This window comes from Paraburkholderia sp. GAS82 (assembly GCF_050436285.1).
Lineage (GTDB): Bacteria > Pseudomonadota > Gammaproteobacteria > Burkholderiales > Burkholderiaceae > Paraburkholderia > Paraburkholderia phenazinium_B.
This window is the reverse complement of the sequence record NZ_JBNDLX010000001.1, coordinates 113718-229060: the sequence shown is the minus strand read 5'-3', so window position 1 is coordinate 229060 and position 115343 is coordinate 113718. Positions and strand designations below refer to the sequence as shown.

The 115343-nt window shown below is 61.7% G+C and carries 105 protein-coding genes and 2 tRNA genes (2 of these 107 cut by a window edge); 54 read left to right on the top strand and 53 right to left on the bottom strand.

The genetic code is table 11. From position 1 onward, the window contains the following. The 3 genes from P3T17_RS01105 to P3T17_RS01095 all read left to right on the top strand — a co-directional run. Positions 1–194, top strand: the final stretch of a protein-coding gene (locus P3T17_RS01105) for a DUF2069 domain-containing protein (RefSeq protein ID WP_429404172.1). The gene continues 202 nt to the left of window position 1, outside the view; 194 of the gene's 396 nt are visible here — the last part of the coding sequence; its start codon lies off the left edge, out of view; its stop codon occupies positions 192–194. A 145-nt stretch (positions 195–339) separates the two neighbouring features. After that, positions 340–1761, top strand: coding sequence for an FAD-binding oxidoreductase (locus tag P3T17_RS01100; RefSeq protein ID WP_429404170.1), 1422 nt, complete (start codon positions 340–342; stop codon positions 1759–1761). Positions 1762–1797: 36 nt separating this feature from the next. Continuing rightward, complete coding sequence (locus P3T17_RS01095) at positions 1798–2619, top strand: metallophosphoesterase (protein ID WP_429404168.1); 822 nt, start codon at positions 1798–1800, stop codon at positions 2617–2619. A gap of 48 nt (positions 2620–2667) precedes the next feature. Here the strand turns inward: P3T17_RS01095 and P3T17_RS01090 are convergent, their stop codons facing one another. Together P3T17_RS01090 and P3T17_RS01085 are read right to left on the bottom strand one after the other, a co-directional pair. Continuing rightward, positions 2668–2823, bottom strand: a complete 156-nt coding sequence (locus tag P3T17_RS01090) for a hypothetical protein (RefSeq protein ID WP_167379378.1) — start codon at positions 2821–2823, stop codon at positions 2668–2670. A 203-nt stretch (positions 2824–3026) separates the two neighbouring features. Beyond that, positions 3027–3965, bottom strand: a complete 939-nt coding sequence (locus tag P3T17_RS01085) for a LysR family transcriptional regulator (RefSeq protein WP_074263946.1) — start codon at positions 3963–3965, stop codon at positions 3027–3029. A 155-nt stretch (positions 3966–4120) separates the two neighbouring features. Between P3T17_RS01085 and P3T17_RS01080 the strand changes: the two genes are divergently transcribed. The 9 genes from P3T17_RS01080 (at position 4121) to P3T17_RS01040 (ending at position 16277) form a co-directional block, all read left to right on the top strand. Continuing rightward, complete coding sequence (locus P3T17_RS01080; RefSeq protein WP_429404166.1) at positions 4121–5689, top strand: efflux transporter outer membrane subunit; 1569 nt, start codon at positions 4121–4123, stop codon at positions 5687–5689. Positions 5690–5701: 12 nt separating this feature from the next. Next, positions 5702–7906 carry an FUSC family protein gene (locus tag P3T17_RS01075; protein WP_429404164.1) on the top strand — a complete coding sequence of 735 codons (2205 nt, stop codon included), beginning with the start codon at positions 5702–5704 and terminating at the stop codon, positions 7904–7906. After that, complete coding sequence (locus P3T17_RS01070) at positions 7896–8096, top strand: DUF1656 domain-containing protein (protein ID WP_074263943.1); 201 nt, start codon at positions 7896–7898, stop codon at positions 8094–8096. The genes P3T17_RS01075 and P3T17_RS01070 overlap by 11 nt, the downstream gene beginning before the upstream one ends. 13 nt (positions 8097–8109) lie before the next feature. Beyond that, positions 8110–8970, top strand: a complete 861-nt coding sequence (locus tag P3T17_RS01065) for an efflux RND transporter periplasmic adaptor subunit (RefSeq protein WP_074263942.1) — start codon at positions 8110–8112, stop codon at positions 8968–8970. Positions 8971–9774: 804 nt separating this feature from the next. After that, a complete protein-coding gene (locus P3T17_RS01060) occupies positions 9775–12228 on the top strand; it encodes a type VI secretion system Vgr family protein (protein ID WP_429404163.1) in 2454 nt (817 codons plus the stop codon). Positions 12229–12230: 2 nt separating this feature from the next. After that, positions 12231–13112, top strand: a complete 882-nt coding sequence (locus P3T17_RS01055) for a hypothetical protein (RefSeq protein ID WP_429404161.1) — start codon at positions 12231–12233, stop codon at positions 13110–13112. 115 nt (positions 13113–13227) lie between these two features. Next, positions 13228–14358 (top strand): WD40/YVTN/BNR-like repeat-containing protein, encoded by a 1131-nt coding sequence (locus P3T17_RS01050; RefSeq protein ID WP_429404160.1) that lies wholly within the window; start codon positions 13228–13230, stop codon positions 14356–14358. A gap of 313 nt (positions 14359–14671) precedes the next feature. Further along, positions 14672–15022, top strand: a complete 351-nt coding sequence (locus tag P3T17_RS01045) for a hypothetical protein (protein ID WP_429404158.1) — start codon at positions 14672–14674, stop codon at positions 15020–15022. 79 nt (positions 15023–15101) lie between these two features. Then, positions 15102–16277, top strand: coding sequence for a WD40/YVTN/BNR-like repeat-containing protein (locus P3T17_RS01040; RefSeq protein ID WP_429404156.1), 1176 nt, complete (start codon positions 15102–15104; stop codon positions 16275–16277). 136 nt (positions 16278–16413) lie between these two features. Here the strand turns inward: P3T17_RS01040 and P3T17_RS01035 are convergent, their stop codons facing one another. Continuing rightward, positions 16414–18084 (bottom strand): methyl-accepting chemotaxis protein, encoded by a 1671-nt coding sequence (locus P3T17_RS01035; protein WP_074263938.1) that lies wholly within the window; start codon positions 18082–18084, stop codon positions 16414–16416. 433 nt (positions 18085–18517) lie between these two features. On the opposite strand from P3T17_RS01035, the gene P3T17_RS01030 reads away from it, so the two are divergent. Next, a complete protein-coding gene (locus P3T17_RS01030) occupies positions 18518–19768 on the top strand; it encodes an MFS transporter (protein ID WP_074263937.1) in 1251 nt (416 codons plus the stop codon). A gap of 163 nt (positions 19769–19931) precedes the next feature. Continuing rightward, the gene (locus P3T17_RS01025; protein WP_429405461.1) at positions 19932–21899 is read left to right on the top strand and encodes a propionate--CoA ligase; all 1968 of its coding nucleotides are present in this window, start codon (positions 19932–19934) and stop codon (positions 21897–21899) included. On the opposite strand, the gene P3T17_RS01020 is transcribed toward P3T17_RS01025, so the two are convergent. Together P3T17_RS01020 and P3T17_RS01015 are read right to left on the bottom strand one after the other, a co-directional pair. Further along, positions 21896–22681 (bottom strand): 5'-methylthioadenosine/adenosylhomocysteine nucleosidase, encoded by a 786-nt coding sequence (locus P3T17_RS01020; RefSeq protein ID WP_429404154.1) that lies wholly within the window; start codon positions 22679–22681, stop codon positions 21896–21898. The two genes, P3T17_RS01025 and P3T17_RS01020, sit on opposite strands and share 4 nt — an antisense overlap. Next, on the bottom strand, positions 22678–25029 hold the full coding sequence (locus P3T17_RS01015; protein ID WP_429404152.1) for a UvrD-helicase domain-containing protein: 2352 nt from the start codon (positions 25027–25029) through the stop codon (positions 22678–22680). Before P3T17_RS01015 ends, P3T17_RS01020 begins: the two co-directional genes overlap by 4 nt. Before the next feature lie 196 nt (positions 25030–25225). Between P3T17_RS01015 and P3T17_RS01010 the strand changes: the two genes are divergently transcribed. After that, on the top strand, positions 25226–28105 hold the full coding sequence (locus P3T17_RS01010) for a valine--tRNA ligase (protein WP_429404150.1): 2880 nt from the start codon (positions 25226–25228) through the stop codon (positions 28103–28105). Positions 28106–28167: 62 nt separating this feature from the next. Then, on the top strand, positions 28168–29049 hold the full coding sequence (galU, locus tag P3T17_RS01005) for a UTP--glucose-1-phosphate uridylyltransferase GalU (protein ID WP_074263933.1): 882 nt from the start codon (positions 28168–28170) through the stop codon (positions 29047–29049). 150 nt (positions 29050–29199) lie between these two features. Here the strand turns inward: galU and P3T17_RS01000 are convergent, their stop codons facing one another. The 4 genes from P3T17_RS01000 to P3T17_RS00985 form a co-directional block, all read right to left on the bottom strand. Beyond that, on the bottom strand, positions 29200–29427 hold the full coding sequence (locus P3T17_RS01000; protein WP_074265982.1) for a sulfurtransferase TusA family protein: 228 nt from the start codon (positions 29425–29427) through the stop codon (positions 29200–29202). A gap of 178 nt (positions 29428–29605) precedes the next feature. Then, positions 29606–30640: a Gfo/Idh/MocA family oxidoreductase gene (locus P3T17_RS00995; protein ID WP_429405459.1), complete on the bottom strand. Its 1035-nt coding sequence runs from the start codon at positions 30638–30640 to the stop codon at positions 29606–29608. Continuing rightward, the gene (gene iolG, locus P3T17_RS00990) at positions 30640–31662 is read right to left on the bottom strand and encodes an inositol 2-dehydrogenase (protein ID WP_429288233.1); all 1023 of its coding nucleotides are present in this window, start codon (positions 31660–31662) and stop codon (positions 30640–30642) included. The genes P3T17_RS00995 and iolG overlap by 1 nt, the downstream gene beginning before the upstream one ends. Further along, positions 31655–32536, bottom strand: coding sequence for a MurR/RpiR family transcriptional regulator (locus P3T17_RS00985; protein ID WP_074263930.1), 882 nt, complete (start codon positions 32534–32536; stop codon positions 31655–31657). Before P3T17_RS00985 ends, iolG begins: the two co-directional genes overlap by 8 nt. Before the next feature lie 280 nt (positions 32537–32816). Between P3T17_RS00985 and P3T17_RS00980 the strand changes: the two genes are divergently transcribed. The 8 genes from P3T17_RS00980 to P3T17_RS00945 all read left to right on the top strand — a co-directional run bounded on the left by P3T17_RS00980 (position 32817) and on the right by P3T17_RS00945 (position 42409). Next, entirely contained in the window at positions 32817–33863 is a 1047-nt protein-coding gene (locus P3T17_RS00980; RefSeq protein WP_074263929.1) for a sugar ABC transporter substrate-binding protein, read from the top strand. Between the two features lie 192 nt (positions 33864–34055). Then, entirely contained in the window at positions 34056–35222 is a 1167-nt protein-coding gene (locus P3T17_RS00975) for an ABC transporter permease (protein ID WP_429404148.1), read from the top strand. A gap of 14 nt (positions 35223–35236) precedes the next feature. After that, positions 35237–36067 (top strand): ATP-binding cassette domain-containing protein, encoded by an 831-nt coding sequence (locus P3T17_RS00970; protein ID WP_074263927.1) that lies wholly within the window; start codon positions 35237–35239, stop codon positions 36065–36067. 90 nt (positions 36068–36157) lie between these two features. Continuing rightward, positions 36158–38191, top strand: coding sequence for a bifunctional 5-dehydro-2-deoxygluconokinase/5-dehydro-2-deoxyphosphogluconate aldolase (locus P3T17_RS00965; protein ID WP_429404147.1), 2034 nt, complete (start codon positions 36158–36160; stop codon positions 38189–38191). Beyond that, positions 38188–40137 carry a 3D-(3,5/4)-trihydroxycyclohexane-1,2-dione acylhydrolase (decyclizing) gene (gene iolD, locus P3T17_RS00960; RefSeq protein WP_429404145.1) on the top strand — a complete coding sequence of 650 codons (1950 nt, stop codon included), beginning with the start codon at positions 38188–38190 and terminating at the stop codon, positions 40135–40137. Before P3T17_RS00965 ends, iolD begins: the two co-directional genes overlap by 4 nt. A 10-nt stretch (positions 40138–40147) precedes the next feature. Continuing rightward, the gene (iolE, locus tag P3T17_RS00955) at positions 40148–41074 is read left to right on the top strand and encodes a myo-inosose-2 dehydratase (RefSeq protein ID WP_429404144.1); all 927 of its coding nucleotides are present in this window, start codon (positions 40148–40150) and stop codon (positions 41072–41074) included. Next, positions 41071–41868 (top strand): 5-deoxy-glucuronate isomerase, encoded by a 798-nt coding sequence (gene iolB, locus P3T17_RS00950; protein WP_429404142.1) that lies wholly within the window; start codon positions 41071–41073, stop codon positions 41866–41868. The genes iolE and iolB overlap by 4 nt, the downstream gene beginning before the upstream one ends. A gap of 289 nt (positions 41869–42157) precedes the next feature. Further along, complete coding sequence (locus tag P3T17_RS00945) at positions 42158–42409, top strand: hypothetical protein (RefSeq protein WP_429404140.1); 252 nt, start codon at positions 42158–42160, stop codon at positions 42407–42409. A 264-nt stretch (positions 42410–42673) separates the two neighbouring features. On the opposite strand, the gene P3T17_RS00940 is transcribed toward P3T17_RS00945, so the two are convergent. Both P3T17_RS00940 and P3T17_RS00935 read right to left on the bottom strand, forming a co-directional pair. Then, positions 42674–42904: a ParB N-terminal domain-containing protein gene (locus P3T17_RS00940; protein ID WP_429405457.1), complete on the bottom strand. Its 231-nt coding sequence runs from the start codon at positions 42902–42904 to the stop codon at positions 42674–42676. A gap of 99 nt (positions 42905–43003) precedes the next feature. Further along, positions 43004–43426: a hypothetical protein gene (locus P3T17_RS00935; RefSeq protein ID WP_429404138.1), complete on the bottom strand. Its 423-nt coding sequence runs from the start codon at positions 43424–43426 to the stop codon at positions 43004–43006. A gap of 334 nt (positions 43427–43760) precedes the next feature. Here P3T17_RS00935 and P3T17_RS00930 point away from each other — a divergent pair, with 334 nt between their 5' ends. From P3T17_RS00930 to P3T17_RS00910, 5 genes are all read left to right on the top strand, one after another. After that, positions 43761–44450 carry a PAAR domain-containing protein gene (locus tag P3T17_RS00930; protein WP_429404137.1) on the top strand — a complete coding sequence of 230 codons (690 nt, stop codon included), beginning with the start codon at positions 43761–43763 and terminating at the stop codon, positions 44448–44450. Positions 44451–44661: 211 nt separating this feature from the next. Further along, positions 44662–45027: a hypothetical protein gene (locus P3T17_RS00925; protein ID WP_429404135.1), complete on the top strand. Its 366-nt coding sequence runs from the start codon at positions 44662–44664 to the stop codon at positions 45025–45027. A gap of 6 nt (positions 45028–45033) precedes the next feature. Further along, positions 45034–45588: a PAAR domain-containing protein gene (locus P3T17_RS00920; protein ID WP_429404133.1), complete on the top strand. Its 555-nt coding sequence runs from the start codon at positions 45034–45036 to the stop codon at positions 45586–45588. Next, entirely contained in the window at positions 45585–46151 is a 567-nt protein-coding gene (locus tag P3T17_RS00915; RefSeq protein WP_429404131.1) for a transglycosylase SLT domain-containing protein, read from the top strand. The genes P3T17_RS00920 and P3T17_RS00915 overlap by 4 nt, the downstream gene beginning before the upstream one ends. Continuing rightward, the gene (locus P3T17_RS00910) at positions 46148–46708 is read left to right on the top strand and encodes a hypothetical protein (RefSeq protein ID WP_429404129.1); all 561 of its coding nucleotides are present in this window, start codon (positions 46148–46150) and stop codon (positions 46706–46708) included. The genes P3T17_RS00915 and P3T17_RS00910 overlap by 4 nt, the downstream gene beginning before the upstream one ends. A 65-nt stretch (positions 46709–46773) precedes the next feature. On the opposite strand, the gene P3T17_RS00905 is transcribed toward P3T17_RS00910, so the two are convergent. From P3T17_RS00905 to P3T17_RS00875, 7 genes are all read right to left on the bottom strand, one after another. Continuing rightward, a complete protein-coding gene (locus P3T17_RS00905; protein ID WP_429404127.1) occupies positions 46774–47097 on the bottom strand; it encodes a hypothetical protein in 324 nt (107 codons plus the stop codon). Positions 47098–47439: 342 nt separating this feature from the next. Continuing rightward, positions 47440–47928 (bottom strand): hypothetical protein, encoded by a 489-nt coding sequence (locus tag P3T17_RS00900; RefSeq protein ID WP_429404125.1) that lies wholly within the window; start codon positions 47926–47928, stop codon positions 47440–47442. Positions 47929–47987: 59 nt separating this feature from the next. Beyond that, positions 47988–50138: a hypothetical protein gene (locus tag P3T17_RS00895; RefSeq protein WP_429405455.1), complete on the bottom strand. Its 2151-nt coding sequence runs from the start codon at positions 50136–50138 to the stop codon at positions 47988–47990. Between the two features lie 578 nt (positions 50139–50716). After that, positions 50717–51160, bottom strand: a complete 444-nt coding sequence (locus tag P3T17_RS00890; protein WP_074263922.1) for an acyl-CoA thioesterase — start codon at positions 51158–51160, stop codon at positions 50717–50719. A gap of 64 nt (positions 51161–51224) precedes the next feature. Continuing rightward, positions 51225–51755, bottom strand: a complete 531-nt coding sequence (locus P3T17_RS00885; RefSeq protein WP_429404123.1) for an NUDIX domain-containing protein — start codon at positions 51753–51755, stop codon at positions 51225–51227. Positions 51756–51896: 141 nt separating this feature from the next. After that, entirely contained in the window at positions 51897–52928 is a 1032-nt protein-coding gene (locus P3T17_RS00880) for a threonine aldolase family protein (protein WP_429405453.1), read from the bottom strand. A 136-nt stretch (positions 52929–53064) separates the two neighbouring features. Next, positions 53065–54354: a YbfB/YjiJ family MFS transporter gene (locus tag P3T17_RS00875; protein ID WP_429404122.1), complete on the bottom strand. Its 1290-nt coding sequence runs from the start codon at positions 54352–54354 to the stop codon at positions 53065–53067. Positions 54355–54504: 150 nt separating this feature from the next. Here P3T17_RS00875 and P3T17_RS00870 point away from each other — a divergent pair, with 150 nt between their 5' ends. Next, the gene (locus P3T17_RS00870) at positions 54505–55428 is read left to right on the top strand and encodes a LysR family transcriptional regulator (protein WP_429404120.1); all 924 of its coding nucleotides are present in this window, start codon (positions 54505–54507) and stop codon (positions 55426–55428) included. 194 nt (positions 55429–55622) lie between these two features. Here P3T17_RS00870 and alaS read toward each other — a convergent pair whose 3' ends face one another. Next, positions 55623–58247 (bottom strand): alanine--tRNA ligase, encoded by a 2625-nt coding sequence (gene alaS, locus P3T17_RS00865; RefSeq protein WP_429404118.1) that lies wholly within the window; start codon positions 58245–58247, stop codon positions 55623–55625. A 403-nt stretch (positions 58248–58650) separates the two neighbouring features. On the opposite strand from alaS, the gene P3T17_RS00860 reads away from it, so the two are divergent. Further along, positions 58651–59871 (top strand): CaiB/BaiF CoA transferase family protein, encoded by a 1221-nt coding sequence (locus tag P3T17_RS00860; protein WP_429404116.1) that lies wholly within the window; start codon positions 58651–58653, stop codon positions 59869–59871. A 47-nt stretch (positions 59872–59918) separates the two neighbouring features. Here P3T17_RS00860 and ggt read toward each other — a convergent pair whose 3' ends face one another. Further along, positions 59919–61763 carry a gamma-glutamyltransferase gene (gene ggt / locus P3T17_RS00855; RefSeq protein ID WP_429404114.1) on the bottom strand — a complete coding sequence of 615 codons (1845 nt, stop codon included), beginning with the start codon at positions 61761–61763 and terminating at the stop codon, positions 59919–59921. 258 nt (positions 61764–62021) lie between these two features. Here ggt and P3T17_RS00850 point away from each other — a divergent pair, with 258 nt between their 5' ends. Next, complete coding sequence (locus tag P3T17_RS00850) at positions 62022–63731, top strand: glutamine--tRNA ligase/YqeY domain fusion protein (protein WP_429288227.1); 1710 nt, start codon at positions 62022–62024, stop codon at positions 63729–63731. A gap of 91 nt (positions 63732–63822) precedes the next feature. Then, a complete protein-coding gene (locus P3T17_RS00845) occupies positions 63823–64707 on the top strand; it encodes a transporter substrate-binding domain-containing protein (protein WP_429405451.1) in 885 nt (294 codons plus the stop codon). Between the two features lie 12 nt (positions 64708–64719). On the opposite strand, the gene P3T17_RS00840 is transcribed toward P3T17_RS00845, so the two are convergent. Together P3T17_RS00840 and P3T17_RS00835 are read right to left on the bottom strand one after the other, a co-directional pair. After that, on the bottom strand, positions 64720–65169 hold the full coding sequence (locus P3T17_RS00840; protein WP_429404112.1) for an NUDIX hydrolase: 450 nt from the start codon (positions 65167–65169) through the stop codon (positions 64720–64722). Positions 65170–65251: 82 nt separating this feature from the next. Beyond that, positions 65252–65641 (bottom strand): RT0821/Lpp0805 family surface protein, encoded by a 390-nt coding sequence (locus tag P3T17_RS00835; RefSeq protein ID WP_074263915.1) that lies wholly within the window; start codon positions 65639–65641, stop codon positions 65252–65254. Positions 65642–65838: 197 nt separating this feature from the next. Here P3T17_RS00835 and P3T17_RS00830 point away from each other — a divergent pair, with 197 nt between their 5' ends. Both P3T17_RS00830 and P3T17_RS00825 read left to right on the top strand, forming a co-directional pair. Further along, entirely contained in the window at positions 65839–66069 is a 231-nt protein-coding gene (locus P3T17_RS00830; RefSeq protein ID WP_074263914.1) for a hypothetical protein, read from the top strand. A gap of 146 nt (positions 66070–66215) precedes the next feature. Continuing rightward, positions 66216–66839 (top strand): glutathione S-transferase family protein, encoded by a 624-nt coding sequence (locus P3T17_RS00825; protein WP_429404110.1) that lies wholly within the window; start codon positions 66216–66218, stop codon positions 66837–66839. Positions 66840–66870: 31 nt separating this feature from the next. Here P3T17_RS00825 and P3T17_RS00820 read toward each other — a convergent pair whose 3' ends face one another. Together P3T17_RS00820 and P3T17_RS00815 are read right to left on the bottom strand one after the other, a co-directional pair. Further along, positions 66871–68406: an MFS transporter gene (locus P3T17_RS00820; protein WP_429404108.1), complete on the bottom strand. Its 1536-nt coding sequence runs from the start codon at positions 68404–68406 to the stop codon at positions 66871–66873. A 79-nt stretch (positions 68407–68485) separates the two neighbouring features. Continuing rightward, the gene (locus P3T17_RS00815) at positions 68486–68977 is read right to left on the bottom strand and encodes a MarR family winged helix-turn-helix transcriptional regulator (protein ID WP_429404106.1); all 492 of its coding nucleotides are present in this window, start codon (positions 68975–68977) and stop codon (positions 68486–68488) included. A gap of 206 nt (positions 68978–69183) precedes the next feature. Between P3T17_RS00815 and P3T17_RS00810 the strand changes: the two genes are divergently transcribed. Both P3T17_RS00810 and P3T17_RS00805 read left to right on the top strand, forming a co-directional pair. Next, a complete protein-coding gene (locus P3T17_RS00810) occupies positions 69184–71127 on the top strand; it encodes an AI-2E family transporter (RefSeq protein ID WP_429404104.1) in 1944 nt (647 codons plus the stop codon). 124 nt (positions 71128–71251) lie between these two features. Next, complete coding sequence (locus P3T17_RS00805) at positions 71252–71758, top strand: YgjP-like metallopeptidase domain-containing protein (RefSeq protein WP_429404102.1); 507 nt, start codon at positions 71252–71254, stop codon at positions 71756–71758. Positions 71759–71825: 67 nt separating this feature from the next. On the opposite strand, the gene P3T17_RS00800 is transcribed toward P3T17_RS00805, so the two are convergent. The 5 genes from P3T17_RS00800 to P3T17_RS00780 form a co-directional block, all read right to left on the bottom strand. Next, positions 71826–72677 carry a helix-turn-helix domain-containing protein gene (locus P3T17_RS00800; protein WP_429404100.1) on the bottom strand — a complete coding sequence of 284 codons (852 nt, stop codon included), beginning with the start codon at positions 72675–72677 and terminating at the stop codon, positions 71826–71828. 181 nt (positions 72678–72858) lie between these two features. Beyond that, a complete protein-coding gene (locus tag P3T17_RS00795) occupies positions 72859–73098 on the bottom strand; it encodes a hypothetical protein (RefSeq protein ID WP_074263909.1) in 240 nt (79 codons plus the stop codon). Positions 73099–73235: 137 nt separating this feature from the next. After that, positions 73236–73310, bottom strand: a tRNA-Arg gene (locus P3T17_RS00790). A gap of 142 nt (positions 73311–73452) precedes the next feature. Continuing rightward, positions 73453–74283 carry an undecaprenyl-diphosphate phosphatase gene (locus P3T17_RS00785; RefSeq protein ID WP_429404098.1) on the bottom strand — a complete coding sequence of 277 codons (831 nt, stop codon included), beginning with the start codon at positions 74281–74283 and terminating at the stop codon, positions 73453–73455. Between the two features lie 276 nt (positions 74284–74559). Further along, positions 74560–74712 carry a hypothetical protein gene (locus tag P3T17_RS00780; RefSeq protein ID WP_167379357.1) on the bottom strand — a complete coding sequence of 51 codons (153 nt, stop codon included), beginning with the start codon at positions 74710–74712 and terminating at the stop codon, positions 74560–74562. Positions 74713–74890: 178 nt separating this feature from the next. Here P3T17_RS00780 and P3T17_RS00775 point away from each other — a divergent pair, with 178 nt between their 5' ends. From P3T17_RS00775 to P3T17_RS00765, 3 genes are all read left to right on the top strand, one after another. After that, positions 74891–75811 (top strand): aldose epimerase, encoded by a 921-nt coding sequence (locus tag P3T17_RS00775; RefSeq protein WP_429404096.1) that lies wholly within the window; start codon positions 74891–74893, stop codon positions 75809–75811. Positions 75812–76006: 195 nt separating this feature from the next. Further along, complete coding sequence (locus P3T17_RS00770; protein ID WP_429404094.1) at positions 76007–76732, top strand: peptidoglycan DD-metalloendopeptidase family protein; 726 nt, start codon at positions 76007–76009, stop codon at positions 76730–76732. A gap of 115 nt (positions 76733–76847) precedes the next feature. Continuing rightward, on the top strand, positions 76848–77183 hold the full coding sequence (locus tag P3T17_RS00765; RefSeq protein WP_074263905.1) for a hypothetical protein: 336 nt from the start codon (positions 76848–76850) through the stop codon (positions 77181–77183). Positions 77184–77951: 768 nt separating this feature from the next. On the opposite strand, the gene P3T17_RS00760 is transcribed toward P3T17_RS00765, so the two are convergent. After that, positions 77952–78662, bottom strand: a complete 711-nt coding sequence (locus P3T17_RS00760) for a pentapeptide repeat-containing protein (RefSeq protein WP_429404093.1) — start codon at positions 78660–78662, stop codon at positions 77952–77954. 198 nt (positions 78663–78860) lie between these two features. Here P3T17_RS00760 and P3T17_RS00755 point away from each other — a divergent pair, with 198 nt between their 5' ends. Beyond that, on the top strand, positions 78861–79169 hold the full coding sequence (locus P3T17_RS00755; protein WP_429404092.1) for a DUF2288 domain-containing protein: 309 nt from the start codon (positions 78861–78863) through the stop codon (positions 79167–79169). A gap of 193 nt (positions 79170–79362) precedes the next feature. Here the strand turns inward: P3T17_RS00755 and P3T17_RS00750 are convergent, their stop codons facing one another. After that, on the bottom strand, positions 79363–79551 hold the full coding sequence (locus P3T17_RS00750) for a hypothetical protein (RefSeq protein ID WP_429404090.1): 189 nt from the start codon (positions 79549–79551) through the stop codon (positions 79363–79365). 180 nt (positions 79552–79731) lie between these two features. Here P3T17_RS00750 and P3T17_RS00745 point away from each other — a divergent pair, with 180 nt between their 5' ends. Next, positions 79732–79905, top strand: coding sequence for a hypothetical protein (locus P3T17_RS00745; RefSeq protein WP_167379377.1), 174 nt, complete (start codon positions 79732–79734; stop codon positions 79903–79905). 157 nt (positions 79906–80062) lie between these two features. Here the strand turns inward: P3T17_RS00745 and P3T17_RS00740 are convergent, their stop codons facing one another. Then, positions 80063–80668 carry a helix-turn-helix domain-containing protein gene (locus P3T17_RS00740; protein ID WP_074263901.1) on the bottom strand — a complete coding sequence of 202 codons (606 nt, stop codon included), beginning with the start codon at positions 80666–80668 and terminating at the stop codon, positions 80063–80065. A 123-nt stretch (positions 80669–80791) separates the two neighbouring features. Here P3T17_RS00740 and P3T17_RS00735 point away from each other — a divergent pair, with 123 nt between their 5' ends. From P3T17_RS00735 to P3T17_RS00715, 5 genes are all read left to right on the top strand, one after another. Continuing rightward, a complete protein-coding gene (locus P3T17_RS00735) occupies positions 80792–81526 on the top strand; it encodes an SDR family oxidoreductase (protein ID WP_429404088.1) in 735 nt (244 codons plus the stop codon). Then, positions 81523–82857, top strand: a complete 1335-nt coding sequence (locus P3T17_RS00730) for an S-adenosylmethionine:tRNA ribosyltransferase-isomerase (protein ID WP_429404086.1) — start codon at positions 81523–81525, stop codon at positions 82855–82857. Before P3T17_RS00735 ends, P3T17_RS00730 begins: the two co-directional genes overlap by 4 nt. Then, positions 82784–82942: a DUF3309 family protein gene (locus tag P3T17_RS00725; RefSeq protein ID WP_074263898.1), complete on the top strand. Its 159-nt coding sequence runs from the start codon at positions 82784–82786 to the stop codon at positions 82940–82942. The genes P3T17_RS00730 and P3T17_RS00725 overlap by 74 nt, the downstream gene beginning before the upstream one ends. A 105-nt stretch (positions 82943–83047) precedes the next feature. Next, positions 83048–83124: transfer RNA gene (locus tag P3T17_RS00720), tRNA-Pro, on the top strand. A 123-nt stretch (positions 83125–83247) separates the two neighbouring features. After that, positions 83248–83445, top strand: a complete 198-nt coding sequence (locus P3T17_RS00715; RefSeq protein WP_143787481.1) for a hypothetical protein — start codon at positions 83248–83250, stop codon at positions 83443–83445. Positions 83446–83640: 195 nt separating this feature from the next. On the opposite strand, the gene P3T17_RS00710 is transcribed toward P3T17_RS00715, so the two are convergent. Beyond that, positions 83641–83799 carry a hypothetical protein gene (locus tag P3T17_RS00710; RefSeq protein WP_166660752.1) on the bottom strand — a complete coding sequence of 53 codons (159 nt, stop codon included), beginning with the start codon at positions 83797–83799 and terminating at the stop codon, positions 83641–83643. Between the two features lie 193 nt (positions 83800–83992). Beyond that, positions 83993–84253 (bottom strand): DUF4148 domain-containing protein, encoded by a 261-nt coding sequence (locus tag P3T17_RS00705; RefSeq protein ID WP_429404084.1) that lies wholly within the window; start codon positions 84251–84253, stop codon positions 83993–83995. A 265-nt stretch (positions 84254–84518) separates the two neighbouring features. On the opposite strand from P3T17_RS00705, the gene P3T17_RS00700 reads away from it, so the two are divergent. From P3T17_RS00700 to P3T17_RS00690, 3 genes are all read left to right on the top strand, one after another. Continuing rightward, positions 84519–84854, top strand: coding sequence for a hypothetical protein (locus tag P3T17_RS00700; protein WP_429404082.1), 336 nt, complete (start codon positions 84519–84521; stop codon positions 84852–84854). Between the two features lie 604 nt (positions 84855–85458). Continuing rightward, entirely contained in the window at positions 85459–85920 is a 462-nt protein-coding gene (sixA, locus tag P3T17_RS00695; protein ID WP_429404080.1) for a phosphohistidine phosphatase SixA, read from the top strand. 144 nt (positions 85921–86064) lie between these two features. Next, positions 86065–86880, top strand: a complete 816-nt coding sequence (locus P3T17_RS00690) for a GNAT family N-acetyltransferase (RefSeq protein ID WP_429404078.1) — start codon at positions 86065–86067, stop codon at positions 86878–86880. Between the two features lie 131 nt (positions 86881–87011). Here P3T17_RS00690 and ppx read toward each other — a convergent pair whose 3' ends face one another. Next, positions 87012–88592: an exopolyphosphatase gene (gene ppx, locus P3T17_RS00685; protein ID WP_429404076.1), complete on the bottom strand. Its 1581-nt coding sequence runs from the start codon at positions 88590–88592 to the stop codon at positions 87012–87014. A 203-nt stretch (positions 88593–88795) separates the two neighbouring features. Between ppx and ppk1 the strand changes: the two genes are divergently transcribed. Further along, positions 88796–90859: a polyphosphate kinase 1 gene (gene ppk1 / locus P3T17_RS00680; protein ID WP_429288223.1), complete on the top strand. Its 2064-nt coding sequence runs from the start codon at positions 88796–88798 to the stop codon at positions 90857–90859. Positions 90860–90866: 7 nt separating this feature from the next. Here ppk1 and phoR read toward each other — a convergent pair whose 3' ends face one another. The 11 genes from phoR to P3T17_RS00625 all read right to left on the bottom strand — a co-directional run bounded on the left by phoR (position 90867) and on the right by P3T17_RS00625 (position 103080). Further along, positions 90867–92180, bottom strand: coding sequence for a phosphate regulon sensor histidine kinase PhoR (gene phoR, locus P3T17_RS00675; protein ID WP_074263890.1), 1314 nt, complete (start codon positions 92178–92180; stop codon positions 90867–90869). A 98-nt stretch (positions 92181–92278) separates the two neighbouring features. After that, a complete protein-coding gene (gene phoB / locus P3T17_RS00670) occupies positions 92279–92980 on the bottom strand; it encodes a phosphate regulon transcriptional regulator PhoB (RefSeq protein ID WP_006051991.1) in 702 nt (233 codons plus the stop codon). Positions 92981–93007: 27 nt separating this feature from the next. After that, positions 93008–93712: a phosphate signaling complex protein PhoU gene (gene phoU, locus P3T17_RS00665; RefSeq protein WP_074263889.1), complete on the bottom strand. Its 705-nt coding sequence runs from the start codon at positions 93710–93712 to the stop codon at positions 93008–93010. 29 nt (positions 93713–93741) lie between these two features. Continuing rightward, positions 93742–94590, bottom strand: a complete 849-nt coding sequence (gene pstB, locus P3T17_RS00660) for a phosphate ABC transporter ATP-binding protein PstB (RefSeq protein ID WP_074263888.1) — start codon at positions 94588–94590, stop codon at positions 93742–93744. Between the two features lie 15 nt (positions 94591–94605). Then, complete coding sequence (pstA, locus tag P3T17_RS00655; protein ID WP_429404074.1) at positions 94606–95502, bottom strand: phosphate ABC transporter permease PstA; 897 nt, start codon at positions 95500–95502, stop codon at positions 94606–94608. Beyond that, positions 95499–96485: a phosphate ABC transporter permease PstC gene (gene pstC / locus P3T17_RS00650; protein ID WP_429404072.1), complete on the bottom strand. Its 987-nt coding sequence runs from the start codon at positions 96483–96485 to the stop codon at positions 95499–95501. The genes pstA and pstC overlap by 4 nt, the downstream gene beginning before the upstream one ends. A gap of 112 nt (positions 96486–96597) precedes the next feature. Further along, complete coding sequence (pstS, locus tag P3T17_RS00645; RefSeq protein WP_074263885.1) at positions 96598–97629, bottom strand: phosphate ABC transporter substrate-binding protein PstS; 1032 nt, start codon at positions 97627–97629, stop codon at positions 96598–96600. A 309-nt stretch (positions 97630–97938) separates the two neighbouring features. Continuing rightward, positions 97939–99297 (bottom strand): phosphoglucosamine mutase, encoded by a 1359-nt coding sequence (glmM, locus tag P3T17_RS00640; RefSeq protein ID WP_074263884.1) that lies wholly within the window; start codon positions 99295–99297, stop codon positions 97939–97941. 28 nt (positions 99298–99325) lie between these two features. Then, a complete protein-coding gene (folP, locus tag P3T17_RS00635) occupies positions 99326–100138 on the bottom strand; it encodes a dihydropteroate synthase (RefSeq protein WP_429405449.1) in 813 nt (270 codons plus the stop codon). Positions 100139–100335: 197 nt separating this feature from the next. After that, positions 100336–102225, bottom strand: a complete 1890-nt coding sequence (gene ftsH, locus P3T17_RS00630) for an ATP-dependent zinc metalloprotease FtsH (protein WP_074263882.1) — start codon at positions 102223–102225, stop codon at positions 100336–100338. A 192-nt stretch (positions 102226–102417) separates the two neighbouring features. After that, positions 102418–103080: an RlmE family RNA methyltransferase gene (locus P3T17_RS00625; RefSeq protein WP_429288222.1), complete on the bottom strand. Its 663-nt coding sequence runs from the start codon at positions 103078–103080 to the stop codon at positions 102418–102420. Positions 103081–103279: 199 nt separating this feature from the next. On the opposite strand from P3T17_RS00625, the gene P3T17_RS00620 reads away from it, so the two are divergent. Next, entirely contained in the window at positions 103280–103840 is a 561-nt protein-coding gene (locus P3T17_RS00620; RefSeq protein ID WP_074263880.1) for a YhbY family RNA-binding protein, read from the top strand. A 97-nt stretch (positions 103841–103937) separates the two neighbouring features. Here P3T17_RS00620 and P3T17_RS00615 read toward each other — a convergent pair whose 3' ends face one another. The 7 genes from P3T17_RS00615 to gloB form a co-directional block, all read right to left on the bottom strand. Next, complete coding sequence (locus P3T17_RS00615) at positions 103938–104453, bottom strand: DUF4149 domain-containing protein (protein WP_429405447.1); 516 nt, start codon at positions 104451–104453, stop codon at positions 103938–103940. Between the two features lie 32 nt (positions 104454–104485). Next, on the bottom strand, positions 104486–104962 hold the full coding sequence (gene greA / locus P3T17_RS00610; protein ID WP_074263878.1) for a transcription elongation factor GreA: 477 nt from the start codon (positions 104960–104962) through the stop codon (positions 104486–104488). Positions 104963–105115: 153 nt separating this feature from the next. Beyond that, a complete protein-coding gene (carB, locus tag P3T17_RS00605; protein ID WP_429404069.1) occupies positions 105116–108370 on the bottom strand; it encodes a carbamoyl-phosphate synthase large subunit in 3255 nt (1084 codons plus the stop codon). A 216-nt stretch (positions 108371–108586) separates the two neighbouring features. Then, the gene (gene carA / locus P3T17_RS00600; RefSeq protein ID WP_429404067.1) at positions 108587–109750 is read right to left on the bottom strand and encodes a glutamine-hydrolyzing carbamoyl-phosphate synthase small subunit; all 1164 of its coding nucleotides are present in this window, start codon (positions 109748–109750) and stop codon (positions 108587–108589) included. 349 nt (positions 109751–110099) lie between these two features. Beyond that, on the bottom strand, positions 110100–111341 hold the full coding sequence (locus P3T17_RS00595; RefSeq protein WP_429404065.1) for an MFS transporter: 1242 nt from the start codon (positions 111339–111341) through the stop codon (positions 110100–110102). Positions 111342–111544: 203 nt separating this feature from the next. Further along, complete coding sequence (locus P3T17_RS00590; RefSeq protein WP_074265974.1) at positions 111545–113248, bottom strand: transglycosylase SLT domain-containing protein; 1704 nt, start codon at positions 113246–113248, stop codon at positions 111545–111547. Between the two features lie 155 nt (positions 113249–113403). Further along, positions 113404–114195, bottom strand: coding sequence for a hydroxyacylglutathione hydrolase (gene gloB / locus P3T17_RS00585; protein WP_429404064.1), 792 nt, complete (start codon positions 114193–114195; stop codon positions 113404–113406). A gap of 19 nt (positions 114196–114214) precedes the next feature. Here gloB and P3T17_RS00580 point away from each other — a divergent pair, with 19 nt between their 5' ends. Further along, positions 114215–115030, top strand: coding sequence for a class I SAM-dependent methyltransferase (locus P3T17_RS00580; RefSeq protein WP_074263873.1), 816 nt, complete (start codon positions 114215–114217; stop codon positions 115028–115030). Further along, positions 115027–115343, top strand: partial view of a ribonuclease HI gene (gene rnhA / locus P3T17_RS00575; RefSeq protein ID WP_074263872.1) — the 5' portion only. 130 nt of this gene lie beyond the right edge of the window; only the first 317 of its 447 coding nucleotides appear in the window; the start codon lies at positions 115027–115029; its stop codon lies off the right edge, out of view. The genes P3T17_RS00580 and rnhA overlap by 4 nt, the downstream gene beginning before the upstream one ends.

Genomic DNA, 115343 nt, shown 5'->3' with positions numbered 1-115343 from the left:
ACACGCTGCAATGGGCGTCGATGCTGATCCTGCTGTATTTCGCCGAAGGGATTGTGCGCGGCTGGAGCGAGCGCGGCCTGTCCGCCCAGCTCGGCTGGCTCGAAACGCTACTCGCTGTTGCTTTCTTCGTTTGCGCGCTGGCGTATGTCGGCCCGTTCAAACGGGCGGCAAAGCGTGCGAAACGGGCCGCATAAAGCCATGCACCTATGCCGCCTGTCCGATTGCGGCCCGCAACGCGCAGCTCCCAAAGATCAACCGTAGACGAGGCGACGTCGCGTGTTCGCCTCTCTCTTCTGACCGACCATCATGACCCATTCCGCTTCTCAAACGGCACCGAACATGGCCTCAGGCGCCGCCTTCATCGCGGCCTGCCGCGACGCTATCGGTGTAGCACACGTCCTGACAGAATCCCACGACACCGCCTCTTACCTCACCGACTGGCGTCGCCGCTACACCGGTGCGGCCTGCGCGGTACTGTGTCCGGCGACACCCGCCGAAGTTGCCGCTCTGGTGAAGCTGGCAGTGGAATATGGCGTCGCACTGGTGCCGCAAGGCGGCAACACAGGCCTGGTCGGCGGAGCCACGCCGGATGCCGGCGGCGCACAAGCGGTGCTCAGCCTGCGCCGTCTGAACCGCGTCCGCGATATCGACCCGCACAACAACACAATCACAGTCGAAGCTGGCGTGATCCTCGCCGACGTGCAGGCCCGCGCGGAAGAAGCCGGCCGCCTGTTCCCGCTGAGTCTGGCGGCCGAAGGCAGTTGCACGATAGGCGGCAATCTCGCCACCAACGCGGGCGGCACCGGCGTGCTGCGCTATGGCAACACGCGCGAACTCTGCCTCGGCCTCGAAGTGGTCACGCCACAAGGCGAGTTGTGGGACGGCCTGCGTGGCCTGCGCAAGGACAACACCGGCTACGATCTGCGCGACCTGTTCATCGGCGCGGAAGGCACGCTCGGCATCATCACCGCGGCCGTACTGAAGCTGCATCCGCAGCCGGCGGCGCGCGTCACAGCGCTTGCCGCGCTCGCCTCGCCGCACGCGGCGCTCGATTTTCTCGCGCTCACGCAACGCTTTGCCGGTCCGCTTCTGACCGGCTTCGAGTTGATGTCCGATTTCTGCCTGCGACTCGTTAACCGGCATTTCGTTCAGATGCGCTATCCGTTCGCCGAGCCGCACGCGCAAGTCGTGCTGCTCGAACTATCGGACAGCGAAAGCGAAGAACACGCGCGCGCCCTCTTCGAACGGCTGATGGAAACCGCGCTCGAGGAAGGCCTGGTGGAAGACGCAGTGGTAGCGGAAAACCTCGCGCAATCGCGGGCTTTCTGGAATCTGCGCGAACACATTCCGCTCGCGCAGGCCGAAGAAGGTCTCAACATCAAGCACGATATCGCCGTGCCGATCTCACGCATCGGGCACTTCATCACCGAAACCGACGCCGCGATTGCGCAAGCCGTGCCGGGCGTACGCATGGTCACGTTCGGTCACCTTGGCGACGGCAATCTGCACTACAACGTGCAAGCCCCCGAAGGCGTCGATGCGAAAGCGTTTCTCGCGGAGTACCAGAGCCCGATCAACCAGATCGTCTACGACAGCGTGCATCGCCATCGCGGCAGCATCAGCGCGGAACACGGGCTCGGCCAGTTGAAGATCGACGAGGCGATGCACTACAAGCAAGACGTGGAAGTGCAGTTGATGCGAGCCGTCAAACGCGCGCTCGATCCACTCAACCTGATGAATCCCGGCAAGGTGCTACGCTAGGAGTACAGGCTTTCCATCCACAAAGGAGTGCCGTTCGTGAAGATCCGTGTGCTGTCCGACCTGCATCTGGAGTGCGACGAGCCGGAAGTGATCCCGCATGCGCAGGCGGATCTGATCGTGCTTGCCGGCGATATTCACAATCACGCAGCGGGTGCGCGCTGGGCCGCCGAGACGTTCGACGGGGCTGCGCCCGTCGTCTACGTGCCAGGCAATCACGAGTACTACGACGGAGAATTCGGTGCGCTGGAAGCGGCCATGCACGATGCGGCAGCATCGGTCGAGAACGTGCACTTTTTGAATAACGCTGCGCTGGTGGATCCCGCTGGCGAATGGCGCGTGCTTGGGACCACCTTGTGGACCGACTTCACGCTCTACGGCGCTGACGAGGAGGCGCTGGCGATTTCGACGGCAGCAGCCCAGCGCGTCATGCTCGACTTCAAAGGTTTGATCCAGCTCACGTGGCCGCACGACGTCTCGGCCGCGGCGAACACCACTGCCACACGCGATTTCACCCCTGCCGACTCCCTCGCGCTACATGCACAGGCGCGCGCGTGGCTAGAGCGGGAATTGAGCAAGCCATTCGCGGGGAAAACCATCGTGGTCACGCATCACGCGCCGCACCGGTTGAGTCTCGCCGAGCGTTACGCGGATGACCGCGTGTCGGCCGGCTTCGTCAGCCATCTGCCGACGCTGGTGCGCTCACCGGTTGCGCTGTGGATTCACGGTCACACTCACACGGCGTTCGACTACACCGTTGAGGGCACGCGGGTCATGTGCAATCCGCGTGGCTACCTCGACCGTCGCACCGGGCAGCCGGAAAATCCGCAGTTTGCGTGGGACAGGGTGGTCGAAATATAAGATGCTTGAGCCGACACGGGCAGCGTCATCGACGCTACCCGCACACGCTCAGCGGCGGCGCTGATATCCCGCTGCGTCGCGACGTTCGGCGCGGATCGGCACCAGTTGCGGCTGCGCACGCAGGTTGCGCAACAGATCGCGCGAGGCGGCAATTCCAATCAGTCCCAGCATGACGGCCACGCCGATCAGCAGATGCGTATCCATGAGTCCCTCTTCGTTCCAGTAAATTCAGATTCCTGACTGCAACCCACTCGGTCCGGCCAGCGCGTTGACCCAACGTTATCAAATCAAATCGGCGGGAGAAGTAAGGAAATGTTGCGATGCCGAAGATCTGTAACAGCCTGTGATGCACGGCGAGAACGGTCGGTCAACGCGAACCGGCGGACGGCGTGCGCCAGGACCTGCCGTCACGTGCGGATGAATTTACGCAGTTCGGCCTGATCGGTGGCGAGCGTCGAGGGTAGTTCGTCACGCAGAAATTCGACCCAGGTGCGGATCTTCGCATCGAGATACTGGCGCGACGGGTACAGCGCGTACACGTTCATCTCCTGCGACGTGTACTCCGGCAACACCCACATCAACTGGCCGCTGCGCAGGCCGCTGATCGCCGAATAGATCGGGATGAGGCCAATGCCCATGCCCTCGCGCACCGCCACCGCCAGCGCCTCGGCGACATTCACCTGAAACGTCGCCGCGCCAAGCGCCAGGGTCTCCTGACCATTCGGGCCGTCGAAGGTCCATTCGTTTGTCGGAAATACGGGCGTGACCATCTGCAGACAGGTGTGGCGGCTGAGATCCGAAGGCGTCTGCGGCACGCCATTGCGTTCAAGGTAAGCAGGCGACGCACAGGCAACGCTAAATGCGCTGCCCAGGCGCTGCGAAACGAGGCCCGAGTCCGGCAGATCGTGCGCCAGCACGAGCGCAACGTCATAGCCCTCGTCGAGCAGGTCGGGCATGCGTTGCGCCAGCGTCAATTCAACCTGTACTTCCGGATAGCGTTGCTGATAACGCCCAACGGCCGGCACCACATAGTGCTGGCCGAAACTCGTCATGGCGTGGACTTTCAGCTTGCCGGACGGCTTTGCGTGAGCGTCGCCCGCTTCGGCTTCTGCCTGATCGACGTAGGCCAGAATCTGTTCGCAGCGCTGCAGATAACGCTCGCCGGCTTCGGTCAGCGCAATGCGGCGCGTGGTGCGATTGAGCAACCGGGTGCGCAGATGCGCCTCGAGATCGGAGACCGCGCGCGACGCATACGCCGTGGTCGTATTCAGGTGCTGCGCGGCACCGGTGAAGCTGCCCGCCTCGACGACGCGGGTGAAAACACGCATGTTTTGAAGCGTATCCATACCTATCCTCACTGAGACGAAGCGATTGTTACACGCTTCGCAAGAGCGATTATCTCAATTTCCGTAAAAATGCCTTACATCTTTGCGGGTTATTCGTAAATACAGCGAAAAATATAATGGCGCACAAGGTACTTTAGTCAATAAAGGAGTAAATCGTGCAGCCTCCGGTACAAAAAGGGATCACCGCGATTGCGGTTCTTACGATCTCCATGATAATCGCCGGCTGCGCCAGTACCGGAGGCATCGCGCCTCAGGCACGTGGAATGAATCCGTCCTCGCTCGATGCCGGCGCGGCGATTCGTGCAGCCGATGCCGAAGCGCAGTGGCCAGCTGCGGACTGGTGGCGCGTCTATAACGATCCGCAGCTCAATGCGTGGATCGACGCGGCTCAGGCCGGCAATCCGACGCTCGCCGTTGCGCAGGCACGGGTGCGCGAAGCGCAATCGCTGGCTGGCGTGGCGCACGCGGCGCTCTCGCCGCAGGTCAATGGCAGTCTGTCGCTCGAGCGTCAGCACTGGCCAGACAATATCTATTACGGACCGGGGTCGCTCTCGAACACCAACTCCTACGACAACACCGGCACGCTCGGCCTGTCCTATCACCTTGACCTGTGGGGCAAGGACAAGAACGCTGCCGAGCAGGCGCTCGACGCCGCTCACGCCAGCGCAGCCGACGAACGCGCCGCGCAACTCGAACTCGAAGCGAACGTGGTGCGTGCGTATATCGGTATGTCGATGAATTACGCGCTGCTCGACATCGCCCAGGCGACGCTGCAACAGCAACAGCAGATCGTCGATCTCGCCACCCGCCGTCTCAAAGGCGGTCTTGGCACGCAGCTCGAAGTGAGTCAGGCCGAAACGCCTGTGCCCGAATACGAACGCCAGATCGACGCACTCGAAGAGCAGATCGCGCTGGGCCGCAATCAGCTTGCGGCGCTGGCAGGCAAAGGTCCCGGCGCGGGCGATTCGATCACCCGCCCGACGCTTTCTCTCGACGCGCCCGCAGGCTTGCCTTCGACGCTGCCTGCCGAGCTGCTCGGCCATCGTCCCGATATCGTCGCGGCGCGTTGGACGGTGGCGGCACAGGCGCGCGGTATCGACGTCGCCAAGGCCAACTTCTATCCGGACATCAATCTGCTGGCATCGATGGGCGGCTATGCTGCGGCCGGTCCGCTGTTCCAGTTCCTGAAGGCGACCAACGGCGGCTGGACCGCGGGACCGGCGATGTCGTTGCCGATCTTCGACGGCGGCCGGCTGCGCTCGCAACTGGGCGCCGCGGATGCCGGTTATGACACGGCAGTCGAGCAGTACAACCAGACCATCGTCAGCGCGCTGAAGGACGTGGCTGACCAGGTGGTGCGGATCCGTTCTCTCGAGACGCAAGCCAACGATGCCGATCGCTCGGTCGCTGCCGCACACAAGAACTATGACCTCGCGAAGGAAGGCTACCGGCGTGGTCTGACGGACTATCTGAATGTGCTGGTGGCGCAGAACCAGTTGCTGCGTGCGCAGGAAGGCGTCGCACGCGTGCAGGCCGAGCGGCTGGGTGCGCATGCTTCGCTGATGACGGCGCTCGGCGGCGGCCTCGCCGATCCCGCTGACGGCCCGAAGACGGATGAAACGCTGCCGGCGCATGGGAAAGGCAAAACGGCGACGGCGGCGCCACCGACCGCCAACGCAATGACCGGCGGTCAGGCCTCCGCCTACGCGCCCACTGTGCAGTAAGGGCTGCGAATCATGTCCACCTCCCCCTCCTCAGTCCCACGCGAGCCGCTCACTTTGACGGCCTTCTACGCGGCCGCCGCCGATTGGGCCCGCACCGACGGCCTGACCTGGATCTATATCTTCAAGGCGCTGGCTGCCGCGTTTCTTTCGCTGTACGTAGCGATGAAACTCGACCTGCCGCAACCGCGTACCGCGATGACGACCGTCTTCATCGTGATGCAGCCGCAAAGCGGCATGGTGTTCGCGAAGAGCTTCTACCGGATCTGCGGCACGGTGGTCGGGCTCGTCGTCATGCTGGCGCTGATCGGCCTGTTTGCGCAGCAGCCGGAACTCTTCATCGCGTCGACGGCGATCTGGGTCGGCATTTGTACCGCGGGTGCCGCGCGCAACCGAAATTTCCGCACGTATGGCTTCGTGCTGGCCGGCTACACCGCGGCGTTGATCGGCTTTCCTGCGGCACAACATCCAGACGGCGCGTTCATTTCCGCAACGACGCGCGTCGCGGAAATCGTGGTCGGCATTGTCTGTTCCGGCGCAGTCAGCGGGCTGGTGTTCCCGCAATTCACCGGCGAACAGATGCGCACCACCATACGCGGCCGTTTTAGTGCGTTCGTCGAATACGTTTCGGCGTCGCTGTCGGGCCAGGTCGATCGCGCGCAGATCGAAGCCACCAACGCACGCTTTGTCGCCGACATCGTGGGCTTCGAAGCGATCCGCAGCGTCGCCGTGTTTGAAACCCCGGCCTCGCGGATGAGAGGCGGCCGCCTGTCGCGCCTGAACAGCGAGTTCATGACTGCATCGACGCGCTTTCACGCCTTGCATCAGTTGATGAACCGGCTGCATGAAGCCGGCGCGTACGCCGCTATCGAAGCCATCGAACCGTACTTCAAGGAGATCGCGCCGCTCCTCGACAAATCCGGCGAACCGGTTCTGACCGCCGCCGATGCCGTGCGCGTGACCGAACAACTGGAAACCTACAAGACCGAGTTGCCCAACCGGCTGCGGGCAACGCGCGAAGCGCTGGAAGCCCGCCCCGACGTGCCGCTGCTCGATTTCGACACCGCCGCCGAACTGCTCTACCGCTTCATCGACGATCTGCACGCGTATGCGGCCACGTATGCCTCGCTGGCGAGCGATACGCACGAGCGCGAGCGCTGGATCGACCGCTATGAGCCGCGGACCAACGCATTGTTTGCAGGGGTCGCCGGCATGCGCGCGACGATCGTGATCGCGCTGCTGGGCGTGTTCTGGATCGCGAGCGCGTGGCCGAGCGGTGTCACGCTGCTGCCGGTCGGCGCGGCGACCTGTGCTCTGGCGTCCACATCGCCGAACCCTACCCGCATGGCCTTCCAGATGGCGGGCGGCACGCTCCTGTCGTCGCTGATGGGGATGATTGTCGTATTCGGGCTGTATCCGCGCGTCGACGGTTTTCCGCTGCTTTGCGTTGCGCTCGCGCCGTTCCTGCTGCTCGGCGTATTCATGACGACGCGCCCGAAGCTCGCCGGCTACGGCGTGGGTTACTGCATTTTCTTTTGCTTCCTCGCAGGTCCGGACAACGTGATCCACTACGATCCGACCGGCGTGATCAACGATGGGCTGGCGCTGTTCCTGTCGATGCTCGTGTGTTCGATCGCATTCGCGCTGCTCCTGCCGCCGTCGCTGCCGTGGATGCGCAACCGTCTGTTGATCGACCTGCGCCGCCATGTCGTGACGGCCTGCAACTCACGTCTGACACGCCTGCGCTCCCGCTTCGAAAGCGGCGCACGCGACCTGATGTTCCAGATCAACGCGCTCGCCGAGACAGAACCCGAGGTCAAGCGCGACAGCCTGCGCTGGCTGTTCGCCGTGCTCGAAGTGGGCAACGCGATCATCGATATGCGGCGCGAGATCGGCGCGCTGCCGCCGGACGCGCGCTACGCGAAAACGATGCCATGGCGCATTGCCGAACGCAAGATGCGCGACGCACTCGCAGCGCTCTTCGACCGGCCAAGCGCACAACGGATGGACGCTGCGCTCGCAGCGACGATCGACGCTACTGCGGCCGTCCAGCAAGTGCTGTCGACGTTCACACCGCCGCGTGAGGAGCGTCATCGACTGCAACGCATCCTGAGTCATCTGCATTTCATTCGTACCGCGCTGCTCGATCCGCAATCGCCACTAGAGACGCTGGTGGGCTCGCGGACCGGGAAACAAGAAGGAGTTCGCCATGCCACGTGAAGTTGCTGTGCTTGACGCTTACGTGCCGGCCATTGTGTTGATGTTTATTGCCGGCGCTGTGCTTACCTGGGTGTTGGATCGCGCGATTGCCTATACGGGACTGTATCGCGTGGTGTGGCATCCGAACCTGTTCCGGGCCAGCTTGCTCGTATGTGTGTGCGGCGTGCTGGGTCTCGCCGTTTATCGTTGATCAGAGTCGAATCATGACCATCCGAAATATTCTGGGTTTTGTGGCAACAGCCGTCGTATTCATTGTTGCGCTGCTGATAGGCCGCGCCTTATGGGTCCACTACATGGACGAGCCGTGGACACGCGACGGGCGAGTGCGCGCGGACGTCGTGAACATTGCGCCGGACGTCTCGGGCGCGGTGGTGGCGCTGCCGGTACACGACAACGAGCTGGTAAAGAAAGGCGATTTGCTGATGCAGATCGACCCCTCGCATTACCAGATCGCGGTCGAGCAGGCACAGGCTGCCGTGGCGGCACGCAAGGCCGAGTTGCAGATGCGCCGCGACGACGCGCAACGCCGCGCGGACATGGACAGCCAGGTGGTGTCGAAGGAAAGTCAGGAAAACGCGACGCATACGGCGTCTGCTGCGGAAGCAGCTTATGAGCAGGCGCTGGCGGCACTGGATGCGGCGAAGTTGAATCTGGAGCGCACGCGCGTGGTGTCACCGGTGGATGGATATGTGACGAATCTGAGCGTGTTCCAGGGGGACTATGCCATCGCGGGCGCGGCGAAGCTCGCTATTGTGGATAGTCATTCATTCTGGGTGTATGGTTACTTTGAAGAAACGAAGCTGCCGCACGTGAATGTCGGCGATAAGGCTGAGATGCGGTTGATGAGTGGTGGTGTGTTGCAGGGGCACGTGGAGAGCATTTCGCGGGGGATTTACGACCGCGATAATCCGCAGAGCCGCGAGCTGCTGGCTGATGTGAATCCGACTTTTAACTGGGTGAGGTTGGCGCAGCGGGTGCCCGTCCGGATTCAGATTGATCATGTCCCTGATGGGGTTGTTTTGTCGGCTGGGACTACTTGTACTGTTGTTGTCAAGGCTGGGTGAGGTTTTTGCCTGCGGCGCCTTGGTTTGGTGGTTGTTCTTGCGGTGTTGGCCTTTCCTTGCATTCTTAGTGGTCTATTAGCGATGCCCCTGTGCGGGGCGGCACTTACTTTCTTTGCGGCGGCAAAGAAAGTAAGCAAAGAAAGCGGGCTTGCAACCGCTAGCCTGTAGGTGTCCACCACTGACATGAAGTCGTAGTGGTCCGCGCACGAGAGCTGCCTTCGCACCACACCCGTTAGTGACAAGGTAATCATCAGCTCCAGCGTCGCGCTACGCGCCCCGCCGTCGGGCATAACCCATCCTGCTGGCTATTTAGGTATGCTAGCGATATTGATGAGTCTTCGTTCATCAGGATGAGGCGTTTTATCCGTCCTGCTGCCCGGGGCGCTGCAATCAACCGATTACCTCCTTTGCAAGTGGTCCGGGGCCTCTTCCCGTGACCGTTTCCCATGCGGACGCGAACAAGCGCGAAGTGGCCGTAGCCAGGGCCGCAACGTTGTCCGCAATTCGCACCTCGGACCGGCGAAGCCCGCCAGATGGGTTCCAGGGTCGCGGCATCCGAACAGAAATACGGACATTACCGATATTTTTGCGGATACCGTCTGCGCGGGCGGCCAGGATTGCTCGCCCGCCGATTTGCGCCTCGACTTTCAACGATCAATTTGCAGATTTTTCCGCATGAATTGGGATGGCACGCAGGGTAAAAACCCTTAGGAGCCAAATAAGCTCCGCATCGCGGCCTCCCAATCTTTGTAGTCCTGCTGAATCAGGCCGCGCCTCTCAAACAATCGCAAGGAGGCCAGGTCAATGACAGATCTGCAGGGCGCACTTCAGGTCCTACCGGGGCGACAGGCGTACCACCTCGACGTACCCGGTACGGACAGCGCGGCGGCGCTCTCTGTGGTGTCGTTCGAGGCCACCGAGAAGATGGGTGCACCGACCGAGGTGCGTATCGTATTGACCCACCCGCAACAGCTTGCGCGCTCCGGATACCTGAGCCGTGACGCGTCGTTTGTCATCGTGCCGGACGATGGACCACCCCGGAAATTCTCCGGCTTTATCGCGCGCTTCTCAACGATCCAGAACACGAAGGATTACGTCAAGTACGAAGTCGTGTTGAAGTCGCATTTCGGGCGGCTGGCAGCAGTGACCCGAAACAGGATCTTCCAGCATGGTTCAACGCCCGACATTCTGGCGGAGATGTTGCGCGGTCACGGAATGCTTGAGCACCAGTTCAGTTTCCGGCTACGCCGCCAGTATCCGAAGCACGCATTTCGCATGCAGCACGGCATGAGCGACCAGAATTATGCGCATATGCTGCAGGAGAAATCGGGCATCTACAGCTATATCCAGGAGACGGAATACGGCGATCAGGTGGTGTTCGGGGACGACGTAGATCATTACATTTACGACGAACCGCAACGCGTCGTGCCATACCGCGAAGCAGGGGGACTTGAGGCGTGCGGCGTCGAGGCGGTGACGGCGATAAAGACCCACACCGTGACGGTGCCGCAGTCGTTCATGGTCGCGGATTACAACCCGGAGCAAGCCTGGGAGCGTTTGCGCGACACGTCCAACGTTGCGCCCAGCGATCCCACCACTTACGGCCAGTCCTATATTTATGGCACTCACCACCTGGACCAGGCGGGGGCGAAGTGGGAAGCGCAGCTTCGCCACGAAGCGGCCATCGCCTGGCAGGTAGTCTTTGAAGGCGACAGCAACGTGCTGAACCTGCAGCCGGGGCGCGTGCTGGAAACAGATCTTGTGCTGCCCGATGCACCCAAAGGCCAGTTGATCGTCGAGGTCACGCACAGCGGCGCGCGCGATACGCCCTACTCGAACAGCTACAAGGCAATACCCGCTGACCGGCGCTTCCGTCTCAGGCTTGAGACGCAAACCTGGGCCAAAGTGACCGGCACGCTCAGCGCACGCGTCACCAGCCCGGACTCCTACAAATACGCATACGTAACCGCAAACGGCCACTATACGGTGCGTTTTGATGCGGACTTCGAAACGTGGCCCAACGGCGGAGAAAGTGTTCCGCTGCGCCTCGCGAAGCCGTTCGCGGGCAAGCTGCAAACCGGCATGCACTTTCCGGCGCTGGACGATGCCGAAGCCGTGATTACCTGCCGCGACGGCGACCCGGACAAGCCCGAAATCGTTGCGTTCCACCATCACAGCCAGGCGCGCGACCTGGTGACGAATGACCGGCGCTGGCTCTCACGGAATGTGATCCGCACCCAGGCGAACAACAAGATCCGCTTTGAGGACTGGGCGGGCCAGGAAGGTGTCAAGCTCAGCACGGAGCATTCGGGCAAATCGCAACTGAATCTCGGCTACCTGGTTGACAACAAACTGGAAAAGCGCGGCGAAGGCTATGAGCTTCGCACATCCGGTTACGGAGTGAGCCGTGCAGGTAAGGGAATGATGGTCACGGCATATGACCGTCCAGGCGCGAGCGGGAATCAGCTCGACATGCAGGAAACCATCGCACAACTGGAAAGCGCGCTGGCGACTGCGAAGGCGCTGGCAGCATCGGCGCAAAGCGCCAAGGCCGAGCCTGCCGACACCGATGTACAGCAGCAGATGAAGGAAGATTTCGACGGGCTGAAGAAGCCGGGTCTGCTGATGAGCACCCCGGCATCGGCGGCTGTTGTCGCGGCCGGCGGCGTGCAGTTCGCGGCGCAGGACAGCATCAACGCTGTAGCCGGGAAGAGCGCCGACTGGAGCGTGCTGAAACGCTTCACGGTCGCAGCGGGCGAAAAGATTTCGCTGTTCGCGCAGAAGTTCGGTGCCAGGATTTTTGCGGCAAAGGGTCCGGTCGAAGTGCAGGCACAGAATGATGCCATGTCGCTGCTGGCCTCCCAGGATCTGACGATGGAGAGCGTCAACGGCACGGTACGCATCAGCGCGAAGAAGGAACTCACCCTCGAATCAGGCGGTGCCTTTATCCACATGAAGGACGGCAGCATTACGTTAGGCGGCCCGTTCGACCTCTTTCTGAAGGTCATTACGATTCAGAAGAAAGGCGCGCAGAGACTGTCAACCGCGGTTCCGCCATTGCCGGAATCGACGGGGGCGTTTGATGAGGCTTTCGTCGCGCATTGGGCCGGGTCCGAAGTTCCTGTCGCCAATACGCGTTATCAGATGTTCTCTGAGGGCAAGCTGATTGCCGAAGGTACAACCAATGAACATGGCGAAACGTCGCTGGCGCAGAGCCATGTCCCCCAAGGCGTTTCGATTCGCTTGAAGGGCAATTAAAAATGGCAGATGAAGACAAGGATGTGGGTTACGCGGAGTCGTACATGACGCTGAAGTCATACACGAAGCGTGCCCGCGTGGAGCGTACCGCCTGTGACGATCATGTCCCACCTGCTGCGGATTCGATAATCGGACATTGCGAGTACTACTACAGGCCGTTGCAGTGCGAATACACGGAAACAGTCGAGAAGGTCACGGCGGGCAGCGCATGGGCCACCGTGAAAGCCTTCGCCACATCCTGGGACCCGTGGACCGACAAGGAAGTCTCTGCCCGTCTGCTGCACCAGCGGCAGACGCTAATCCAGCCCGAATGTACCTCTTCCGACTGGTCCCGGCATAGCAACTTCATGATGCGGCACATCGGCTGCGGGCATAAGCCGCCCAGCTATTACGTCAGCTACGGTTACTTCTACTGTTCGAACTATGGTGCGAAATTGAAGCCAACGCTTTCCCAAACGGGCAAGGATTGGCTCGACAGCGCGAGGTGGTATCTGCAGGCAAACATGGAGGATGGACTGAAGCAAAATATGCGTGGAGACGTCATCCAGATGAGCAGCACCAAGCCGGGAAACGGCAGCTTCACAATGACGGTCTCTCAATACAAGCTTGAACTGGACAGCGAAACGTTCAAGAGCTTTGCGTTCAAGACACATCCGCTCGCCTATCTTGATGGCGGACTGGCCCGTTTGCAGCTTCCGGACATGATGAAAATCATGGGCGGCCCCGCACTGGAAGAATGGGGCGACTGGCGAACCTACGAGCAGGTATGGGACAGCGGCAAGGTGGTTGCAGGCGACACCATCGGGGACGCATGGAACACAACGAAGGCCGATATCGATGACCCGGTGAGCAAAGTGCTCGGGCGGCTAATGGATGCGAAGTGACATGCGGATGCCCACGCGCAGGACATTCATTTTAGGCAGCCTTCTGGCCGCCATCGCAATTTACGGATATCACAGCATGACGACCCCAGGCTGGCAGACCATTTCAACAACATTCATGAAAAATGACAAACCGTATGGGGGCGGCGACTCCCGGATCAATGGGAACGAGGTTATCAGTCTCAAGATTGCTAACCCGGCAATCACGTTCAAGCCCGTTAGTCAGCGGAAAGACCCGGACTACGCGGAGCCTAGCGAAGCATGGATGAATAATTCCAGCGAGCGGCTGAATCGGCGCACCGTTAGCTTTTTTCGCGGCACCATCGACGGAGGGTTGACACGCCACTTCCATCAGCCGGGACAGGACGCGGCCTGGTGGTATTCGAAGGACTGGACCACGCAGTATGTCAGCACGGACTGGATGGACTACAAGATTCCTGAGCCAAAGAATGGCTTGACACCGCATATCACGAAGCTCTGGCGCTCGCGCGATGGCGGCAAGAACTGGACGCAACTCGACTGGCCGGAAAACCGGAATATCGGCCAGCTACTTTTCCTTGATCCTGACCGGGGATACGCGGTTGGCTGGGGACCGCACGTCTGGCGCACGGCGGATGGCGGGCGTACATGGAAAGAAATCACAGTTCCGCTCTACGCAACCGAGGACGACGCGCCCCGAAAGACCTTTGACGCCGTGGACCTTGGTCCGGACGGCACGCTGCGTGTGGCCTACTACGTGCCGGAAGAAATGGCGGACATGCATCCTGAAAGCATCGTGGAGCGGCTGAAATGGGATAGCGACGCGTTCGAGCCTGACGTGAAGCTTCCTGATCAGGTAGTCGTTTCGCTACAGTCCGAGCAGGTACCGCCCGATTACGCCTATGCGGTATATGCGCTATCCCGGCTCGGCCCGCCGCGCAACTGGAAGGACTTGAGTGACAACGGGCACCGGACCGGTGCGCTATCGACATGGGGAAACCGCCGCAATCAGACGGTGGAGCAACCCCATACCTTCGATGCACGTCTGATGCTGGACGGACTCAGCGTGGGCAAGCGTGGCGTACTGCTTGTGTATGCAACGGATGCCTCCGGCGAAGGTGCGCCACGCGACATGACGTTTGCCAGCAAGGACTACGGCAAATCGTGGACCGAAACCGATGACGGTATCACGCAGGGTGTTTATTTCGACCCCGCCACCAATACACAGTACGGTCTGTATGGCTATACGCTGAAAAAGCGAACCTGGTAGGCGTTCGCCTGGCTCCCGTGCCTGGTGATTGCTGCCCCGCGCCGACGGGGCTCTCGCTAGTCCCCCAGAAGGAGCGACGATTGCGACCTAACATGCGCGGTCCATAGCTCAATCGTCGGATCGCGCTGTTCCATTAGATCGATTCGGTGATACCAATGTCTCATGCTGCTTCTGCTCTTTCAGCGTCTTGACGAGTGCGAGCGCGGAGCCGATAGCGGCACGCGGTGCGGCTCCTTCGCTTTCATCCGTTCACCGGGAATGGTCCAGATACCGCTTTCAGCCTGTTCTTGCGAGGCGATAACTTCAGTTAGATATGAAAGATGGGCTCAACCAAAATATGCAGGGAAACATAATCCAGATTAGCAGCGCCAAGCCGGGAAACGGCAGCTTCACAATGACAGTCCCTCGATACAAGCTTGAACTGGACAGCGAAACGTTCAAGAGCTTTGCGTTCAAGACACACCCGCTCGCCTATCTTGATGGCGGACTGGCCAGTTTGCAGCTTCCGGACATGATGAAAATCATGGGCGGCCCCGCGCTGGAAGAATGGGGCGACTGGCGAACCTACGAGCAGGTGGTTGCAGGCGACGCATGGAACATAGCGAAAGCCGATATCGATGACGCGGTGAGCAAAGTGCTCGGGCGGCTAATGGATGCGAAGTGACATGCGGATGCCCACGCGCAGGACACTCATTTTCGGCGGCCTCCTCCTGGTCGCCATCACAATTTACGGATATCACAGCATGAAGGCCCCCGCCTGGCAGACCATTTCAACGACGTTCATGAAGAATGACAGACCGTATGGGGGCGGAAATAGCCATTTTAGTGGCAAGGACGTCATATCACTAAAGGTCGCTAGCCCCGAACTACGATATCGCGTTGTAGATTTGGACAAAGGATACAACGCGGCGCAAGCCGTTCCCGAAGAGTCATGGATGGACAATTCCAACGAACGGCTCAATCGCTCAACAGTTAGCTTTCTACGCGGAACGATTGACGGAGGCTTGACAAGCTTCTTCCATCAGCCGGGACAGGACGCGGCCTGGTGGTATTCGAAGGACTGGACCACGCAGTATGTCAGCACGGACTGGATGGACTACAAGATTCCTGAGCCAAAGAATGGCTTGACACCGCATATCACGAAGCTCTGGCGCTCGCGCGATGGCGGCAAGAACTGGACGCAACTCGACTGGCCGGAAAACCGGAATATCGGCCAGCTACTTTTCCTTGATCCTGACCGGGGATACGCGGTTGGCTGGGGACCGCACGTCTGGCGCACAGCGGATGGCGGCCGCACGTGGAAAGAGATCACGGTTCCGCTCCACGCAACTGAGGACGACGAACCGCGAAAGACCTTCGACGGCGTAGACCTTGGTCCGGACGGCACGCTGCGTGTGGCCTACTACGTGCCGGAAGAAATGGCGGACATGCAACCTGAAAGCATCGTGGAGCGGCTGAAATGGGATAGCGACGCGTTCGAGCCTGACGTGAAGCTTCCTGATCAGGTAGTCGTTTCGCTCCAGTCCGAGCAGGTACCGCCCGATTACGCCTATGCGGTTTATGCGCTATCCCGGCTCGGCCCGCCGCGCAACTGGAAGGACTTGAGTGACAACGGGCGCCGGACCGGTGCGCTATCGACATGGGAAAACCGTGGCAATCAGACGGTCAAGCAACCCCATACCTTCGATGCACGTCTGATGCTGGACGGACTCAGCGTGGGCAAGCGTGGCGTACTACTCGTGTATGCAACGGATGCCTCCGGGGAAGGTGCGCCACGCGACATGACGTTTGCCAGCAAGGACTATGGCAAATCCTGGACCGAGACCGATGACGGTATCACGCAAGGTGTTTATTTCGACCCCGCCACCAATACACAGTACGGCCTGTACGGCTATACGCTGAAAAAGCGAACCTGGTAAACGTTCGTGTATAACGTCGGCGTTCGTCTATCCTGCCCCGTCTTTCAGGCCGACGTTTGCCTTTACGGCGGTGGCAAGGAAAGGCAAACGCAACCAAAAAAAACACCCAACCCAAGGCGCCGCAGGCACCCCAACCTCACCCATTCAACCTAAACCTCCCCACCATCCCCTTCAAAGCCTTAGCCTGATCATCCAGAGCCCGAGCAGCAGCAGTAGCCTGCTCAACCAGAGCGGCATTCTGCTGGGTCCCGGCATCCATCTGCGTAACCGCGAGATTAATCTCCTCGATACCAGAACTCTGCTCGGCAGAAGCAGCCGAGATCTCCCCCATGATATCGGTCACCCGCTTGACCGCCTTCACCACCTCATCCATCGTATTCCCAGCATCCTGCGCGAGCGCCGACCCATTCCCCACCCGCTCCACCGACGTGCTGATCAACCCCTTGATCTCTTTGGCCGCGCCAGCACTGCGCTGCGCCAGATTCCGCACCTCAGCCGCCACCACCGAAAATCCGCGCCCCTCTTCCCCCGCGCGCGCGGCCTCGACAGCCGCGTTCAAAGCGAGAATGTTCGTCTGGAATGCGATGCCCTCAATCACCCCAATGATGTCGCCAATGCTCTTCGCGCTGTCGTTGATCTCGATCATCGTCGACACCACGCGGCTCACTACCTCGCCGCCCTTCTCCGCAATCTCCGAAGCATTATTCGCCAGCGTGCTCGCCTGCCTGGCGTTGTCGGCGTTCTGCCGTACCGTCGAGGTCAACTGCTCCATGCTGCTCGCCGTGCGCTCCAGCGCCATCGCCTGCTGCTCGGTGCGCTGCGACAGGTCCAGATTACCCATCGAAATCTCGCCCGATGCCGTCGCAATCGCGTCAGCACTCGCCGCGATATCCGACACCGTCGTCGAGAGCCCGCTCTGCATGTCATGCAGCGCCGATAGCATGCTCGAATGATCGTTGCGTGCCAGCGCAATCTGGTTCGACAGATCCCCCGCCGCAATCCGGCTCGCAATCTCCTTCGCGTACACCGGCTCGCCACCCAGTTGACGCGCCAGCCGTCGCACCACCCATTCGCTGATCACAAACGCCAGCACGATCAGGCCGATTGTCATCGCCGCCATCGTCACGTACGACGAGTGGTAGATGAACGCCGAGGCGTCGATGGTCGCCTTCGCGGCCACGCCGCGCTGCTCGACCAGCGCGTCCACCATCTTCTCGAGCTTTTCGGTCTCCACCAGCAAGGACACATCCTGCATGCCCACCTGCCAGTTCATCTGCGACAGATCGAGCGGCTGTGCCTTCACCAGCTTCACGAAATCGCGCAGGTGGCCGCTCCACGTCCCGACCGCCGCGGCGAATTTCTTCTGCTGCGACACCTGATCCGCATCGGCGGGATCGACATACTGCTGCAGCGTGTTGATCTGCGTCGACAGGCCGGCGAGACCCTTGTCGATGTCCGAGCCGAGTTCATCGCGCTCCTTGGCCGTCGTCGCGGTCAGCAGCATCTTCTGCGCACGGCTCGCGCGCAGCACATAACCTCGCGCTTCTTCGGCCGCCCGGCTCGCTACGTGACCCTGGTCGTAGATCGATTGCGCCGATCCGTTGAGCCGGCTGATCTGCGCCAGCGAAAACACCCCGATCACCAGCGTACCGATCAGCACCGCGGCGAAAGCCAGTCGGAGCGTCGCCTTCACGGACAAACCCTTGAGCCGCCCAACCGGCGCGCGCGAACCGGACGGACCGCCCGCCGGTTCGTCACTCGCTACGAAACCGACACCCGGCTGGCTGCCCAGCGAAACTGCTTTCATATTTGGTCCTCACGTATGACCAGCCGGAAAGGTCGGTTCCGGCATTCCTTGTTATCTCTTCGGGTCTACGGCACCAGCGGCAGCAATCTTTAGAGCCGCCGTCGTGCAGTGTTCCGCCCCCAATGCGCGTCCACTATGTGAACAGCGCGCCAGCGACGGCTTTATACACAGCCAAAATTCCCCCTGACAAAACGCACCGAGACATGGCAAATGGTCGGTCCTTGTGACCGACGCGCGGCAGATCGCCCCACCGTGGTGCCAGCATTACGCCGTTTGATGTCTGATTCGCGACAAAACTTGTCCGAACATTTCATGCAAGCCACATTACACTTCATGAAACGTCAGATAGTTCCCCGTAGTGTGACGATATGGCGCAGACGGTATCGTCACCCAGCGGATCCGGCCCGCTCACTTTCTCCCCTCTCTCACGCGCATGGAAACGAGCCTCGATAAAAACGCCCTCGCCGGCGGTTCAAGCATCCCCACCGCTGCCCCTCTGGCCGTCAAGGCCCAACGCACCGTGTACTCGGTGCTCGGCGCAATCAGCTTCTCGCATTTGATCAACGACATGATCCAGTCGCTGATCCTCGCGATCTATCCGATGCTGAAGGACAACTTTTCGCTGTCGTTTGGGCAGATCGGCCTGATCACGCTGACCTACCAGATCACGGCGTCGCTGCTGCAGCCGCTGATCGGCATCTACACCGACAAACATCCGAAGCCGTATTCCCTGCCTGTCGGCATGGGCTTTACGCTGGCCGGCCTGCTGCTGATGTCGGTCGCGCCGAATTTCGGCATTCTGCTGGTGGCCGCGGCACTCGTCGGCTGCGGTTCGTCGGTGTTCCATCCGGAGTCGTCGCGAGTCGCGCGGATGGCCTCGGGCGGCCAGCACGGTCTTGCGCAGTCGCTGTTCCAGGTGGGCGGCAACGCCGGCTCGTCGCTCGGCCCGCTGCTCGCCGCGCTGATCATCATTCCGCACGGCCAGCGCAGCATTGCATGGGTCTCGGTGGCGGCACTGGTCGCGATCGTCGTGCTTACGCAGATCGGCCGCTGGTACAAGCGTCATCCGGCCACCAAAAAGGCCAAGGGCGCGCAGGCCGGCCATGCGACGCTGTCGCGCAACAAGGTGCTGTTCGCCATGAGCGTGCTGATGCTGCTGGTGTTCTCGAAGTACTTCTATCTCGCCAGCATCAATAGCTACTTCACGTTTTATCTGATCGACAAGTTCCATCTGCCGGTCCAGGCCGCGCAGATCCACCTGTTTGTGTTCCTCGCGGCGGTCGCGGCGGGCACGATCATCGGCGGTCCGGTGGGCGACCGGATTGGCCGCAAGTATGTGATCTGGGTGTCGATCCTCGGCGTCGCGCCGTTCACGCTGCTGATGCCGTATGCCAACCTGTTCTGGACCGGCGTCCTCACGGTCGTGATCGGCGTGGTGCTGGCGTCGGCGTTCTCGGCGATCCTCGTCTACGCGCAGGAACTGATTCCAGGCAAGGTCGGGATGGTCGCGGGGCTGTTCTTCGGCTTTGCGTTCGGCATGGGCGGGATCGGCGCGGCAGTGCTCGGCCAACTGGCCGACGCGACCAGCATCGCTTATGTGTACAAGGTCTGCTCGTTCCTGCCGCTGATCGGCGTGCTGACGGTGTTCCTGCCCGATGTCGAGGGAAAACGCGCGAAGGCGTGAGTTTCGTGTGACGTGGGGATGGACGGAGAAAGGCGCTGCGGCGCCTTTTTTCGTTTTGCGGGCCGAGCCGGCTAAAACACCATTGCGATCGAGGCATCGGGTTTGCTAACACCGTGCCTATGGTGAACCCGCGTTGTCCGCGCCTGCACGCCTGCTCTATGCTGTGCGGACACGCACCGTCACGCTCGCTCACAACATATCGCAGGAAGGATCGCCGCCGATGACCCGTTACCGCGAGTTCCACCGCCGTTCCATCGAAGCCCCTGAAGACTTCTGGCGCGATGAAGCGCGGCGCATCCATTGGGAGACGCCGTTCGAGATGGTGCTCGACCGCTCGAATCCGCCGTTTGCGCGCTGGTTCGTCGGCGGCCGGACCAACCTGTGCCATAACGCGGTGGACCGGCATCTCGCCGAACGCGCCCAGCAGAATGCGCTCGTCTATGTCTCGACGGAAACCGGCATCGAGCGGCGCTACACGTACGCGGAGCTATACGCCGAAATCAACCGCATGGCCGCGGTGATGCGCTCGCTCGGCGTCAAGCGTGGCGATCGCGTGCTGATCTATCTGCCGATGATCCCCGAAGCGGTGTTCGCGATGCTCGCCTGCGCCCGGCTCGGCGCGATTCACTCTGTCGTGTTTGGCGGTTTTGCGGCGCCGAGTCTCGCAGCGCGCATCGACGATGCAACCCCGGCGCTGATCGTGACCGCCGACGCCGGCGCGCGCGGCGGCAAGGTGATCGACTACACGCCGCTCGTCGACGAAGCGCTCGCCCGCGCGCAGCACAAGCCGCCGCATGTGCTGCGGATCGACCGGCAGCTTGCACCGGAGCGTCTGAACGCCAGCTACCTCGTCGACTACGAGCCACTGCGCGAGCAGTTTTTCGACGCGCATGTGCCATGCGAATGGCTGGAGTCGAACGAGCCCTCGTACGTGCTGTACACGTCGGGCACCACCGGCCGTCCGAAAGGCGTCGTGCGCGACGTGGGCGGGTATGCGGTGGCGCTGGCGGCATCCATGGAATACATCTACGAGGGGCGCGCGGGCGACACGATGTTCACCGCTTCGGACATTGGCTGGGTGGTCGGCCACAGCTACATCATTTATGCACCGTTGATCGCGGGCCTGACTACGGTCATGTACGAAGGCACGCCGATCCGCCCGGACGGTGGCATCTGGTGGCGGCTTGTCGAACAGCATCGGATCAACCTGATGTTCACCGCGCCGACCGGCTTGCGCGTGCTCAAGAAGCAGGACCCGGCACTGCTGAAGAAGTACGACCTGTCGAGCCTGCGCACGCTGTTTCTGGCCGGCGAGCCGCTCGACGAACCCACGGCCTCGTGGATCTCCGACGCGCTCGGCAAACCAGTGGTCGACAACTATTGGCAAACCGAGACCGGCTGGCCGATGCTCGCCATCCAGCGCGGCGTCGAGGCGTTACCGCCGAAGCTCGGCTCGCCGGGCGTGCCGGTGTACGGCTACAACCTGACGCTGCGCAACGAGCAGACCGGCGACGTCTGCGCAACAGGCGAGAAAGGCGTCATCACGCTCGGCTATCCGCTGCCGCCGGGTTGCATGTCGACGGTGTGGGGAGACGACCGGCGTTTCGTCAGTACGTACTGGTCGAGCGTGCCGGACCAGCAGCTCTATTCGACCTTCGACTGGGGCATTCAGGATGACGACGGCTACGTGACGATCCTCGGGCGCACCGACGACGTGATCAACGTCGCGGGTCACCGGCTCGGCACGCGGGAGATCGAGGAAGCGATCTCGAGCCATAAGGCCGTGGCTGAGGTTGCGGTGGTGGGTGTCGCGGATCCGCTGAAGGGCCAGGTGGCGCTGGCGTTCGTCGTGTTGCGCGATGCGGACCGTTATGCGGCGGACAAGGCGCGCCTGAAACTCGAGGCCGAGCTGGTTTCGACGGTCGACCGTCAACTCGGCGCTATTGCGCGGCCGGCGCGGGTGCATTTCGTGGCGATGCTGCCGAAGACGCGTTCAGGCAAGCTGCTGCGCCGCGCGATTTCGGCGCTGGCGGAAGGCCGCGATCCGGGCGACCTGCCGACTATCGAGGATGCGAGCGCATTGCAGCAGGTGCGCGACGCGCTGGCGGCGGGCGCGGGTGGGAAGGCCTAAACGCGCGCCTGCAAGAACCGCTTGAGAATACCGTTCGAGTAGGTCCCGGCGATCTCGGTCAAAAACGAAGCAAACGACGCGGGTGCATGGGCGTCCGCCGTATCGGACACCGTGCGCACGATCGCACACGGCACGCCGTACTCGTGACAGACCTGCGCGATCGCTGCGCCTTCCATCTCGACCGCGAGCGCATCCGGCAATGTCTCGCGCAGCGCCTCGACGGCCGCCGCACTGGCGACAAACTGATCGCCGCTGATGATGAGGCCCCGGTGCACCTGAGGCAGTTGCGTGCCGAAGCGTGTCGCTACCGCCTCGCCCTCTTCCGCGACAAAACGTCCAGTCGCCGCCGCGAGTTGATCCGCCAGCACCTGATCCGCAGCGAACCGCGCGATGCCGAGCAACGGCACCTCGAAACGAGGAAACAACGGTGACGCATCCAGATCGTGTTGCACCAGAGTATCGGCGACAACCACATCGCCAATCCGCACTTCACGCCCCACGCCGCCAGCGACACCGGTAAACACCACCGCTTCGACATCGAACGCATGAATCAGCGCGCTGACCGTTGCTGCGGCGGCCACCTTGCCGATCCGCGCCAGCGTCACGACACAGGGCGCGCCATGCACGGTGCCGAGGTGATAGTCACGGCGCCCATGTGTGACCGTACGGACACCAGACTCCGCCCGCATCGCCTCGACCAGATCACCGAGTTCCTGCGGCAACGCTGCCATCACCCCGAGCGGACGACGACCGCCCGCCGCTCCGGTTTGCGCCGTGCTCATTCGACCGCCTGCAGTTTGGCGACGGCGAGCGCCAGCCACTTTTCGCCGTGCCGCTTGAACTTGACCTGGGCTTTCGCATCGGCGCCACCGCCTTCGAGCGCGATGATCGTGCCTTCGCCAAACTTGGTGTGAAACACCTGCTGGCCGACCCGGAAACCGCTTTCGGCCGCGCGCGTTTCATTGGCGAAAGCCGGCAGCGGCGCCGAGGTCGAAGACGACGGGCCCGTGTAACCCGGCCGCGCAAACCAGTCGCGGCCATAGCCAGCGTTATCGGAGCGGCCACCCCAGCGCGAACCCGCCTCGACCTTGGGCGTGAGCCACTTGAGCGTTTCCTGCGGCAACTCATCGAAGAAACGCGAGCGGATGTTGTAGCGCGTCTGGCCATGCAGCATCCGGCTCTGCGCGAACGACAGGTACAACCGCTCCTTCGCACGCGTAATCGCAACGTACATCAGACGGCGCTCTTCTTCGAGGCCGTCGGTTTCCATCGCGCTGTTCTCGTGCGGGAACAGGCCTTCTTCGAGGCCCGTGATGAACACCGCGGTGAACTCGAGGCCCTTGGCCGCGTGGACCGTCATCAACTGCACGGCTTCCTGGCCCGCCTGCGCCTGGTTGTCGCCCGCCTCCAACGACGCGTGCGACAGGAAGCCGGCGAGCGGCGTCATCGTGTCGGGGTTTTGCGCGGGGTCGGTGACGTCCGGCGCATCGAGGACGACGATGTTGGGGTCATCCGTCTCCGCCACGAGCTCCGGCGCGGACGTCGCACCCGGACGCAGCGGAATGGAGCGCGCCGGCGTATCGAGGCCGTAGCCTTCTTCACTGACGAACGCTGCGGCCGCGTTGACCAGTTCCTGCAAGTTTTCGAGGCGGTCCTGACCTTCGCGCTCGGTCTGATAGAACTCCGACAGACCGCTCGCGCGCACGACATATTCGACCGTTTCCGGCAAGCTCATCTGCTGCGTTTCCGCGCGCATCTTGCCGACCAGATTGGCGAAGCTGGCGAGACTCGACCCCGCCTTGCCGGCGACGTACGGAACCGCCGCGGCCATCGAGCAGTTGTAGAGACGCGCGGCGTCCGCGAGCTGCTCGATCGAGCGCGCCCCGATGCCACGAGTCGGAAAGTTGACGACGCGGGAGAACGCGGTGTCGTCGTTGGGATTGTCGATCAGACGCAGATAGGCGAGCGCGTGCTTGATTTCCTGACGTTCGAAAAAGCGCAGGCCGCCATACACGCGGTAAGCGATACCCGCGTTCACCAATGTATGTTCAATGGTGCGCGACTGCGCATTGCTCCGATACAGCACGGCGACTTCGCTGCGCGAGGTGCCGGTGTTGATGAGCGCCTTGATTTCCTCGACGATCCAGCCGGCTTCCTGGGTATCGGTGGCGGCCTCATAGACGCGCACCGGCTCGCCGTGGCCCGCATCGGTACGCAGATTCTTGCCCAGACGCCGCGAGTTATTGGCGATCAACTGATTGGCCGCATCGAGGATGTGGCCGTGCGAGCGATAGTTCTGCTCGAGCTTGATCAGATGACGGACATTGAACTCCTGTTCGAAGTCGCGCATGTTGCCGACATTTGCACCGCGAAACGCGTAGATAGACTGATCGTCGTCACCGACGGCGAAGATCGAATTGGTCTGCCCGGCGAGCAGCTTGAGCCACGCATACTGGAGCTTGTTGGTGTCCTGAAACTCGTCGACGAGGACGTGCCGGAAGCGCGCCTGGTAGTGAGCGCGCAGCGGCGGATTGTGCGCTAGCAGTTCGAAGCAGCGCAGCAGCAGTTCGGGGAAATCGACGACGCCTTCGCGCTGGCACTGCTGGTCGTAGGCCTCGTAGAGCTCGACGAATTTGCGGTTGAAGTTATCGGTAGCGTCGACGTCTTTGGGGCGCAGGCCCTGCTCTTTGGCGTTGTTGATGAAGTACTGGAGATTCTTCGCCGGGTACTTTTCATCGTCGATGTTCAGGCCCTTCATCAGACGCTTGATCGCGGAGAGCTGGTCGGCGGTATCGAGAATCTGGAAGGTAGCGGGCAACGCGGCATCGCGATGGTGAGCGCGCAGCATGCGGTTGCAGAGGCCGTGGAAGGTACCGATCCACATGCCTCTGGTGTCGATGGGCAGGAGCGCTTGCAGGCGCGCCATCATTTCGCGGGCGGCCTTGTTGGTGAACGTCACCGCGAGGATGGTTGCGGGCGACGCCAGGCCTTGCTGGATGAGCCACGCGATTCGCGTGATGAGGACGCGGGTTTTGCCGCTGCCCGCGCCGGCCAGAATCAGTGCCGGTTCGTTTGGCAGCGTTACCGCTGCGTGTTGTTCGGGGTTCAGGTTACTGAGGAGTTCGGGCATTTTCCAGGGGTCGGCGGCGGTTTGACCGTCATTATAAGGTTCGGGGGTAGGTTTGGTTTTTGCCTTCGGCTGGTTGTTGTGCCTGCGGCGCCCCGGTTTGGGTTAACCGCCAAACCGGGGCGCCGCAGGCAACCCTCCCCGGCACCCTCACCCCTTATAATCAAAGATTCCACAGCATCCCAGCAGACCACGAACAATGAGCGACAACACGCTTGCCAAGAGTTTCGAACCCCACAACATCGAAGCCCAATGGGGCCCGGAGTGGGAAAAACGCGCCTACGCCGCGCCAGCGTTCGCGGAAAACACGAAAAACTTCTCGATCCAGCTGCCGCCGCCTAACGTCACAGGCACCCTCCACATGGGCCACGCCTTCAACCAGACGATCATGGACGGCCTCACCCGCTACCATCGCATGCTCGGCGAAAACACCCTCTGGGTCCCCGGCACCGATCACGCCGGTATCGCCACCCAGATCGTCGTCGAACGCCAACTCGACGCCCAGAAGGTCTCGCGCCATGACCTAGGCCGCGAAAAGTTCGTCGAACGTGTCTGGGAATGGAAGCAGCAATCCGGTTCGACCATCACCAGCCAGGTCCGGCGCCTCGGCGCCTCCATCGACTGGTCGCGCGAATACTTCACCATGGACGACAAGATGTCCGCCGCCGTGCGCGACGTGTTTGTCCGGCTATATGAACAGGGCCTGATCTATCGCGGCAAGCGCCTCGTCAACTGGGATCCGGTCCTCATGACCGCCGTCTCCGACCTCGAAGTCGCCAGCGAAGAAGAAAATGGCCACCTCTGGCACATCCAGTATCCGCTGACCGATGGCTCCGGTCATCTGACGGTTGCCACCACCCGCCCGGAAACCATGCTCGGCGACGTCGCCGTCATGGTCCATCCGGAAGACGAACGCTACGCCAGCCTGATCGGCAAGACCGTCATGCTGCCGCTCGCCGACCGCGAAATCCCCATCATCGCCGACGATTACGTCGACCGCGAATTCGGCACCGGTGTCGTCAAGGTCACCCCCGCGCACGATTTCAACGACTATCAGGTCGGCCAGCGCCACAAGCTGCCGCAGATCGAAATCCTCACGCTCGAAGCAAAGATCAACGACAACGCGCCCGAGAAGTACCGCGGTCTCGATCGTTTCGAGGCGCGCAAGCAGGTGGTCGCGGATCTGGAAGCCATCGGTCTGCTCGAGTCCGTCAAGCCGCACAAGCTGATGGTGCCGCGTGGCGACCGTACCGGCGTCGTGCTCGAACCGATGCTTACGGACCAATGGTTCGTCGCCATGAGCAAACCGGCGCCGGAAGGGACCTACAATCCCGGCAAGTCGATCGCCGAAACTGCGCTCGACGTGGTCCGCAACGGCCAGATCAGGTTCGTGCCGGAAAACTGGACCACCACCTACTATCAATGGCTCGAAAACATCCAGGACTGGTGTATCTCGCGCCAACTCTGGTGGGGCCATCAGATTCCGGCCTGGTATGGCGAAAACGGCCAAATCTTCGTCGCCAAGACTGAAGAAGACGCCCGCGCGCAAGCGGTTGCCAAGGGCTATACCGGCGCCCTGAAACGCGACGAAGACGTGCTCGACACGTGGTTTTCGTCGGCACTGGTGCCGTTCTCGTCGCTCGGCTGGCCGAACGAGACGAAGGAACTGGCAGCGTTCCTGCCGTCGTCCGTCCTCGTCACCGGCTTCGACATCATCTTCTTCTGGGTCGCGCGGATGGTCATGATGACCACCCATTTCACCGGCAAGGTGCCCTTCGACACCGTTTATGTGCACGGCCTCGTGCGCGATGCCGAAGGCCAGAAGATGTCGAAGAGCAAAGGCAACACGCTCGATCCGATCGATATCGTCGACGGCATCGATCTCGATTCGCTGGTCGCCAAACGCACCACCGGCCTGATGAATCCGAAGCAGGCAGCGTCGATCGAGAAAAAGACCCGCAAGGAATTCCCCGAAGGCATCCCCGCGTTCGGCACCGACGCGCTGCGCTTTACGATGGCGTCGATGGCCACGCTCGGCCGCAACGTCAACTTCGACCTCGCGCGCTGCGAGGGCTATCGCAACTTCTGCAACAAGCTGTGGAATGCCACCCGCTTCGTGCTGATGAACTGCGAAGGCCACGACTGCGGCTTCGGCAAACCCGCCGATGCGTGCGGCCCGAATGGCGAGGGCAATTGCGGCCCGGGCGCCTACCTCGACTTCTCGCAGGCAGACCGCTGGATCGTCTCGCACCTGCAGCGCGTCGAGGCTGAAGTCGCCAAGGGCTTTGCCGACTACCGCTTCGACAATGTGGCAAACGCCCTATACAAGTTTGTCTGGGACGAATACTGTGACTGGTATCTCGAGCTGGCCAAGGTGCAGATCCAGAACGGCGCGCCGGAACAGCAGCGCGCCACTCGCCGCACCTTGTTGCGTGTGCTCGAGACGGTCCTGCGCCTCGCGCATCCGGTGATTCCGTTCATCACCGAGGCGCTGTGGCAGAAGGTGGCGCCCCTTGCCGACCGTTACCCGCAGGGTATGGCCGAGGGCGAAGCCTCTATCATGGTGCAGCGTTATCCGGTGGCCGAGCCCAGCAAGCTGGACGAAGCGGCCGAACAGTGGGTGGCTGATCTGAAGGCTGTAATCGACGCCTGCCGCAACCTGCGTGGCGAGATGAACCTGTCGCCGGCCGTCAAGGTGCCGCTGCTCGCAACCGGTAACGCGGAACGCCTGCGCACGTTTGCACCGTACGCCCAGGCGCTGGCCCGATTGTCGGATGTGCAGATCATCGCCGACGAGGCTACGCTCGACGCTCAGACACATGGCGCGCCAATTGCTATCGTAGGGAATGACAAGCTGGTGCTGAAGGTGGAAATTGATGTCGCAGCCGAACGCGAACGCTTGTCAAAAGAGATTGCGAGATTGGGCGCCGAAGTGTCGAAATGCAATGCAAAGCTGCAAAATGAAAGCTTTGTTGCGAAAGCCCCGCCCGCAGTCGTTGAGCAGGAGCAGAAAAGGCTGGCAGAATACGAAACGACCATCGGCAAGCTGAACGCGCAACTTGCGCGCCTGCCAGCCTGATTGACGCTCCACGTCTGCGCCTGCGCACAGACGTAGCCACCACAGGATTCAGGGGTAATTACATGCTAAAAGTTACAAAAGCGGTATTTCCGGTAGCAGGTCTTGGCACCCGGTTCCTCCCCGCCACCAAGGCGAGCCCGAAGGAAATGCTGCCCATCGTCGACAAGCCACTGATCCAGTACGCAGTCGAAGAAGCGATGGCCGCCGGTATCACCGAAATGATCTTCGTCACGGGCCGCAGCAAGCGCGCGATCGAGGATCACTTCGACAAGTCGTACGAAATCGAAGCGGAGCTCGAAGCACGCGGCAAGGACAAGCTGCTGGAACTCGTGCGCAGCATCAAGCCGAGCCACGTCGACTGCTTCTACGTACGCCAGCCCGAGGCGCTCGGCCTCGGCCACGCGGTGATGTGCGCGGAAAAGCTGGTGGGCGACAACCCATTCGCCGTGATCCTCGCGGACGACTTGCTGTACGGCAAGCCGCCCGTGATGGCGCAGATGATCGAGGTGTTCGACCACTATCACAGCTCGGTGATCGGCGTCGAAGAAATCCCGCACTCGGAGACGAAGTCCTACGGGATCGTCGACGGCAAGGAGTGGGAAGATTCGATCATCAAGATGTCGGGCATCGTCGAAAAGCCGGCGCCGGAAGTGGCGCCGTCGAACCTCGGCGTGGTTGGCCGGTACGTGCTGAAGCCACGAATTTTCGAGCATCTGCGTGCCCTGAAGCCGGGCGCGGGCGGCGAGTTGCAACTGACGGATGCGATCCAGTCGCTGCTCGCCGATGAGCAGGTGCTGGCGTACAAGTATCACGGCACGCGCTTCGATTGCGGCAGCAAGCTGGGTTATCTGAAGGCGACGGTGGAATTCGCGCTGCGTCACCCGGAAGTGGCTGCGGATTTTGAAGAGTATTTGCGGACTCGCTCGCCGGTGCTGGAAGGGTAAGCTGGCGGACGGATAGAAGCGCGGAAAACCGCGCGGCAGATGTAAAAAGGCGCTGTTGCTCCGCGGATCGCGGGCACGGCGCCTTTTATTTTGAGTGCTGCGGTTCTGACGTAGGTCGATCCTCGCGTGTCTGCTCCGATCCGCTGCGCCTTACCGCCGCCGCATCAAAAACACAAACACCTTGTCCTGCGTCGACACCTCGACGATTTCATTACCCGTCTGCTTGGCGAACGCGGCGAAATCGCGTTGCGAGCCGGGATCGGTGGCGAGCACCTTGAGGATCTGGCCGCTTTCCATATCGGCAAGCGCCTTTTTGGCGCGCAAAATGGGGAGCGGACAGTTGAGCCCGCGCGCATCGACTTCCTTGTGAACCTGAATTTGCATCGACGATGACCTTCGGGATAAGGCGCCGCGAACGACGCCGGACAGAGGGTCAAATTCTACAGCAGCCGTCATATCCACGCCGGAAGCGCCGATATGACGACCATCACAGGAACACGCTGGGGCGCCTTTTGGGGCACCGCGTCGTCAAAGCCAAACCCAGGCCTTATTGGCCTTACAACGTCACCGCCTGCCCCGTCTGCAAAGACTGCCGCAGCGCGCTGCCAATCCGCGTCGCCTCCAACGCGTCAGCCAACGTCGCACCTGCCGACGCCCCACCCTGCAACGCCGCCACAAACGCCCGCGCTTCGTAGAGGAACGCGTCTTCGAAACGGTCGAAGAAGGTCGGCGTGCATTCGTTGCGAATCCCGCTCGCGTCCGAAATCTCGACGCGATTCAAACGCGGATTGTGGCCAATCGTCATCGCGCCTGCCGTGCCGATCACTTCGCTGCTGGTATCGTTGCCGTGCGCCATCGTGCGCGACGCGTAGAACATAGCGAGGCTCCCGCCGTCGAACTCGCAGATCGCCACCCCGTTGTCGACATCGCCGAATTCGCGCAGCCCTTCGTGCAACGCGATCGTCCCGCTCGCAAACACGCGTTTGGCGCGCGGTTTGCCGAGCAGCCAACGAGCCACGTCGATATCGTGCACCGTGCAATCGAGAAAAATCCCGCCCGAGGTCGGCGCGAAGCGCACAAAGAAGCCGTCGGGGTCGTTCTTGTCGGTGTTCTGCGAGCGCACCATGAACGGCCGGCCAATCACGCCTGCTTCGATCTTCTCGAACGCGTCGCGATAGCTCGGATCGAAGCGGCGCATGAAACCGATGGTCGCCTGCAAATGCGGATGCTGTTCCGCTTCCGCCAGCACACGCTCGCACTCCGCCAGATCCAGCGACAGCGGCTTCTCGCAGAACACATGTTTGCCGGCCCGCAGCGCGTCGATAATCTGTTGCGCGTGCAACGACGACGGCGTGACGAGCCAAACGGCATCGACCTCAGGATCCTCGAGCAACGCGGCATAGTCTTTGTACAAACGCGGCGACGACAAAGCCTCAGCGGCCCACGCCAACTCTTCTTCTACTGGACTGCAAGCCGCGACGAGAACGGCACCCGGCACGCGATAAGCGAGATTCTCCGCGTGACGCTTGCCGAGCCGTCCAAGCCCGACTACGCCGACTCGAACGGGTTTGCGATTAGCAGTGGTCGCCATCATGCACCCTCCCCGAGACGCACCGGCCGGCCTTCGCGCCATGAGCGCGTCGCTGCATCCGCGAGTTCAAGCGCCTTCAGGCCATCTGCGACAGTCGTGCGAACCGGTTTGCCCTGCGTGACCGCCTCGAAGAAGTGTGCAATTTCCGCCGCGTACGCCGCGCGGTAACGCTCAAGGAAAAACGCTTCGGGCACGTCACTCGAGACTTCCGTCTTCGAATAGGCAACCACCTCGGTAGGACGCACGTTGCCGGCCTGCAGCATGCCCTCGCTGCCAAGCACTTCGAAGCGTTGATCGTAGCCATACGCTGCACGCCGCGCCGTGTTGATCTGGCAGAGCCGCCCGCTCTTCGTGCGAATCGTCACGGCGGTCGAATCGATATCGCCCGCGTCGGCAATCGCCGGGTCGCTCAGGCAACTGCCCGTGGCGTGCAGCGTCTCAGCTTCATCGTCGAGAATCCAGCGGAAAATGTCGAAGTCGTGGATCAGCATGTCCTTGAAGATCCCACCCGAATGCTTGATGTAGTCAACCGGCGGTGCGCCCGGATCGCGGCTCGTGACAATCAGCATTTCCGGCGTGCCGATTTCACCGGCGTCGATGCGCGCCTTCAACGCGGCAAAGGTCGGATCGAAACGGCGCTGAAAGCCGATCATGCACACCACGCCCGCGCGTTCCACTGCCTGCGCACAGGCACGCGCGCGTTCGAGCGTCAGATCCACGGGCTTTTCGCAGAAGATGTGCTTCTTCTGCGCGGCCGATTGCTGGATCAGGTCTGCATGCGTATCCGTGCTCGAACAGATCACCGTCGCACCGACCGACGCGTCGCCCATCGCGCCGTCTATGTCCGCGACCTGCGCGCCGTGCAATGCGGCCAGCGCTGCCGCCGCATCCTTGTTCACGTCCACCACGTACTTGAGCCGCACGCCCGGTTGCCGCGCGAGATTGGCCGCATGAATCCGGCCAATGCGCCCTGCGCCGAACACTGCTACGTCGATTGTCTTGCCGCCTGCTAGGTCAGTCATCGTATCCTCCAGTGTCTTTCGATTCTTCTACGTTCAATTCGAGCTTGTACGCGAGCGCGATGAACAGCGCCTGGCACAGGCAGATCGTGCTGGTGAGCGAGCGGAACGCGAACGCGCTCCCCTCCTTCACATAAAGTTGCGTGGTGGCGTAGCGCGCGAGCGGCGACAACTGGCTGTCGCTGATCACCAGCGTTTTTGCCTGGTGATGATGCGCCACCCTTAAGCAGTACTGTGTTTCCTTGCCGTACGGTGCGAAGCTGATCGCGATCACTACGTCGCCCTTCCTGACGCTGCGGATCTGCTCGCGATACATGCCGCCGAAACCGGACACCAGGTGCACGCGCTTCGGCGTGTGCTGCAGCGCGTAGACGATATAGCTCGCCACCGGAAACGAACGCCGCACACCCACCACGTAGATGTTGTCGGCCTGTTGCAGCATCTTCACTGCGGCGTCGAACTGCGCGTCGTCGAGACCCGCTTCGAGCTCATCGAGACCGCCGCGGCACGCCGCAACGAATTCGCGCGCCACGGAACCGCCGGACAACGCACCCGGCTTCTCGTCGATCAGCTTGCGAATGCGCTGCTGATAACTCGGCGACGATGTGCCCTGCCCCGTATAAGCCTGGCGAAACACCGCCTGCAGATCGGAAAAGCCGGAGAAGCCGAAGCGCTGCGCAAACCGCACGACCGCCGACGGATGCACGCCGCAGCTCGCCGCGATGTCGCTGGTGCGATCCACCATCACGCTTGAGCGATGCTGCTCGATATACGTCGCAACGTTCTTCAACTGACGCGGCAACGAGTCGTAGTTTTCCGCGATGCGCTGCATCAAATCTTCGACGCTGGGCAATTCTTCCGTGCTCTCTTCCGCCATGGCTCTTCCTTTGATGCTTTATTGCGCTGCAAAACGGCCCCCATCAAGGCTCTGCGCACCACGCTAACGTTGCCGATTATAGGCAGGCGCATCGTCAAATGGAACATATTTTCCATTTTTCTTTTCCATGAAATTTTCATTGCAAGCGGGCAAAAGATGGCCTAATCTTGGTCCTGAGCGATGGTGTAGCGAGCATGCGTGCTCACGCGAAGAGGGCTCGCAGGTATGAAGAAACACCATACGTTCCCTTCAATAACGAAGACCGAGAAAGGTGGAGACAATGAGACTTTGCAATGGCAAGGCAACGCTGAGGATTCTGGTGGCAGCACTGGCGCTGACGGCGGGATTGGCCGCCACAACCGCGGCCCGCGCGGCCGATGCGCACTTCGTGTTGATCAGCCACGCACCCGATTCCGATTCCTGGTGGAACACCATCAAGAACGCAATCAAACAGGCCGACGAGGATTTCAACGTCGAGACCGACTATCGCAACCCGCCTAATGGCGACATCGCCGACATGGCCCGCCTGATCGAACAGGCTGCAGCACGCAACTACGACGGCGTGATCGTTACCATCGCCGACTACGACGTGCTGAAGGGCTCGATCGGCAAGGTCACCGAAAAGCACATTCCGTTAGTCACGATCAATTCGGGCACCGAGCAGCAGAGCGCCGATCTGGGCGCGATCATGCACATCGGCCAGCCTGAATACGCGGCAGGTAAAGCAGCAGGCGAAAAAGCGAAGGCCGCGGGCGTCAAGTCGTTCCTGTGCGTAAACCACTACGCGACCAACCCGGCGTCGTTCGAACGTTGCCGCGGCTTTGCCGATGCGCTTGGGGTCGACTTCAAGACCTCCACGCTCGATGCAGGCACGGACCCAACCGGCATCCAGTCGAAGGTGAGTGCGTATCTGCGCAATCACCCGGACACCGGCGGCGTGCTCGCACTCGGGCCGCTCTCGGCTGCGCCGACGATCAAGGCACTGCAGCAAATGGGGCTGGCCGGCAAGCTCTGGTTCGCAACGTTCGACTTTGACGACGACATCGCCAAGGCCATCAAGGACGGCACGATCAAGTTCGCCATCGACCAGCAACCGTACCTGCAGGGTTACATCGCCGTCGCCGTGCTGGCCATCGCCAAGCACGACCACACTACCGACCCCGTGAAGATCCGCCAGGCTCTCCAGGCTAACCCGAAGTTCCAGGCTCGTCTGTCGACCTATGGTCTCGCCCCCTCCTACGGTCCGCGCAACATTGGCTCTGGTCCGGGCTTCATTACGAAGGAAAACATCGACAAGGTAATCAAGTACGCAGGTCAGTACCGCTAAGCAAGGTTTGATTGAGTTCGGGCACGGGAAACCGTCCCAGCAGGCATGAAGAAAGCGCGTGCCGCCAGCCGCCACTGGCCCGGCCGCACGCGCTCCCCTTCGCAAGGTTTCACTTGCACTTCACTTGCATTCAGCGCCTTCAGGCGACGCGTCGCCACGACGCGATCCGCTGGCGCATCAAGGAGAGCTTCAATGGGCGTCGCCAACCCCTTCCACGCCAAACATCCCCGTCCCGAGCAGGACGCTGCCGCAGCAGCAGCCGGGACCGCTTCAGCCGATGAACGCGTGCGTCGCGAATCGTGGTTCAAACATCTGTTGAGCCGCCCTGAATTTGCAGCCCTCGCCGGCACCGTCATGGTGTTCCTGGTGTTCGGGCTTGCCGCCGGCAACTCCGGCATGTTCAACCTCGACGGTGTGATGAACTGGTCGCAGGTTGCCGCCTATCTTGGGATCATCGCAGTCGGCGCCTGTCTGCTGATGATTGCCGGCGAGTTCGATCTTTCGATCGGTTCGATGATCGGCTTCTCCGGCATGATGGTCGCGTTGCCTACGATGTATTTTCACTGGCCGATTGCGCTGTCGATCGTGTTCGCGTTCGCCGGTTCGATGCTGCTCGGCGCGCTGAATGGCTACCTCGTGATGCGCACGCGGCTGCCTTCCTTCATCGTGACGCTGGCCTTCCTGTTTATCCTGCGCGGCCTCACGCTCGCCCTCTCGGTGATGTTTGCCGACCGCACCATCATCTCCGGCGTGGGCGACGTCGCCTCGCATGACTGGATCGCGCACACGCTGTTCCAGGGCGTCGCCTTCAAGGGCGTGTTTACCTGGCTCGGACACATGGGTCTCGTGAAGATGCTCGACAACGGCCTGCCGCTCGTCCCTGGAATTCCGAAAGTCATTCTGTGGTGGTTCGCACTTGCCGCCGTTTGCGCGTTCGTCCTCGCCAAGACGCAATTCGGCAACTGGATTTTCGCTGTGGGCGGCGACGCCAATGCGGCCAAGAACGTCGGTGTGCCGGTACGCCGTGTGAAGATCTCGCTGTTCGTCCTGACTGCCTTCTGCTCTTGCCTCTATTCCGTGCTGCAAGTATGCGATATCGGTTCGGCGGCAGCCGACCGCGGCCTGCAGGCGGAATTCGAGGCCATCATTGCCGCGGTGATCGGCGGCAGCCTGCTGACCGGCGGCTACGGTTCGGTGGTGGGCGCATCGTTCGGTGCACTGATCTTCGGCGTCGTGCAGATCGGCATCACCTACACGAACATCGATTCGGACTGGTTCCGCGTGTTCCTCGGCGCAATGCTGCTGTTCGCGGTGCTGTTTAACCACTACGTGCGCAGCCGCGTCGCGGCATCCCGCTAAACGAGGAGTTCACGATGGATACCACCCAGAATACGACAGCAGCTGCCGTGCAGCCGGCGACGGGCGACTACATTCTCTCGCTCGAAAACGTCAGCCGTTATTTCGGCAACGTGATTGCATTGAAGGACATCACGATCCGGCTCAAACGAGGCGAAGTGCATTGCCTGCTCGGCGACAACGGCGCAGGCAAATCCACCCTGATCAAGACGCTGGCTGGCGTGCATCAGCCGAGCGAAGGCACCTACCTTGTCGACGGCAAGCCGGTGCGTTTCACTTCGCCCAAAGACGCGCTCGATCTCGGCATTGCGACCGTCTATCAGGATCTCGCGCTGGTGCCGTTGCTTTCCGTGGCGCGCAACTTCTTCATGGGACGCGAGCCGCAGAAAAAGCTGTTCGGCTTTATCAACGTGATGGATCTCGACCATTGTGCGACAGCCTCGCGTGACAAGCTCGCCGAAATGGGCATCAACGTGCGCGACCCACATCAACCGATCGGCACGATGTCGGGCGGCGAGAAGCAGTGTCTCGCTATCGCACGGGCCATTCACTTCGGCGCGCGGGTGCTGATTCTCGACGAACCGACGGCAGCACTCGGCGTGAAGCAGAGCTTCAATGTGCTGAAGCTGATCCACACCGCGCGAGCCAAAGGCATCTCGGTCATCTTCATCACGCACAACGTACACCACGCCTATCCGATCGGCGATTCGTTCACGCTGCTCAATCGCGGCAAGTCGCTTGGGACCTTCACCAAGGACACCATCAGCAAGGACGAAGTACTCGACATGATGGCCGGCGGCGCCGAAATGCAGAAGATGATCGGTGAACTCGAAGGCGCGACGATCTGATTGCGCCACGCCTTCGACGCAGCGCTCGTTTCGTGCCAGCGTCGTGTGGCCCGCGTCGTCAGTCAAGCACCAGGACATACAGGAAATTCCATGGCTCTTACCAGCACAACCACGCCGTCCGTTGCCAGCACCACCAGCCGCTTTGCGCAGGGCCGCAGCCGCGACATCATCTGCCTCGGCCGCCTCGGGATGGATCTTTACGCACAGCAGGTCGGCGCGCGGCTCGAAGACGTCACGAGCTTCGCGAAGTATCTCGGCGGCTCGTCGGCCAATATCGCTTTCGGCTGCGCCCGGCTTGGGCTTGCGTCATCGATGCTCGCGCGTGTCGGCAACGACCATCCGGGACGCTTCCTCACCGAAACGCTCACCAAGGAAGGTTGCGACGTCAGCCACGTGCGCGTCGATCATGAGCGCCTGACTGCGCTCGTGCTGCTCGGTCTCAAGGATCGCGATACCTTCCCGCTGATTTTCTACCGCGAAAACTGCGCCGATATGGCAGTGGACGAAGCGGACTTCGACGAGGCGTACATCGCCTCGTCCAAAGCACTGCTGATTACTGGCACCCACTTTTCCACCGAACAGGTGAACCGCACCAGCCGCAGGGCTCTCGATTACGCCCGCCGCAACGGCGTGCGCACGGTACTCGATATCGACTACCGCCCCGTGCTGTGGGGACTCACGGGCAAGGCCGACGGTGAAACCCGCTTTGTTGCCAGTGAGGACGTCACTGCGCACATCCAGCGCATCCTGCCATTGATGGATCTGGTGATCGGCACCGAAGAAGAGTTTCGCATTGCCGGCGGCAAGCATGAACTGATCGAAGCGCTCGCGATGGTTCGCGCGGTGACGCCGGCCACTCTGGTCGTCAAACGCGGTCCGCTGGGTTGCCAGATCATCGACGGCGATGTGCCGGCCTCACTCGACGACGCGCCGATTCACGGTGGTGTCGAAGTCGAAGTATTGAATGTGCTCGGCGCGGGCGATGCATTTGCCTCCGGCTTTCTTTCCGGGTGGCTACGCGATCAGCCGCTCGAGGCTTGCGCGCGTGCAGCGAACGCGAGCGGCGCGCTCGTCGTATCTCGCCATGGGTGCGCCCCGGCCATGCCGACGCCCGCGGAGCTCGAGTACTTCCTGAGCGAGGCCAAGGCCGATCCGCAACGTATGCGCCGCCCGGATCGCGATGCGAAACTCGCGCGGCTGCACCGCGTTTCCCCTGCCCGCAAGCAATGGGACGAAGTGCTCGGCTTCGCCTTCGATCACCGCAACCAGTTCTTCGATCTGGCCCAGCAGACCGGCGCGGACGAAGCACGCATCGCGAGGTTGAAGAGCCTCTTTGTCGAGGCGGTTGCGCAAACCGAAAGCGCACTCGGCCTGCAAGGACGCATCGGTGTACTGATCGACGACCGCTATGGCCAGGATGCGTTGAACGACGCCACGGGCCGCGGCTGGTGGATCGGCCGCCCGGTGGAACTGCCGGGTTCGGTACCGCTGGTGTTCGATCACGGGCGTTCCATCGGCACCACGCTGATTGCGTGGCCGCAGGAGCATGTGGTGAAGTGCCTCGTGCAATACCATCCCGACGAGCCGATCGAACAACGGCTCGAACAGGAAGCACAATTGCGCGCGCTCTACGATGCCACCCAGGCGAGCGGCCATGAACTGCTGCTCGAAGTGATTCCGCCTAAGCACGCGCATTTGCCGAGCGGATCCGACACCGTGTATCGCGCATTGAAACGCTTGTACAACATCGGCATCTATCCGGAGTGGTGGAAGCTCGAGCCCATGGAAGCTGCGCAATGGCAGGCCATCGACGCGCTGATCGCCGAACGCGATCCGTACTGCCGTGGCGTAGTGTTGCTGGGGCTTTCCGCGGCGGTTGAACAGCTGAACGAAGGCTTCCGTGCTGCCGCGCAATCGGCGACCTGCCGCGGCTTCACCGTTGGCCGGACCATCTTCCACGAGCCTAGCCACGCCTGGCTCGCAGGGACGATCGGCGACGACGAACTCATCGCACGTGTGCGACAGACGTTTGAAGCGCTGATCGCTTCGTGGCGCGCTACGCGCGGCAATCCGGCTACGCACGGCAGTAAGCCACATCACGTTCACCAGGAGCAGGCTGCATGAACCAGCGCATCTTGCATCACGATCCGCAGGCGTCCGGGACGGCAGCGCCTGCGCCGACCTCCGGCACGGTGCGTCTTACCACCGCGCAGGCACTGGTCCGCTATCTGGCCGCGCAGCGCGTGACGACCGAGGACGGTAGCGGTACCGAGCCGCTATTCGGCGGCGTATTCGCGATCTTCGGCCACGGCAATGTCGCGGGAATAGGCGAAGCGCTGTACCAGCATCGTCATGAATTGCCGACGCTGCGCGCGCACAACGAGCAGGCGATGGCCCACAGCGCGATCGCCTACGCGAAGGCCCATTTCCGGCGCCGGATGATGGCGGTCACGACTTCAATCGGACCCGGCGCGACGAATCTGCTGACCGCTGCGGCGCTCGCGCACGTGAACCGTTTGCCGGTCCTCCTGTTGCCTGGCGACGTGTTCATCTCGCGCGAGCCCGATCCGGTCTTGCAACAGGTCGAGGACTTCCAGGACGGCGGCATCTCGGCCAACGACGCGTTCAAACCCGTGTCGCGCTACTTCGACCGGATCGTGCATCCGGCGCAGTTGCTGACGGCTCTGCCCCGTGCGCTGCGCGTGTTGACCGATGCCGCGTTGTGCGGCCCTGTCACGCTCGCGCTGCCACAGGACGTGCAGGCCACCGCCTGGGATTTTCCGGCCAACTTCTTCGAACCACGCTTGGTCAACTTCCATACACCTGCGCCGATCGCAGAGGAAATCAGCGCTGCAATCGAGCGCCTGCGGCGCGCGGAGCGGCCGATGATCGTCGCCGGTGGCGGCGTGCTGTATGGCCATGCGGCTGATGCATTGCATGCGTTCGCCAGTGCACACGGCATCCCCGTTGCAGAAACGCAGGCAGGCAAAGGTTCGCTGGCATGGAACGATCCGCTCAACACAGGGGCGCTCGGCGTAACCGGTTCGCCCGCAGCGAATGCACTCGCACACGACGCCGACTGCGTGCTGGCGATTGGCACGCGTCTGCAGGATTTCACAACCGGCTCGAACACGCTGTTCACCCAGGCCGACGTGATCGGCATCAACGCAAACGCGTTCGATGGCCTTAAACATGGTGGATTCGTGGTGCAAGCCGATGCGCGCCGCGCGCTAGAAGTACTCTCCGCGGAACTCGGCAGCTGGCATGCCGACCGTGCATGGACCGCGCGGGCACAAAAACTCGCAGCGGGCTGGCGCGACACCGTCGGTATGCTGACGCATGCGCCGCAGCACGAAACCGTGTTGCCGTATGACGCGGATGTGATCGGCGCCGTGCAGCGCTCGAGCGCCAGGTCCGCCGTAGACGATATCGTCGTGTGTGCAGCAGGCACGTTGCCCGCCGAGTTGCACAAGCTCTGGCGCGCGGGCCGTCCCGGCGCGTATCACGTCGAATATGGCTATTCGTGCATGGGCTACGAGATTGCCGGCGGCCTCGGTGCGAAACTCGCCCGGCCCGAGCGTGACGTCATCGTGATGGTGGGTGACGGCAGCTACCTGATGATGAACAGCGAGATCGCGACCTCGGTCATGCTCGGCGCGAAGCTGATCATCGTCGTGCTCGACAATCGCGGCTACGGGTGTATCAATCGGCTGCAGCAGGCCTGCGGCGGCGCACCGTTCAACAACATGTTCGACGATTGCGAACAGGGTCCGCTGGGCGCACCGCCGGTCGATTTCGCCGCACATGCACGCGCGCTCGGTGCGCAAGCCGAACACGTCGCGAACATCGCCGAGCTTGAAGCGGCGCTGCAACGTGCGCGAGCTGCCGACCGCACGTACCTCATCAGCATCGACACCGACGCGGCGCGCACCACCGACGACGGCGGCTGGTGGTGGGAAGTGGCCGTGCCGGAAGTGTCCGAACGCGAAGGCGTACGCGCAGCGCGTGCGCAATATGAAGCCCAGATTGCCGAGCGCGCCAAGTCCGCCGGCGACACCAAAAACGATTGAGGACACTGGCATGACTCAGTTCGAAGTACGAATCGGCATCAACCCGCTGTCGTGGATGAACGACGACCTGCCGTCGCTGGGCGGCGAAACACCGCTCGAGGTTGCGCTAACCGAAGGACGCGCGATCGGCTATGACGGATTCGAGCTCGGTAACAAGTTCCCGCGCGAACCAGAGGCCTTGAAAGCGCTGCTCGCGCAATACGACCTGGCATTGGTATCCGGCTGGTACTCGGGACGACTCGCACGACGCAGCGTCGCAGAAGAGATCGCTTCTGTAGACGCGCATCTGGAACTGCTGGCACGCAACGGTTCTACGGTGATGGTGTATGGCGAGGTGGCCGATTCGATCCAGGGCGCACCCCAACCGCTCTATCAGCGACCGCGCTTCTTTAGCGACGCGCAGTGGGACGCCTACGCCGCGCGCCTGGACGAATTCGCGCGCTATACGCTAAGCCGCGGCGTGCGGCTCGCTTACCACCATCACATGGGTGCGTACGTAGAGACGCCTGCCGATGTCGACAACCTGATGTCGCGCACGAGCGACGCCGTCGGGCTGCTGTTTGACGCGGGACATATTACATTTGCCGGCGGCGATCCGGTCACGGTGCTGGACAAGCATATTGGGCGGGTGTGTCACGTCCATTGCAAGGACGTGCGGCCGGCGGTGATGAAACTGGCGCGCAATCGCAACTGGAGTTTTCTGGACGCCGTGATCGCAGGAGCGTTCACGGTCCCGGGAGACGGCACGGTCGATTTCCCCGCGATCATCGAGCGCCTGAAGCGGCATGGCTATCGCGGCTGGCTGGTGGTCGAAGCCGAACAGGATCCGGTGATTGCACCGTCGTATGCGTACGCGGAGAAGGGGTACCTGACATTGCGGTCGCTGGTGGATGCACCGCTCGAAGCCGGTACTTCTGCCACGAAGGAGGCAGCATGAGTTTGCTCGTAAAGGCACAGCGCGAGGGCCAGACAATCGCACGGGTGACACCGGAGACGGCGGCATGGCGTTACGTGGGTTTTGCGGCGTACCGGATGAACGCGAACGAGGTCGTGCACGTGTTCGAACCGGGCCGCGAGGTGTGTATTGTCGTGTTGGCAGGCTCGGTGGATGTGGAAACCGTAGATCAGAAGTGGAGCGATCTTGGCTCGCGTGACAGCGTGTTTGAGGACGCAGCGCCGTATGCGGTGTACTTGCCGCCGGGTGTGCGCGCCACGGTGAGAGCGGTACGCGATGCGGAGGTGGGCGTGGCTAGCGCGCCTGCCAAGGGAGAGTTGCCGGCACGGTTGATCGAGCCTTCGCAGATGAAGCGTTCAACGCGCGGCAAGGGACTCAATACGCGGTATGTATGCGATATCCTGCCGCAGACTGAGGCCGCGGAGTCTTTGCTGGTGGTGGAGGTCAGGACGCCTGGTGGACATGCTTCGAGTTATCCGCCGCACAAGCATGACACCGACAATGTGCCGCTCGAGAGCTCGCTCGAAGAGACTTATTATCATCGGCTGGAGCCTAAGCAGGGGTTTGCTTTTCAGCGCGTGTATACCGATTCAAGGGATATCGACGAGTCGATGGCTGTTGAGGATCATGATGTTGTTATGGTTCCACGTGGCTATCATCCTGTTGTCGTTCCCTATGGGTATGATTCGTACTACTTGAATGTTATGGCTGGGGAGAAGCGGACCTGGCATTTCAAGAATGATCCGGCGCATGAGTGGATTATCAATAAGGACTAGGGTTTGGCTTGCTTGCGTGGCGCTTGTCGTTGTTCTTGCTGTGTTAGCGTTTCCTCGCGCTCTTAGTGGTTTATTAGCGATACCCCTGTGCGGGGAATCGGTATCGTTCGCCTTGGTGTGCTGGAGTTCGTTTCGTCAAAAAAATCAGAGGCTTGAGTTCGTTTGAGGTCGTGGTGGTTCGCAGCAGTCCGCGACGGTACTTATCCGAAATCTGTCCGAAAAACGACGAAACCGAACGAGGTACCCCACGGCGAAAGAACGCATCAACCGCGACCTTATCACGCGATTATTGAAGGAAGGCGCGACCGGCAAACAGCGCGATATCTACGACGACCAGATTAACGGATTCGGCGTGCTTATCATGCCTCGGGGCAAGAAACCGGCCTGTGAACTGGTGCTTGAACAGATCAGGTGTACGTATCTTTCGACCGACAGCCCTGCCGTCCGCGTGCTAAAGCACGAACGGCGCGTGGCCGACCAGAAGACCCTGGACATGCCTACCGTGGGTCAATACCTCGATGTTGACTATCGCACCTACTGACTTGGCACGACCCGCAGCGAGACGCCCGGAACGAACCTGGGAAACTCCGCCGCGACCTTGCCTACCTGATGGACAAACGGCCGCGCGATGCGCTCGCGCTGATTGCCGATACGGCCGAAGGCACCCATAGCGCACTGACGCTACGGCCGCCGCCCATGCAAGGGTGAAGACCTTCATATTGCGTTTGACGAAGTATTTCGCAAGCGGTGACGTCATGCCTGCAACGCTCGCCCCGTACGTCATCCACGGCCCCGCTCAATCTGCTTAGCGGCGGGCGTACCAGCGGCGCTCGAATACGCGCGCAAGAAGGCAGCCATCCGTTACCAGTACGGGTGCGTAGGTGAAACCGAGCTGATGCGCAGCAAACAGGCGACCGTGACCCACGATCAAACCGCCTTTCTCGTCCACCACGACAGGCATCTTCAAGCCGGATTCCTGCATTGATGCCGCAATCTGCGCCTCCGAGTGCGTGCGTGGCTTGCGCGCATCAGGAATGATGCGAACCAGCGGCTAGCGCTCTACCTCGTCGGCAGGTCACGAAAGCGCGCGTTTCATGCGGTCTTCAAGACAGTATGCGTTGGAATTCGGACGTGGCTATGCGGCTTGCGGCTGCGTCTCTTCGCGCACGATTCCCGCCTCGCGTAACAGCGTATCGACGCGCGTAAACGCCACGTCGAGTTCGCCCGCCTGCTGGCGCGTTCCTGTCAACGCCGCTTCGAGAATCGCCGTGTCCTCTGCAACCGTGTTGCGGTGGACGCCGCAGCGCTGCGCGAGGCTCACGGCAGTTTCGCGTGTGCGTGTCAGCAGGTTCGTGACGAGAGCCACACGCAGCCGCACATTAGGCGCGTGGCCGGTCAGCAGCGGCACAGTGTGTGCCACCACCACGTTAAGCGCGTCGCGCCACTCCGGGTTCGGATAGCGGCCGGCACAGCATGGCGAACGGCAGTTACAGGCGATGTCGCGCGGCGCGTAGGCCACCACCAGCAGCGCGCGGGGGACCGGCGCGAGGCAGCGCATCGCGCACGGCCGCAGCGGTGCCCGCGTAACAGTCTCGCACGGTGAGGGAACTCCGGAGAGGTAGAAACAGAAAAGCCGCGCGTTGCGCGGGCCTTGAGACTTAGGGGCAGCGTGGGTGCGTCGTGATTAACGGACACATTAGGCGATTTTTGCTGGATGTCAAAATTTGCAAGGATTTTCTGCTGCGGACGATGCGTCACCGTTTTTCAGACTTTTCCGCATTGAGTTGGAACGGCTTGCGGGTTAAAAACCTTCAAGAGATAAATAAACTCCACATCGCCGTTCGTTGTAGCCGTTTAATCCGCGCCTCTGGCGCTTTTCAAGGAGCATTGCAATGTCGGAAAAGCAGCAACGTAAAGGCACGATGTACGCATTCGCAACCATTGGCGCGAGAACCGAGCGCGGCGGCTATGTGACGAGTGCAACATCTGGACTTACCATCTGCAACCTTCGGGCCGCGCTCGTTGGCGATATCGTCACCTATCGCGACGGTAGCCAAGCGGTGATTACTAACGGTTCCGGCAGCCTCAGTATCTACCGTGCGAAATGCTTTGCGCTTGTCGGCAGCAGCCTGAGCAATGGCGACAAGATCACTTCTACCCCTTGGGAAGATGGTAAATCCGGGCTATTCGTTCCCGAAGGCGAAAGCCCTAAAGGGCTCTTCGATCCTTCGTATGTGCCGCCTCCTTATGAGCCGGGCATGCGCTTCGCGCTTCGAGGTTCAACGACCCGGCGCGGTGGTGTATTGCGCGAACCGGGCGGCGAATGGAGCGTCGACGGTGAGGGCGTCAAGGTGGGCATTATTGGCGATACGGTCCACTACGCGGACGGAACCGCGGCGCGAATCGTCAGCGGGCTCGCGCCCAAGTCGAATCGCTCACTTGCTCAGTTTGCCCATGTGGGAAGCGTGCTCGATAACGGTGACACGATTACTGATAGCCCTGAGCGCTCAGGCACCGCTGGTTCCGAAGCTTGGGAGGTTGTTACCGAAGAGCAGATGAAAAATGAGAGCGAGTTTGCATGATTCGTACTTTTCTCGGGGTTGGAGACAAGGCCGCTAACGGTGCATTCATTACGCAGGGACTGGATTTGGTTAGCTGTTCTGACCCACTGCCGCGCGTGCAGATTTCAACCATTGGCATGAACACGTATTGCCCCGTCTGTAAGCAGGAACGCCATATTGGCCCGCGAGGGCCGCGCTGGCCTGGCACCGGCCTAACGGAAAGCACTGGGCGTTGAGCGGCGATATCAATCTTTGCGGATGCAATCCGCCGCCCACGTTTCACGCCGAGCGCAATATGGCGATGAGTTTTACGTCCGATGAAGCGAAAGCGCTTATGGAAGGTCTAGGTGCGACTACTGCCAAGACGGCTGGAAGCAATATTTACGATCAACATTTCCGCTTGACTGACCAAAACATCGGAGAGCCATTGCGGAATGCTCCATATCGAATCGTCACTGAAGACGGCAAGGAATACGAAGGCCGCACAGACTCTCAAGGCCATAAGCTGCGAGTGTCGAGCGTTTCCGATATAGGCGCAACCTTGCACGTCATTGCAGACGAAATGCCGATTAATCCTGATTGGGACCGTTATTTATGAGGGGCTATGTATAAAGGGCTTGTAGCGAAAGGCGCTCACACGTCCACGGGTGGACGTGTCCTAAGCGGATCATCGACACAATACGACGATGAAGGCCGCTCGCTTGCGGTAGATCTGGACTACGCAACGTGCGGTACGTGCGGCGTTGGCCCGTTCCGCATCTACGGTAGCGTTAGCGACTGGACGGACGAAGGCCGGAACATGGTGAAAGACCTGGACCCGGTAAATTGCCCGTGCGGAAAGAATCGGGTGTTTGCTTTGCCGAGTACAGAATATTTGATAGATACGGGCAGTTCCAAATCTGCAAGCGCTACCGCAGCAAGCCCGACCGCTGATCTATCGGCCTTCGATCAATCTTTCGTCCTGCGTGATGAGCGAAGCGGAAAGCCGCTTGCGGGCTTCCTATACCGGATAGTTGGCGAAGACGGCACGAGTACGGAACAGAGAACCGACGCGCAAGGCCAAACGGTCAAGGTATCCGGCGCACAATCCAAATCCGTTACGCTCCACGTTCTTGAAGAATTTACCCCGATTGATCCAGAGTGGGACAAATATCTATGACTACGACACATAAGGTGATCAAGAAGCATAAGGCAAAACTTACCCCGAAATCGGATACCACTCCAGTAACGGTTCCGGTAGATGACTCGGCACGTCTGCGTGAGATTCGTCAGCTAGTACAAACCAACAATAAATCGACTCTTGACGATAACCTTGTAGTCTGTCAAATATTTATGGAATCGCGTTTTGACTCTAACGCAGCGCCGGGCGGTAGTTCCGCAAAGGGCTTGATGCAAATGACGAAAGGCGCGGTGCAACAGGTGTACAAATACCGCGCTCAAAAGGAATTGGGCCACATGCCGAGCGATACGCAAACACACCAATTGTTCGCGGAGGCTGCGACGGTACATGCTTCCTCACAATTGAATGATGATGCAACTAATATCGGATTGGGAACAGAGTACATGCAATACTGGATAGACAAGGCGCACTCCATCGATGGAGCATACAAACTCTATCGCGGTCTTTCGAATGGCATCTACTACCAGAAGATCAAGGGGTGCGCCGACAAGCTGCGCGCCGATCCTGATGCCATGCAACCACTTCGTGACATGGTGAAATGAGAATAGCCGCGTTTATACCGATCTTGTGTATTGGCTTCACCATGGTTTCGCACGCCGCCATCGGTATGGAGGCGGTAACAAGCTGTACGCTTGGAAGCAAGGGTAATCACACGCTTTCGCTGTTACGCGATCATCCCATCGACGGCACGGCCGTTTACTACGTGAGCAAGGATGGTGCTGCGCCCGTTCGCCTCTATGCGGGTGAGCCGGATCAATCGCGCGGGCAGGATATACAAGTAGCGTGCGTAGGCACAAGGGAGCGCGCATTCGTCCTTTCCGGCGAATTCACTTCGAACTATTTGCAAGGCGCAGCGATTCGATACAACACAAAGGCCGGACAGTGGGAGCGCGTCGATTTCGCCGAGCGCGAACGCCCGACATCGGTATATCTGGATGCCAAAGGGGTCACGGTTCTGATACCTAACAACGGGCGAAACGAATCGAGCAAGCGCTATATTCTTTACCGATACGAAGCGGGAAAAGGCGAGGTCGAGCAAATCTATTCAGATCGCCGTCCGCAATCGGAAGCGGTAAAAATTCCGCCGCAAAAAAACTAAGTGGATGAATAGTAACGAGCATTTACTATGCGAGAGTTAAAGTCGATCCACTCGATAGCGGTGGTCTAGTTATCGGCGGCACTGTTCCGTCGTAGCGTCCGTATGCTCGAATAGCGCGGCTTGGCGGTGCGCTTCGCTGATGCAAGTGCCTTCGCACAGTCATCGCTCGGGCGTACCCGTTGCAAGGTGAAGTAGGCTTGCCTGAGTACCCCTTCCACCTGCGTAATCGCATACCTGATGACCTTGAGGTCGCCCTCGGTCGCCGGGTCGGGCTCACGCGGTCCGCCAATACCGTTCCGTTCTATGACCTTTTCCCGCGGGTTCTGGTGGTTATCCAAACATAACACGGCCTGAATCTGCCGCTCGGCGCTCAGGTAGTCTGAAGGCACAGGGCGCTCTGTGCATGAAGTCCCGTTCCGCCCTTACAAATCGGAAATTGCCTATTCGGGGTCGCCAAAGCCGCTGGTAGCTTACCGGCTTTTCCAACATAGAAAGCAACCACCAGAATGAGCGATCTTATCTGCCCCCACTGTAAAACTACCGTACCGCACGGTGCCTCCGTCTGCACCGGCTGCCACGCTGAGTTGGAGTACGGTACACCCCCCTTCCTGCTAGGCGCGATCCTTCTGGGCGCGATTATCCTGGGTCTTTATGTTGGCAATGGCATGAACGGCGGCGGCCTGGTTGGCACGGTTGCCGGCGTCGTTGCATTTGCCGCGCTCTTTGCGTGGTTAAACAAGGCTTTCAGGGATCGCGTTGTCTTCAAGCGTATCTATCGCACCGGGGCGCGTTAGGCATTGACGCGTGGATGCCTTCTGGCGTGCGTATTCGAGTGCCGCCTGATGCGCCTCTAGCCAGGAGCGTGATGGATGGTCGCCGCGTTCTACGCCTTGCCGGTACGCGCGTCCGATCCGCGAACGAATATTGTTCGGCAGCGTGTACCAGTGCGCGCGGGCCCCCCGCTGGGAGGCGTCTACACGCTCGATGCAACCGGGCCATGCCCAGCGATGGTCTTGCAGGGTCGCCGTGTGATGCAGCGTATCCATGAAGCGGAAATTTTCGATCTTCGCGGCCTTCTTGGTTTTCTGCCAGTCGCGCACCGCGCGCAGCCGTTCGCCCACCTCGTTGGTGAACACGAATTCGAATTTCGTCTGACGCCGCCACGCTTTCAGAATGGCGAGCGCTTCGCGGTTCAGCGGCAGCACCCAATAAGAAAGCAAGGAACGGCCAACACCGCAAGAACACGGACAAGCGCCACGCAGGCAAAAAAACCGAAAAATCAATTCCTCCGAGCCAAATCAACCACCAGCCCACCATCCTTCCCCATCCGGACAACCCCTTGGGCAACACCCCGCCGATACCCATAAAGATCAAACCGCATAGCGCCAGGCACCGAACTATCCCGAATCAAGGTCCGGCCATTCGTGACCAACGAATCAAACATCTTGATGTCGCCAGACTGAATCCACACAAAACTCCCGCCAGCCCCAGCAGGCGGCCTCGCCACCACCGCCCCGCTCTCGCGCTGAAACTTCAACACTAAACCCTCATCCGTCACAGTCGCGCTCGCCAGATGTCCCTGCAACACCGGCGGCGGAAACACCGTGTACTGATCGAATACCAGTTCGTTGCCCTGTAACGCCACTCCCTTGCGCACAAACGGTGTCAACGAGGCTAACGGAATATCCAGCGCCCGCAACAACCCCGCCTGCGGCACTCCTAGCACCTTGACGGACGTCGGTGCATACACCAGATGCCGTTCATCCCGCGCGACAATCGTCCCGCTCATCGTCGTAGGCAACCATGCGCCCGGGAAGTGATTCCATAATTTGATGCCGCCTGTAACCTGCAGCGCCCCGTTCTCCGGTGTCAACTTCAGATCGTTCAGCGAACGTGGTTCGTAATCCAGCAGGTAATCGTTGAACAGCGCCGCCATGGCAGGCCACGGCTCCACCACCTCCCCACCTATGATGTGAATGTCATACTGCTGCGGGTCGTCCAGATCAACTGGCTGTCCTGGCTTCTTCGGCACCATCTGCGCGTCGAGAGAACGCACGTGAAAACCGATTCGTCCCGAGGCGAAGAAATCTACGTTCTCCATATGAATCAGGGGTGCCGGTCCCGATGAGTGCCGCTCGTCCGTAATCGCCGAGCCCGGCGTGAGCGCGTTCGCGCCGGAAAACGCGGCACGGGTTCCGACCGGGATCGCTCGCGCCTGCGCAGCAGTGCGCAAATCGGGTGGCACGCTCTGCCATTGCAGTCGCGCAACCGCAAGCGATGCCTGTTGGGCGCGGATAAAGCTGTCGTTAAAGCGTGCGCTTGCGCTACCGGTCTCTTGTGGGACGTCGTGCGAGGCGCCCGCCAGTGTGTCGAATGAGGGCAGATGCACGTCCAGCGCGCCGGCCTCGTCGAAAGTGAAGTAGCCCGCCGCCATCTGCTCGCGGTAGTGGTACAAGTCGAGTACAAACGGCGCTTTGGCATCGACCGGTGTCAGCGCCATGTCGATGTTCATTGGCATCGAACGCATGAACTTGACGTCGCCCCCCTCCACCAGCATGCCGCGTGGCGGCATCGTCGCGGGCCACGCAATACCGTGCAACGTGTGATCGTCAAGCGTGAAGTGCACGCCCGCCGACGACGTGTCGATCTGCGTGATCGTCATGTGCAGTGCTGGAGGCGGCGTGAGTTTTTCGACCTGCATGACCACGTCGTCCCCTTGCAGACGCGCAATCGGTGTATCCACTTTCAGCAGGTCGGCCATCTTCACATGTGCTGCCTGCATCAGCTTGTCCGCGCCCACGCCGGCGACTTCGACGTGGTCTGCACGGAACACGAGCTCGTCGGCGTTGCGCATAGAGAGTGTGCCGCTGAGAACGATCGGCACCCAGCTGTCGCGATGCATTTCGCCCGTGATGCGCAATGAGCCGCCGTCCTGCGGCACGACGTGCATATTGCGCAGAGGCGAGCCCTGGTACTGGAACAGATAGCGGTTGAAAATCGCCGTGAGCTTGCTGCTGTCGAGTGTGACGTCGCCTCGGTGGACGTCGATCGTCACGCTGGTCGGATCGTCGAACACAATCGGCGCACCGGCATGCGTCGGCGTAAGCGTGGCCGCCATGCTGTGGATCATGAAACCGATATCGCCGGTCACACGAAAATCCACATCGCGAGCGAACATCATCGAACCGTCGATGCCGGAGTCACGTAGCGTCAATGGACGAACACGCTGTTCGGTCATGCCACTAGCCGTTGGCAGGCGGTCGGCAATACGCTGCTCGTCGGCAAGCTGGCGTTGCTTGGCGATTTCCAGCGCGGGACGCGTGGAGGATGCGCCGCCGGGCGCCTGCGCAGACGCAGTGTTCTCTGAAGCGTGCGTCGCCGAGGTATCTGTAGAACTGGCATCTGCGCACGCTGAGACAGCCAACGCCATCGTGACCAATACGGCGCCCGGAGCCACGCGCGCGCACCAGGCTGGCTGAGCGCGTTGCAGGTACGTGGGTCGGGCCTTGATATACCGGGTCCTCTGTCGGCGAGCGTGAGTCGGAGCCGCCAAGATCCGCACGCCTCGTGCGGCCACCGCAATCGCCATAGCGAGCCACCTAAGCGTGCGCGCGGCGACGCGCGTCGACATGAGTCCGTTCGGTTGCACGCCGGTCTTTGCCTCTGCATTTCTCACGATGTCCCCTCCCTCCTGCGACTGCTGCACGTGATAGTGGGCGCAGTACAGGTTTGTCTATGGCAGCGGCCGGGGCGGCCTAAAAACACCAATCGCCCCGCTTGCCCGTATTACCTGATTGTCTGTATTTGTCCTCGTATTGCCGACAAGATTTCTGGAGGACGCTCACCAAACGATCAAGCGTTTGAATCGCCAACCCATCTCCGCGCCAAGCCTTATGAGCGCTGGCGCAGAGAGATTTTTGAAATCCGGATTCAAACAGGGAGGATTACCCGTCGATAGACAAAACGGGCGTAAAGACACGTTGCGTTGCGCAACAGAAGCAGAAAAGGCTAGGCAGTCACGACCACAAGCGGCTCGAGCGCCGCACGCAGCGCTGCAGGCAGCTCGACCGGCCGCCGCGTCGCACGATCTACATAGACGTGCACAAAGTGACCTTGCGCAGCAGCCTGTGCATCACCTTCCTTGAACAGACCCACCTCGTAACGCACGCTCGTCGAGCCGAGACGGATCACCCGCAGGCCGGCTTCGACACGCTCCGGAAACACCAGCGGCGCGAAGTAGTTGCACTGCGTTTCGACCACCAGGCCAATGGTCTCGCCGTGCTCGACATCGAGCACACCAGCGCGAATCAGATACTCATTCACCACCGTGTCGAAATAGCTGTAATAGACGACATTGTTCACATGGCCGTAGACATCGTTGTCCATCCAGCGAGTCGTGATCGGCAAGAAGTGACGGAAAGCGGCACGGGCGGCGGGAACAGGTTTGTTCATCGTAAGCAGTACGCAGATGATTGTTGGAGAAGGAAGTCTCGCGAACGCGAGCGAGCGTTTGCTGCTATTGTCCGGGCCGCTCGACGAACTCGAACGGCAGACCGCGACGACGCATCCACTCGCCGAGCGCCTGGCCGGTGCCCGCGCGCCACGGCCGCAACCTGGCCGGTTCGACGAGCCGGTATTCGAGCAATTCGGGCGACAACGCGATCGTGCCGTATGCTCGCACGTGATAGGCGATGATCAGTTCGTTCTTGCGCATGAATTCGTAGACGCCGACCAGTTCGACCGTCTCGGCCTGCAGCGACGTCTCTTCGCGGACTTCGCGCGCAATGCCCTCCTCCGGTGTTTCGCCGTTTTCCAGAAAACCGGTGATCAGCGCGAACATCCCTTCAGGCCACGCGGCATTACGCGCGAGCAGGATCTTGCCTTCGTACTCCACGATAGCGGCCACCACGGGCAGCGGATTGTTCCAGTGCACGTAGCCGCATGTTTCGTCGGGGCAAACCTGGCGCGCACGGCCGCCCTCGTGCTCGGCGTCGGTGCGCTCGACGAGAGGCGTAGCGCAGCGGGGACAGAATCGGTAGTCGCTCATGGTGGGAAATCGTCTCTGGATATGTCGGAATGGTATTGGGTTGTGCTGATTCAGCGCACACATCGCCGATGGTCAAGCCGCTCATCTCGCGGCGCAACCACACAGCTGTTATTTTGATTTCTCGCGGCATTCTTCGGGCGCTCACGCAGCGCAGAGTTCGCGCACCTGGGCCGCAAAGCGCTCGACGGTGTCGGGTTGGGTATCCCAAGCGCACATCAGCCGGCAGCCACCCGCGCCGATGAATTCGTAGAACTTCCAGCCGTGCGAGCGCATCGCCTTCGCGACCTGCGCGGGCAACTGCGCGAACACCGCGTTCGATTCAGTCGGGAACATGATGCTCACGCCAGGAATCTCGGCGAGGCGGGTTTCCAGCAATTTCGCCATCGCGTTCGCGTGGCGCGCATTACGCAACCACACGTCGCCGTCGAGCAGGCCCAGCCAGGGCGCGGAGATGAAGCGCATCTTCGAGGCGAGTTGTCCGGCTTGTTTGAGGCGATACGCGAAATCGTCAGCGAGCGCGCGGTCGAAGAACACCACCACCTCGCCGACCGGCAAGCCGTTCTTCGTGCCGCCGAAGCACAGCACGTCGACGCCCGCGCGCCACGTGATCTCGGAGGGATGCACGTCGAGCGCGGCCACTGCGTTGGCGAAGCGCGCGCCGTCCATATGAACCTTCAGGTGACGACGCTTGGCAATCGCGGCGATCGCGCGCACTTCTTCGACGCTATAGACGGTGCCCACTTCGGTGGATTGCGTGAGCGTCACGACCTTCGGCTTCGGATAGTGGATATCCGCACGACGTGTCACGACGGCTTCGATTGCATCGGGCGTCAGCTTGCCGCCAACTCCCGGCGCGGTCAGCAGTTTCGAGCCGTTCGAGAAGAATTCCGGGCCGCCGCACTCGTCGGTTTCGATATGCGCCAGTTCATGGCAGATCACCGAGTGATACGACTGACACAGCGAAGCGAGCGCGAGCGAATTGGCCGCGGTGCCGTTGAAGACGAAAAACGCTTCGCAGTCGGTCTGGAACAGATCGCGCAAGCGGTCACAGACCTGCTGGGTCCAGGAGTCGTCACCGTACGCGGGTTCGTGGCCGCTATTGTTGGCGGCGATCAGCGCATTGAGCGCTTCGGGACAGATACCCGCGTAGTTATCGGAGGCGAAATGTTGCATGGCTGGCGACGCGCCCGGCGACGGACGCTGGAGAGATGACCGGAAAGCGGTCATTTTAGTGCGCCAGCCAGTAAATTGTTTTTCGCCAGTCAGATTACGGGATGCTTTAGCGAGGCGGTGGCGGTGGCTGTTTCGGCTACGCCCGCTGCGGCCCGTTCGGTCGGTTTGAGCTGTTCGGCCGGTAAGCCACCCACATCAGCCCGAGCGCGCCGAGCAGCAGAGCGCCGGCCGCCAGCCATAACGCAAGGGAGAATGACCCGGTATGGACGGCGATCGGTGCCGCCACCAGCGGCCCGATGATCTGTCCGACGCCGTAGGCCGCAGTCGCGTAGCCCATCAGGCCGGCCGCGTGATCGCCACGCAGGCGGCGCGCCTCGCGCATCGCAAACAGGGTGATGGCGGTGAACGGCAGCCCGATCAACATGCTACCGAGCCCGAAGCCGCCGGCCGTCGGCCAGACAATGCCGAGGGCCACGCCCGCCGCCTGCAGGACGTAACAGGCGGCCAGTAGGGTCCGGTTGTCCCAGTGGTGCGGCAGACGCGCGGCGCCCAGTGCGCCCGCGATCAGCGCGAGGCCGAACATCGGCCAGAACAGATCAGGCCAGGCGGAGCCGGGCAGCGCATGACGGGCGATCACCGGCAGAAAAGTCGCCGTGATGATGTAACCGAAGCCCGGCACGCCGTACAGCACGACTAGCCAGAAGGCGTCGGCACGATGTGGGGGATTCGTCGAGGAGGTCTTTGCAGAGGCTGTGGGCGAAGTCGAATGGGTTGGGCGACTAGCGTCGTTTCCGCCATTGCCGGCTGCAGATACCGCGGCGCCAGGCCCGGTGGGGATGGCGACAAACACCCGCCAGACCAGCGCGGACAGCACCGCTGCCGCGATCCCAAATCCCAGCCAACCCACCGTGGCCCCGAGGCGTCCGGCGGCGCTCACGAACAACCCGGTCGCAATGATTCCAAACCCGGGCCCCGTGTAGATCACTCCGCCCCACCCATGTGCGCCCAGTTCGGCGAGCCGCCGCAATCCCCATTGCGACGCGAACACAAAGGTCCACGCGCTGACCGCGCCGGCGGCGAAGCGCACGATTGCCCAGACCCAGAAGTGGCTAGTCAGGCCCATCGCCAAGGTCAGCAGCACGGTCAAGGCGAGCCCCACGCGCACCATCCGCGCGGGTTCGACGCGCAGCGCCGCGCAGGCGAGCGCACCGGCAAAGTAGCCGGCGTAATTGCACGACGCAAGCCAGCCACCGTGACGGATATCGAGTCCGCCGCCATGCAGCATCAGCGGCAAGAGCGGCGTAAAGGCAAAGCGGCCAATACCGAGCGCCACCGCCAACACGACCATGCAGGCGATTGCGGCCTCGCGGGCCGGGTGAGGTCCGGTCGACGCGGCGAGTGGGCGAGTTGAGGCGAGATTGTCCATGTGGCTGACTTCGAAAGGGGTCAAACGCGGCCAGATTGCGGGGCCGGGCGCAGCAAATGCGATGCACCAGCGCCTTGAACCCATCATAGCTTGACGCTTCAATCACAAAAAATGAATAATATAGATACCAATGATCTCTTGGAGAGAACCATGGATCTGGCCGCACTGACCATTTTTCGCGCCGTAGTGCGCGAGAACGGCGTCACGCGCGCTGCCGCGAAGCTCAACCGGGTGCAGTCGAACGTGACCACCCGCATCAAGCAACTCGAAGAGCAGCTCGGCACCGAACTGTTCATCCGCGACGGCCGCAGGCTGGTGCTGACGCCCGCCGGTGAAACCCTGCTGCCCTATGCCGAACGACTGCTGGCACTCGCCGACGAGGCACGCCAGGCGTTGCGCGAAGACCACCCGAGCGGCCGGCTGCGGCTGGGCACCATGGAAAGCGCGGCGGCAAGCCGCCTGCCGGAGCTGCTCGCGCAATATCACCAGCGCTGGCCGGAGGTCGGCCTTGAACTGGAAACTGGGACGAGCGGTCGATTGATCGAGCGGGTGCGGGCTTTCGAAGTGGACGCCGCGTTGATCGCCACCCCGCTCGCCCCCGGCTGGGATGGCGAGTTATTCGAATCCGTGCCGGTGTTTCGCGAAGAACTGGTGATGCTGACGCCGCGCGGCCATCGGCCGATTCGCGAGGGACGCGACATCGCGCTGTCGACGCTGATTGCATTCGAGCGCGGCTGTGCGTATCGCAGCTACGTCGAGAAGTGGTACATGGAGCATGGCATCCGCCCGGCGCGGGTGCTGGAGCTCGGTTCCTATCATGCGATCGTCGCGTGTGTAGCGGCGGGCGCGGGCGTGGCTGTCGCGCCGCGCTCGGTGCTCGACCTGCAGCACGATATGAACAACATCGCGGTTCATTCGCTCGACGACCTGGGCATCGTTGATACGCTGCTCGTCTGGCGGCGCGGGCATTTCTCGTCTGCGCTCAAAGCGCTGCGCGAGACCCTGCTGGCCAGCAGCAATCTGGCGGAGCCTGTGGGTGAGCAAGTCGCGGTAGGGTTGCCGACGGCGGCCTGACCGCTGGAGCGATGGTCGGGTTGCAACGCCTGGTGTCGTGGCTACGACTACGTCCACCGCACCGCGCCCACTCCGTCACCGCACCGAAAACAAAAGAGCCGCGAGTTTTTACGCTCGCGGCTCTTTTGTTTCGGAGCTCCAGCCACACAAACGGGCGCTCCCGCCGGCTTGCTCCGGATGGCTTATAACAGCGCTTACAACTGGGCTTCCACCCAGCCCTTCACGCCGGCCAACGCTGCCGGCAGATTCGCCGGCTCGGTACCGCCCGCCTGCGCCATATCGGGACGGCCACCGCCTTTGCCGCCCACCTGCTGCGCCACGAAGTTGACGAGCTCACCGGCCTTGACCTTCTTGCTCGCGTCCGCTGTCACGCCAGCGATCAGGCTGACCTTGCCGCCTTCCACCGAAGCCAGCACGATAGCCGCGCTCTTCAGCTTGTCCTTCAGCTTGTCGACCGTTTCGCGCAGCGTCTTGACGTCCGCACCGTCGAGCGTCGCGGCCAGCACGTGCACGCCCGCGACTTCAATTGCCTGGCTAACCAGTTCGTCGCCCTGGCTCGAAGCCATCTTCGACTTGAGCGCGCCGAGCTCCTTCTCCAGCGCCTTCACCTGGTCCTGCACCTGAACGATCCGTTGCGTGAGCTCCGCAGGCTGCGCCTTCAGCGCAGCTGCGGCCGAATTGACGCGAGCGTCGAGTTCCTGCACGTAGCGCACCGCATTGTCGCCGGTGATCGCTTCCACGCGACGGATACCAGCCGCAACGCCACCTTCCATCACGATCTTGAAGAAGCCGATATCCCCAGTGCGTTGCACGTGCGTCCCGCCGCACAGCTCGCGCGAGAAGCCAAGGTCGAGCACACGCACTTCGTCGCCGTACTTCTCGCCGAACAGCGCCATGGCGCCGCCCTTCACGGCTTCGTCGAACGGCATCACGCGCACGATACCCGGCGCATTCGCCAGCACTTCGGCATTGACGATGGCTTCGACCTGACGGATCTGTTCGTCCGTCATCGGCGCGTTGTGCGCGAAGTCGAAGCGGGTCTTGTCGGCGTCGACGAGTGAACCCTTCTGTTGCACGTGCGTACCCAGTACTTCGCGCAGCGCCTTGTGCATCAGGTGGGTGGCCGAGTGGTTGCGCTCGGTGCGTGCGCGCCGCACTGCGTCGATTTCCGCCTTCACGACGTCGCCAACCTTCAGCGTGCCCTGCTCGAGCGTGCCGTGATGGCCGACCACATCGGCTTGCACCTTCAGCGTGTCCACCACCGCGAATCGCACGCTCGCGTTGGCCAGCACGCCTGCGTCGCCGACCTGGCCGCCCGATTCCGCGTAGAACGGCGTGTGGTCCAGCACGACCACCGCCTGCTGGCCCTGAGTCGCTTCCTTGACCGATGCGCCATCCACGTAAAGCGCGATCACCTTCGCGTCGTCGAAGACGATTTCTTCGTAGCCGTGGAACGTGGTTTTCGCGCCCGAATACTCGAGGCCCTGGGCCATCTTGAACTTGCCGGCCGCGCGAGCCTGGTCGCGCTGGCGCGCCATGGCTTCGTCGAACGCGGCTTCATCTACCGTCACCTCACGTTCGCGGCATACGTCTGCCGTCAGGTCGAGCGGGAAGCCGTAGGTGTCGTGCAGCTTGAATGCGAGTTCGCCGTCGAGTGTCTTGCCACCCTTTGCGTCCAGATCGGCCAGTGCGCTTTCGAGAATCGACATGCCGTGCTCGATGGTCTCGAAGAAGCGCTCTTCCTCCTGACGCAGCACGTCGGTCACGCGTTGTTCTGCGTCCTTCAGTTCCGGGTAAGCCTCGCCCATCTGCGCGACCAGATCCGGCACCAGACGATTGAAGAACGAACCCTTCTTGCCCAGCTTGTAGCCGTGACGGATCGCGCGGCGCACGATACGGCGCAGCACGTAGCCGCGGCCTTCGTTGCCCGGAATCACGCCGTCGACGATCAGGAACGAACACGCGCGGATGTGATCGGCGATCACCTTCAGCGAGTTGTTCGTGAGATCGGCCACACCGGTTTCGCGGCCCGCTGCCTTGATGAGCGCCTGGAACAGGTCGATCTCGTAGTTGCTGTGCACGTGCTGCAGGACGGCTGCGATCCGCTCGAGACCCATGCCGGTGTCGACGCACTGCTTGGGCAGCGGCGTCAGCGTGCCTTGCGCGTCACGGCTGAACTGCATGAACACGAGATTCCAGATCTCGATGTAGCGGTCGCCGTCTTCCTCGGGCGATCCCGGAGGGCCGCCCCACACTTCCGGGCCGTGGTCATAGAAGATTTCCGAGCACGGGCCGCAGGGACCGACATCGGCCATCTGCCAGAAATTGTCCGACGCGTAGCGCGCGCCCTTATTGTCGCCAATGCGGATGATCCGCTCGGTCGGCACGCCCACTTCCTTCGCCCAGATGTCATAGGCCTCGTCGTCTTCCTGATAGACGGTGACCCAGAGCTTGTCTTTGGGCAGCTGGTACACGCCTGTCAGCAGTTCCCACGCGTAGTGGATTGCGTCGCGCTTGAAGTAGTCGCCAAACGAGAAGTTGCCGAGCATCTCGAAGAACGTGTGGTGGCGGGCCGTGTAGCCGACGTTTTCGAGGTCGTTGTGCTTGCCGCCCGCGCGCACGCTGCGCTGCGCCGTTGTAGCGCGCGAGTACGGACGCGATTCCGCGCCGAGGAACACGTCTTTGAACTGCACCATCCCCGAATTGGTGAAGAGCAGCGTGGGGTCGTTGCCGGGCACAAGGCTCGACGAGCGAACGATCGTATGGCCCTTCGATTCGAAGAACTTGAGGAATTTCTCGCGGATTTCGGCGGCTTTCATAGCGTACTGGGGACGGTCCTGACTGGATCTGGCGACATCCGGGACAGACACCTGGAATGCGCCAACCGATTGTTGCTTAAACGACTGATTATACGGGATCGGCGCCCTTGCGAGGCGGCGCAGCGCCGCCAGAGCGCAGGATTAGCCGTTCGGCCAGGTTTTGGCAGCGGGCGCCAGGTTTCGGCGCGTGTCGTTCGACCTATGCCATTCGGCCGAATGGGCGTGAGCGCGGGAATCGCTTAAGATTCCGGACATCGACGCTGCAATGCCATTGCATCGACACCAAGGCGCGCCACTGCGGGCGCATCGGCCTCGCAGCCTGGCCAACCGCAACAATTTTGCATGGGACCGGAGCAAGCGCTGAAGCGCCAACCCCGGCCGACACTGGAGACATCGACACAATATGGGCGCTCTCAGTCATATCCGCGTGCTGGACCTCACTCGCGTGCTCGCCGGCCCGTGGTGCGCGCAAACGCTCGCCGACTTCGGCGCGGACGTCATCAAGATCGAACGCCCGGAGGTCGGCGACGACACCCGCCACTGGGGGCCCCCATACCTCAAAACGCCGGACGGCGCCGATACTCACGAGGCCGCCTACTACCTCGCGGCGAATCGCAACAAGCGCTCGGTGACCGTGGATATCGCCACCCCCGAAGGGCAGCGCATCATTCGCGAACTGGCCGCGCAGAGCGACGTGGTGATGGAAAACTACAAGGTCGGCCAGTTGCAGAAATACGGCCTCGACTACGCGTCGCTGAAGGAAATCAAGCCGGACCTCATCTACTGCTCCGTGACCGGCTTCGGTCAAACCGGTCCGTACGCGCAACGGGCAGGCTATGACTTCATCGTGCAGGGTATCGGCGGTTTCATGAGCATCACCGGCGAGCGCGACGGCTTGCCGGGCGGCGGTCCGCAAAAGGCCGGCGTGGCGATCGCCGATCTGATGACCGGCATGTATTCGACCGTTGCCGTGCTGACCGCACTCACGCATCGCGACCGCACGGGCGAAGGCCAGTACATCGACATGGCGCTGCTCGACGTACAGGTTGCGATGCTGGCGAACATGAACTCGAATTTCCTCGCGAGCGGTCAGCCGCCGGCACGCTGGGGCAACGCGCATCCGAACATTGTGCCCTACCAGACCTTCCAGACGAGCGACGGCTGGATCATCGTCGCGGTCGGCAACGACGGGCAGTTTCGCAAATTCGTCGAAGCCGGTGGCCGCGCGGAGTTGGCCGACGACGAGCGCTTCGCCACCAACCCTGCGCGCGTGCGCAATCGCGATACGCTGGTGCCGATCCTCGCGGAGATGGTCCGCACACTCGGCAAGCAGCAATGGATTGCGGCGCTCGAGGCGGCCGGCGTTCCATGCGGTCCGATCAACGATCTGGCCGAGGTGTTCGAGAACGAGCAGGTGGTGGCGCGCGGCATGCGGGTCGATCTGCCGCATCCGTCCGGCGGCAACGTGAAGCTGGTGCGCAATCCGATCAACATGAGCAGCACGCCACCGCAGGCGCTGACACACCCGCCCACGCTCGGTGAGCATACCGAGACTGTCCTGCGCGACGTGCTGGGCTATGACGAGGACCGGATTGCAGCGTTGCGCGCGCAAGCGGTGATCTGAGAGCCGGGCGGCGCACGGGGCGCACGGGCCGGCCCCAGCCGCGAGCCCTACTGGAATACCCCGCCTACGCCTGCACCGCGCGGGTCGGCCGCCGGTTGTGGGGTCGTGCCTTCGACGCGAATCAACTGCACATCGCCGTTGAACGACTGCCCGCTGAGCGTATAGCCCTTGGCCTTTAGCTGGTCAGCCAGTTCGCCAGTAATGGGATGATACGGCTCCCAGTAGATGGTCTTTTGCGGCAGCAATTGATGATGGAAGCGCATCGCGGCCTGCGCATCGGCCGGCGACATGCCGAAGTCGTAAATATCCGTCATCACCTGGAAAATCGTCGTGAAGATCCGCGAGCCGCCCGGTGTGCCGATCACGAGCGCCACCTTGCCATCCTTCAAAAGGATGGTGGGCGTCATCGACGACAGGGGCCGACGGCCAGCCGCGATCGTGTTCGGACCGTCGGCAACCGTAGCAGGCCGCTCCGTGACCGCCGTCTCGGTCCCGCTCCCGGCCGTCGGATCGCTAGCGGATGCCGGTATGCTCGCGCTCGCCGCCGACGGCGCACTAGCGGTAGCTGGCGACGCGGCGCTCGCCGACACGCCAGCGGGCCTGGTGATGAAGTCGTCCATCTGATCGTTGAGCAGGAAACCGCCGCCATCCACCACCACGCCAGAACCGAACGAGCCGTTCAGCGTATAGGTGTTCGAGACCGCGTTGCCCCATTTGTCCACCACCGAGAAGTGCGTCGTCTGCGGCTTTTCTAACGTCCCGCCAGCAAGACCCGGTTTCACGGGCGCCGCGCCCGGCACCTCATCGGCGCTCACTTCGCCAGCACGGTGCGCAAGATAAGCATCGTCAAGCAGCTTGTCGACCGGTACTGGCGTCGCATCGGGATCGTCCATGTATTGCTCGCGGTCGGCAAACACCCGGTCCTCGATCTGTGCGATCAGGTGGATATACGGCGCCGAATTCAGCGCAAGGCCGTCGAAGTTCTGCTTCAGATCGGCCTTCATCTTGAGCATCTGGATCAGCCCGACACCGCCCGAGCTGGGCGGCGGCGCGGTGACAATCTGATACCCGTTCCAGTCGGCACGGAGCGGTTCGCGCCAGACCGCCTTGTACTGCTGCAGATCCTGTTTGCCGAGAAGGCCATGGCCAAGCATCTGCTTCACCACCAGATCGGCCGTCTGACCTTCATAGAATTCGCGCCCGCCGTCACTGGCAATCCGCGAAAGCGTCTGGGCCAGTTCGGGCTGCTGAAAATTGACGCCCGCCTTCAGGTTGGCGAAATAGGCGTCGAAATCGGTCTTGCCAGCAAACGCCGGCGCGGCGTCGGCGCGACTTTTCGCTAGCCGCGAGTCGACCTTGAAGCCGTCCGTTGCATAGCGGATCGCCGGTGCCAGCACCTGTTTCCACTTCAGCTTGCCGAAGCGCCGCTGCGCCTCCCACAAGCCATCAACCGTGCCCGGCACGGCCACCGCGCGAAAGCCCACCGTGCTCATGCCTGCAACCGGATGGCCCTTGTCGTCGAGGTACATATCGCGCGTCGCCCGCTGCGGCGCCCGTTCAAGATAATCGAGGAAATACGGTTTGCCGCCGACGTACAGCGTCATGAATCCACCGCCGCCAAGACCGCCAGCGTCGGGATCGGTCACGGCCAAAGTGAACGCAATCGCAACCGCAGCGTCCACGGCATTTCCACCCTGCGCAAAAATCTGCTGCGCAGTGCTGGCGCTGTACTGATCGGGAACCGCTGCAGCCGAACCGTCCAGAACCGGCTTCGGTTCCGCACTTTTCGCCAGCGTCGGCGTGGCCGTCACCAGCGCCGCCACGCAGCCTGCGCCCAGCACCGCTGCGCCCGCGAGCCGTTTCAGCCCGACGTAAAAGGCCTTGTTCATCATGAATTCCTTTCAGACAAGTTTCATATCCTGCAAGGCGGCCAGTCCGGCGCCGCGACGGTCGCATCCTAAGGTCGCCGTTCACGCGGAAACAAAGCGATTTACCTCCTGTTACACCGTGCAACCGCGCGCAAAAAGCCCTGAAACGTTGGCTGGAAGCCGCACTCAGCCGCATGCGGTCTGTCGGAAGGGAAGCTGTCAGGTAGAATTGACAGATAAGTGAGCGCATTGCGCGCCCTCGACCGACTTTCTCCTCTTCGCATGAATACTGAACGCAACGACGCGCCGGCGGCATCCAATTTCATTCGCAACACCATTGACGAAGACAACCGCTCCGGCAAGTGGGGCCAGCGCGTGGAAACGCGTTTCCCGCCGGAACCGAATGGCTATCTGCACATCGGCCACGCCAAAAGCATCTGCCTGAACTTCGGCGTAGCGCGCAGCTACGGCGGCATTTGCCATCTGCGTTTTGACGACACCAATCCGGAAAAGGAAAGTGTCGAGTACGTCGAATCGATCATCGACGCCGTGAAATGGCTCGGTTTCGAGTGGAAGAAAGACGGCAACGAACACCTCTACTACGCAAGCGACTACTACGACAAACTCTACGAGTTTGCCGAGCTGCTGATCCAGCGCGGCAAGGCCTATGTGGATAGTCAGTCGGCCGAAGAAATGCGCCTGAGCCGCGGCTCGGCCACCGAAGTGGGCACGCCCTCGCCGTTCCGCGAACGTTCGGTGGAGGAGAACCTCGATCTGTTCCGCCGCATGAAGGCCGGCGAGTTCAAGGAAGGCGAACACGTGCTGCGCGCGAAGATCGACATGGCGTCGCCGAACTTCAACATGCGCGACCCGGTCATCTACCGGATCCGCTTTGCCCACCACTACCGCACCGGCGACAAGTGGTGCGTGTATCCGATGTACGACTACACGCATTGCATCTCGGACGCGCTGGAAAACATCACGCATTCGCTGTGCACGCTGGAGTTCGAAGACCACCGGCCGCTGTACGACTGGATTCTGAACGAGCTCGCCGAAGCCGGCATCTTCAACCGCCCGCTGCCGCAACAGATCGAATTCTCGCGCCTGAACCTGACGTATGCGATCACCAGCAAGCGCAAGCTGCTGCAACTCGTCACCGAAGGTCACGTGGACGGCTGGGACGATCCGCGCATGCCCACCATAGTCGGCGTACGCCGCCGCGGCTTCACGCCGGAGGCGATCCAGTTGTTCTGCGAACGCATCGGCGTGACGAAGGTCGATTCGTGGATCGACATGAGCGTGTTCGAAGGCGCACTACGCGACGACCTCGACGACAAGGCACCGCGCACGGCCGCCGTGCTCGACCCGGTCAAACTGATCATCGACAACTACCCCGAAGATCTCACCGAAGAGTGCAATGCGCCGGTACACCCGCATCATCCTGAACACGGCACGCGCGTGTTCCCGATCTCGCGCGAACTGTGGATCGAGCGTGACGATTACAACGAAACGCCGCCAAAGGGTTACTTCCGTCTGTTCCCCGGTAACAAGGTGCGTCTGCGTTACGGCTATGTGATCGAATGCACGGGCGCGGACAAGGATGAGAACGGCAACGTGACCGCGGTCCACTGCAACTACTTCCCCGACAGCAAGTCCGGCACCGAAGGCGCGAACACCTACAAGGTCAAAGGCAACATTCACTGGGTCAGCGCCGTGGGTGCCTGCCCGGCCGAAGTGCGCATCTACGATCGTCTGTTCAAGGAACCGCAGCCGGACGCAGGCGGCCGCGATTACCTCGAAGCGCTTAATCCGGATTCGAAGCGGGTGGTCAACGCCTACCTGGAGCCGGGTGCGCGTGACGCGCTGCCCGAACAGCGGTATCAGTTCGAACGGCATGGCTACTTCGTCGCCGACCGCCTCGATTCGAAACCGGGCAAGCCAGTATTCAATCGCATCGTGAGTCTGCGAGACAGTTGGGGCAAGCCAGCGTAAGCTAGACCAATTGAGCCGGGTCAACTGGGGTGACGGTGCCCACACCGCTCCGGGAGGAACGATGATGTTTGCAGCCTGCCATCCGTCCCACATGCGCGCCGCGCTGGTCGCGCTTGCTACGGCATGGCTCGCGTGCTCCGCGCAGGCGCAGGAACTCACCGGTACGCTCAGGAAAGTTCACGACGACGGGGTCGTCCTGCTCGGCGTGCGCGAAGCCTCGATCCCCTTCTCCTATTTCGACGGCCAGACCACGGTGGGCTACTCGCAGAGCATCGCGATGGCGATCGTCGAGCAGATCAAGAAAACACTCGGCCTGCCCGATCTCAAGATACGCGAAGTTGCGGTGACCTCGTCGAATCGCATCCCGATGCTGCAAAACAGCCAGATCGACCTCGAATGCGGTTCGACCACGCACACGCATGAACGCGAGAGCGAAGCGGCCTTCTCCGACAGTTTTTTCCAGTACGCGGTGCGCATGCTCGTGAAGCGCAGCAGCGGCATCACCGATTTCCCGGATCTGGCCGGCAAACCGGTGGTAACGACCGCGGGGACGTCCGACGAACGGCTCGTGCGCGAGTTGAACGCCGAGAAGCATCTCAACATGCGCATCACCAGCGCGCGAGATCATTCGGACGCGTTTGTCGCGCTCAAACAGGATCGGGCCGTGGCCTTTGTGATGGACGAACCGATCGTGTACGGCTTCAAGGCGACTGACGCGCATCCTGACGACTTCCTGGTGACAGGTACGCCGCTCGGCTATGAGGTCTATGCGTGCATGTTCCGCAAAGGCGATGCGCCGATGCGGGAACTGGTCAACGGTGTGGTCGAACGGATGCAGACATCGGGCGAGGCGGAGCATCTCTACAACGTGTGGTTCACACAGCCGATTCCGCCTCACGGGATCAATCTCAATTTTCCGATGTCGGCGGCGATGCGTGCCTTGTTCGCGCATCCGAACGATCGCGCGCTCGACTGAGCGCTCCTCGCATCACAGCGTGTGATGCAGTTCGGCCAGCGAAAGCGTGGTCTGAAACAGCCGCGTCAGACTGCGGCTCGCATACCGTTCCACTTCGTCCGGCGCGGCCCAGCGGTATGCATCCATTTCGGGAATCAGTTTGCCGTCCGAGCGGCGCGGAAACATCGACGTGCAAACGCAGCGCGTGAGGTCAAGCTCATCGTCATGAGCACGCGCGGCGAACAGATGCAGATCCTTGTCACGCCGGTAGACGAAGAGGCCGAGATCCTTCAACCGCCCCGCGTCGACCACAAGGGCGGTCTCCTCGACCATCTCGCGCAGCGCCGTGACGTGCGGCGCCTCGCCCTCCTCGCCATGCCCTTTCGGGATATCCCAATGGGATGTTTCGGTGGCGTGTGCGAGCAGCACACGTCCATGCGGATTGAGCAGCACGATGCCGCACGAAACAATGCGCGCACTCATCCTGTGACGCCGCGGCGCAGTTGCGGCGCTCCGCCAACATCGAGCGGCAACGCCGTCATGGCCGCGTTCCAGCCGTCACACATCAAGGCTTCTTCTGGAGTTGCCATGCGCCGCTGCCGGCGCGGCAGAATTGCGGGCGCAGCGTCATCGACTGCCCTTTCGCGTTCAGCACGACGGCTACGTCGCGGCAGGTGCGGTCGCCGTCCTTGGCGGTGCTCTGCGGCGTGATGGTCGCGTCGATGTGTACGGAGTTGCCCGTGCCATCGTTGACCCACGTAGCGGCTTCGCCATCCTGCTTGCCATCGAGCGCGCTAAACACGGCCGCCTTCACCGAGTCGATGTCGCGCTGCTTCATGTAGCTGATCGGCGTATTGCCAAGGAAGCCTAGATTCGCTGCGTATGCGCCGACGGATGCCGCCAGCAGCAATCCGCCCAACGTGACGTGAAACAGGGCACGGGTTCGCATCGACATTGAGTGTTCTCCTCGAAAGATCCTTCTGGCGGTCACGAAGCGGTTCGTGATCTGGACCTGAAAAGGATAGCATGACGCTCATGTCCGAGTGGGGTCAGCGCGTGTTTTCAGACTCGTCCCATGGTTGCGTTCACGGCGAATTCCTAAGATTCAAGGCTTAGCGCAAATCTTTGCGCGCATCCTACTCTGCCGCTCCCATGGAACTCTCGTTCGCTCTCAAAGCTTTCTCCGTGATCCTGGTGCTCTTCTGCATCGCACTTATGCCGTTCTTCGTTCGGCGTGACCCCGCGCCGGTGCATAGCGTTGTCAGCGCCGAGGCACTGCCCCGGGCGCAATGGCCGGGCGTCATCACTCGCATGGGTGCGGTCACGTTGTTGGCATCGTTCGTGTTGCTGATCGGCGGCTGTTATCTGCTGCTCAATGGCTGATCACCGATTGATCAACCGTTGATCCTCCGCCCTCTCTTCAGCTTCACGGCGCCCCAGATGTGCCGCCTGCATCCTCCCAAACTGTATCTGTCCTCTCCCACTGCGCTCCCCTAGAATGTCGCAGCCCGCCACCATCTGGAGTGCGCATGCTGCAAATACTCGGGAAAGTCACGTCGATCAACGTCCGCAAGGTGCTTTGGACCTGTGCGGAGTTGCAATTGCCTTTCGAACAGGAAGACTGGGGAGCCGGCTTCAGGTCCACCGAAACGGCCGAGTTTCAGGCGCTCAACCCCAATTCAATGGTGCCGGTCATCAAGGACGACAGCTTTGTGCTGTGGGAATCGAATACGATCATTCGCTACCTGGCCTCGCGCTATGGCGGCGCGCAACTCTATCCCGCTGAACCGCAAGCGCGGGCGCGCGTCGACCAATGGATCGACTGGCAAAGTGCTGAGCTAAACCGGGCATGGAGTTATGCTTTCCTGGCGCTGGTCAGAAAGTCGCCCGCGCATCAAGACGCAGAAGCGATCGAAGCGTCGTCGCATAATTGGACGAGACATATCGGCATCGTGAGCCGGCAGTTGGAAGCGACGGGAGCGTTCATCGCCGGACGCGATTTTTCGCTCGCGGATATCCCGATTGGTCTCTCACTAAACCGCTGGTTCAGCACCCCGCTCGATCATCCGGATTTTCCTGCCGTGACCGACTATTTCGAGCGGCTGAGCGAGCGACCCGGTTTCCTGACCTACTGCAAAAACGGTACGCCGTAGGCTCGGCGAGCGAATTAATCCAATCCATCGATCAGTCCACCGACAACTCCAGCACCTGCTCCGTCGCAGCTTCGTGCGGCGCAGTTTCCTGCGCGCTCACAAGCCACCAGCACAACACCGCTGCGCCCAGCGCAACGAGACTGGCAGCCAGCAGCACGCCTTCGTAGCCGAAGCCCAAACTATGCTGTGCAACGGATGCCGCCCCGCCCTGCGCATGAATGAGCGCCGTGGCCGACGCGAGATTGCCGTCTGCAATCGCATGCGTGATCGCCAGCCGGTCGGATGCAGCGACGTCAGGCAACGCTTCGCCGACGCTTGCGCCGATCCGCGCAAACAGAATGGCGCCCAGCGCCGCGAAGCCAACCACGATGCCGCTAAAGCGCATCGTCCCGGAAACGCCTGAGGCCATCCCCGCGCGCTCAACAGGAATGACGGTCATGCCCACTTTGGCGATCTGTCCGTTCAGAATACCCGCCCCCATTGACGCGATCAGCATGCTTTCGAAGATCGCCGGATAGTGAAAGAGCGTGATTCTGAGTGCCGTGAGCAGGAGACCAACACCCACACAAGCGAGGCCGATCACGAGCAGCGTACGTCCGGACAGGCGATGGTCCAGATACAGCGCAACCAGGCGCGGGACGACAAACAACGGCACAGCAAGCGGCAGCATCAATAGCCCGGCGATCAGCGGCGCGTAGCCGAGCGCGCTCTGAAAGAAAAACGGCAGATACGTGAGCATCGTCAGAAAAGCGACGGCATAGGAGACGCCCGCAATGTTCGCTCCAAGATACGTGCGGCGCGCGAGATACTTCAGATCGACCATGGGCCTGGTTTGCACCGACTCCACCATCAGAAAGGCAATCAGCATCGCGACGGCAACACCCAGTTCGACGAGGACCGGCCTGCTTAGCCATCCTGCACGATTGCCCGAGATCAGCGCCAGCGTAAGCAGCCCCAGAAATCCGCTAAACGTCAGAACACCAGCCGTGTCGACGCGCATGGCATGCGGGTCTTTCGACTCCGTCACCGCATACAGCGTCAACGCGATCATCGCGATGCCAACCGGCAGGTTCACGTAGAAGGCCCACTGCCAGCCAAAGTATTGCGTGATCAGGCCGCCCGCCACCGGGCCGAGCATGATGGCCACGCCAATCACCGAACCCCAGAATGCAAACGCGCTGGCGCGCTCCTTGCCCTGAAAACTATGCGACAGGATCGCCAGTGCGGCGCTCAACTGGAGCGCCGCACCAACACCCTGCAAGGCGCGGGCGTAGTTGAGCAGCGTCGTCGAATTCGCGGCGCCGCAAATGCCCGAAGCAACCGTAAAGACGGTAAGCCCGATCACCAGCATCCGCTTACGACCGAAGCGATCGGCGAGCGCCCCAGCCGGCATGACCAGCGTGGCAAAAGCAAGGGTGTAGGCGCTGATCACCCACTCGATAGCCGTGAAATCCGCATGCAATGACCGTGCTATCGAAGACAGCGAGACCGCAACGATGTTGGAGTCCAAGTTGATCATGAACGACGGCACAGATACGCACAGCAAGACCAGCAACCTGTTTTGCATTTCGACCACCTATGGGATGCATCGCGGTTTCTGCGGCTCGCCGTCTGAAGTTCAGCATCGGCGCAAAGCGCGCAACTGTTTACGAAATTGAATGGAACACCGTCGTCATACGCTCCGAAAAATCCGGCGACGCGATCAGATCGAGGGTTGACCGGAGTTGCGCTGCACCGTCCTTGCCGAAGGCATCATCGAAGCTGAGCTGAACTTTCTTCCAGATTGCCCGCGCCTCTTCCAGTTTGATGCGGCCGTCTTTAGTCAGATGAACGCGGCGGCTGCGGCGGTCTAGTTCGTCTACCACCAGTTCCACCAGACCATCCCGGATCAACGGTTTTAGCGTGTGGCCCAGCGCCGACAGGTCCATCACGAGATGCTCGGCCAGCACACGCATGGTGGGCGTGCCGACGCGATCGATCTGCACCAGCAGCGAGTACTGCGTTGCGCGAAGGCCGCATGCCTCGAAGGCATCGTCGTAGATTTGCCCCATGCGCCGTGCCGCCCGGCGGATCGCCGCGTTGATGCAGACGCTCGGGCTCTTGTGACGTTGTTCAGACGTACGCGGATGAGGTTTCATGGCACGCTCAAATTACAGGTATATGCCACCATTGTAACGCAAAAACCCGAACTGACCACCTCAAAGCACACTTGACGCGACAACACACAAGGTGGCCCCATCACCTGAAGCTGCCCCTCGGGCGTGTGGATTGCTATGCTCCGCAGTTGTATCCTCAAATCCCTGAGGAAGCCGTTACGCTTCCCGTCAACCCGAATGTCGCCAAAATGAAGATTTCGTTGCCGCCCCCCGGACGGCCAAACCGCGTGTACCCGCCGGGCTCGCCCAGCCTGCACGGCCTCGCGTCGGTGATTACCGGTGTTGTGGTGGTATGCGGGCTGTATTTCGGCCGCGCAGTTCTGATTCCGATCACGCTCTCAGTGCTGCTCAGCTTTCTGCTGGCCCCGCTGGTGGCGTCGCTGCGGCGTCTGCACATGGGTCAGTTGCCGTCGATCTTCATCGCGGTGTTCTTCGCGCTGGCCATCGTGCTCGGTGCGGGTGCGCTGATCACATCGCAGATCGTCCAGTTGGCCGCCGACCTGCCGCAGTACCAGGTGGCCATCGAGCAAAAGATCGAGACGGTGCAGGAGAAGACCGTCGGCCGCGCCGATGTCCTGCTCGGCAGGGCTGCGCTAACGCTGCAACGGGTCGCGCCGTCGCGCCCCGCGGCGCCGCGCGGCTATGGCAAAGCGAGCCGCAACGCGCCTCAGGCACCCATGCCCGTCGAGGTGCACGAGCCCGCGCTCACGCCGATGCAACTGGCCCAACGGGCGTTTTCGCCAGCTATCGCGCCACTCGAGACCACCTTCATCGTGCTGGTGGTCACCATCTTTATCCTGCTGCAGCGCGAGGATCTGCGCGACCGTCTGATCAGCCTGTTCGGCTCGCGCGACCTGCACCGCACCACCACCGCGATCAACGACGCGGCGAGCCGCCTGAGCCGCTACTTCGTTGCGCAACTGGGCCTGAATCTCAGCGTGGGGGGCGTGCTCGCTGTCGGTCTCGCGGGCATCGGTGTGCCGGGTGCGCTGCTGTTCGGAGTCGTCGCCGCGCTGCTGCGCTTCGTGCCGTATATCGGCATCTGGATTGCCGCGTTGCTGGCGGTGTGTCTTGCTGCCGCCATTCAGCCGCAATGGACCATGGCCGTGTGGACCCTGGTGCTGTTCGTGGTGGTCGATCTGGTGGCCGGTCAGGTGGCGGAGCCGTATCTGTATGGACGACGCTCCGGCCTCTCGCCGCTCGCAGTCGTAGTGGCCGCGATCTTCTGGAGCTGGCTGTGGGGGCCCGTGGGTCTCGTGCTATCGACGCCGCTCACGTTGTGCCTCGTCACGCTGGGGCGCTATGCGGACCGGCTCAACTTCCTGACGATCCTGCTCGGCGACCAGCCGGCCCTGACGCCGGCGCAGACTTTCTATCAACGGCTGCTGGCGGACGATCCGCACGAGGCCATCGTGCAGGCAGACCGGTTGCTCGGTGAGATGTCGGTAGTCGATTACTACGATCAGGTCGCGCTCGAAGGGCTGAGACTTGCACGCAACGATGCGCTACGCGGCGTGCTGACGGCGGAGCAACTGGTGCGCTTTAACGAAGCGGTGGTCGACATCATCGAGAACCTCGAAACGGTCGAAGGTCTGCCAGACGGGATCCCGACGCCTGACGTCGCCGATGACGCCGCGCATGCTCACGGCCGCACCGAACCGCACTATGGCAGCGGCGGTCCGGAAGGCGCGGACGCGCTGGGTACTGTGGACGGCGCCGTGGTGCTGTGTATCTCGGGACGCGGCGCGTTCGACGAAGTGGCCGCGGCAATTGCCGTGCAACTGCTGGGACGGCAAAACATCACCACGATCGCCACGACCTATGAGCAATTCCGCGGGGCGCGCGGCGAAGTGCGAAGCCCGCAGGAAGGTGACGCTGCGACCATCATCTGCATCGTTTCGCTCGACGCGGCCGAGTCGCCGCCGTATTTGCGCAACCTGCTGCGCCGTATACGCAATCAACCCGTGCCGGCTACGGTGATTGTCGGTCTCGGCGGGTTATCGGAGAACGATCCGGATACCACTGCAGCCGCCAACGCGCGCAATGCGAACACGTTCCGCGATCTGATCGAGGAATGCCGGGCGGCGGCGCTGGCGACGGATCGTCAGGAACACGCTCAGGGGGCCGCCTAAGGTGTGTGCTTGCGGCCATGAACAATGAACGACGACCGGCTGGCGGAAACGGAGGCCAAACCGCGCGCGAGCGGGCCATCGGTACAATACGGCCCATGCCTCCATCCGACCTGCTCGCCTCGTCATGCAGCATCTGAAATACCTGAGCGCCTACCCGGCCGCACTACAGGACAAGGTTCGCCGGTTGATCGCGGAAGAGAAACTGGCCGCCTACCTCGCCGACAAATATCCAAGCAGGCATCCGGTGCAAACCGACCGCGCGCTCTACGAGTACGTCGCGGAACTCAAGCGTGAATTCGTGCGCAACGGGCCGCCCATCGACAAGGTCCTCTACGACAGCAAGCTCGATGTTCTGCGGCACGCTTTGGGACTGCACACGACCATCTCACGGGTTCAAGGCGGCAAGCTCAAAGCAAAGAAAGAGATCCGCATTGCGTCGCTCTTCAAGGATAGCGCGCCCGAGTTCCTGCAGATGATCGTCGTGCACGAACTTGCGCATCTGAAGGAAAGCGACCACAACAAGGCGTTTTACCGGCTTTGCGAGTTCATGCAGCCGGGCTATCACCAGACCGAGTTTGACCTGCGCCTTTATCTGACACATCGCGATATCGTCCGCGAGCGATCCACCTGAGCTTCGTTCTACGAACCTTTTCGCGCAACCACGCCCGGTTCCAATGAGTCCTCGTCGACCGTGCCTTTCAGTACGCCGACGCGTGGCCAACCAGTTGAGCGTGCGACTGCTCGGTCGCCTCATCGGCGGGAAACATGCTTTCGATACGCAACTCCTGCATGGCGACGCTCTGCGGCGTCCCGACCGTGGTGATCATCGAGAAGTAATTGAGCGGCTTACCGTCCTTCAGAAAACTGAGCGGTATCACCGGCATCGCAGGATTGACGGGAACCGCGCTGAGCGCCACAGGCGATTTCCAGTCGGACTTCGTCCCTGGATAGGCCATTAGCGTAGCGAGAAGCGCCTGGGTTTGTTCATCGATCACGCGTCCTACGGACTCACGGTAAACGCGCTGGATCAGACTCTTTGCCACGTCCTCCCATTTGTCGATAAACGGCCGCATGCCGTCCGGATCGAACATCAGGTGCAGAAGGTTGCGCGGCTCTTTGCGTGCGGACATATCGATGAAGCTGTTGAAAAAGCGCGGCGCGGAATCATTGGTCATCACGACATTCCAGTAGCGGTCCATCACGACCGCCGGATACGGTTCGTGCTGGCGCAACATGCGTTGAATCGCATTCTTCACGCTCTGCGTTTCGAGTGCGTTCAGCGGATCGTCCGGATATACCGGCGCGTAGCCTGCGGCCAGCAGCAACGTGTTGCGCTCGCGCAGCGGAACGTCCAGCGCCTGTGCGATATTCATCAGCATCTGCCGGCTGGGGACGCTGCGCCCGACTTCGATGAAGCTGATGTGACGTTGCGACACGCCGGAGTCGAGCGACAGATCCAGTTGGCTTTTGTCGCGCACGGCGCGCCATCGGCGCAAGAGCGCACCCAGTTCGGTTCCGGGCGGTCCTGGATGGACTTCTGTGGAGTTCATGTGGCACACCGTCGCGTAGATGTCGAACGGTCTACTATGACAGCCGGCATCGCCAACAACAAGGCGTCGAGCGTCACGACTCCGTACGCAGTGGCAACATCAAAGCCCTTCTCTGTGCCGTCCGTCCACGCGCTGCGCCAGCGGGTGAAATGACCCCGCCGGCGCACGCCTCGCAAACCAACTAATGCAGGTTGCAGAATGCGCCGGTCTGGACGTCGATCCATAGCATCTGTCCATCCGTCTTGTGGCTGTACACCAGTGCGCGAGATTCGCGCTGGCTGCGCAAAAACCCCAGCACCGCATGAAGCGTGTGCTTGCCGCGGTAACGCAAAGAGCGCGTGGTGTCCCCGCTGCCGATGACAATCACGATCGGGTTGATACGCACCTTTTGTGCGATCAGATCAGGCGTTGCTGCAGACATATGAGCCTCCGTGTGTGGGGTGACACACGGGATAACGTCGACAGCGCTGCGAGCTTGAGCCTGGGGAAGGGGCGGTAAGGAAAAGGGCTTTGAGAGGCGTGTGAAGCGCGCCGCTTTGGCGACGCTTGTTGCCTGGGTGGCCCCCCCACGAGGAATCGAACCTCGATTTCAGGTTTAGAAGACCCGTGTTCTATCCGTTGAACTATGGGGAGGCGAAACTGGAATTTTAACCGCGCGGCAAGCACCACCGGCACGCAGGGGGCGGATTATAACCGATGCTGCCGCGCAGCCCACCGCAGCTGCTGCGGCAAGCATCTGTTCAGTCCCAGCATAGCCGTCAGATCGACTGCGCGCTCAAACCGGCTGCGTATGCAGCATGAACCAGCCCAGACAGACGATGCCCGCAATCACGCAGTACACGCCGAAGCTCGCCAAACGACCGCGTCCTTCGAAATAACGCATCAGGAAGCGCACGCTCAGATACGCGGCAATCGCGGTCAGCACGCCACCGAGCAGCGCATCGCCAAGCTGGCCTGGCGCACGAAACAGCTTCGGCAGTTCGAGCACGCCAGCGGCAAAAATGATCGGCGTGCCAAGCAGGAAAGAAAATTCCGCCGCCTTCTCCGCCGTCAGACCGGCGGCGTTGCCGGCAATCATCGTCAGACCGCTGCGCGAAAAACCCGGGATCAGCGCGCCGATCTGCGCCAGCCCAACAAAGAACGCCTGGCGGAATGTCAGCTTCTCCGGCGCCTGATGCGCGCGAGCACGTTGCAGACGGTCGCCGAACCACAACAGCACGCCGTTGACGATCAGCGCGATCGCCACGATGCGCAAGTCGTGGAACAGCAGCTCGAGGCGCTTTTCCAGCACCAGCCCGACGATGCCCGCCGGAATCGTGCCGATGATCAGCGCCCACATCATGTGGCCGTCATCGTTGCGGCGGCCGCCGAGCGACGCGAAAAAGCCGCTGACCAGCGCGACCCAGCGCTTGCGGAAGTACCACAGCAACGCGAGCGCAGTGCCAAGGTGCAGCGCAACGAGGAACGGCAGCAACTGCGGCGCATGCTCGTCAATGTGCATGCCGAACAGCGCGGGCACGAGCAGGGTATGACCGAGGCTGCTGACGGGGAAGAGTTCTGTGACGCCCTGCAGCACGCTCAGAAAAATCAGAAACGACAAGCTCACGCGGCGGTCCTTTTAGTGAGTGAAGAATCAAGGAGCAGCACGCCGGCCTGGTGGAACCGACGCCTGGAAGCGCACCGATTATGCCTGGCCGCTATGTCAGCGCCAAGCGTTTGAGCGACGTTAGGGGAAATTTTGATGCATTGCGTCACAACTCGAAACGGTTGTTACGCCTCTGCAAGCCATCTGGCGCGCATGTGCTGCGAACCTGGGCAAGATGACCAACGGGATTGATCCGCGTCGCAGCGGGCGGCGCGGCAGCAAGCGGGACGCGAACGTTCAGCGATCGAGCTTGTAGAAGAAGTAGACTGTGCTGGCGGCAAACATGCCGAACAGGGCCACGCCCATTGCCATTGCGAGATCCATGAGGCCTCCGGAAGTCGTGCGGCCCGAAAGGTTAAATGACCGGGCAGTGGGACGGATTATCGTCAAGCTTACCGGTCGTGCGAACCCGTAATTGCCCGGGAAGGGTTTCCCCGTAGGCCAAACGGGCGCAAAATCGGCTCCGGACCGCGTGCCGCAGTTCGAGCCAGTCGATCGGCGCAGGTGATCATCGCAGCCAACCGTTGCAGTCAATCGTATTAACCGCACCTAACCAGAACCGTTCACCATGGCCCAATTCCAGCATCAGGACATCCTAGAGATCGCCGATGGCGCCTCGCTGCTTCGTATCGCGCCGCAAGCCGGCGGACGGCTGCTGTCGTGGCACATTGACGGCCAGCAGGTGATCCATTGGCCCGACGTGGCCGACTGGAGCCAGCCTGCGAAAATCCGCGGCGGCAATCCTTTGCTGTTTCCGTTTCTCGGACGCCATCGCGTCGACGGCCAGATTGGCCGCTGGCGCGACGCCGAAGGGACCGTGCGCGATCTGCCGATGCACGGCTTCGCGCGCGATCTGCCGTTTACCGCAAGCGTCGAACCGGCCTCGGCGACGCACAGCACGACGGTGCGCATGACGCTGGCTGACAACGACGCCACCCGCGCCGGCTATCCGTTCGGCTTCCGCTTCGAGGCCGCCTACCGGCTCGCGGACGACCACACGCTCGACGTCGAACTCACCACCGTCAATACCGGCGCTACACCGCTGCCCTACTACGCCGGCCATCACTTCTACTTCTCGCTGCCGCACACGCAACGCAGCGAGACGGTGCTCGAGCTGCCGCATACCCGGCGTTGCTATCAGCAGCCAGACGGCTCGATCAGCGCGCCTGAACCGGGCGAACCGAGCTACACGCTCGACGAGACGCGTATCCTCGACCGCTTCCATTGCCTCGATGGCCTGCCTCAGCGACCCGTGAGAGTTGTCGCGCCAGGCCTGAACCGCACGATCACGATCGACCTGCAACGACCCGGCTCCGTGCCCTGGTATGCCGTCACGACCTGGACGGAAGCCGCGGAGTCGGACTTCTATTGCATCGAGCCGTGGCTCGGCCTGCCCGACGCGATCCACAACGGCCTGGGCCTGCGCTGGCTCGAACCGGGCCAGACGGAAACGGCCGCGTTGCGCATCACGGTCGGCGCCCTGCGCTGAATCGACATACACCTGCCGGCGGCTAGCGAGCAATGCAGGCCGCCAGGCGGTGCCTGGACGCCGCGCCACGCCGTGCCGCTCATGCAGCGCCATCCCAATTCGCGTGCTGCGGTGCAAAACCGTTAGAATCGGTCGTTTTTTTGCCCATCTGTCGCGCAATAGGGATCGGCGCGCGGCAGCGCTTTGCGAGGTCCAATGTTGGGAACAAGAAAAATTAAACGGCTCGCTTGCGTGTCGTTACTTGCAGTGCTCGTCGCGTGCGGGTCTGCGCCAGTCGGTCCGGGGTTCTATCGTGTCGAACGCGGCGATACCTTGCTGAAGATCGCCCGCAGTAACCGGGTATCGGTCCAGAGCATCGTGCGCTGGAACAATCTGTCGAATCCGGACAGCATCGAGGTCGGTCAGGTGCTGCGCGTGGTGCCGCCCGGCAATTCGGCGCCGATCACCTCCGCGACGGCAAGCAGCGGCTCGTACAGCGGTCGTGGCAGTGCAGCGGCACCAGCAGCACCGCGCAGCGCGCCCAGCGACGTGTCGCCCGCCCCCGCGCCGGCCTCATCGATCTCGCTCGTGTGGCCGACCAACGGCACGGTGGTACGTCGCTTCGACGGCTCGAACTCGAAGGGCATCGATATCGCCGGCAGCGCAGGCACGCCAGTCGTCGCGGCGGCCGCCGGGACCGTGGTGTACGCCGGCAATGGCCTGCGCGGCTACGGCAACCTGCTGATACTCAAGCACAATGCAGATTATCTGACCGCCTACGCGCACAACCGCGTGCTGCTCGTGAAGGAAGGTCAGAGTGTGACCCAGGGCGAGAAAATCGCAGAAATGGGCGACAGCGACACGGATCGCGCCATGCTTCATTTCGAGTTGCGCTATCAGGGCCGCTCGATCGACCCCTCGCGTGCGCTTCCGGCACGTTAATTGCGTCTATAGGCGGTCCGCACGGCACTCCGGTACCGTGCGATGTCCCCTCCGACACCCGACGATGCGGCGGCAAGCCACCGCATCGGTCACCACACTCCATGAGGAGCCTCCGATGAAATCTGGATGGACCCCATCCGCAACGGCCCTCGCGGCCGTGGCTGCAAGCGTTGCTGCGCTGACGCTCGCGAGCCTTGGCGGCTGCGCCAGCTCCACCAAAATGACCTACCTCCCGAGCGGAGACACAGGCTTTGCCATCAACTGCAGCGGCAGCGACGCGAGCGAGAGCTGGGCCGAATGTTACAAACGCGCAGGCGAAGTATGCGGTTCATATGGCTACGACGTGATCTCGAAGGATGTCGACAACGGTGCCACCTCGGGTGGCTCGATCGGCGGCATCCTCGGTGCAAACGTCAAGAACCGCTCCATGGTGGTTCGCTGCAAGCAGTAAGCGCGAATGAGACCCGCAAGCGGCGCTGCACGACACGGCGCCGCCCCCGCTCCGCGACAATTCGTGCTCCGGTCATGACTTTAAGACCGGCTTAAAGCGGTGTGAGCACGCTCATATCCGATAACCGAGAGTTCTCATTTGGCGTGAATTGAACCGCTATAAATATCATCGAATGCAATTCATCTAATCCCCTGACGAAAAAAAGCCCGGCTCGAGGCCGGGCTAACGGGGGTTCGGCGCATATCGGTAAAGGACCGGTTCACCATGCGCCAAAACCGAATCTATCAACGGCGGCAGGGGCATGCAATCGATTAATTTCGCAAAAAATGTGCTTCGCCGCACGGAATACGCATTCCGTGAACGAAAATTAATGAGATAGTTCGAATAACGCGATTCAAATGAAACGGAATGACGGGCTTATGAGGATCGCTACCAAACCTGCCCGTACAACATGAAGTCCTTACTGGCATTGCGTTCTGGAGCAACGCCGCACTGCACGATTGAGCCACGCTCCGATTTAACTGTCAAATCCTGAAAGCATTTTTCCTGTGATTACTACCGCCGATTTCCCTTGCCTGCCTTCGGTCGTCTTTGGTGCGAAGGCGCACGTTCCAGTTGTATTTAATCGTGGGTCGCGGCCATTCGCATAATGCGACTTTTCAGTTATTCTGGATTAATTCGCATCTCGCGGAGCATTTTAGCCATTTTTTATCGGTTAAATCCGACGAGATAAAGCACTCGCTAGCCGTCATCCGCTAACCCGGCGCATCACAAGACGCGCAGCCCCAGTTCAGTCACCAGCACAGCGGCCTGCTGGTGGGAAATCGTCGCGCCGCGAAACAGTCCCGCGTCCACGAGACGTACGCCGCTCAGATCGGCGAGGCGCAGGTCTGCACCATCGAAACGGGCACCTTTGAGGTTGGCGTCCTTGAGGCTGCCGCCTTCGAACCGCGCCTCCCGGAAGTCGGCGCCAGCGAGGTCGGCATCGGAGAAATCGAGTTCTTGTAGCGTGGCTTTGCGAAATGACAGGCCACGCAGATGCGCGCCGACCAGCAGCGTCTCGACGAACGTCAGGCCTAGCGCGGTGCAGGCCTCGAAGTTCGCGCCTGTGAGTTTGCATCCGGTGTAGTTGACTGATGCGAGCTTGGCGCGGCGCCAGCTCGTATTGTTGAGATCGCTCGACTGAAACACGGCGTCGACGAGGTCCGCCGAGCCGAAATCCGCCTGCCGCCCACGGCAACGCAACCAGCGGCTTTGCGTCAGTGCGGCGCCGAAAAACGAAGCCTCGACGATGGTGCAGCGATGAAATTCGGCGCTACGCAAATCGAGCCGCGACAGATCCGCGCCCTCGAAGTCGCAGTCTTCGAACCGAATCGGACCATGAGTTGCGGCGAGTAATCGCTGCACGTCTTCACGTGCGAGCGTGGCATCGGCGACGATGTGAACGCCCGCGGCAGGCGTCGTAGAATTGAGCGACATGAAAAAATTGTTCCGTTCGACCGGCGCGTGCTGGCCCCAAAAACCTTGTGAGCCGCTTAAGTTAGAGCGAAAAGGCAGAACGCCGATTCGCCGAAAACGGCAAGCGTACCCGAACGCGCCTTCGCTGTGGAGGGCGCTCGCTGATGGTTTATAGTAGCGGCCGCCTGTCAATCACCGCTTTTAACACCGCCTGATCCGATGACATCGAACGACGCCGCCCACAGTCCGCTTTACCTCTCGCTGCTCGCGGAAACCGCGAAAATCGGCTGGCCTGAGCTCGAGCGCTTCTTTGCGCGCGGCATCCTGCTGCACGTCGCGCGGGACCTCGATCTGGTCAGCGTCGCCGAAGCGATTGCCAGCGACGATACGGCCCGGGTGACGCAGTGGTTGTCAGCGGGCCTCGTCGAGCGCATGCCGAGCGAAACCGCTGCCGATTTCGCCGCGCGCGATCCAGACCTTTGGGCCGTGGTGGTCTCGCCGTGGGTTTGCGTGCAGGAACGCGGTTGAATCAAGTCTGGGGATGTCTACTGAGTGGTTAGCGGATTCTCTGCCAGCCGCTCGCGCATTCCAGTTACCGCTTGAAACAAGCGCATACATATCAGGCGCACGCGGCGCCCTAGAATGGTCGCAGCCCGCGCTCTCCGCGCGAACAGTCTGCGCGGGTCAGAAGCGCCGGCGTGCCCGCGCCGGTGCTTCGCCTTTATTGCGACGGCTGCACGGGTCGCGCCGTATCCGGCGTGTCCAGCATGGAAGGCGGCCGGTCGTCGGTCGGCACGCCGTGATAATCAGCCGGGTCTTTCGGGGGTGAGCCATGGTGGCCGGACGCGGGATCATTCGAGCAGCCCGCCAGGACTACTGCAGCAAATACAATCAAAAGGGCGCGATTCATAGACTCTCTAAAGGAAACATAACAGCGCAAACGCGCCGAGAGTCTACCTGCAAAGTCTTTTTGCGGCAGTGGCCGCCATTAGCCATCACGACGCCACGTGCCCATGCGTATGGCATATGCCGTTTTTTTGCCGTCTGACCTACTATGTACACATGGCTGCAATCGACAAAGGAGGCTGCCATGGACGCTGAATCGATCGCGGGTTTTGTCGGGCTCGCGGTGGGCCTGCTGGTCCTGATAGGTTTGTCGGTTTTCGAATCGCGGACCTACCGGCGTGAGCACAACGGTGAAGGCATGATGCATCACTGGCTGTCCGAGCATCACGTGCTCAACTGGACGCGCCGCAGGCACTGACCCGGCGCCGACACCGCGCTGACCTCTACCGCCCTCGCGGCCATTCAATTTTACAGCCGCGAGACGCGCTACGCTCGGTCGGCATGATCCGATTTGCCGCGCGGTAACGAAGCCCCGCGGCACGGAAGGTTATTGCGCTGTCCGCGACGCCGCCGCGCTATACCCCAGCCTTGGCCAGCACCACGATCGATACCCCTAACGCGTCGCGCTGCGGATCCTCATTGCGATACGAATGCGGCACATGGCCAGGAAACGCGAGCACGTCGCCCGTTTCGAGTCCGTGCCGTTCACCCGCCACAAAAATCGCGACCCGCCCTTCCATGCAGGTGAAGTACTCGCGCGTGCCGGGCAGATGCGGCGTGCCACGCATATAGGCGCCCGGCGCGAACGCCATCGTCTCCAGAATGCCATCCGGCACAGGCTCCGGGACCAGTGGACGGATCGTCAAACCGTTGCCGCGATTTTGCGCGGAGATATCGTCGACCGACCATTTGCGGACCTTGGCACGTGGCGAGGCGAGCAATTCATCGAGCGGCGCGCCAAGCGCACTGGCCACCTTCATCAGCACCGCCAGCGACGGATTGCCTTCGCCCGATTCCAGATTGGCCACCGTCGAACGCGGCACCCCCGACGACTTCGCCAACCCTTCCTGGGTCAACGCACGCGCGTGACGCAACGCTACGAGGTTGCGCGCCAGATGCTGGGCCGCGTTCGACCTGTCGGGCCCGCTCTCGGGAGCGGGTTCAAAAGCAGTCTCGTCCATCGTATCGACTTTCTGACAAGGAATTGGACATCGCACTCGGCCGTGCGCCGTGGGGTTCCTATTATCGGGCCATCGAGACGGCGCGGGTGAAGCGATCGTCTCGCCCTGAACCGGAGAACTCACATGATCCACACGCCCCACAATCTGCAAGACATTCGTGTCGCTCTGACCGGCGGAACCTCGGGGCTCGGCCTCGCCTTGATGGACGAACTGCTGACGCGCGGCGCGCGCGTCGCTTTCGTGGCTCGCGATCAACGGCGCGTGGCCGAGGTGGCTGCGGCGCGTCCGAAGGTGGCGGGTATCGTCGGCGATATCTCGAACAAGGATGACATCTATCCGCTCGCGATGCAGATCAGCGGCCTGCTCGGCGGCGTCGACGTGCTGGTGAACAATGCATCCGCGCTCGGTCCAGTGCCGCTCGCGCTGCTCGCCGATACGGAGTGCGAAGATTTCGAAACGGCGCTGGCGACCAATCTGCTCGGGCCGTTCCGCCTCACGCGCGCGCTGCTCGGCTCGCTCACTGCCGCCGCACGCGAACGGGGCGGCGCCGTCGTGCTGAACGTCTCGAGCGATGCGGCAATCGAGCCGTATCCGGGCTGGGGCGCGTACGGTGCGAGCAAGGCCGGCCTGCGTCATCTGAGCCGCATCTGGGACCAGGAACTGGCCACGCAGAAAGTGCGTGTGCTGTCGCTCGATCCTGGGGACATGGACACACCGCTGCATGCCCTCGCTGCGCCCGGCGACGACCCCACGACCTTGAAGCGTCCCGCCGACGCAGCTCGCGAATTCGCCGACGCAATCGAAGCGGCATTGCATGCGCTGCGCGATCCGGCCCACCTTGAAGGAGTACGAGCATGACGATGCGCGCCGCCACGCTGCCTGTTCAACGTCCTCACGATGCACGCCTGCTGGTGGTCGACCGTCACGGGCATATCGAGCATCGACCACGCCACGCATTCGTGGAACTGCTGCGCCCGGGCGATTGCGTAATCGCGAACGATGCTGCAACGCTACCCGCCAGTCTGCACGGCATCCATCGACGCAGCGGTACCGTGATCGAAATTCGCCTCGCGGGACGCGCGTCGCTCGATCCACAAGACGTCAAATGCTTTACTGCCGTGGTGTTCGGGGGCGGCGATTTTCACACGCCGACCGAAGCACGTGCTGCCCCGCCACTGCTTGCGCCTGGTGACCGGCTGAGCTTCGGCAAGCTCGAGGCGACCATCGTGCGGATGCTCGATCATCCGCGTCTCGCGGAGTTGCAGTTTCATGCGGATGCGGCGCACATCTGGGAGACGCTGGCACAACAAGGCAAGCCGGTGCAGTACGCCCATCTGCAAGAGGCGCTGGCGTTATGGGATGTGTGGACGCCGATCGCCGCACAACCAGTGGCGTTCGAACCGCCCTCCGCCGGCTTCGTGCTCGACTGGCGCAGCATCGATGCGCTGCAGGTGCGCGGCATTCCGTTTGCGACGCTGACGCACGCAGCGGGCCTGTCATCCACCGGCGACGCGGCGCTCGATCAGCGCTTGCCGTTCGACGAACCCTATCGCATTCCGGCGGCCACTGCTGCGCTGATCGCTGCGACGCGCGCACAGAAGGGACGCGTCGTCGCTATCGGCACGACGGTTGTGCGGGCGCTCGAACACGCGGCCAGCGGCAACGGCGTAGTGCACGCGGGCGACGGCGTCGCCACGCAACGAATCGGACCACAGACGCAGTTGCATGCGGTGGATGTGATTGTCTCCGGTACGCATGAGCCGGACACCAGTCACTACGCGTTGTTGCGCGCCTTCACCGATACCCTGACGCTGCAGGGCGTGACCGATGAGCTGGAGGCGCATCGCTATCGCACGCATGAGTTTGGCGATTCCGTGTGGATCGAGCGGCGTGCCTGCGTCGTGCGAGACGCGCGGATGCGCCCGGTGGATCCGCGCGAACGGGAACGTTGCCCAGCGCCGGGCATAGGCCTTGCTGACTCGCACCGCAAGGACAGCGCGATGCCGGCGGTCCCGTCAAGCCGGCCCAACCGTGCCGGACCCACCCTACGCAACGTACGCACCGTATCAGACGAACTGGCGCCAGTCGCGCACTCGCCTGACAAGGAGACATCGCATGACACTCGGAACCATCCTGCTGATCATCCTGATCCTGCTGCTGATTGGCGCCCTGCCAAGCTGGCCGTATAGCAGCGGCTGGGGCTACCGGCCGACCGGCCTGCTCGGTATCGTACTGATCGTGGTGATCATCCTGCTGCTGATGGGACGAATCTAGTAGGTCAGGTGAAGCGCTGATCGCGCTCCTTCAGCTTCTCGTTTGCGCTTTTTCTATTTCAGGATTGACGGTCATAGGTCAGACCAGATAGAATCTCTGATTCGTCGGAGCGTAGCGCAGCCTGGTAGCGCATCTGATTTGGGATCAGAGGGTCGTAGGTTCGAATCCTATCGCTCCGACCATGGAATCAAAGGGTTACACGCTTCGGCGTGTAACCCTTTTTCTTTTCGATCGGGCATGGACGGTTCAGAATGTTTTCTGTCCGCCGCTGACGAATGCCCTGACTCTGCTTAAAGGATCGATCCGTGCGCAAATTCGTATTGCTCATCCTGCTCGCGACGTTCGTCGCAGCGTTCGCACCTGTCACTGCCGAGGCGCGTCCACGCGTCGTCTGCAAGCACGTCTGGTATCGCGGTCATCTGGTGCGTCGTTGTCGTCAGGTGCCGCCGCCGCGACATCATCGGCATCGCCGGCCGCCGCATCGCCAACCGGGCTACGTTTGACGTAGGGCATTGCGTCGGCAGCAACGATGCAGGCAGTCGGCGTCCAATGCGGCCGTCGCTGCCTTGATTATTGCACGGAGCCTGGCAGCGACGTCCTAGGATACACGTCGGATGCACTAACATCGAAGCAAACCTTGTGATGCAGGACGCCTCACAAGTACAAATGCGTTTAGCGCGGATGATCCGCACCAAACGTCAATGCCTCGGTCGACTGAACTCGTAAAGCCGCCGACGCTGCATCTCGCCGATCACGCGCTTGCGCGCACGCTCGCGCCGGTAGTGACCAATGGCGAAAACCACCGCAATCAACAAGACCAAAAATCCAATAGCGGTGGCCAAAACAGTCGCGTCCATAGCGGCCTCATGTCAGATGCTGCGTTCAACTGCAGCGGCGTTCAATCACTGCACAGCTAACACCCACAACAATCTGTGCGCCGCACAGGCGCCCTTTCGGGTCACCCTACGTACGACTCAACGACCGCACAGCCATACAACACATGCTCAAACCGCTCGCCAAGGCGGCATTTCGCTACCGCGCCTGACGACCTTAATGACCTGCTTGCGACGAGCCGTTGCTGCCGACGCCATAGCCGCTCGCGTCAGCCTTTTCGGCGGCAACACGAGCTTCGGCGGCTTGAATGTTCTCGGGGTAGTTCATCCAGTCGCGCGGGTTATAGCCGGCCTTCTCCAGATCCACGAGTTGGGCGCGCACTTCCGCGCGCGTCAACGGTTGGCTCGATTGCGCAAATGCTGCAAGCGGTGCAGCGATCAGGGCGGCGATAACAGCAGCTTCAATCAGCGACTTCATGACGACTACCTCCAGAAATTGTCTTATCTGTCGCAACACCGACCACGGTGTTCGACGTATGACAACATTTTATGGTTAACCATGACTAGGGTAAATACCTATGCGATGAAAACACTGTTGTCAAAAACATTCCAATACTGGGATAGCGCCTGACCATTGTTGACAGTGTCTTTCGTCGCGCCGTCATAGCATTGAAACTCTGGTCCGGCGCCAGTCACCGAAAGTCGCCGCAACCGTCCATTAGCCCGTCGCGGATGGATATCGGATGCTAAAAAACACGCAACAGGCCAGGCTTCAACCCAAGGGCGCGCACAAACTGATGTTCCTGGATCAGGAGATCGCACATATTGCGTCGGTGATGCCGGCCAGCCTGGCCGAGGGCCGAGGCGGACCGATCCTGTCGTCGCGTTACTGGCGCACCCGGCTCAACAAGCTTCTGGACACCGCCCATCTGACGCGCTCCCAGTTGTACGCATTGGATCGTCTGCTTCTCCAGCTCGATGCATTCGAGGCGAAACACCGGCGGGCCGAAGCGGCCAACGACCCGTCCGCGTTGCTCAATATCTCCACAACATGCGTGCCGCATCCGCGGACGTCCTGATCTGACCACTGGCTTGTCCACGGCGCAACGACGCCTCGCGAAACGCGACTTGTCTTTTGGCGAACTGTTGGCTTGATAACGGTGCTCGCTGAATCGTCTATCTAAGATGACTGCTGACCAAATTCCACGGGATCAAGCCATGCGCTATCCGTTCGATATCGCCGTTACGTATGCCCTGCTAGTGCTCGTGATGTGCTGCGTGGTGAAGCTGACCGTAGCCTGAATCGAGCCCAATCAGCCGCAGCTTTACAGCTCGAGCCGATAGCGACCCTTCACACACACGACCGCGCTCGGGCGCGCGCATGCTGTGGCTGCTGCCGTCCATCCGCGGCGACGCCTCCCAGATCCAGATCCGCCACAACAGGCGCAGAAAGCCGCTCCATGTCACACAGCGTGTGGCAACACCACCTGAACTGGCTGAACATCCCCTCCGCTGCACGCCCTTTAGCAAACCACCTTGCTGTCACGCACGCAGCCATGCGACAGTGGTACAACACTGCGTCGCTCGAAAGTCCGCACCCATCTTGCATGGGACCGGAGCAAGAGCTCCGCATGGGACCCGAAGCGCGCCAAAGCGCCGCTCCGGTCGATAAAGGAGACAGCCATGAACCTGATCCTCTGGCGCCATGCCGAGGCCGAAGAGATCGCGCCGACCGACCTCGCCCGCCAGTTGACCGTGCGCGGCCGCAAGCAGGCGCAAGCCGTGGCGAAGTGGCTGCGCGCGCGGCTCGACGAGGACGCCGTGATTCTCTCGAGTCCGGCGGCGCGCACCATCCAGACGGTCGAGAACCTCACCGACCAATACCGCGTGGTGCGCGAACTCGCGCCCGGCGCCAGCGCCGCTGACGTGCTGACCGCCGCCGGCTGGCCGGCAGGCATCGCATCGACGGTAGTGATCGTCGGCCATCAGCCCACGCTCGGTCACGTCGCCGCACAGTTGCTTGCGAACAACAGCGAATCGAGCTGGCCGCTCAAGAAAGCTGGCGTATGGTGGCTTGCAAACCGGGAGCGCGACGGCGACGAGCAGGTCGTGCTGCGCGCCGCCATCAGCCCGGATCTGCTGTAACCGACCGTAAAAGCTTGCGGTACAAAAACGCCGTTTAGCTTACGGACCGACATCTAACGGTCACAACATTGCCATGCGAGCGTCATCGGGCGTTACTACATTGGCGAAAAAGCGAATTTCTCCTTTTTCGACCAGGAACGCCACATGCAAGATCTGCCGACGTCCTCCCTGCCATTCGCTTCGAATCTCGAGACGCGTCGCCGTCTGCCGCGTGCCGAGGAAACGGTTACCGCGCAACACCGGCTGCAAGTAGCCTGGGCGCGGACCGAAGAAGAACTGCGCGAAGCCCAGCATCTGCGTTACCGGGTCTTCGCCGACGAAATGGGCGCCCGTCTGACGGGCCCTGCAGGCCTTGATGTCGACGCATTCGATCACTACTGCGATCACCTGCTGGTGCGCGATCTCGATACGCTGAAAGTGGTCGGCACCTATCGCGCGTTGCCACCGCATCAGGCCGCGCGCATCGGCCGCCTGTATGCCGAAAGCGAGTTCGATGTTTCGCGTCTCACTCACCTGCGGCCGAAGATGGTCGAAGTGGGCCGTTCATGCGTGCACCCGGACTACCGCAGCGGCGCGGTAATCATGTCGCTGTGGGGCGGTCTCGCGGCGTACATGATGCACAACGGCTACGAAACGATGCTTGGCTGTGCAAGCGTGTCGATGGCCGACGGCGGCCACTACGCGGCGAACCTGTACTGCGCGCTGCGCGACAACGCGATGACGTCGCAGGAATACCGGGCCTTTCCGCACACGCCGCTGCCCGTCGAAGAGTTGCAAACCGGCTCGAACGTTGCGCCACCGCCGCTCGTCAAAGGTTATCTGCGAGTTGGCGCAAAAATTTGCGGCGCGCCGGCCTGGGATCCTGACTTCAACACGGCCGATTTTCTGACGCTGCTGCGCCTGTCTGAAATCAATGAACGCTACGCGCGCCACTTCCTGGGCGATGCATTGCCGGGGTGAGCGAAGCGACGCCACACTTCTTCGCAGGTGCGAATGCAAAACAGCCCGGCAGATTGGCTCTGCCGGGCTGTTTTGTTTTAAACATTGCTGCTGCGTATAGGTGTAGCCAGCGGGGCGCGATCTACGTATCGTCAGTCGTCCGTATAAACGACGCGATACGGGATGCCCACCTTCTCCCATTCCGCGGCTTCCTGAATCATGCTGTAGTCAGTGAGCGGGTTGTTCGCCACCCATTCCTTCGGCAAACGCACTTCGTAGCCATTGTTCACGCGACTTACGGCGATACCCGGCAAACCGACATCCGCACGGCGCCGGCACAACAGCGCAGCGAGACGCAGACAGAACAGCAGCGGCCACTCCACCTCACGCGTTTGCGACAGTTTGCCGAGCTTGCCCGCATGGCCCAGCACGAGCGCCGCGAGACGCGCCTGATCGGTGCGCGAAAAGCCCGGCATGTCCGCGTTGCTGGCGATATAGGCCGAGTGTTTGTGATACGCGCTGTGCGAGATGGACAGCCCGATCTCGTGCAGCGACGCCGCCCAACTCAGAAACATGCGGTTCTCGGCGCGACGTTCGCCATCCGGCTCGTCGAACTGATCGTAGAAGCTCACCGCCAGATCGCCGATGCGCCCCGCTTGCGCGCGATCCACGCCGTAGCGGCGCATGAAGCCTTCCACGGTGACCGTGCGCATATCTTCGTGCTGCGAACGCCCCAGCAGGTCGTACAGCACGCCGAGACGCAAGGCGCCGTCGGTGGTGTCGACGTAATCGACGCCCAGTTCGTCGAACACGGCCAGCATGATCGACAGGCCGCCCGCCAGCACCGGAATCCGGTCCGCTTTCAGCGCCACCAGTTTCAGCCGGTTGACGTTCTCAGCCTTGATCAACGCACGCTTCAGGCGTTCGAGGCCGCCACGCGAAATGCCATGCGTGATGCCTGCGTCGTTAAAGCCGTTCGCTTCCACCAGTTCCGCGAGCGCCCGTGCCGTGCCCGACGAACCAATGGCTTGTTCCCAGCCGGTTTTCTTGTACTCGTGAGAAATGATCTGGATTTCGCGGCCGGCGGCAAGCTCCGCCTGACGCATCGTGTACTCGTCGACGTTGCCGGCCGGAAAGAAGGTCCGGCTATGGCTCACGCAGCCGATATACAGGCTTTCCATCTTGATCGGCGTGTAGTGCGAGCCGATGATGAATTCCGTGGAACCGCCGCCGATATCGACCACCAACCGCTTACCGGGACTGGCGGGCACCGAGTGCGCAGCGCCGGCGTAAATCAGACGAGCCTCTTCACGCCCGGCAATCACTTCAATCGGGAAACCCAATGCCGCGCGGGCTTCACCAAGAAACTCGCCCGCGTTCTTCGCGATGCGCAGCGTATTCGTGGCGACGGCCCGAACATGATCGGGATGGAAATCGCGCAGCCGCTCACCAAAGCGTTTGAGCGCGTCCCAGCCTCGCACCTGCGAGGCGCGGTCGAGCATCTTGTCGCTCGACAGGCCGGCGGCGAGCCGCACGGGCTCGCGTAGCGCGTCGACCTGATAGATCTGGCTGCCGGCATCGGTTTCTTCGACCCGGCCCACGATCAGACGAAAGCTGTTCGAGCCAAGATCGACGGCAGCGAGAAGTTGTGGCGTGTTGACCATCGATTGAGCGGACTCCATACGCGCAAGCGCGGCTATCTTGTTGCTAGCCCCGCCGTTCAAAGACGACATTTTAAGCGTACCGGACCTCACGATGTAACCTTGGCGGTGATTGGCGTGCGGTATGGTCCCATATTCCCTGCGTCATATTTACGACACAACGACAGAAGAGCGTAAAATTTATGACAATTCGACTGTCATAAGAGCTTCATCATACTGTGAGAATTTCCGAGCGTCTTTCACCGTCTCTTCCCGAGCTTCCATTCTCGCCGCCGATGTCCACCCGCTACCCCCTACTGAATCGCGAACTGGGCATCCTGGGTTTCAATGAGCGTGTACTGGCGCAAGCCGCTGATCCCGCCGTGCCCTTGCTCGAACGCCTGCGTTTCATCTGCATTACCAGCAGCAACCTCGACGAATTCTTCGAAGTCCGTATGGCCGGACTGCAGGAGCAGATGCGCGACAACCCGGGCGCACTGTCGCCGGACGGCATGTCGCTGCAGCACGTCTATGACCTCGTGGTGGAGCGCGCGCAGAAGCTCGTGCATCGCCAGTACCGCATGCTGCACGACACCGTGCTCTCCGCGCTCGAACAGGAAGGCATCTATTTTCACGGCACCGAAGCGTGGAATGAAGCGCAGACCGAATGGGCGCGCAATTACTTCTTCGACGAACTACTGCCCGTATTGACGCCAATCGGACTCGATCCCGCGCATCCGTTCCCGCGCGTGCTCAATAAAAGTCTGAATTTTGTGGTCGAACTCGAAGGCAAGGACGCCTTTGGACGCCAGGCGCTGATGGGCATCGTGCAGGCACCACGGGCGCTGCCGCGGCTTGTGCGCATGCCGCAGGAACTCTCGGGCTACCCGCACGGCTTCGTGCTGCTCAGCTCGTTGTTGCAGCGCTTCGTGGGCGAACTGTTCCCGAATCTGGTGGTACGCAGTTGCAACCAGTTTCGCATCACACGTAACAGCGAACTGTTCGTGGATGAAGACGAAATCACCAATCTGCGCGTCGCGCTGCAAGGCGAATTGCCGGCGCGGCACCTGGGCAACGCCGTGCGCCTCGAAGTATCGGCGGAGACGCCCGCGCATCTGGTACAGCGCCTGCTCGACGAAAGCGGCCTCTCGGATAAAGACTGCTACTTCGTGGATGGTCCCGTCAATCTGGTGCGGCTGATGCAATTGCCGGAGATGGTGGACCGGCCGGATCTGAAATTCGTCCCGCACATTCCGTCGATCCCGACGCAGATCGCCAATAGCGCGAGCCTGTTCGACGTGATCGATAACGGCGATGTGCTGCTGCATCACCCGTACGAGAGCTTCCAGCCCGTGCTCGAACTGCTGTTGCAGGCGGCCAAAGATCCTAACGTGATGGCGATCAAGCAGACCATCTACCGTACCGGCACCGATTCGCCGCTAATGGACGCGCTGATGCAAGCCGCCCGCAACGGCAAGGAAGTCACGGTGGTGGTGGAACTGCTCGCGCGCTTCGATGAAGAAACCAATATCAACTGGGCCGCGCAGCTCGAAGCCGTGGGCGCGCACGTCGTGTATGGCGTCGTGGGCCACAAGTGTCACGCGAAGATGATGTTGATCGTGCGGCGCGTGTCGCACAACGGCAAGATGACGCTCAAGCGTTATGCCCACCTCGGCACGGGCAACTATCACCCGCGCACGGCGCGTCTGTACACCGACTTCGGGTTGATGACGGCCGACCAGAAGATCTGCGAAGACGTGCACCACGTGTTCCAGCAACTCACGGGCATTGGCGGCGAACTGAAGCTGCACGAACTGTGGCAATCGCCGTTCACGCTGCATCCGAAGCTCATCGAGGCGATTCGCGCTGAAGCGGACCACGCACGCGCCGGCAAGAAGGCGCGCATTGTCGCCAAGATGAACGCCCTGCTCGAGCCGACCGTCATTGCGGAGCTGTACGAAGCGTCGATGGCGGGGGTGAAGATCGATCTGATCGTGCGTGGTGTGTGTTCGTTGCAGCCGGGCGTACCCGGGCTGTCCGAGAACATCACGGTGCGCTCGATTGTCGGGCGCTTCCTCGAGCACCATCGGATTTTCTACTTCTACGATGGCGGCAAGGAACAGGTTTACCTGTCGAGCGCCGACTGGATGGATCGCAATTTCTTCCGGCGTGTGGAAGTGGCGTTCCCGATCAACAACCGCCGCCTGAAACGCCGCGTGATTGCGGAAGGTCTGTCGGCGTTCCTCGGCGACAACCAGTCCGCATGGCTGATGCAAAGCGATGGACACTATCGCCGGCGCAGGCCGGGCAAGTCCTCACGTAATGCGCAGATGAGCCTGCTTGGGAAGTTCTGCACCTGACGCTAGGTCAGGCCGGCGCAGGTTGCCGCCGCGCCGTGCGGAACACCGGGAAGCGCACGGTGAACGTGCTGCCGCGCCCCTCTTCGCTCTTCACTTCGAGCTGCGCATCGTGCCGTTGCAACACGTGCTTGACGATCGCAAGGCCCAAACCTGTGCCACCCGTGTCGCGCGAGCGGCTGCGGTCGACCCGGTAAAACCGTTCGGTGAGCCTGGGAATATCGGCAGCGGGAATCCCAAGCCCGCTATCGGTCACGGAAAACACTGCGCTGCCACCGCTCGACTGCCACGTCACATGAATCTTGCCGCCGTCCGGCGTGTAACGGATCGCATTGGTCACCAGGTTGCCGAGCGCGCTCAGAATCTCGGTCTCGACGCCCGTCACGGTGAGCCCCTCATCGGCGTCGAAGGTGATGCAATGGTGATCGCTGGAAAGGCTTTGAGCATCGTCGCGCAGGTGCCGCAGCACGGCACGCATATCGATCATCTGATCGCTCGGCGGCTTGTTGTCGCCTTCGAGCTTGGCGAGCACCAGCAGATCGTTGACGATATGCCGCATACGCGCCGCCTGCTGCTCCATCAGTTCAAGGTAGCGGGCGCGCTCGGCTTCGCCCAGCGGCAATTCGCGCATCGTTTCGAGGAACCCGGACAACACGGTCAGCGGCGTCTTCAGTTCGTGCGACACATTGGCCACGAAGTCGCGCCGCATCGCATCGGTCCGTTCGAGCTCCGTAATATCCTGCGACAACACCAGCTTGCGGTTCTCGCCGTACGGGAACACCTGCACCGACAGCACGTTCTGACGCTTCTCGCCCATCCCGCGCATGATCAGCATCTGCTCGTAGTGATGCGAGTTCAGATAGCGCACGAAATCCGGCTGACGCACGAGGTGGGTGATGTGCTGCCGCAGATCGCGCTTCGCATCGAGGCCGAAATGCACCTCGGAAATGGCATTACACCACTCGATCTGATCGTGATCGTCGAGCATGGCAACGCCATTCGGCGAAGCCTGAATGGCCTGGATGAAACGCGAATGCTGCTGCTCGACCTGACGCACCTGGGCGTGCCAGCGCTTCGCGAGCTTGTGCAGCCGGTAATAGATTTCGCCCCAGATACCCGGCGCGCTCGGCACTTCGCCGTAGACCGGCGCATCGAGCAGACGCCACAGACGCTGTTTATGGAAGGTGCTAAAAGCGCTCTGTGCGAGCAGAACGACGACCGCGAAGATCAGTGCCGCCTTGACGTTGACGAACACGCCAAGCAATGCGCACAGAACAGCAAGCAGCACGATCGAGACAATGGAACGCGCCCAGATGATGTTCATGTTCTAGCGATCGAAGAGAAGACAATGCGCGCCGCGAAGCAATTTCGCGGCGCGTTAGCGCAGGTGGCCTTAAGTGCAGCTAAACCTGCCACGCGTAATCAGGCGCTTTTCGCAAGCCTGTAACCACTGCCCCGGACCGTCTCAATCATAGCATCGCAGCCCGCCGGCTTAAGCGCGGCGCGCAGGCGCTTGATGTGAACGTCCACCGTGCGCTCTTCGACGAACACGTGATCGCCCCACACCTGATCGAGCAGTTGCGTGCGGCTATGCACGCGCTCCGGATGCGTCATGAAGAAGTGCAGCAGACGGAACTCCGTCGGCCCGAGATCGAGCTTGATCTCGCTGCCTTCTGCATGCGCCGCGACACGATGCGTGGCCGGATCGAGCTTCAGTCCGTTGATCGCCACCACGTCCTCGGTCAACTGCGGTGCACGACGGCGCAGCACAGCCTTGATACGCGCCATCAGTTCCTTCGGCGAGAACGGCTTGGTGACATAGTCGTCCGCGCCGATCTCGAGACCGAGCACCTTGTCCTGTTCATCGCCACGTGCGGTCAGCATGATGATCGGGATGTGTTTGGTCCGCTCGTTGTTGCGCAGATCGCGCGCAAATGCGATGCCCGATTTCCCGGGCAGCATCCAGTCGAGCAGGACGAGGTCCGGCAGCACATCGCTGATCAGGTTTTGCGCCTGCTCCGCGTTATAGGCGCGGATCGGGCAATGGCCCGCGTGTTGAAGATTGACCGAAATCAGCTCGGAAATAGCGGGCTCATCTTCGATGACGAGAATGCTGCTAGGCATCGGCACCTCTTGACCTTTATGCAGGGGTTAACTAAGTGCTTCGCGTTCGAGCGCGTCGCGCGACTTGTGCCGCACGTCGGTACCCTTGACGATATAGATGATGAATTCAGCGATGTTCTTCGCGTGGTCGCCGATCCGCTCGATCGCCTTGGCGATGAAGAGGAAATCGAGGCCCACCGAAATCGAACGCGGATCTTCAGTCATGTACGAAATCAGCTTGCGCACGAAGGCGCGGAATTCTTCGTCGATCGCCTTGTCGTCGCGCACGATCTGCGCGGCGGCCACCGTATCGAGGCGCGCGAACGCATCGAGCGCACGGCGCAGGATCGTCACAGCCATCTCACCGGACAGTTTGATCTCGGCGATATTGATGGTGCGCGAGGCGCCGTCTTCCATCAGACGCTTGGTGCGCTTGGCGATCTTTTCCGCTTCGTCACCGGCGCGCTCAAGATTCGTGATGGTCTTCGAGATCGCGATCAGGAGGCGCAGGTCGCGCGCGGCCGGCTGGCGGCGCGCGATGATGTTGCTGCACTCTTCGTCGATATCGACTTCCATCTTGTTCAGACGCTCTTCGGCGGCGATAACCTGCTCGCACATGTCCAGGTCGAAATTGTTGAGCGCGTGCATCGCGTTGACGATCTGCGATTCAACGAGGCCGCCCATTTCGAGAACCTTCGACGAAACGAGATTCAGATCGGCGTCGAACTGGCTGGAGAGGTGTTTATCGGACATGTCGTACTCCCTAATGGTGCTCGTCGGGGTTAACCAAAGCGGCCGGTGATGTAGTCCTCGGTTTCCTTGCGGACCGGCTTGATGAAGATCTTTTCGGTATCACCGAACTCGATCAGCTCGCCGAGGTACATATAGGCAGTGTAGTCCGAACACCGTGCAGCCTGTTGCATGTTGTGGGTAACGATCACCACGGTGTAGTCGCTCTTCAGCTCTGCAATCAGTTCTTCGATGCGACCCGTCGAAATCGGGTCGAGTGCCGAGCACGGCTCGTCGAGCAGCAGCACTTCCGGACGGATCGCAATGCCGCGCGCAATGCACAGACGCTGCTGCTGGCCACCCGAGAGGCCGTAGCCGCTCTGACCGAGCTTGTCCTTCACTTCATTCCACAGCGCTGCCTTAGTGAGCGCCCATTCGACGCGATCATCCATTTCCGAGCGCGGCAGCGTTTCGAACATCTTCACGCCGAAGGCGATGTTGTCGTAGATCGACATCGGGAACGGCGTCGGCTTCTGGAACACCATGCCGATCCGTGCACGCAGCAGCGAGATATCGCGCTTGGTGGTCAGCAGGTTTTCGCCGTCCATCAGGATCTCGCCTTCAGCACGCTGCTCCGGATAGAGCGCGTACATCTTGTTGAAGGTGCGCAACAGCGTGGACTTGCCGCAGCCCGACGGGCCGATGAACGCAGTCACCTTGCCTTCGGGAATGCGCAGGTTGATGTTCTTCAACGCGTGGTACTTGCCGTAGAAGAAGTTGAGATCGTTGACCTGGATCTTCGGCTGCGCCGACGCTTGGGCACTGTCGCCCTGGGCGGGGTCGAAACCGGCGGGCGCGGTCGGACGCGCAATCGGGTTGAGTTGAGTTTCTGCCATGTTCATCGGATTACTCCGCCCTTACTTTTTCGAAAAGATCGTACGCGCGAGGATGTTCAAACCCAGCACCCCGAGCGTGATCAGGAAGACGCCGGCCCAGGCAAGCGATTGCCACTGCGGGAAGGCGCTCATCGCAAACTGATAGATCGTGACCGGCAAGTTTGCGACCGGCTGATTCATGTTCCACGAGAAGAACTGATTCGACATCGCGGTGAACAGCAACGGTGCGGTTTCACCGGCAATCCGGGCAACGCCGAGCAGCACGCCGGTGATAATGCCGGCTACCGACGCCTTCAGCGTAATCGACAACACCATCTTCCACTTCGGCGTGCCGAGCGCAAAGGCCGCTTCACGCAGCGCGTTCGGCACCAGCTTCAGCATATTTTCAGTGGTACGAATCACAATCGGAATCTGCAGCAATGCGAGCGCGAAGACACCAGCCCAGCCGCTGAAGTGACCGAGCTTCGCCACCACCAGCGCATAGACGAACAGGCCCACGACGATCGAAGGCGCCGACAACAGGATGTCGTTGATAAAACGCGTCACGCTGGCAAGCCAGCCCTTCTGACCGTATTCGGCCAGATAGACGCCGGCCAGAATGCCGATCGGTGTGCCGACGAACGTCGCCAGCACGATCAGCATCAGGCTGCCGACAATCGCGTTCTGCAAGCCACCACCATCGGTGTTCGGCGGCGGTGTGTTCTGCGTGAACAGCTCGATCGACAGACCGCCGACGCCCAGACGCAGCGTCGTATAGAGAATCCAGACAAGCCAGATGAGACCAAAGGCCATCGCGGCGAGCGAGAGCGTGAGCGCAATCGCATTCTTGATACGGCGGCGACCTTGCAGTTTGACGCGCATTGCCTCCAGTGCAGCGGGATCCGCCGAACCCGGCATATTCATGGTGGGCTGGCTCATTTTGCGCCCTCCCCTTTCTCGAGGCGAAGCAGCATGACTTTCGAAATCGCCAGGACGATGAAGGTAATCACAAACAGGATCAGGCCCAGTTCCATCAGCGCTGACGTATGCAGACCCGGATCCGCTTCCGCGAATTCGTTGGCGAGCGCCGAGGTAATACTGTTACCCGGCGAGAACAGCGAGACGTTGTCGAGCAGATTGGTGTTGCCGATCACGAACGTGACGGCCATCGTCTCACCGAGAGCACGGCCAAGACCCAGCATCACGCCGCCGATCACGCCACTCTTGGTGAACGGCAGCACGATCTTCCACATCACTTCCCAGGTCGTGCAGCCGATGCCATATGCCGATTCCTTCAGCAGGACCGGCGTGACTTCGAACACGTCGCGCATCACCGAGGCGATGTACGGAATGATCATGATCGCGAGAATCACGCCCGCACACAAAATGCCGATGCCGATGGGCGGCCCCTGGAAGAACGCGCCGATGAACGGCACGCTGCCGAGCACGGCGCCCAGCGGCTTTTCAAACCAGGTGGCGAAGATCGGTGCGAACACCAGCAGACCCCACATGCCGTAGACGATCGAAGGGATCGCGGCGAGCAGTTCGATGGCAATGCCGAGCGGCCGGCGCAGCCATGCAGGCGCGAGTTCAGTGAGGAACAGCGCAATGCCGAAGCTGACTGGCACCGCAATAACGAGAGCAATGATCGAGGTTGCGATCGTGCCGTAGATCGGCACCAGCGCGCCGAATTTCTTGCTGGGTGGATCCCAGTCGGCGGTCCACAAGAAGCTCAGACCGAACTCCTTGATCGACGGCCATGAGGCGATGATCAGCGAAAGGATGATGCCGCCGAGCAGCAGGAGCGTGATGATCGCGGCAAGGCGCGCGAGACCGCCGAAAATGACGTCGCCGGCGCGACTGGGCGCTTTCTGCTGCGCCGCGCTGCCGGACGTGCTCGACACGAGGGGGATGTCGGACATGGGAACCTATGTACCTGTAACCATACGCTGCATGACACTACGCCATGCAACCAGTACTACAGCCGCCCAGCCTCACATGAGGCTGGGCGGCTTATTACTACGCGTTCGACGCTTACTCGGCGACTGACTTGCCCGATGCGTCCTTCACTTTTTCCTTCCACTGCGACTTGATTTCCGTCACAACCGATTCCGGCAGCGAGATGTAGTCGAGGCTGTCAGCAGCGCCCGAACCGTTCTTGAACGCCCAGTCGAAGAACTTCAGCGTTTCGGTGCCTTGCGGTGCCTTGTCCTGGGTCGTGTGCAGCAGCACGAACGTTGCGCCGACGATCGGCCATGCGTCCTTGCCCGGCTCGTTCGTCAGGATCTGGTAGAACGACTTCGACCAGTCCGCGCCAGCAGCCGCTGCCTTGAACGTTTCCGTCTTCGGCTCAACCACGGTGCCTGCCGCATTCTTCATGTCGACGAACACCATCTTGTTTTGCTTCGCGTACGCCCATTCGACGTAACCGATTGCGCCCGGCAGACGTTGCACGAAGGCTGCGACGCCGTCGTTGCCCTTGCCGCCCGTGCCCGTCGGCCAGCTGACCGTTGCGCCTTCACCGACCTTCGACTTCCAGTCAGCGTTGACCTTCGACAGGTAGTTCGTCCAGATGAAGCTGGTGCCCGAACCGTCAGCACGGCGAACCACCGCGATGTCCGTATCCGGCAGCTTTGCCTTCGGGTTCAGTGCAACGATCGCCGGATCGTTCCACTTCTTGATCTTGCCCAGGTAGATGTCGCCGAGCACTTCGCCCGACAGCGTCAGTTGGCCCGGGGTCACGCCCGGCAGGTTCACCACCGGCACCACGCCGCCGACCACCGTCGGGAACTGGAACAGGCCGTCCTTGGCCAGTTCGTCGTCCTTCAGCGGAGCGTCCGAGCCTGCGAAATCGACCGTCTTGGCGATGATCTGCTTGATACCGCCCGACGAACCGATACCTTGATAGTTGACCTTACCGCCGCCCGACTTTTGATAAGCGTCAGCCCACTTCGTATAGATGGGTGCTGCAAAGGTGCTGCCCGCGCCGGTGATGTCGGCGGCTTGAGCAGCGATCGCGAAGAGCGCGCCAGCCAGGCCAGCGAACGCGGTTTGCATCAATTTCATGTGATCTCCAGGGTGTGAGCGGATTACAGGACACCGCGAAGAATAGGGGCTATTTGTGACAGTAACGTGACGTATCGTGAATCACACGTGACAATAAGGTTACTGAAATGAAAGAAAAATCAGGGAGATGAAAGCTGTTTGAACGACGTTTTCGCCATGTGTGTAGAGATTAGGCGAAAAATACGCCGCGGCAACGTTTGCGTGCGGATGAAGGGGTTCTGGAAGGCTGGCGGATAAAATGGAAGCCGCGAGTAAGGACGGCGCCGTGCTCGGCCGCGTCCCTACCCGGCGGTACGCAACGGTTAGCCGTCAGGCGGTAGCCTGCTTGACCGCGCTGGCAATTGTCTCGGCGTGCTGGACCGCGTCGTTCACATGCTGGGCCTCGACCATCACGCGCAGGACCGGCTCGGTGCCGGAAGCGCGAATCAATACGCGGCCATGTCCGTCCAGGGACGCCTCGGCTGCGCTAATCGCGCGGCGGATCTCATCGCTCGCCTTCCAGTCGGCACCCGGTTGCATGCGCACGTTGATCAGCTTCTGCGGGAACAGCGTCACGCCTTCGAGCAGTTGCGCGAGCGTCTTGCCGCTACGCTTCATGGCGGCGAGCACCAGCAGCGACGACACGATTCCGTCACCGGTCGAATGACGATCGAGCGAGAGGATGTGTCCCGAGCCCTCGGCGCCCAGTTGCCAGCCGTGTTCGCGCAATTGCTCGAGCACGTAGCGGTCGCCGACAGCCGCTCGCACGAACTTCACGCCTGCATGCTGCAACGCCACTTCGACCGCCATATTGGTCATCAGGGTGCCGACTGCGCCTTCCACCTTGCCGTCCGTCTCGATACGGTCTTTGACCAGCACATACAGCAGCTCGTCGCCGTTATAGAGGCGGCCGGCCGAGTCGACGACCTGCAGACGGTCGGCGTCACCGTCGAGCGCAATGCCGAGATCGGCATGGTTCGCCCTCACCGCGCGGACCAACGCGTCCGGAGCGGTCGCGCCGACGCCGTCGTTAATGTTGAAGCCGTTCGGCGCCACGCCGATTGGGATTACGTCGGCCCCAAGTTCGTGGAACACATGCGGCGCGATGTCATACGCAGCCCCGTGCGCGCAATCGACCACCAGCCTCATGCCGCGCAGGTCGAAAGCCGCCGGGAACGTGCTCTTGCAGAACTCGATATAGCGGCCGGCCGCGTCATCGAGACGGCGCGCCTTGCCCAGTTGCTCCGAGGCGGCGCAAGCGAGCGGCTGATCCAGTTGCTCTTCGATCTTCAGTTCGACCTCGTCGGGCAGCTTGTCGCCGTGGGCCGAGAAGAACTTGATCCCGTTGTCGTAGTACGGGTTGTGCGACGCGCTGATCACCACCCCCGCCGCAAGCCGCAGCGCGCGTGTCAGGTAAGCGATGCCCGGTGTCGGCATCGGGCCGGCAAGCATCACGTCGACGCCTGCCGCGGAGAATCCCGACTCAAGTGCGGCTTCGAGCATGTAGCCCGAAACGCGCGTGTCCTTGCCGATCAGGACGGTCGGGCGTTGGCCGGTGTGGGCCCAGCGATCCCCGCCCGCCAGCACCTTGCCGGCGGCATAACCGAGCCTCAACACGAAATCTGGTGTGATCGGGCCCTCGCCGACCTTGCCCCGAATGCCATCAGTACCGAAAAAGCGACGTGCCATCGTTATGTTTTCCTCTTTCTTCGAAGGGTCAGCTGCGACGCGTTGCGTCGCGCATGGCTGCCCAAACTTTTAATCCATCGACTGTTTCCGCGACATCGTGCACGCGCAGTATCGCAGCCCCGCGTTCGGCTGCACAGATGGCTGCGGCCACGCTTGCAGCCACGCGCTCCGACGCCGCCCGGCCGGTCACCGCGCCCAGCATCGACTTGCGCGACATGCCGGCCAGAATGGGAACCGGTGCGGCAAACGGCGGCTCGCCGCGCGGTGCCGTCTCCGGCAAGTGGGCCAGCAAGGCGTAGTTGTGTTCGACCACGGCCTTGCCGAAACCGAATCCGGGGTCGACGCTGATGCGCCGTTTTGCGATGCCTGCCTGCATCAACGCTGCGACCCGTTGCTCGAGAAACGCCCGCACCTCGCTGACGACGTCCTCATAGGCCGGTTCACCCACCTGCATGGTCTGCGGCTCACCAAGCATATGCATGACGCAGAGCCCGCATCGACTGTCGCGCACGGCGTCGATGGCGCCGGGCCTCCGGAAGCCCCAGATGTCGTTGATCAGGTCCGCGCCGGCGGCCAGCGCGTGGCGCATTACCTCCGGCTTGTAGGTATCGACCGATAGCGGTACCTGGGCGTCGTGCAACTGTTCGATGAGCGGTATCACCCGCTCCAGCTCCTCATCGAGCGGCACCGGCGGTGCGCCGGGACGGGTCGATTCGCCGCCGATATCGATCAGATCCGCGCCATCGAGCATCATCCGCTCGGCCTGCCGCAAAGCATCTCCGCGCATTTCGAACTTGCCGCCATCGGAGAACGAGTCGGGTGTGACGTTCAGAATGCCCATCACCAACGGCCGCTCGAAGCTCAGCGTAAAGCGGCCGCATTGCAACGGCTCAGGTTCGGGGAGATACGGTAGTGCGGTATTCGACACGTGACGGACCATGCAGCGGGTAATTGGGCGAATCGGGCGGATGAATAACGAAGAATGCAAAACGGGCCGGTGTGGAATCACACCGGCCCGCAAGTTGAACGTGGCTTCGATCAGGCCGGTGCAGTCGCGCTGCCCGGCTTCACCTCACTACCCGTGCTGCCACCCGAGGAAGCGTCCGTTGCCGACGGCGGCGAACTCTTCGGGGCGCGCGGCGGACGGCCTGCCATGATGTCGTTGATCTGATCGGCGTCGATCGTTTCCCACTCCATCAGGGCGGAGGTCATCGCTTCGACCTTGTCCCGGTTATCTTCCAGCAGGCGCTTCGCCAGGTTGTACTGCTCGTCCAGCACACGGCGGATTTCCGCGTCGACCTTCTGTTGCGTCGCTTCCGAAATGGTCCGCGTGAAACCGCGGCCAAACGGCGTAGCGTCGTTCTCGTCGTCCACGTAGACCATCGGTCCGAGCGCATCGGTCATGCCGAAACGGGCCACCATGGCGCGGGCCGTAGCCGTTGCCTTGTTGAAGTCGTCCGACGCGCCGGTGCTGATCAGGTTCAGGAACAGCTCTTCCGCGACCCGGCCACCGAACAGAATCGCCAGACGATCCAGCAGATAGTCCTTCGAATACGTTTCGTTGTCGTGCTCCGGCAACTGCCACGTCACACCCAAAGCGCGACCGCGCGGGATGATGGTGACCTTGTGCACCGGATCGGCCTTCGGCAACAGCTTGGCGATCACCGCGTGGCCCGACTCGTGGTACGCCGTAGCGCGCTTCGATTCTTCGCGGATCACGGCCGACTTGCGCTCCGGACCCATGAAAATCTTGTCCTTCGCATCTTCGAAATCGATCATCTCGACGATGCGCTTGCCGCGGCGAGCCGCAAACAGCGCTGCTTCGTTCACGAGATTCGCGAGATCAGCACCCGAGAAACCCGGCGTGCCGCGTGCGATAACCGCTGCGTCGACGTCGTTCGAGATAGGTACCTTGCGCAGGTGGACCTTCATGATGTGTTCGCGGCCGCGGATATCCGGCAGACCGACATACACCTGGCGGTCGAAACGGCCCGGACGCAGCAGTGCCTTGTCCAGCACATCCGAACGGTTCGTGGCAGCGATCACGATCACGCCCGAATTCGCTTCGAAGCCGTCCATTTCCACCAGCATCTGGTTCAGCGTCTGTTCGCGCTCGTCGTTACCGCCGCCCATGCCGGCGCCACGATGACGGCCGACCGCGTCGATTTCGTCGATGAACACGATACACGGCGCATGCTTCTTGGCCTGTTCGAACATGTCGCGCACACGAGCCGCGCCGACACCGACGAACATTTCCACGAAGTCGGAACCCGAAATGCTGAAGAAAGGCACCTTGGCTTCCCCGGCGATCGCACGCGCGAGCAGCGTCTTACCGGTTCCCGGTGGCCCGACCAGCAGCACGCCGCGCGGTATCCGCCCGCCTAGCTTCTGAAATTTCTGTGGATCGCGCAGGAAGTCGACCAGCTCGGAGACTTCTTCCTTGGCCTCGTCGCAACCGGCGACGTCAGTGAAATTGATTGCGTTGTTGTTCTCGTCGATCAGACGTGCACGGGACTTGCCGAACGAGAACGCACCCCCTTTCCCGCCTCCCTGCATCTGTCTCATCATGTAGAACCAGAACCCGATAATCAGGATTGTTGGTCCGAGGTAGTACAGCGCGGACACAAGCGCGTTCGGTTCGTCATCGGCCTTGCCGCTCACCTGAACGCCATACTTCATCAGGTCGCCGACCATCCAGATGTCGCCGGGCGACACGATCTGGTACTTCTGGCCGTCTGCTGGAGTGACCGTGAGGTTACGCCCCTGAACGATGACGTTCTTGACCTTGCCGTTCTTTGCGTCATCCATGAACTGCGAATAGGAAACGCCTTCCTGGACCCGGGGCTTATCGAACTGCTTGAACACCGTAAACAGCACCAGTGCGATAACCAGCCACACTGCTGCCTTCGAAAACATATTGTTGTTCAAAGCACCACTCCTTCACTCATAGACGGGCGCCTACATTTGCCTTGCGGCACCACTAAAGCATTCTAATCCAGTCCGCAGACCCCTGCCATAACGTTTCGCTACCACATAAATAGCGCAAAACGCTGTTCCAGTGCCGCTTTTCCGACAATTCCGGGACTCAAAAATGTCGCGGGATGCCTACGGAGCGCCCATTCAACCGGGCCGTTTCAGATGCTTACCCAAAATAAAAGTTTCGGACGATTTGTCGCGAGACGCTTTCGGCTTACGCGCGGCCACCGTCTTAAACTGCTGCTTGAACTTCTCGACAATCTGGCTGTAACCGCTGCCGTGAAAGCATTTGACTAAAAGGGCACCATCCGGCTTCAGGTGATTCTGGGAGAATTCCAGCGCGAGATCGCAGACATGCTCGATTCGCGCGGCATCCGCCAGCGCCACTCCCGACAGGTTGGGCGCCATATCGGAAATTACAAGGTCGACCTGACGCGCTCCAACCAATTCTTCCAGCTGGTGCAGAACCGAGTCCTCGCGGAAGTCGCCCTGAATGAAGATGACGTCGGCAATCGGCTCCATGGGCAGCAGGTCGAGCGCGATGATCGTGCCGTCGATGCCGCCTTCGCGCGTCGCATCGCGCTTCGCGCCCTGCGCCAGCTTGTTGCGGACGTACTGGCTCCAGCTGCCGGGCGCCGAGCCAAGATCGACAATCACCTGGCCGGGACGGATCAGCTTGTCCTGTTCGTCGATTTCCTTCAGTTTGTAGGCAGCGCGGGCGCGATAGCCCTCCCGCTGCGCCAGTTTCACGTACGGATCATTGATGTGATCGTGCAGCCACGAGGTGTTGAATTTGTTTTTTGCCATTAACCGTTGAACTCTTGCTGCGTGATGCCGCGCTTTTAGCGGATAATACGCGTTTTATTCGCGCGGCTGCCGCTCCCATGGGTCTCACCCTCGGGGCCATCAACCGCGTTCTCTGTTGTTCTGACGCGCCGCCCTGCGCGATCGACCGAAGCGATCGGAAATGCAGGCGCCGCCATTTTAGTCGAGTCTCCCACTTTCCATGCCAGCCCTCAAAGTCTCTTCCGATCAACGCGCCGAGTTGCGCTCCCAGGCACATGCGCTCAAACCGGTCGTGCTCATCGGCGCCGAGGGCTTGACCGACGCCGTGCTGGCCGAAATCAAGGTCCACCTGGGCGCCCATCAACTGATCAAGATCCGGGTGTTCGGCGACGAACGCGAGGAACGGCTCGCGGTCTACGAACAGATCTGCGACACGCTGAATGCGGCGCCGATCCAGCACATCGGCAAGCTGCTGGTGATCTGGAAGCCCGAAGCTGCAGCCAAGCCGGCCGCCACCCGTGCTAAACGCGGCGAGTTGCCGAGCGTGCGTCGTGGCGAACTGCCGAGCGCCCGTCAGGCGGCGGCTGAAGATGCCAAGCCCGGTAAAGGCCGCGCCCCGCGCGTCGTGACGGTGGTCAAACCGTCCGAAATCCCGATGCGCAAGCCGAAGCCCAAGAAGGTCGTGGTGCGCGGCAACGAACGCGTTACGCAAGGCGGCAATATCAAGCGCGCCAAGAAACGCCAGGCCAGCGCCAAGCGTCCGCACCAGTCGGTCAAGTAATCTCTGCGTGAAAGCTGAAGAGGCTGCGGGCGCCCTGCCCGCAGCGTTGCGCGTTGCGTTGATCGACTATTGATTGACTGGTGCCAACCAGCGGTATCTAACCGGCAACACCCTTACCCGCTGCGCCCCGGACTTCTTCTTGCCCGGTCAGCCCAGCCGTCGCGTTGGTGGGCAGCTTCCACACCAGCGCCACTGCGAGCAAGCTCTCGATCAGATAAAACAGGCTCGACACGCCATGCAGCACGCCGAAGCGCATCGCATCCGGCGAATGGGCGACATCCGTGCCGGCCGCCAGCGCAGCCATGCGGATTGCCTTCATGAACGGCTGCAGCGCGAAGTAACCGAGCAGCACGCACACCACCATCCCGGCGATCAGCCAGCGCAGACGGCGATAAGCATCGTTGCCGCGACGGATCAGCACATTGGCGAGCCCAAGCAACAGCACGCCGCACACCACGCCAAGCACGCCTTCGATGCGAAACAGTTGCGCCGCGACCTCGCCCGCCGCAGCCCGATCAAGCGAAGTAAACAACACAGGCGCCACCGCATAGCCGATGGTGAGCAGGCTCCCGACCCAGATAACGGTCAGTAGCCGGAACACCCTGTGCGGCATGGGAGACAGCGGGGTAGACACCTGAGCCCTCTTCAGACGTAGCTGACGGCGATGATTTCGTACTCGCGCACGCCACCGGGCGCCTGCACCGACGCCACGTCGCCCTCGGACTTGCCGATCAGGGCGCGCGCGATCGGCGAACTGATCGAGATCAGGCCGTGTTCGAGGTCCGCTTCGTCGTCGCCGACAATCTGATACTTCACCGAAGCCCCTGATTTCAGGTCTTCCAGCTCCACGGTCGCACCGAACACGATGCGGCCGTCCGCGTCTACCGCAGCGGGATCGATAATCTGAGCGCCAGCCAGCTTCGACTCGATTTCCGCAATGCGGCCCTCGATAAAACCCTGCTTTTCTTTCGCAGCGTCGTATTCGGCGTTTTCCGACAGGTCGCCCTGGGCACGCGCTTCAGCGATCGAATTGACGACCGCCGGACGTTCAACCGATTTCAGATGCTGTAGTTCATCGCGCAGCTTCTTGGCGCCACGCGTCGTCAATGGAATAGTGCTCATAAACAGCTCTAGTGGCAAAAAAACGGCCGTAAAAAAAATCACCGCGGTTAAGTGCATCCCCGCTGGCACCTGAGCCCGGGCAAAGCCCATGCCGGTACCTTGAGGGACGCCGCTTAACCGCGGCACTTACATCTTGGACAGGTATTCGAAGCCTTAGTTTAGGCGAGCATGGAGTCCTTGTAAATCATAGACTTCCAGGTCCTTCAAATACCGCAACCCTTCGACGGCAGCCCGTGCACCCGACATCGTCGTGTAGTACGTGACCTTGTTCGCCTGCGCGCTCATGCGGATTGAACGCGAATCGGCGATCGCCGCGCGGGTTTCGTCGACGGTCGTGAAGACCAGCGCGATCTCTGCGTTCTTGATCATATCCACGATGTGCGGACGGCCGTCTTTCACCTTGTTGACGACCTTGACCGGCACGCCAGCCGCTTCGATTGCGGCAGCCGTACCCTTGGTCGCGACGATCGGATAGCCGAGTTCGTGCAGCATGCGCGCGACTTCGACGGCCTTCGGCTTGTCGGCGTCCATCACGGTCAGCAGCACCGTGCCCGACTCCGGCAAACGCGAACCTGCGGCAAGCTGCGACTTGAACAGCGCCTCACCGAAGGTCTGGCCCACACCCATCACCTCGCCGGTCGAACGCATTTCAGGTCCGAGCACCGGGTCGACGGTCGGGAACTTGACGAACGGGAACACCGCTTCCTTCACGCTAAAGTACGGCGGATCGATTTCCTTTGTCACGCCCTGCTGCGCCAGCGTCTGGCCGACCATCGCACGCGCGGCGATCTTCGCGAGCGGCAGGCTGGTCGCCTTAGACACATACGGTACCGTACGCGAGGCGCGCGGGTTCACTTCGAGCACGTAGATCACGTCCTCTTTCGAACCGTCCGCCTGCGGCACTTGCTGGATTGCGAACTGAACGTTCATCAAGCCGATCACGTTCAGTGCCCGGGCCATCGCACCGGTTTGACGCTTCAGTTCCGCCACGGTTTCCTTCGACAGCGAATACGGCGGCAGCGAGCAGGCGGAGTCGCCCGAGTGGACGCCCGCCTGTTCGATGTGCTCCATCACGCCACCGATAAACACGGCTTCGCCATCGGAGATGCAATCCACGTCGCATTCGATTGCGTCGTTGAGGAAGCGGTCGAGCAGCACCGGCGAATCGTTCGATACCTTCACGGCCTCGCGCATATAGCGCTCGAGGTCACGCGGCTCGTGGACGATTTCCATGGCGCGGCCGCCCAGCACATACGACGGACGGACGACGAGCGGGTAGCCGATTTCGTCGGCGAGCTCCAGCGCTTCGTCTTCAGCGCGGGCGGTACGATTCGGCGGCTGGCGCAGGCCGAGGCCCTGCAGCAGCTTCTGGAAACGCTCGCGGTCTTCGGCGGCGTCGATCATGTCCGGCGAGGTACCGATGATCGGCACGCCGTTCGCTTCGAGATCGAGCGCAAGCTTCAGCGGTGTTTGACCACCGTACTGCACGATCACGCCGACCGGCTTTTCCTTGTCGACGATTTCCAGCACGTCTTCGAGCGTCAACGATTCGAAGTACAGACGATCGGACGTGTCGTAGTCGGTCGAAACGGTTTCAGGGTTGCAGTTGACCATGATCGTTTCGTAGCCGTCTTCGCGCATCGCGAGCGCGGCGTGCACGCAGCAATAGTCGAACTCGATGCCCTGGCCGATCCGGTTCGGACCGCCGCCCAGCACCATGATCTTCTTGTTACTGGTCGGATTCGCTTCGCACTCTTCCTCGTAGGTCGAGTACATGTATGCGGTCTTGGTGGCGAATTCGGCCGCGCACGTGTCGACGCGCTTGTAGACCGGACGCACGTTCAACTCAATCCGACGTTGACGCACTTCGGCCGGCTTCGCGCCGAGCAGCTTGGCGAGACGCCGATCCGAGAAGCCGCTCTGCTTCAGATACTTCAGTTCTTCCTTCGACAGGCTCGCGAGCGTGCGGCCGCCTAGCGCCTTTTCCTTCAGCACGATCTGTTCGATCTGCGCGAGGAACCACGGGTCGATCGAAGTCTCTTCGAAGATTTCCTCGGCGCTCATGCCGATACGGAACGCGTCGCCTACGTACCAGATGCGGTCCGGACCGGCTTCGCCGATCTCGCGGATGACCTCGTCGCGGCTGGTGGTCTTTTCATCGAGACCGTCCACGCCCACTTCGAGACCGCGCAGCGCCTTCTGGAACGACTCCTGGAAAGTGCGGCCAATCGCCATCACTTCGCCAACTGACTTCATCTGCGTGGTCAGACGCGAATCGGCCTCGCGGAATTTCTCGAACGCGAAACGTGGGATCTTGGTGACGACGTAGTCGATGGTCGGTTCGAACGAAGCCGGGGTCTGACCGCCGGTGATTTCGTTCTTCAGTTCGTCGAGCGTGTAGCCGCAGGCGAGCTTCGCCGCAACCTTCGCGATTGGGAAACCAGTCGCCTTCGAGGCCAGTGCCGACGAACGCGACACGCGCGGATTCATTTCGATCACGATCATCCGGCCGTCTTTCGGATTGATCGAGAACTGTACGTTCGAGCCGCCTGTATCCACGCCGATTTCGCGCAGCACCGCGAGCGATGCGTTACGCAGGATCTGGTATTCCTTGTCCGTGAGCGTCTGCGCCGGCGCAACGGTGATCGAGTCGCCGGTGTGGATGCCCATGGGGTCCAGGTTTTCGATCGAGCACACGATGATGCAGTTGTCTTTCTTGTCGCGGACCACTTCCATCTCGTACTCTTTCCAGCCGAGCAACGATTCTTCGATCAGCAGTTCGCGCGTGGGCGACAGGTCCAGACCGCGCTTGCAGATTTCTTCGAACTCTTCGCGGTTGTATGCAATGCCGCCACCCGAGCCGCCAAGCGTGAACGACGGACGGATCACCACCGGGTACCCGCCGCTGCCCGTTTCCACCGCGATCTGCGCCTGCACCTGCAACGCTTCTTCCATCGAATGCGCGGTGCCCGACTTGGCCGAACCGAGGCCGATCTTGGTCATCGCGTCCTTGAACTTCTGACGGTCTTCCGCCTTGTCGATGGCTTCCGGCGATGCGCCAATCAGTTCGACCTTGTACTTCTCGAGCACGCCGTGTGCGTGCAGGTCGAGCGCGCAGTTCAGCGCGGTCTGGCCACCCATCGTCGGGAGGATCGCGTCGGGGCGCTCCTTGGCGATGATGCGTTCCACCACTTCCCACGTGATCGGCTCGATGTAAGTCACGTCGGCCGTGTTCGGGTCGGTCATGATCGTCGCCGGATTGCTGTTGACGAGAATGACCTTGTAGCCTTCCTCACGCAACGCCTTGCAAGCCTGGGCGCCCGAGTAGTCGAACTCGCACGCCTGGCCGATGATGATCGGACCCGCGCCGATGATGAGGATGCTTTTAATGTCTGTCCGCTTGGGCATAACGCTCTCGCTAATGTATTCCTGAGTTCTTTCCGTTGGCGCGCTTCGCCGCTGCTGCCGGGGCCGGTGCTGCTGCTCTGGCTCCACGTTGCTGCTGTGGCGGCGCGCTCTGTTCTGTTTGTCCGCAGAGCGGCCCGGCGTTACATCTTCCGGGGCTCCGCCTGACGCAGGCGTCCTGGGTGGGCGCCTCTGGCGACCACCCCATGAGCTGACGCCTCAAGCCGCCGCTGCAGCTGCCGTCTTGCCGGCTTTCCTGTGGTCCATCAAGCCGGTGAAGCGATCGAACAGATAAGCAATATCGTGCGGGCCAGGCGACGCTTCCGGGTGCCCCTGGAAGCAGAACGCCGGCTTGTCGGTCAGCGCGAAGCCCTGCAGCGTGCCGTCGAACAGCGACACGTGCGTGGCACGTGCGTTGGCGGGCAGCGTAGCGGCGTCGACTGCGAAACCGTGGTTCTGCGACGTGATGACAACGCGACCGTCGTCCAGATCCTTCACCGGATGGTTCGCGCCGTGGTGACCGGTCTTCATCTTCATGGTCTTCGCGCCGACCGCGAGGCCCATGATCTGATGACCGAGGCAAATGCCGAAAGTCGGGATGCCGCGTCCGATCAGTTCTTTGGTGGCCTCGATCGCGTAGTCGCACGGTTCCGGGTCGCCCGGGCCGTTCGACAGGAACACGCCGTCCGGATTGAGCGCGAGCGCATCTGCTGCGGTAGCCTGCGCCGGCAGCACGGTGACGTGGCAACCGCGCTCAGCCAGCATGCGCAGGATGTTGTACTTCACGCCGTAGTCGAACGCGACCACGCGATACTTCGGCGCCTTCTGCGTGCCGTAGCCTTCGCCCAGACGCCATTCGGTCTGCGTCCATTCGAACGATTCCCTGGTCGACACGACCTTCGCCAGGTCCATGCCGGCCAGACCCGGGAACGAGCGGGCGAGTTCGATTGCCTTGGCTTCGTCATCCGAGCCGGCGAGGATCGCGCCATTCTGCGCACCCTTGTCGCGCAGCACGCGGGTCAGCTTGCGCGTGTCGAGGCCGGCGATGGCAACCACGCCTTCGTCCTGCAGGTACTGCGAGAGCGTGCGCTCCATGCGGAAGTTCGATGCAAGAACCGGCAGGTCGCGGATGATCAGACCGGCGGCATGGACTTTCGAGGCTTCGACATCCTCGGCGTTCACGCCGACATTGCCGATATGCGGATACGTGAGGGTCACAATCTGACGCGCATAGCTCGGGTCGGTCAGGATTTCCTGGTACCCGGTGATCGCGGTGTTGAAAACGACTTCGCCAATCGTATGGCCGGGAGCGCCGATCGAGTAGCCACGAAAGACCGTGCCGTCGGCGAGCGCGAGCAGAGCGGGAGAAAAAGACGGCAACACGGGAGACTCCTTGGGGGAGCACCCTGTGCCGACCTGTCTATCCGAGCCGTGCGAGCCGCAGCGAGATGCATCGGTGGATGCGCGCGCAGGCTCGCTCGCGTGTCACAGCAGACGTCGCAAGGGCGCGATGGATCCATTGTGTGGACTGATCGGCTGGGTGCGGTGCGTCAGCCGCGCGCGGCGGATGAACGGTATGGGAGAGGTAGGCGCTAGGGTGCGGGTTGATAAGCTCAAACCTTGGAATTATAGCCCGAAAGTGCCCTTCCCTCCAAATCTGAGATGGGACGGGAACGGGGCGCGGAGCCCCGAACGGCGCATGGACGCCTTTATCCACAAGGGTTTCAGCGCATCACGACGGATGTTCGGCCTGCAGATGGATCGGCTTCGCCAGCGCACGGCTCGGCAATACGTACCAGATCGCGCTGGCGATCTGAAGCGCGACCAGACCGCTCCAGGCGGTTAGGTGCGCGACGGCCGGATAGTGGCCGGCGTCGGCGGGCCAGAGCGATAGCACCGCGCCGACGCCAATCTGGAAACCGAAAATCAGCAGAAAAAGAATCAGCGTAAGCGTGGTGTTGCCGCGCCCGATCAGCTGCTGCGGGAGATGACGCGCTAATACCGCGTAGCTGAGGATGCCCGTCCCACCGAAGATGCCGTATGCCGCCCACAAAAGGCCTGCGGGCAACGGCGCGCGAAGCATGATGAGCAACTGGGTGACCACGAAGAGCGCCATGCCGATTCCGCAAAAGGCGTAGAGCGAGACGCCGCGCTTTTCCAGACTGCGCGCCGCAGCGCCAAAACCGACGCAGCCGGCCATCATCGCGACACCGAGAATGGATACGAGCGCTGCGGCCTCACGGGGGGCAAAGCCCATCACATCGCGCATCCATGCGCCGACCCACAGCGACTGCATCGAATAGAACACACCTTGGGTGACGACAGAAAACGACGCGATCTTCCAGAAAGCCGCGCTTTTGAGGATGTGCCACGTGCCTTTGAACTGCCCAGCGAGACTCGTCCCGTGATGCTCTTCGCGTTTTTCCGGCGCGAGCGTCCACAAGGCGAGCGCCACCAGGATGGTCAGCACGCCCAGGCCGCCGCAGACTGCCCGCCAGCTCGCGAACGTCAGCACCCAGGTCAACGGCGAACCCACGACCACGCCGCCCAGACCGCCCACCGCCATCACGAGGCCGTTGACGAGCGGCAGCCGCGCGGGCTCGAAATACTGCGCCAGCGCCTTGAACGCCGCGCCGAGGCAGACCGACACGCCGACGCCGATCAAAAGGCGCCCTAGCATCATCGTGCCGATACCGTGCGCCGTCCCGAATACCCAGATCCCCGCTGCCGCAAACAGCAGCGTGCCGGCGGTGACGCGGCGCGTGCCATAGTGGTCGAGCAGCACGCCCGCTGGAATCTGGGCGCCGGCGAAGCCAAGGAAGTAGAGACTCGTCAGCAGGCCAAGATCGGCAGCGGATAAACCCAGATCATGCGTGATAAGTGGCGCGAAGCCGAGATTGACGCCGCGGAAGACATAGGAGACAAAGTAGCCGGCGGAGAACAGCAGGAACACGCGAAGCTGGGTGGACGACATGGGTAAAAGGCAGTTTCTGGTCTGGCGAAAGCACAAACGATAAAGGAAAACGCAAGGAACTGCCGGAAAGACCCTGCAGAGACCCTGAAATGAAAACGCCGTCACCACAGGTGACGGCGTTGAAAAACGAGAAGTGGATCGGAGCGCAATTCATGCGCTGCCCCCGCAACGCATGTGGCCACTTCCGTGGAAGCCGCTTTGGTCTAGTTGCCCTTCTTCGTCTTGGCTGCGGTCTTCGGGCGGCCTGCTGCCGTAGCCTTTGACGCCTTGCTGGACGTGACCGGCTCGGCCACTTTCAGCATCTTGCCCTTGGGAGCGGCGCCCGACGCTGACGATTTGCTGGCCTTGCCCGCCGGTTCCGACACCTTGACGACAGCGGTGCGGCCACGACCTGATTTCTTATCGTAGCGCGATTCGCTCTTCGTGTCTGTGACCTGGGTCCCGATGCGCTCGACGCCACCGCCCTGCACGCTCGTGGCGATCCGCTCGGGACCGGGTTCGCTAGGCATGGCCTTGCCGACCGGCACGTGCAGCACGATCACCTGACCCGGGTTGACCTGGTCGCGATGCGTGCGGTTCCATCCCTTCAACTGACCGATCGACACGCCGTAGCGCACCGCCAGCGCCGCCATGGTCTGCTTGCGACGCACGCGAATCAGCATCTTGCGCGTGTCGGGAACGTCCGGCTCCATCGCCAGAACGGCGCTTTCGGCGACGTCCGCGCTGATGTCTTCATCGGCGTCGTCGTCCGTACGCGGAATGACGATCGTCGAACCCGGCTTCAGACGCATGCCAACGGGAATCTTGTTGACCTCCATCAGCGTGTCCGGATCAACGCCGATCTTTTGCGCAAGCGCGGCCGGCGCCGCGCGCTCGGTCACCGTGTAGGTGGTCCACGACGACAGGTTGCCCGAGTAGGCCTTCAGGTTGTGCTCGAAGGCGCTGGCGTTATCGAACGGCAGCAGGATCTGCGGCTGGGTCGCGCCGAGAATGACCGGCTTCTTGAACGACGGATTCAGCGAACGGAATTCGTCCGGCGTCATGTTCGCGAGCTTGGCCGCGATATCGACGTCGATATCGTGCGCGGTGGTGACCGTCACGAAATACGGGTGGTTCGGAATGGTCGGCAGAGCGAGGCCATAGGCCTGCGGGTTCATCACGATGTTCTTGACGGCCTGCAGCTTGGGAACGTAGTTACGCGTCTCGTTCGGCATGCGCAGGTCGGCATAGTCCGTTGGCAATCCCGCCGCTTCGTTGCGCGCGATCGCGCGCTGCACGTTGCCCTCGCCCCAGTTGTACGCCGCCAGCGCAAGCTGCCAGTCGCCGAACATGTCGTGCAGACGCGAGAGATAGTCGAGCGCCGCGCTGGTGGAAGCCAGCACGTCACGGCGCTCGTCCTGCCACATGTTCTGCTTGAGGTTGTAGGTACGGCCCGTATCCGGCACGAACTGCCACATACCAGCCGCCTTCGCGACTGACAACGCCTGCGGGTTATAGGCGGACTCGATGAACGGCAGCAACGCGAGCTCGGTCGGCATATGGCGCTGCTCGAGCTCTTCGACGATGTGATACAGATATTTCTGCGACCGCTCGGTCATGCGCGCCACGTAATCGGGGCGCTGCGCGTACCAGTTGACCTGCATGTCGACGAGGTCGCTTTGCAGGTCAGGCATCTGGAAACCACGGCGAATCCGCGCCCATAGATCGGCGTCCGGGCTCGTCAACTGGTCGACCGAGCCTTGATCGACATTGATCGTTTCTTTGGCAGAGGCGGTGTTGCGGAGGGCGTCGGCTACAGCTTGCTGGGTGGCAGGATTAGGCGCGGTGGTATTGCTGCTCGTCGTTGGTCCCTGGCTCGCGCACGCGGCGAGCATGAGGACCAGCAACGTACTAAAGATAAATCTCATGAACGTCTCGGCTTCCATAGGACTGGAATTTGCAGCCGATAGTACGAAAGCGAAACGTTTACGTCAATCAGAAATATACGAAAAACCTAGGCAAATCTTAGGCTTGGCATATTTTTCCGAAATTCAAGGTGAACATGACCCCATCAGGCGACGGGTCAGCGGAACCTGTTCTTCCATTCACGCATCAATGTGAACGCAGTTAAACGATCCGGCACCGTTTCGTGCAACTGTTCGGCGAGGGTCGCGTGGATCGCGGGACTGTCGGCCCGCAGGAACGGATTGGTTGCCCGCTCTTGTGCGATCGTCGTAGGCAAGGTGGGAACGCCGCGCTCGCGCAGCGCGGTTGCACGATCGCGCCATGTCTGCAACTCCTCATTGCCGGGCTCGCAGGCGAGCGCGAAGCGGATGTTCGACAGCGTGTATTCATGCGCGCAGTGAACCTGGGTCGCGCCAGGCAGGGCCGCGAGCTCGTCCAGCGACGTCAGCATCTGCGCCGGCGTGCCCTCGAACAACCGGCCGCAGCCGCACGCGAACAGCGTGTCGCCACAAAACACGTGAGGGGTTCCGGCCGGGTCGGCTACCTGGAAGTAGGCAATGTGGCCGCGCGTATGGCCAGGTACGTCGAGCACGCTCAGTTCGAGCGCCGGCTCGGCAATGCTCACGCGATTGCCACTTTTCAGACGATAGTTGAGATGCTCTATCGCCTCGCCCGCCGGACCGTACACGGGCACGGCCTGGCCATTCAGCAGATCGGCCACCCCGCCGACGTGGTCTTGGTGGTGGTGCGTGAGTAAAATAGCGCTCAACCGCCAGCCCCGTTTCGCCAGGTAGGCGCGAACCGGAGCGGCCTCGCCCGGATCGACGGCCACCGCATGGTGCCCATCCGACACGAGCCAGATGTAATTGTCTTCAAACGCCGGGACCGGCACGTACTCGAGCGCATTCATAGGCGACGCAATCTTCAATATGTCTGACCGAACGATTATAGACTGGCCCGCCTGGACCGATTCGCCACCCGGACGCTACGTGCTGGAATGGGAACAGGCGCAGCTCGACCGTGTGGTGTCGGACGTGTTCGGCTACCACGCGCTGCAACTGGGTCTGCCGCAACTCGATGCCCTGCGCGAGAACCGCATGCCGTGCCGTGGCCTCGTGCTGGACGCCGCCAGCGGCGCGAGCGCGCCGTACGAATTCCCGCGCGCGGCGGGCGCCGCTGCGCCCGAAAAACATGCGCCGCTCGGGCGCAGCGCGGTCTGGTGCGATCTGCTCGATCTGCCGTTCGAGGCGCAGAGCGTCGACCTGATCGTTATGCCGCATACGCTCGAATTCACCCGCGACCCCCACCGGCTGTTACGCGAGGCCGAACGCGTGCTGATGCCCGAAGGTCAGTTGATCATTCTCGGCTTCAATTCGCTGTCGCTGTGGGGAGCCCGGCAATCGGTCGGCAAGATGACGGGGCGGCCGTTCGTGCCGGCCGCGCACGACCTGATTGCGTTCACCCGTCTGAAGGACTGGATTAAACTGCTCGGCTTCGACCTTGAACGCGGACGCTTCGGCTGCTATCGTCCGCCCCTCGTCAGCGACCAGTGGCTCGCGCGCTATGGCTTCATGGAAGCCGCCGGCGACCGCTGGTGGCCGATCTTCGGCGCCACCTACATGGTGAAGGCGATCAAGCGCGTGCGCGGCATGCGTCTCATCGGCCCGGTAAAGGTGAAAAAACCCGTGCTTGCAGCGGGCCTCGCCCCCGCCGCCTCTCCGAACACACGCAACCAGAGAAAATGACTTCCGAACTCATCGATATTTATACGGACGGCGCCTGCAAGGGCAACCCCGGCCCAGGCGGCTGGGGCGCGCTGCTGCGCTACGGCGCGCAGGAAAAAGAAATGTTCGGCGGCGAAGCGAACACCACGAACAATCGCATGGAGCTGATGGCGGTAATCGCCGCGCTCGAAGCGTTGAAGCGGCCTTGCAAGGCGGTCGTGCATACCGACTCGCAGTATGTGCAGAAAGGCATCAGCGAATGGATCCACGGCTGGAAGAAGAAAAACTGGATGACCGCTGCGAAGACCCCGGTTAAGAACGCTGACCTGTGGAA

What these genes read in the sequence shown, in the direction of transcription:
- P3T17_RS01050 (WP_429404160.1), top strand. Translation starts at nt 13,228, where the DNA reads ATGAAAAATGACAAACCGTATGGGGGCGGCGACTCCCGGATCAATGGG.
- iolD (WP_429404145.1), top strand. Translation starts at nt 38,188, where the DNA reads ATGAACCAGCGCATCTTGCATCACGATCCGCAGGCGTCCGGGACGGCA.
- P3T17_RS00805 (WP_429404102.1), top strand. Translation starts at nt 71,252, where the DNA reads ATGCAGCATCTGAAATACCTGAGCGCCTACCCGGCCGCACTACAGGAC.
- carB (WP_429404069.1), bottom strand. Translation starts at nt 108,370, where the DNA reads ATGCCCAAGCGGACAGACATTAAAAGCATCCTCATCATCGGCGCGGGT.
- P3T17_RS00970 (WP_074263927.1), top strand. Translation starts at nt 35,237, where the DNA reads ATGGATACCACCCAGAATACGACAGCAGCTGCCGTGCAGCCGGCGACG.
- P3T17_RS00850 (WP_429288227.1), top strand. Translation starts at nt 62,022, where the DNA reads ATGAATACTGAACGCAACGACGCGCCGGCGGCATCCAATTTCATTCGC.
- sixA (WP_429404080.1), top strand. Translation starts at nt 85,459, where the DNA reads ATGAACCTGATCCTCTGGCGCCATGCCGAGGCCGAAGAGATCGCGCCG.
- P3T17_RS00690 (WP_429404078.1), top strand. Translation starts at nt 86,065, where the DNA reads ATGCAAGATCTGCCGACGTCCTCCCTGCCATTCGCTTCGAATCTCGAG.
- P3T17_RS01035 (WP_074263938.1), bottom strand. Translation starts at nt 18,084, where the DNA reads ATGAAAGCAGTTTCGCTGGGCAGCCAGCCGGGTGTCGGTTTCGTAGCG.
- P3T17_RS00815 (WP_429404106.1), bottom strand. Translation starts at nt 68,977, where the DNA reads ATGAAACCTCATCCGCGTACGTCTGAACAACGTCACAAGAGCCCGAGC.
- P3T17_RS00775 (WP_429404096.1), top strand. Translation starts at nt 74,891, where the DNA reads ATGGCCCAATTCCAGCATCAGGACATCCTAGAGATCGCCGATGGCGCC.
- ggt (WP_429404114.1), bottom strand. Translation starts at nt 61,763, where the DNA reads ATGATGAACAAGGCCTTTTACGTCGGGCTGAAACGGCTCGCGGGCGCA.
- P3T17_RS00980 (WP_074263929.1), top strand. Translation starts at nt 32,817, where the DNA reads ATGAGACTTTGCAATGGCAAGGCAACGCTGAGGATTCTGGTGGCAGCA.
- P3T17_RS00840 (WP_429404112.1), bottom strand. Translation starts at nt 65,169, where the DNA reads ATGAGTGCGCGCATTGTTTCGTGCGGCATCGTGCTGCTCAATCCGCAT.
- P3T17_RS00795 (WP_074263909.1), bottom strand. Translation starts at nt 73,098, where the DNA reads ATGTCTGCAGCAACGCCTGATCTGATCGCACAAAAGGTGCGTATCAAC.
- P3T17_RS01065 (WP_074263942.1), top strand. Translation starts at nt 8,110, where the DNA reads ATGACCATCCGAAATATTCTGGGTTTTGTGGCAACAGCCGTCGTATTC.
- P3T17_RS00800 (WP_429404100.1), bottom strand. Translation starts at nt 72,677, where the DNA reads ATGAACTCCACAGAAGTCCATCCAGGACCGCCCGGAACCGAACTGGGT.
- P3T17_RS00700 (WP_429404082.1), top strand. Translation starts at nt 84,519, where the DNA reads ATGCTAAAAAACACGCAACAGGCCAGGCTTCAACCCAAGGGCGCGCAC.
- phoB (WP_006051991.1), bottom strand. Translation starts at nt 92,980, where the DNA reads ATGCCTAGCAGCATTCTCGTCATCGAAGATGAGCCCGCTATTTCCGAG.
- P3T17_RS00975 (WP_429404148.1), top strand. Translation starts at nt 34,056, where the DNA reads ATGGGCGTCGCCAACCCCTTCCACGCCAAACATCCCCGTCCCGAGCAG.
- P3T17_RS00875 (WP_429404122.1), bottom strand. Translation starts at nt 54,354, where the DNA reads ATGGACAATCTCGCCTCAACTCGCCCACTCGCCGCGTCGACCGGACCT.
- P3T17_RS00735 (WP_429404088.1), top strand. Translation starts at nt 80,792, where the DNA reads ATGATCCACACGCCCCACAATCTGCAAGACATTCGTGTCGCTCTGACC.
- P3T17_RS00915 (WP_429404131.1), top strand. Translation starts at nt 45,585, where the DNA reads ATGACTACGACACATAAGGTGATCAAGAAGCATAAGGCAAAACTTACC.
- galU (WP_074263933.1), top strand. Translation starts at nt 28,168, where the DNA reads ATGCTAAAAGTTACAAAAGCGGTATTTCCGGTAGCAGGTCTTGGCACC.
- iolG (WP_429288233.1), bottom strand. Translation starts at nt 31,662, where the DNA reads ATGACTGACCTAGCAGGCGGCAAGACAATCGACGTAGCAGTGTTCGGC.
- P3T17_RS01085 (WP_074263946.1), bottom strand. Translation starts at nt 3,965, where the DNA reads ATGGATACGCTTCAAAACATGCGTGTTTTCACCCGCGTCGTCGAGGCG.
- P3T17_RS00880 (WP_429405453.1), bottom strand. Translation starts at nt 52,928, where the DNA reads ATGCAACATTTCGCCTCCGATAACTACGCGGGTATCTGTCCCGAAGCG.
- P3T17_RS00710 (WP_166660752.1), bottom strand. Translation starts at nt 83,799, where the DNA reads ATGGACGCGACTGTTTTGGCCACCGCTATTGGATTTTTGGTCTTGTTG.
- P3T17_RS01020 (WP_429404154.1), bottom strand. Translation starts at nt 22,681, where the DNA reads ATGAGCACGGCGCAAACCGGAGCGGCGGGCGGTCGTCGTCCGCTCGGG.
- P3T17_RS00935 (WP_429404138.1), bottom strand. Translation starts at nt 43,426, where the DNA reads ATGCGCTGCCTCGCGCCGGTCCCCCGCGCGCTGCTGGTGGTGGCCTAC.
- P3T17_RS00705 (WP_429404084.1), bottom strand. Translation starts at nt 84,253, where the DNA reads ATGAAGTCGCTGATTGAAGCTGCTGTTATCGCCGCCCTGATCGCTGCA.
- P3T17_RS00895 (WP_429405455.1), bottom strand. Translation starts at nt 50,138, where the DNA reads ATGGCGTTGGCTGTCTCAGCGTGCGCAGATGCCAGTTCTACAGATACC.
- P3T17_RS01015 (WP_429404152.1), bottom strand. Translation starts at nt 25,029, where the DNA reads ATGCCCGAACTCCTCAGTAACCTGAACCCCGAACAACACGCAGCGGTA.
- P3T17_RS00920 (WP_429404133.1), top strand. Translation starts at nt 45,034, where the DNA reads ATGTATAAAGGGCTTGTAGCGAAAGGCGCTCACACGTCCACGGGTGGA.
- pstC (WP_429404072.1), bottom strand. Translation starts at nt 96,485, where the DNA reads ATGTCCGACATCCCCCTCGTGTCGAGCACGTCCGGCAGCGCGGCGCAG.
- P3T17_RS01045 (WP_429404158.1), top strand. Translation starts at nt 14,672, where the DNA reads ATGAAAGATGGGCTCAACCAAAATATGCAGGGAAACATAATCCAGATT.
- P3T17_RS00725 (WP_074263898.1), top strand. Translation starts at nt 82,784, where the DNA reads ATGACACTCGGAACCATCCTGCTGATCATCCTGATCCTGCTGCTGATT.
- iolB (WP_429404142.1), top strand. Translation starts at nt 41,071, where the DNA reads ATGAGTTTGCTCGTAAAGGCACAGCGCGAGGGCCAGACAATCGCACGG.
- P3T17_RS00995 (WP_429405459.1), bottom strand. Translation starts at nt 30,640, where the DNA reads ATGGCGACCACTGCTAATCGCAAACCCGTTCGAGTCGGCGTAGTCGGG.
- P3T17_RS00595 (WP_429404065.1), bottom strand. Translation starts at nt 111,341, where the DNA reads ATGTCGTCCACCCAGCTTCGCGTGTTCCTGCTGTTCTCCGCCGGCTAC.
- pstB (WP_074263888.1), bottom strand. Translation starts at nt 94,590, where the DNA reads ATGAACATGGCAGAAACTCAACTCAACCCGATTGCGCGTCCGACCGCG.
- P3T17_RS00755 (WP_429404092.1), top strand. Translation starts at nt 78,861, where the DNA reads ATGACATCGAACGACGCCGCCCACAGTCCGCTTTACCTCTCGCTGCTC.
- P3T17_RS01010 (WP_429404150.1), top strand. Translation starts at nt 25,226, where the DNA reads ATGAGCGACAACACGCTTGCCAAGAGTTTCGAACCCCACAACATCGAA.
- P3T17_RS00590 (WP_074265974.1), bottom strand. Translation starts at nt 113,248, where the DNA reads ATGAGATTTATCTTTAGTACGTTGCTGGTCCTCATGCTCGCCGCGTGC.
- P3T17_RS00845 (WP_429405451.1), top strand. Translation starts at nt 63,823, where the DNA reads ATGCGCGCCGCGCTGGTCGCGCTTGCTACGGCATGGCTCGCGTGCTCC.
- P3T17_RS00770 (WP_429404094.1), top strand. Translation starts at nt 76,007, where the DNA reads ATGTTGGGAACAAGAAAAATTAAACGGCTCGCTTGCGTGTCGTTACTT.
- P3T17_RS00750 (WP_429404090.1), bottom strand. Translation starts at nt 79,551, where the DNA reads ATGAATCGCGCCCTTTTGATTGTATTTGCTGCAGTAGTCCTGGCGGGC.
- P3T17_RS00890 (WP_074263922.1), bottom strand. Translation starts at nt 51,160, where the DNA reads ATGAACAAACCTGTTCCCGCCGCCCGTGCCGCTTTCCGTCACTTCTTG.
- P3T17_RS00885 (WP_429404123.1), bottom strand. Translation starts at nt 51,755, where the DNA reads ATGAGCGACTACCGATTCTGTCCCCGCTGCGCTACGCCTCTCGTCGAG.
- P3T17_RS00820 (WP_429404108.1), bottom strand. Translation starts at nt 68,406, where the DNA reads ATGCAAAACAGGTTGCTGGTCTTGCTGTGCGTATCTGTGCCGTCGTTC.
- alaS (WP_429404118.1), bottom strand. Translation starts at nt 58,247, where the DNA reads ATGAAAGCCGCCGAAATCCGCGAGAAATTCCTCAAGTTCTTCGAATCG.
- P3T17_RS00930 (WP_429404137.1), top strand. Translation starts at nt 43,761, where the DNA reads ATGTCGGAAAAGCAGCAACGTAAAGGCACGATGTACGCATTCGCAACC.
- P3T17_RS00870 (WP_429404120.1), top strand. Translation starts at nt 54,505, where the DNA reads ATGGATCTGGCCGCACTGACCATTTTTCGCGCCGTAGTGCGCGAGAAC.
- P3T17_RS01040 (WP_429404156.1), top strand. Translation starts at nt 15,102, where the DNA reads ATGAAGGCCCCCGCCTGGCAGACCATTTCAACGACGTTCATGAAGAAT.
- P3T17_RS01055 (WP_429404161.1), top strand. Translation starts at nt 12,231, where the DNA reads ATGGCAGATGAAGACAAGGATGTGGGTTACGCGGAGTCGTACATGACG.
- P3T17_RS00835 (WP_074263915.1), bottom strand. Translation starts at nt 65,641, where the DNA reads ATGTCGATGCGAACCCGTGCCCTGTTTCACGTCACGTTGGGCGGATTG.
- P3T17_RS00910 (WP_429404129.1), top strand. Translation starts at nt 46,148, where the DNA reads ATGAGAATAGCCGCGTTTATACCGATCTTGTGTATTGGCTTCACCATG.
- pstS (WP_074263885.1), bottom strand. Translation starts at nt 97,629, where the DNA reads ATGAAATTGATGCAAACCGCGTTCGCTGGCCTGGCTGGCGCGCTCTTC.
- P3T17_RS01060 (WP_429404163.1), top strand. Translation starts at nt 9,775, where the DNA reads ATGACAGATCTGCAGGGCGCACTTCAGGTCCTACCGGGGCGACAGGCG.
- gloB (WP_429404064.1), bottom strand. Translation starts at nt 114,195, where the DNA reads ATGAATGCGCTCGAGTACGTGCCGGTCCCGGCGTTTGAAGACAATTAC.
- P3T17_RS01070 (WP_074263943.1), top strand. Translation starts at nt 7,896, where the DNA reads ATGCCACGTGAAGTTGCTGTGCTTGACGCTTACGTGCCGGCCATTGTG.
- P3T17_RS01100 (WP_429404170.1), top strand. Translation starts at nt 340, where the DNA reads ATGGCCTCAGGCGCCGCCTTCATCGCGGCCTGCCGCGACGCTATCGGT.
- P3T17_RS01075 (WP_429404164.1), top strand. Translation starts at nt 5,702, where the DNA reads ATGTCCACCTCCCCCTCCTCAGTCCCACGCGAGCCGCTCACTTTGACG.
- P3T17_RS00730 (WP_429404086.1), top strand. Translation starts at nt 81,523, where the DNA reads ATGACGATGCGCGCCGCCACGCTGCCTGTTCAACGTCCTCACGATGCA.
- P3T17_RS00860 (WP_429404116.1), top strand. Translation starts at nt 58,651, where the DNA reads ATGGGCGCTCTCAGTCATATCCGCGTGCTGGACCTCACTCGCGTGCTC.
- P3T17_RS00965 (WP_429404147.1), top strand. Translation starts at nt 36,158, where the DNA reads ATGGCTCTTACCAGCACAACCACGCCGTCCGTTGCCAGCACCACCAGC.
- P3T17_RS01090 (WP_167379378.1), bottom strand. Translation starts at nt 2,823, where the DNA reads ATGGATACGCATCTGCTGATCGGCGTGGCCGTCATGCTGGGACTGATT.
- P3T17_RS00740 (WP_074263901.1), bottom strand. Translation starts at nt 80,668, where the DNA reads ATGGACGAGACTGCTTTTGAACCCGCTCCCGAGAGCGGGCCCGACAGG.
- P3T17_RS00825 (WP_429404110.1), top strand. Translation starts at nt 66,216, where the DNA reads ATGCTGCAAATACTCGGGAAAGTCACGTCGATCAACGTCCGCAAGGTG.
- ppx (WP_429404076.1), bottom strand. Translation starts at nt 88,592, where the DNA reads ATGTCGTCTTTGAACGGCGGGGCTAGCAACAAGATAGCCGCGCTTGCG.
- P3T17_RS00830 (WP_074263914.1), top strand. Translation starts at nt 65,839, where the DNA reads ATGGAACTCTCGTTCGCTCTCAAAGCTTTCTCCGTGATCCTGGTGCTC.
- P3T17_RS00625 (WP_429288222.1), bottom strand. Translation starts at nt 103,080, where the DNA reads ATGGCAAAAAACAAATTCAACACCTCGTGGCTGCACGATCACATCAAT.
- P3T17_RS00580 (WP_074263873.1), top strand. Translation starts at nt 114,215, where the DNA reads ATGTCTGACCGAACGATTATAGACTGGCCCGCCTGGACCGATTCGCCA.
- phoU (WP_074263889.1), bottom strand. Translation starts at nt 93,712, where the DNA reads ATGTCCGATAAACACCTCTCCAGCCAGTTCGACGCCGATCTGAATCTC.
- folP (WP_429405449.1), bottom strand. Translation starts at nt 100,138, where the DNA reads ATGGGCATTCTGAACGTCACACCCGACTCGTTCTCCGATGGCGGCAAG.
- pstA (WP_429404074.1), bottom strand. Translation starts at nt 95,502, where the DNA reads ATGAGCCAGCCCACCATGAATATGCCGGGTTCGGCGGATCCCGCTGCA.
- P3T17_RS00760 (WP_429404093.1), bottom strand. Translation starts at nt 78,662, where the DNA reads ATGTCGCTCAATTCTACGACGCCTGCCGCGGGCGTTCACATCGTCGCC.
- P3T17_RS00985 (WP_074263930.1), bottom strand. Translation starts at nt 32,536, where the DNA reads ATGGCGGAAGAGAGCACGGAAGAATTGCCCAGCGTCGAAGATTTGATG.
- glmM (WP_074263884.1), bottom strand. Translation starts at nt 99,297, where the DNA reads ATGGCACGTCGCTTTTTCGGTACTGATGGCATTCGGGGCAAGGTCGGC.
- phoR (WP_074263890.1), bottom strand. Translation starts at nt 92,180, where the DNA reads ATGAACATCATCTGGGCGCGTTCCATTGTCTCGATCGTGCTGCTTGCT.
- P3T17_RS00810 (WP_429404104.1), top strand. Translation starts at nt 69,184, where the DNA reads ATGAAGATTTCGTTGCCGCCCCCCGGACGGCCAAACCGCGTGTACCCG.
- P3T17_RS00745 (WP_167379377.1), top strand. Translation starts at nt 79,732, where the DNA reads ATGGACGCTGAATCGATCGCGGGTTTTGTCGGGCTCGCGGTGGGCCTG.
- ppk1 (WP_429288223.1), top strand. Translation starts at nt 88,796, where the DNA reads ATGTCCACCCGCTACCCCCTACTGAATCGCGAACTGGGCATCCTGGGT.
- P3T17_RS00620 (WP_074263880.1), top strand. Translation starts at nt 103,280, where the DNA reads ATGCCAGCCCTCAAAGTCTCTTCCGATCAACGCGCCGAGTTGCGCTCC.
- P3T17_RS00765 (WP_074263905.1), top strand. Translation starts at nt 76,848, where the DNA reads ATGAAATCTGGATGGACCCCATCCGCAACGGCCCTCGCGGCCGTGGCT.
- greA (WP_074263878.1), bottom strand. Translation starts at nt 104,962, where the DNA reads ATGAGCACTATTCCATTGACGACGCGTGGCGCCAAGAAGCTGCGCGAT.
- P3T17_RS01030 (WP_074263937.1), top strand. Translation starts at nt 18,518, where the DNA reads ATGGAAACGAGCCTCGATAAAAACGCCCTCGCCGGCGGTTCAAGCATC.
- P3T17_RS00615 (WP_429405447.1), bottom strand. Translation starts at nt 104,453, where the DNA reads ATGCCGCACAGGGTGTTCCGGCTACTGACCGTTATCTGGGTCGGGAGC.
- iolE (WP_429404144.1), top strand. Translation starts at nt 40,148, where the DNA reads ATGACTCAGTTCGAAGTACGAATCGGCATCAACCCGCTGTCGTGGATG.